Annotated in this window: 116 protein-coding genes and 2 tRNA genes (1 of these 118 running past the window's edge); 53 read left to right on the top strand and 65 right to left on the bottom strand. The window is 41.0% G+C overall.

Features of this window, described 5'->3' with window-relative positions; translation table 11 throughout:
* The 10 genes in view from FO442_RS17670 to FO442_RS17625 are tightly spaced (at most 43 nt apart) and all read left to right on the top strand, a layout consistent with a single transcriptional unit that may run on beyond the window.
* Positions 1 to 1,192, top strand: partial view of a hypothetical protein gene (locus FO442_RS17670; protein ID WP_144334542.1) — the 3' portion only. 161 nt of this gene lie to the left of the window's left edge; 1,192 of the gene's 1,353 nt are visible here — the last part of the coding sequence; the start codon falls outside the window, past its left edge; it ends in the stop codon at positions 1,190 to 1,192.
* A 43-nt stretch (positions 1,193 to 1,235) separates the two neighbouring features.
* Positions 1,236 to 2,060, top strand: coding sequence for an ABC transporter permease (locus tag FO442_RS17665; protein ID WP_144334541.1), 825 nt, complete (start codon positions 1,236 to 1,238; stop codon positions 2,058 to 2,060).
* 9 nt (positions 2,061 to 2,069) lie between these two features.
* Positions 2,070 to 3,278 carry an ABC transporter ATP-binding protein gene (locus FO442_RS17660; protein WP_144334540.1) on the top strand — a complete coding sequence of 403 codons (1,209 nt, stop codon included), beginning with the start codon at positions 2,070 to 2,072 and terminating at the stop codon, positions 3,276 to 3,278.
* Complete coding sequence (locus FO442_RS17655; RefSeq protein ID WP_144334539.1) at positions 3,275 to 4,369, top strand: DegT/DnrJ/EryC1/StrS family aminotransferase; 1,095 nt, start codon at positions 3,275 to 3,277, stop codon at positions 4,367 to 4,369. The genes FO442_RS17660 and FO442_RS17655 overlap by 4 nt, the downstream gene beginning before the upstream one ends.
* A complete protein-coding gene (locus tag FO442_RS17650; RefSeq protein WP_144334538.1) occupies positions 4,353 to 4,988 on the top strand; it encodes an acetyltransferase in 636 nt (211 codons plus the stop codon). The genes FO442_RS17655 and FO442_RS17650 overlap by 17 nt, the downstream gene beginning before the upstream one ends.
* Complete coding sequence (locus FO442_RS17645; protein ID WP_144334537.1) at positions 4,985 to 5,608, top strand: acetyltransferase; 624 nt, start codon at positions 4,985 to 4,987, stop codon at positions 5,606 to 5,608. Before FO442_RS17650 ends, FO442_RS17645 begins: the two co-directional genes overlap by 4 nt.
* A 1-nt stretch (position 5,609) precedes the next feature.
* On the top strand, positions 5,610 to 6,770 hold the full coding sequence (locus tag FO442_RS17640) for a TDP-N-acetylfucosamine:lipid II N-acetylfucosaminyltransferase family protein (RefSeq protein WP_144334536.1): 1,161 nt from the start codon (positions 5,610 to 5,612) through the stop codon (positions 6,768 to 6,770).
* 1 nt (position 6,771) lies between these two features.
* Positions 6,772 to 7,665 carry a glycosyltransferase family 2 protein gene (locus tag FO442_RS17635; protein WP_144334535.1) on the top strand — a complete coding sequence of 298 codons (894 nt, stop codon included), beginning with the start codon at positions 6,772 to 6,774 and terminating at the stop codon, positions 7,663 to 7,665.
* 4 nt (positions 7,666 to 7,669) lie between these two features.
* The gene (locus FO442_RS17630) at positions 7,670 to 8,779 is read left to right on the top strand and encodes a glycosyltransferase family 4 protein (RefSeq protein ID WP_144334534.1); all 1,110 of its coding nucleotides are present in this window, start codon (positions 7,670 to 7,672) and stop codon (positions 8,777 to 8,779) included.
* Complete coding sequence (locus tag FO442_RS17625; RefSeq protein ID WP_144334533.1) at positions 8,776 to 9,741, top strand: glycosyltransferase family 2 protein; 966 nt, start codon at positions 8,776 to 8,778, stop codon at positions 9,739 to 9,741. The genes FO442_RS17630 and FO442_RS17625 overlap by 4 nt, the downstream gene beginning before the upstream one ends.
* A gap of 4 nt (positions 9,742 to 9,745) precedes the next feature.
* Here FO442_RS17625 and FO442_RS17620 read toward each other — a convergent pair whose 3' ends face one another.
* Positions 9,746 to 10,633, bottom strand: coding sequence for a class I SAM-dependent methyltransferase (locus FO442_RS17620; protein ID WP_144334532.1), 888 nt, complete (start codon positions 10,631 to 10,633; stop codon positions 9,746 to 9,748).
* A 328-nt stretch (positions 10,634 to 10,961) separates the two neighbouring features.
* On the opposite strand from FO442_RS17620, the gene FO442_RS17615 reads away from it, so the two are divergent.
* The 7 genes from FO442_RS17615 to FO442_RS17585 all read left to right on the top strand — a co-directional run bounded on the left by FO442_RS17615 (position 10,962) and on the right by FO442_RS17585 (position 18,278).
* The gene (locus FO442_RS17615) at positions 10,962 to 11,636 is read left to right on the top strand and encodes a class I SAM-dependent methyltransferase (RefSeq protein WP_186280237.1); all 675 of its coding nucleotides are present in this window, start codon (positions 10,962 to 10,964) and stop codon (positions 11,634 to 11,636) included.
* A 7-nt stretch (positions 11,637 to 11,643) separates the two neighbouring features.
* Positions 11,644 to 12,756, top strand: coding sequence for a glycosyltransferase family 4 protein (locus FO442_RS17610; protein ID WP_144334530.1), 1,113 nt, complete (start codon positions 11,644 to 11,646; stop codon positions 12,754 to 12,756).
* 83 nt (positions 12,757 to 12,839) lie between these two features.
* Positions 12,840 to 13,718 carry a glycosyltransferase family 2 protein gene (locus tag FO442_RS17605; protein ID WP_144334529.1) on the top strand — a complete coding sequence of 293 codons (879 nt, stop codon included), beginning with the start codon at positions 12,840 to 12,842 and terminating at the stop codon, positions 13,716 to 13,718.
* 109 nt (positions 13,719 to 13,827) lie between these two features.
* Complete coding sequence (locus FO442_RS17600; RefSeq protein ID WP_144334528.1) at positions 13,828 to 14,949, top strand: N-acetyl sugar amidotransferase; 1,122 nt, start codon at positions 13,828 to 13,830, stop codon at positions 14,947 to 14,949.
* Between the two features lie 2 nt (positions 14,950 to 14,951).
* Positions 14,952 to 15,884: an NAD-dependent epimerase/dehydratase family protein gene (locus FO442_RS17595; RefSeq protein ID WP_144334527.1), complete on the top strand. Its 933-nt coding sequence runs from the start codon at positions 14,952 to 14,954 to the stop codon at positions 15,882 to 15,884.
* Positions 15,885 to 15,938: 54 nt separating this feature from the next.
* Positions 15,939 to 17,156, top strand: coding sequence for a glycosyltransferase (locus FO442_RS17590; RefSeq protein WP_144334526.1), 1,218 nt, complete (start codon positions 15,939 to 15,941; stop codon positions 17,154 to 17,156).
* A 45-nt stretch (positions 17,157 to 17,201) separates the two neighbouring features.
* Positions 17,202 to 18,278 carry a glycosyltransferase gene (locus FO442_RS17585; protein ID WP_144334525.1) on the top strand — a complete coding sequence of 359 codons (1,077 nt, stop codon included), beginning with the start codon at positions 17,202 to 17,204 and terminating at the stop codon, positions 18,276 to 18,278.
* A gap of 77 nt (positions 18,279 to 18,355) precedes the next feature.
* Here FO442_RS17585 and FO442_RS18785 read toward each other — a convergent pair whose 3' ends face one another.
* A complete protein-coding gene (locus FO442_RS18785; RefSeq protein ID WP_186280233.1) occupies positions 18,356 to 18,526 on the bottom strand; it encodes a hypothetical protein in 171 nt (56 codons plus the stop codon).
* Between the two features lie 218 nt (positions 18,527 to 18,744).
* Between FO442_RS18785 and asnB the strand changes: the two genes are divergently transcribed.
* From asnB to FO442_RS17545, 8 genes are all read left to right on the top strand, one after another.
* A complete protein-coding gene (gene asnB / locus FO442_RS17580) occupies positions 18,745 to 20,643 on the top strand; it encodes an asparagine synthase (glutamine-hydrolyzing) (protein ID WP_144334524.1) in 1,899 nt (632 codons plus the stop codon).
* A 20-nt stretch (positions 20,644 to 20,663) separates the two neighbouring features.
* Positions 20,664 to 21,539: an SRPBCC family protein gene (locus FO442_RS17575; RefSeq protein WP_144334523.1), complete on the top strand. Its 876-nt coding sequence runs from the start codon at positions 20,664 to 20,666 to the stop codon at positions 21,537 to 21,539.
* 87 nt (positions 21,540 to 21,626) lie between these two features.
* A complete protein-coding gene (locus FO442_RS17570) occupies positions 21,627 to 22,169 on the top strand; it encodes a hypothetical protein (protein ID WP_144334522.1) in 543 nt (180 codons plus the stop codon).
* A gap of 23 nt (positions 22,170 to 22,192) precedes the next feature.
* The gene (locus FO442_RS17565) at positions 22,193 to 22,627 is read left to right on the top strand and encodes a VOC family protein (protein WP_144334521.1); all 435 of its coding nucleotides are present in this window, start codon (positions 22,193 to 22,195) and stop codon (positions 22,625 to 22,627) included.
* Positions 22,628 to 22,764: 137 nt separating this feature from the next.
* Positions 22,765 to 23,580, top strand: coding sequence for an oxidoreductase (locus FO442_RS17560; RefSeq protein ID WP_144334520.1), 816 nt, complete (start codon positions 22,765 to 22,767; stop codon positions 23,578 to 23,580).
* Positions 23,580 to 24,386, top strand: a complete 807-nt coding sequence (locus FO442_RS17555) for a helix-turn-helix domain-containing protein (RefSeq protein WP_144334519.1) — start codon at positions 23,580 to 23,582, stop codon at positions 24,384 to 24,386. The genes FO442_RS17560 and FO442_RS17555 overlap by 1 nt, the downstream gene beginning before the upstream one ends.
* 27 nt (positions 24,387 to 24,413) lie before the next feature.
* Positions 24,414 to 24,992 carry an RdgB/HAM1 family non-canonical purine NTP pyrophosphatase gene (gene rdgB, locus FO442_RS17550; protein ID WP_144334518.1) on the top strand — a complete coding sequence of 193 codons (579 nt, stop codon included), beginning with the start codon at positions 24,414 to 24,416 and terminating at the stop codon, positions 24,990 to 24,992.
* Positions 24,993 to 25,225: 233 nt separating this feature from the next.
* A complete protein-coding gene (locus tag FO442_RS17545; protein WP_144334517.1) occupies positions 25,226 to 27,454 on the top strand; it encodes an NADP-dependent isocitrate dehydrogenase in 2,229 nt (742 codons plus the stop codon).
* Between the two features lie 133 nt (positions 27,455 to 27,587).
* Here FO442_RS17545 and FO442_RS17540 read toward each other — a convergent pair whose 3' ends face one another.
* Both FO442_RS17540 and FO442_RS18780 read right to left on the bottom strand, forming a co-directional pair.
* Entirely contained in the window at positions 27,588 to 27,806 is a 219-nt protein-coding gene (locus tag FO442_RS17540; RefSeq protein WP_144334516.1) for a hypothetical protein, read from the bottom strand.
* A 98-nt stretch (positions 27,807 to 27,904) separates the two neighbouring features.
* Complete coding sequence (locus tag FO442_RS18780; RefSeq protein WP_186280232.1) at positions 27,905 to 28,078, bottom strand: hypothetical protein; 174 nt, start codon at positions 28,076 to 28,078, stop codon at positions 27,905 to 27,907.
* Positions 28,079 to 28,130: 52 nt separating this feature from the next.
* Here FO442_RS18780 and FO442_RS17535 point away from each other — a divergent pair, with 52 nt between their 5' ends.
* Both FO442_RS17535 and FO442_RS17530 read left to right on the top strand, forming a co-directional pair.
* Positions 28,131 to 29,534, top strand: coding sequence for a DUF4403 family protein (locus tag FO442_RS17535; protein WP_186280230.1), 1,404 nt, complete (start codon positions 28,131 to 28,133; stop codon positions 29,532 to 29,534).
* A gap of 94 nt (positions 29,535 to 29,628) precedes the next feature.
* Positions 29,629 to 30,807, top strand: a complete 1,179-nt coding sequence (locus FO442_RS17530; RefSeq protein ID WP_186280228.1) for an OmpA family protein — start codon at positions 29,629 to 29,631, stop codon at positions 30,805 to 30,807.
* 63 nt (positions 30,808 to 30,870) lie between these two features.
* On the opposite strand, the gene FO442_RS17525 is transcribed toward FO442_RS17530, so the two are convergent.
* The 37 genes from FO442_RS17525 to rpsL form a co-directional block, all read right to left on the bottom strand.
* Positions 30,871 to 32,868, bottom strand: a complete 1,998-nt coding sequence (locus FO442_RS17525; protein WP_144334513.1) for a urocanate hydratase — start codon at positions 32,866 to 32,868, stop codon at positions 30,871 to 30,873.
* Between the two features lie 334 nt (positions 32,869 to 33,202).
* Entirely contained in the window at positions 33,203 to 35,824 is a 2,622-nt protein-coding gene (locus tag FO442_RS17520; protein ID WP_144334512.1) for a T9SS type B sorting domain-containing protein, read from the bottom strand.
* A gap of 5 nt (positions 35,825 to 35,829) precedes the next feature.
* Positions 35,830 to 36,192 (bottom strand): hypothetical protein, encoded by a 363-nt coding sequence (locus tag FO442_RS17515; protein ID WP_144334511.1) that lies wholly within the window; start codon positions 36,190 to 36,192, stop codon positions 35,830 to 35,832.
* A 273-nt stretch (positions 36,193 to 36,465) separates the two neighbouring features.
* The gene (gene eno, locus FO442_RS17510; RefSeq protein WP_144334510.1) at positions 36,466 to 37,749 is read right to left on the bottom strand and encodes a phosphopyruvate hydratase; all 1,284 of its coding nucleotides are present in this window, start codon (positions 37,747 to 37,749) and stop codon (positions 36,466 to 36,468) included.
* A gap of 41 nt (positions 37,750 to 37,790) precedes the next feature.
* Positions 37,791 to 38,912, bottom strand: coding sequence for a glutamine-hydrolyzing carbamoyl-phosphate synthase small subunit (gene carA / locus FO442_RS17505; protein ID WP_144334509.1), 1,122 nt, complete (start codon positions 38,910 to 38,912; stop codon positions 37,791 to 37,793).
* Between the two features lie 119 nt (positions 38,913 to 39,031).
* Positions 39,032 to 39,622, bottom strand: a complete 591-nt coding sequence (rplQ, locus tag FO442_RS17500) for a 50S ribosomal protein L17 (protein WP_144334508.1) — start codon at positions 39,620 to 39,622, stop codon at positions 39,032 to 39,034.
* Between the two features lie 180 nt (positions 39,623 to 39,802).
* On the bottom strand, positions 39,803 to 40,795 hold the full coding sequence (locus FO442_RS17495) for a DNA-directed RNA polymerase subunit alpha (RefSeq protein ID WP_124744441.1): 993 nt from the start codon (positions 40,793 to 40,795) through the stop codon (positions 39,803 to 39,805).
* Between the two features lie 135 nt (positions 40,796 to 40,930).
* Positions 40,931 to 41,542: a 30S ribosomal protein S4 gene (gene rpsD, locus FO442_RS17490; RefSeq protein ID WP_144334507.1), complete on the bottom strand. Its 612-nt coding sequence runs from the start codon at positions 41,540 to 41,542 to the stop codon at positions 40,931 to 40,933.
* 85 nt (positions 41,543 to 41,627) lie between these two features.
* On the bottom strand, positions 41,628 to 42,014 hold the full coding sequence (gene rpsK, locus FO442_RS17485; protein ID WP_013685531.1) for a 30S ribosomal protein S11: 387 nt from the start codon (positions 42,012 to 42,014) through the stop codon (positions 41,628 to 41,630).
* Positions 42,015 to 42,053: 39 nt separating this feature from the next.
* The gene (gene rpsM / locus FO442_RS17480) at positions 42,054 to 42,428 is read right to left on the bottom strand and encodes a 30S ribosomal protein S13 (protein ID WP_144334506.1); all 375 of its coding nucleotides are present in this window, start codon (positions 42,426 to 42,428) and stop codon (positions 42,054 to 42,056) included.
* 2 nt (positions 42,429 to 42,430) lie between these two features.
* Positions 42,431 to 42,547: a 50S ribosomal protein L36 gene (gene rpmJ, locus FO442_RS17475; protein ID WP_090248872.1), complete on the bottom strand. Its 117-nt coding sequence runs from the start codon at positions 42,545 to 42,547 to the stop codon at positions 42,431 to 42,433.
* Between the two features lie 35 nt (positions 42,548 to 42,582).
* Positions 42,583 to 42,801 (bottom strand): translation initiation factor IF-1, encoded by a 219-nt coding sequence (infA, locus tag FO442_RS17470; protein WP_013685534.1) that lies wholly within the window; start codon positions 42,799 to 42,801, stop codon positions 42,583 to 42,585.
* Between the two features lie 3 nt (positions 42,802 to 42,804).
* The gene (gene secY, locus FO442_RS17465; RefSeq protein WP_144334505.1) at positions 42,805 to 44,148 is read right to left on the bottom strand and encodes a preprotein translocase subunit SecY; all 1,344 of its coding nucleotides are present in this window, start codon (positions 44,146 to 44,148) and stop codon (positions 42,805 to 42,807) included.
* Positions 44,149 to 44,171: 23 nt separating this feature from the next.
* Positions 44,172 to 44,618, bottom strand: coding sequence for a 50S ribosomal protein L15 (gene rplO / locus FO442_RS17460; RefSeq protein WP_144334504.1), 447 nt, complete (start codon positions 44,616 to 44,618; stop codon positions 44,172 to 44,174).
* Between the two features lie 20 nt (positions 44,619 to 44,638).
* A complete protein-coding gene (gene rpmD, locus FO442_RS17455; protein ID WP_144334503.1) occupies positions 44,639 to 44,815 on the bottom strand; it encodes a 50S ribosomal protein L30 in 177 nt (58 codons plus the stop codon).
* Between the two features lie 11 nt (positions 44,816 to 44,826).
* Positions 44,827 to 45,345 carry a 30S ribosomal protein S5 gene (gene rpsE / locus FO442_RS17450; RefSeq protein ID WP_144334502.1) on the bottom strand — a complete coding sequence of 173 codons (519 nt, stop codon included), beginning with the start codon at positions 45,343 to 45,345 and terminating at the stop codon, positions 44,827 to 44,829.
* A 5-nt stretch (positions 45,346 to 45,350) separates the two neighbouring features.
* Positions 45,351 to 45,704, bottom strand: coding sequence for a 50S ribosomal protein L18 (gene rplR / locus FO442_RS17445; protein WP_144334501.1), 354 nt, complete (start codon positions 45,702 to 45,704; stop codon positions 45,351 to 45,353).
* 11 nt (positions 45,705 to 45,715) lie between these two features.
* Positions 45,716 to 46,273 (bottom strand): 50S ribosomal protein L6, encoded by a 558-nt coding sequence (rplF, locus tag FO442_RS17440; RefSeq protein WP_144334500.1) that lies wholly within the window; start codon positions 46,271 to 46,273, stop codon positions 45,716 to 45,718.
* Positions 46,274 to 46,482: 209 nt separating this feature from the next.
* Positions 46,483 to 46,881, bottom strand: a complete 399-nt coding sequence (gene rpsH, locus FO442_RS17435) for a 30S ribosomal protein S8 (protein WP_144334499.1) — start codon at positions 46,879 to 46,881, stop codon at positions 46,483 to 46,485.
* A gap of 59 nt (positions 46,882 to 46,940) precedes the next feature.
* Positions 46,941 to 47,210 carry a 30S ribosomal protein S14 gene (rpsN, locus tag FO442_RS17430; RefSeq protein ID WP_144334498.1) on the bottom strand — a complete coding sequence of 90 codons (270 nt, stop codon included), beginning with the start codon at positions 47,208 to 47,210 and terminating at the stop codon, positions 46,941 to 46,943.
* A gap of 4 nt (positions 47,211 to 47,214) precedes the next feature.
* A complete protein-coding gene (gene rplE, locus FO442_RS17425) occupies positions 47,215 to 47,766 on the bottom strand; it encodes a 50S ribosomal protein L5 (protein ID WP_144334497.1) in 552 nt (183 codons plus the stop codon).
* A complete protein-coding gene (rplX, locus tag FO442_RS17420; RefSeq protein ID WP_144334496.1) occupies positions 47,766 to 48,083 on the bottom strand; it encodes a 50S ribosomal protein L24 in 318 nt (105 codons plus the stop codon). The genes rplE and rplX overlap by 1 nt, the downstream gene beginning before the upstream one ends.
* Before the next feature lie 14 nt (positions 48,084 to 48,097).
* Entirely contained in the window at positions 48,098 to 48,466 is a 369-nt protein-coding gene (gene rplN / locus FO442_RS17415) for a 50S ribosomal protein L14 (RefSeq protein ID WP_013685545.1), read from the bottom strand.
* Positions 48,467 to 48,478: 12 nt separating this feature from the next.
* Positions 48,479 to 48,736, bottom strand: coding sequence for a 30S ribosomal protein S17 (gene rpsQ / locus FO442_RS17410; RefSeq protein WP_124747812.1), 258 nt, complete (start codon positions 48,734 to 48,736; stop codon positions 48,479 to 48,481).
* Between the two features lie 26 nt (positions 48,737 to 48,762).
* Positions 48,763 to 48,960: a 50S ribosomal protein L29 gene (gene rpmC / locus FO442_RS17405; RefSeq protein ID WP_144334495.1), complete on the bottom strand. Its 198-nt coding sequence runs from the start codon at positions 48,958 to 48,960 to the stop codon at positions 48,763 to 48,765.
* An 8-nt stretch (positions 48,961 to 48,968) separates the two neighbouring features.
* The gene (gene rplP, locus FO442_RS17400; protein ID WP_144334494.1) at positions 48,969 to 49,397 is read right to left on the bottom strand and encodes a 50S ribosomal protein L16; all 429 of its coding nucleotides are present in this window, start codon (positions 49,395 to 49,397) and stop codon (positions 48,969 to 48,971) included.
* 23 nt (positions 49,398 to 49,420) lie between these two features.
* Positions 49,421 to 50,170 carry a 30S ribosomal protein S3 gene (rpsC, locus tag FO442_RS17395; protein WP_144334493.1) on the bottom strand — a complete coding sequence of 250 codons (750 nt, stop codon included), beginning with the start codon at positions 50,168 to 50,170 and terminating at the stop codon, positions 49,421 to 49,423.
* Positions 50,171 to 50,181: 11 nt separating this feature from the next.
* Positions 50,182 to 50,577 carry a 50S ribosomal protein L22 gene (gene rplV / locus FO442_RS17390; RefSeq protein ID WP_144334492.1) on the bottom strand — a complete coding sequence of 132 codons (396 nt, stop codon included), beginning with the start codon at positions 50,575 to 50,577 and terminating at the stop codon, positions 50,182 to 50,184.
* Positions 50,578 to 50,594: 17 nt separating this feature from the next.
* Positions 50,595 to 50,873 (bottom strand): 30S ribosomal protein S19, encoded by a 279-nt coding sequence (rpsS, locus tag FO442_RS17385; protein ID WP_144334491.1) that lies wholly within the window; start codon positions 50,871 to 50,873, stop codon positions 50,595 to 50,597.
* A gap of 3 nt (positions 50,874 to 50,876) precedes the next feature.
* The gene (gene rplB, locus FO442_RS17380; protein ID WP_144334490.1) at positions 50,877 to 51,701 is read right to left on the bottom strand and encodes a 50S ribosomal protein L2; all 825 of its coding nucleotides are present in this window, start codon (positions 51,699 to 51,701) and stop codon (positions 50,877 to 50,879) included.
* 10 nt (positions 51,702 to 51,711) lie between these two features.
* The gene (gene rplW, locus FO442_RS17375) at positions 51,712 to 52,005 is read right to left on the bottom strand and encodes a 50S ribosomal protein L23 (RefSeq protein ID WP_144334489.1); all 294 of its coding nucleotides are present in this window, start codon (positions 52,003 to 52,005) and stop codon (positions 51,712 to 51,714) included.
* 6 nt (positions 52,006 to 52,011) lie between these two features.
* A complete protein-coding gene (gene rplD / locus FO442_RS17370) occupies positions 52,012 to 52,638 on the bottom strand; it encodes a 50S ribosomal protein L4 (RefSeq protein WP_144334488.1) in 627 nt (208 codons plus the stop codon).
* Positions 52,638 to 53,252 carry a 50S ribosomal protein L3 gene (gene rplC, locus FO442_RS17365; protein WP_144334487.1) on the bottom strand — a complete coding sequence of 205 codons (615 nt, stop codon included), beginning with the start codon at positions 53,250 to 53,252 and terminating at the stop codon, positions 52,638 to 52,640. Before rplC ends, rplD begins: the two co-directional genes overlap by 1 nt.
* 101 nt (positions 53,253 to 53,353) lie before the next feature.
* Positions 53,354 to 53,659, bottom strand: coding sequence for a 30S ribosomal protein S10 (rpsJ, locus tag FO442_RS17360; RefSeq protein WP_013685556.1), 306 nt, complete (start codon positions 53,657 to 53,659; stop codon positions 53,354 to 53,356).
* Positions 53,660 to 53,671: 12 nt separating this feature from the next.
* On the bottom strand, positions 53,672 to 55,777 hold the full coding sequence (gene fusA, locus FO442_RS17355) for an elongation factor G (RefSeq protein ID WP_144334486.1): 2,106 nt from the start codon (positions 55,775 to 55,777) through the stop codon (positions 53,672 to 53,674).
* A 3-nt stretch (positions 55,778 to 55,780) separates the two neighbouring features.
* Positions 55,781 to 56,251 carry a 30S ribosomal protein S7 gene (rpsG, locus tag FO442_RS17350; RefSeq protein WP_124744418.1) on the bottom strand — a complete coding sequence of 157 codons (471 nt, stop codon included), beginning with the start codon at positions 56,249 to 56,251 and terminating at the stop codon, positions 55,781 to 55,783.
* Positions 56,252 to 56,266: 15 nt separating this feature from the next.
* Positions 56,267 to 56,647, bottom strand: coding sequence for a 30S ribosomal protein S12 (rpsL, locus tag FO442_RS17345; protein WP_124744417.1), 381 nt, complete (start codon positions 56,645 to 56,647; stop codon positions 56,267 to 56,269).
* A 454-nt stretch (positions 56,648 to 57,101) separates the two neighbouring features.
* Between rpsL and FO442_RS17340 the strand changes: the two genes are divergently transcribed.
* Positions 57,102 to 59,198, top strand: coding sequence for an autotransporter outer membrane beta-barrel domain-containing protein (locus FO442_RS17340; RefSeq protein ID WP_144334485.1), 2,097 nt, complete (start codon positions 57,102 to 57,104; stop codon positions 59,196 to 59,198).
* A 69-nt stretch (positions 59,199 to 59,267) separates the two neighbouring features.
* Here the strand turns inward: FO442_RS17340 and FO442_RS17335 are convergent, their stop codons facing one another.
* From FO442_RS17335 to FO442_RS17325, 3 genes are all read right to left on the bottom strand, one after another.
* The gene (locus tag FO442_RS17335; protein ID WP_144334484.1) at positions 59,268 to 60,200 is read right to left on the bottom strand and encodes a T9SS type A sorting domain-containing protein; all 933 of its coding nucleotides are present in this window, start codon (positions 60,198 to 60,200) and stop codon (positions 59,268 to 59,270) included.
* 59 nt (positions 60,201 to 60,259) lie between these two features.
* Complete coding sequence (locus FO442_RS17330; RefSeq protein WP_144334483.1) at positions 60,260 to 61,321, bottom strand: 3-oxoacyl-ACP synthase III family protein; 1,062 nt, start codon at positions 61,319 to 61,321, stop codon at positions 60,260 to 60,262.
* Between the two features lie 621 nt (positions 61,322 to 61,942).
* Positions 61,943 to 62,899, bottom strand: coding sequence for a hypothetical protein (locus FO442_RS17325; RefSeq protein ID WP_144334482.1), 957 nt, complete (start codon positions 62,897 to 62,899; stop codon positions 61,943 to 61,945).
* A 72-nt stretch (positions 62,900 to 62,971) separates the two neighbouring features.
* On the opposite strand from FO442_RS17325, the gene FO442_RS17320 reads away from it, so the two are divergent.
* Positions 62,972 to 65,608 carry a beta-glucosidase gene (locus FO442_RS17320; RefSeq protein WP_144334481.1) on the top strand — a complete coding sequence of 879 codons (2,637 nt, stop codon included), beginning with the start codon at positions 62,972 to 62,974 and terminating at the stop codon, positions 65,606 to 65,608.
* Here FO442_RS17320 and FO442_RS17315 read toward each other — a convergent pair.
* Positions 65,598 to 67,025, bottom strand: a complete 1,428-nt coding sequence (locus FO442_RS17315; RefSeq protein WP_144334480.1) for an alpha-L-fucosidase — start codon at positions 67,023 to 67,025, stop codon at positions 65,598 to 65,600. The genes FO442_RS17320 and FO442_RS17315 overlap by 11 nt on opposite strands.
* Before the next feature lie 95 nt (positions 67,026 to 67,120).
* Between FO442_RS17315 and FO442_RS17310 the strand changes: the two genes are divergently transcribed.
* Entirely contained in the window at positions 67,121 to 69,430 is a 2,310-nt protein-coding gene (locus FO442_RS17310; RefSeq protein WP_144334479.1) for an ATP-dependent helicase, read from the top strand.
* A 52-nt stretch (positions 69,431 to 69,482) separates the two neighbouring features.
* On the opposite strand, the gene FO442_RS17305 is transcribed toward FO442_RS17310, so the two are convergent.
* From FO442_RS17305 to FO442_RS17285, 5 genes are all read right to left on the bottom strand, one after another.
* Positions 69,483 to 70,217 carry a GLPGLI family protein gene (locus tag FO442_RS17305; RefSeq protein ID WP_144334478.1) on the bottom strand — a complete coding sequence of 245 codons (735 nt, stop codon included), beginning with the start codon at positions 70,215 to 70,217 and terminating at the stop codon, positions 69,483 to 69,485.
* Positions 70,198 to 72,957, bottom strand: a complete 2,760-nt coding sequence (locus FO442_RS17300; RefSeq protein ID WP_144334477.1) for an outer membrane beta-barrel protein — start codon at positions 72,955 to 72,957, stop codon at positions 70,198 to 70,200. Before FO442_RS17300 ends, FO442_RS17305 begins: the two co-directional genes overlap by 20 nt.
* 186 nt (positions 72,958 to 73,143) lie before the next feature.
* Positions 73,144 to 73,455 carry a single-stranded DNA-binding protein gene (locus tag FO442_RS17295; protein WP_144334476.1) on the bottom strand — a complete coding sequence of 104 codons (312 nt, stop codon included), beginning with the start codon at positions 73,453 to 73,455 and terminating at the stop codon, positions 73,144 to 73,146.
* Positions 73,456 to 73,458: 3 nt separating this feature from the next.
* On the bottom strand, positions 73,459 to 73,809 hold the full coding sequence (locus FO442_RS17290) for a single-stranded DNA-binding protein (protein WP_144334475.1): 351 nt from the start codon (positions 73,807 to 73,809) through the stop codon (positions 73,459 to 73,461).
* Between the two features lie 11 nt (positions 73,810 to 73,820).
* On the bottom strand, positions 73,821 to 74,171 hold the full coding sequence (locus FO442_RS17285; RefSeq protein WP_144334474.1) for a single-stranded DNA-binding protein: 351 nt from the start codon (positions 74,169 to 74,171) through the stop codon (positions 73,821 to 73,823).
* Positions 74,172 to 74,523: 352 nt separating this feature from the next.
* On the opposite strand from FO442_RS17285, the gene FO442_RS17280 reads away from it, so the two are divergent.
* From FO442_RS17280 to FO442_RS17260, 5 genes are read left to right on the top strand one after another with little or no spacing between them, the layout of a single operon-like run.
* Positions 74,524 to 75,318, top strand: coding sequence for an alpha/beta fold hydrolase (locus FO442_RS17280; RefSeq protein WP_144334473.1), 795 nt, complete (start codon positions 74,524 to 74,526; stop codon positions 75,316 to 75,318).
* Positions 75,319 to 75,357: 39 nt separating this feature from the next.
* The gene (locus FO442_RS17275) at positions 75,358 to 75,813 is read left to right on the top strand and encodes a GyrI-like domain-containing protein (protein ID WP_144334472.1); all 456 of its coding nucleotides are present in this window, start codon (positions 75,358 to 75,360) and stop codon (positions 75,811 to 75,813) included.
* Between the two features lie 8 nt (positions 75,814 to 75,821).
* The gene (locus tag FO442_RS17270) at positions 75,822 to 76,463 is read left to right on the top strand and encodes an NAD(P)H-binding protein (RefSeq protein ID WP_144334471.1); all 642 of its coding nucleotides are present in this window, start codon (positions 75,822 to 75,824) and stop codon (positions 76,461 to 76,463) included.
* Between the two features lie 23 nt (positions 76,464 to 76,486).
* Positions 76,487 to 79,483, top strand: coding sequence for a sensor histidine kinase (locus FO442_RS17265; RefSeq protein WP_144334470.1), 2,997 nt, complete (start codon positions 76,487 to 76,489; stop codon positions 79,481 to 79,483).
* An 11-nt stretch (positions 79,484 to 79,494) separates the two neighbouring features.
* On the top strand, positions 79,495 to 80,226 hold the full coding sequence (locus FO442_RS17260; RefSeq protein ID WP_144334469.1) for a LytR/AlgR family response regulator transcription factor: 732 nt from the start codon (positions 79,495 to 79,497) through the stop codon (positions 80,224 to 80,226).
* 274 nt (positions 80,227 to 80,500) lie between these two features.
* Here FO442_RS17260 and FO442_RS17255 read toward each other — a convergent pair whose 3' ends face one another.
* From FO442_RS17255 to FO442_RS17205, 11 genes are all read right to left on the bottom strand, one after another.
* Complete coding sequence (locus FO442_RS17255) at positions 80,501 to 82,624, bottom strand: type IA DNA topoisomerase (protein ID WP_144334468.1); 2,124 nt, start codon at positions 82,622 to 82,624, stop codon at positions 80,501 to 80,503.
* Between the two features lie 271 nt (positions 82,625 to 82,895).
* The gene (locus FO442_RS17250; RefSeq protein WP_144334467.1) at positions 82,896 to 83,402 is read right to left on the bottom strand and encodes a dihydrofolate reductase; all 507 of its coding nucleotides are present in this window, start codon (positions 83,400 to 83,402) and stop codon (positions 82,896 to 82,898) included.
* Between the two features lie 9 nt (positions 83,403 to 83,411).
* Positions 83,412 to 84,773: a CapA family protein gene (locus FO442_RS17245; protein ID WP_144334466.1), complete on the bottom strand. Its 1,362-nt coding sequence runs from the start codon at positions 84,771 to 84,773 to the stop codon at positions 83,412 to 83,414.
* A 1-nt stretch (position 84,774) separates the two neighbouring features.
* Positions 84,775 to 85,434: a DUF4230 domain-containing protein gene (locus FO442_RS17240; protein WP_144334465.1), complete on the bottom strand. Its 660-nt coding sequence runs from the start codon at positions 85,432 to 85,434 to the stop codon at positions 84,775 to 84,777.
* A complete protein-coding gene (locus tag FO442_RS17235; RefSeq protein WP_144334464.1) occupies positions 85,391 to 85,966 on the bottom strand; it encodes a DUF4230 domain-containing protein in 576 nt (191 codons plus the stop codon). Before FO442_RS17235 ends, FO442_RS17240 begins: the two co-directional genes overlap by 44 nt.
* Complete coding sequence (locus FO442_RS17230) at positions 85,963 to 87,162, bottom strand: M20 metallopeptidase family protein (RefSeq protein WP_144334463.1); 1,200 nt, start codon at positions 87,160 to 87,162, stop codon at positions 85,963 to 85,965. Before FO442_RS17230 ends, FO442_RS17235 begins: the two co-directional genes overlap by 4 nt.
* 187 nt (positions 87,163 to 87,349) lie before the next feature.
* Positions 87,350 to 88,324 carry an acyl transferase gene (locus FO442_RS17225; RefSeq protein ID WP_144334462.1) on the bottom strand — a complete coding sequence of 325 codons (975 nt, stop codon included), beginning with the start codon at positions 88,322 to 88,324 and terminating at the stop codon, positions 87,350 to 87,352.
* A 196-nt stretch (positions 88,325 to 88,520) separates the two neighbouring features.
* Complete coding sequence (locus tag FO442_RS17220; protein ID WP_144334461.1) at positions 88,521 to 89,864, bottom strand: sensor histidine kinase; 1,344 nt, start codon at positions 89,862 to 89,864, stop codon at positions 88,521 to 88,523.
* A gap of 118 nt (positions 89,865 to 89,982) precedes the next feature.
* Entirely contained in the window at positions 89,983 to 90,300 is a 318-nt protein-coding gene (locus FO442_RS17215) for a rhodanese-like domain-containing protein (protein ID WP_144334460.1), read from the bottom strand.
* Positions 90,301 to 90,483: 183 nt separating this feature from the next.
* Entirely contained in the window at positions 90,484 to 91,218 is a 735-nt protein-coding gene (locus tag FO442_RS17210) for a DUF4197 domain-containing protein (protein ID WP_144334459.1), read from the bottom strand.
* Positions 91,219 to 91,364: 146 nt separating this feature from the next.
* Entirely contained in the window at positions 91,365 to 92,375 is a 1,011-nt protein-coding gene (locus tag FO442_RS17205) for an NAD(P)/FAD-dependent oxidoreductase (protein WP_144334554.1), read from the bottom strand.
* 293 nt (positions 92,376 to 92,668) lie between these two features.
* Here FO442_RS17205 and FO442_RS17200 point away from each other — a divergent pair, with 293 nt between their 5' ends.
* Positions 92,669 to 94,597 (top strand): glycosyltransferase family 39 protein, encoded by a 1,929-nt coding sequence (locus tag FO442_RS17200; protein WP_144334458.1) that lies wholly within the window; start codon positions 92,669 to 92,671, stop codon positions 94,595 to 94,597.
* A gap of 121 nt (positions 94,598 to 94,718) precedes the next feature.
* Here the strand turns inward: FO442_RS17200 and FO442_RS17195 are convergent, their stop codons facing one another.
* Positions 94,719 to 95,249: an RNA methyltransferase gene (locus tag FO442_RS17195; protein WP_144334457.1), complete on the bottom strand. Its 531-nt coding sequence runs from the start codon at positions 95,247 to 95,249 to the stop codon at positions 94,719 to 94,721.
* Between the two features lie 65 nt (positions 95,250 to 95,314).
* Here FO442_RS17195 and FO442_RS17190 point away from each other — a divergent pair, with 65 nt between their 5' ends.
* From FO442_RS17190 to fabD, 7 genes are all read left to right on the top strand, one after another.
* Positions 95,315 to 95,875 carry a T9SS type A sorting domain-containing protein gene (locus FO442_RS17190; protein ID WP_144334456.1) on the top strand — a complete coding sequence of 187 codons (561 nt, stop codon included), beginning with the start codon at positions 95,315 to 95,317 and terminating at the stop codon, positions 95,873 to 95,875.
* Between the two features lie 102 nt (positions 95,876 to 95,977).
* Positions 95,978 to 98,602, top strand: a complete 2,625-nt coding sequence (mutS, locus tag FO442_RS17185) for a DNA mismatch repair protein MutS (protein ID WP_144334455.1) — start codon at positions 95,978 to 95,980, stop codon at positions 98,600 to 98,602.
* Between the two features lie 136 nt (positions 98,603 to 98,738).
* Positions 98,739 to 98,811: transfer RNA gene (locus tag FO442_RS17180), tRNA-Gly, on the top strand.
* 64 nt (positions 98,812 to 98,875) lie between these two features.
* A tRNA-Leu gene (locus FO442_RS17175) sits at positions 98,876 to 98,959 on the top strand.
* 227 nt (positions 98,960 to 99,186) lie between these two features.
* The gene (locus tag FO442_RS17170; RefSeq protein WP_144334454.1) at positions 99,187 to 99,519 is read left to right on the top strand and encodes a hypothetical protein; all 333 of its coding nucleotides are present in this window, start codon (positions 99,187 to 99,189) and stop codon (positions 99,517 to 99,519) included.
* A 217-nt stretch (positions 99,520 to 99,736) separates the two neighbouring features.
* Complete coding sequence (locus tag FO442_RS17165) at positions 99,737 to 101,524, top strand: T9SS type A sorting domain-containing protein (protein WP_144334453.1); 1,788 nt, start codon at positions 99,737 to 99,739, stop codon at positions 101,522 to 101,524.
* Positions 101,525 to 101,731: 207 nt separating this feature from the next.
* A complete protein-coding gene (gene fabD, locus FO442_RS17160; RefSeq protein WP_144334452.1) occupies positions 101,732 to 102,613 on the top strand; it encodes an ACP S-malonyltransferase in 882 nt (293 codons plus the stop codon).
* Between the two features lie 73 nt (positions 102,614 to 102,686).
* Here fabD and FO442_RS17155 read toward each other — a convergent pair whose 3' ends face one another.
* Positions 102,687 to 103,667 (bottom strand): pyruvate dehydrogenase complex E1 component subunit beta, encoded by a 981-nt coding sequence (locus FO442_RS17155; RefSeq protein WP_144334451.1) that lies wholly within the window; start codon positions 103,665 to 103,667, stop codon positions 102,687 to 102,689.
* A 264-nt stretch (positions 103,668 to 103,931) separates the two neighbouring features.
* On the opposite strand from FO442_RS17155, the gene FO442_RS17150 reads away from it, so the two are divergent.
* The 6 genes from FO442_RS17150 (at position 103,932) to FO442_RS17125 (ending at position 111,347) form a co-directional block, all read left to right on the top strand.
* Positions 103,932 to 104,672 (top strand): electron transfer flavoprotein subunit beta/FixA family protein, encoded by a 741-nt coding sequence (locus FO442_RS17150; RefSeq protein WP_144334450.1) that lies wholly within the window; start codon positions 103,932 to 103,934, stop codon positions 104,670 to 104,672.
* 16 nt (positions 104,673 to 104,688) lie between these two features.
* Positions 104,689 to 105,633, top strand: a complete 945-nt coding sequence (locus tag FO442_RS17145; RefSeq protein ID WP_144334449.1) for an electron transfer flavoprotein subunit alpha/FixB family protein — start codon at positions 104,689 to 104,691, stop codon at positions 105,631 to 105,633.
* 101 nt (positions 105,634 to 105,734) lie between these two features.
* Positions 105,735 to 106,310: a bifunctional nuclease family protein gene (locus FO442_RS17140; RefSeq protein WP_144334448.1), complete on the top strand. Its 576-nt coding sequence runs from the start codon at positions 105,735 to 105,737 to the stop codon at positions 106,308 to 106,310.
* Positions 106,311 to 106,331: 21 nt separating this feature from the next.
* Positions 106,332 to 107,579, top strand: a complete 1,248-nt coding sequence (locus tag FO442_RS17135) for a nucleoside permease (protein ID WP_144334447.1) — start codon at positions 106,332 to 106,334, stop codon at positions 107,577 to 107,579.
* Positions 107,580 to 107,628: 49 nt separating this feature from the next.
* A complete protein-coding gene (locus tag FO442_RS17130) occupies positions 107,629 to 109,686 on the top strand; it encodes a CotH kinase family protein (protein ID WP_144334446.1) in 2,058 nt (685 codons plus the stop codon).
* 326 nt (positions 109,687 to 110,012) lie between these two features.
* Complete coding sequence (locus FO442_RS17125) at positions 110,013 to 111,347, top strand: tyrosine-type recombinase/integrase (protein WP_144334445.1); 1,335 nt, start codon at positions 110,013 to 110,015, stop codon at positions 111,345 to 111,347.
* Between the two features lie 56 nt (positions 111,348 to 111,403).
* Here FO442_RS17125 and FO442_RS17120 read toward each other — a convergent pair whose 3' ends face one another.
* A complete protein-coding gene (locus tag FO442_RS17120; protein WP_144334444.1) occupies positions 111,404 to 111,736 on the bottom strand; it encodes a helix-turn-helix domain-containing protein in 333 nt (110 codons plus the stop codon).
* A gap of 236 nt (positions 111,737 to 111,972) precedes the next feature.
* Positions 111,973 to 112,659 (bottom strand): RNA polymerase sigma factor, encoded by a 687-nt coding sequence (locus FO442_RS17115; protein ID WP_144334443.1) that lies wholly within the window; start codon positions 112,657 to 112,659, stop codon positions 111,973 to 111,975.
* A gap of 125 nt (positions 112,660 to 112,784) precedes the next feature.
* Between FO442_RS17115 and FO442_RS17110 the strand changes: the two genes are divergently transcribed.
* Genes FO442_RS17110 through folE form a run of 4 tightly spaced genes read left to right on the top strand, consistent with a single transcriptional unit; the run spans position 112,785 to position 114,898 of the window.
* Complete coding sequence (locus FO442_RS17110) at positions 112,785 to 113,177, top strand: hypothetical protein (protein WP_144334442.1); 393 nt, start codon at positions 112,785 to 112,787, stop codon at positions 113,175 to 113,177.
* A complete protein-coding gene (locus FO442_RS17105) occupies positions 113,177 to 113,839 on the top strand; it encodes an FAD-binding oxidoreductase (protein WP_144334441.1) in 663 nt (220 codons plus the stop codon). Before FO442_RS17110 ends, FO442_RS17105 begins: the two co-directional genes overlap by 1 nt.
* Positions 113,836 to 114,246: a 6-pyruvoyl trahydropterin synthase family protein gene (locus FO442_RS17100; RefSeq protein ID WP_144334440.1), complete on the top strand. Its 411-nt coding sequence runs from the start codon at positions 113,836 to 113,838 to the stop codon at positions 114,244 to 114,246. The genes FO442_RS17105 and FO442_RS17100 overlap by 4 nt, the downstream gene beginning before the upstream one ends.
* Positions 114,206 to 114,898, top strand: a complete 693-nt coding sequence (folE, locus tag FO442_RS17095) for a GTP cyclohydrolase I FolE (protein WP_144334439.1) — start codon at positions 114,206 to 114,208, stop codon at positions 114,896 to 114,898. The genes FO442_RS17100 and folE overlap by 41 nt, the downstream gene beginning before the upstream one ends.
* Positions 114,899 to 115,343 lie beyond the last annotated feature (445 nt).

The raw sequence follows: 115,343 nt of genomic DNA, 5'->3' as shown, positions 1-115,343 counted from the left end.
CTTTGCCTTAACATACACATTATATTACAACGGAGGAGATACAACAGCTTACTACCAAGGTGCGGTGACTTTAAACCGGCTGTTTTTTGAATCCCCGTTGGATTATTTACAGGAAATCATATCTACTCCAAGCAGAACCAGCATTCCTTCCTATTTTAACCAGGCCACAGGAAGACCACCTGAATGGATTTACCCCGAAGCCAACTCCTGGGTAGTATGCAAAATTGCAAGCTTTTTCTCCTTCTTCTCCTTCGGAAGCTACCTCACGCTCAACTTGTTTTTTGGAGTCATCTCTACCTGGATATCCTGGAAGTTTTTCATTTTTCTGGATAACAATACACGCATAAAAACAAGATACCTGGCGCTCGCCTGTCTCTTTATCCCATCGGTAGGTTTTTGGTGCTCGGGCCTCATGAAAGACACCATTGTAATGTGTGCGATTCTCCTCTCGATCATGTCTTTTTTTAAACTTTTTAAGCGGAAATACATTCACTTTTACAGAACATTATTCACATTCGTCCTTGCCAATTACTTCTTGTTTATTACCCGGCCTTTCGTACTCATCGGGATATTCATTCCGTTTTTTATATTGATTATTTTACGGTTAAATAAAGACAAGCCTGTACTGGTGAGATTCCTTACCCGAACAACCGGAATCTTATTTGCACTGGTTTGTTTAATTGTTTACCTCAGAAGCTCGGAGTTGGGAGAATTCTCTTCCGATCAAATTTTAGAAACGGCAAAAGTTATTCATAGTGATTTCAAGGTCAATGAGCGGTATACCGGAAAAAGGTACGATTTAGGCCTCAATGATTTTAGTCCAACCAGTTTGGTACTAGCCATTCCCGGAGCCGTCATAGCTACACTCTACCGGCCTTTTATCTGGGAATTTGAAGGACCATTGATGTTCATAATAGGGATTGAAAGCCTGTTTTTTATTTATTTCACGGTCCGCTTCTTTCTGGTGAACCGCAGAGTAGCTTCACTCTCGATACTATACAAAAAAGAACTCCTGCTCTTCGCGTTGTTATTCATTCTTATCTTTGGATATTTCGTTGGTTTTACTTCCGGGTTATTCGGGGTTTTGGCCAGATTAAAAGCTCCTGCACTTCCGTTTTTCCTCTTGTTGCTTTTTAGCAGGGATCAAAAGGAAGATTTGAAAGATATTGACGACGAAAAACTGATAACCTAATATATTCGTTATTTTTACTATTGATAAAATTGTCCGTTCTAACATGAGTATACGTTTCAAGATCGAACCACAACGAAAAATCAGTTTAAACCTTGCTGAATTGTGGAAAAACAGAGAATTGTTTTACTACTTCACCTGGCGTGATTTGAAAGTGAAATATAAGCAAACTGTTTTGGGTTTATTGTGGACAATCCTGCAACCGCTTATCATGACCTTGTTGTTTACTTTGTTTTTAGGAGATATTATTTCCGTTAACTCCAAAATTGGCATCCCCTACCCTGTCTTTGCTTTAAGCGGTATGCTTTTGTGGAATATTTTCAGTAGCGGGGTAAATAATGCGGCGAATAGCATGGTGAGCAACGCCAATATTATCAAAAAAATCTATTTCCCACGATTGATCATCCCATTTTCTGCTATTTTGGTATCATTGGTTGATTTTCTTTTCGCTCTAATTATTTTTATCTTCCTCTTATTTATTTATCGTGTATCCATTTCTCCCCTCATAATTTTATACATACCCCTGGCTGCAATAATAGTGTGTATCACTACTTCCGGATTCGGTATGTTGCTTGCTGCCATGAATGTAAAATACCGCGATGTAAGATACATTATTCCTTTTTTCGTTCAGGGATTAATGTTTATTTCCCCCGTCATTTATCCGATTTCTATCACCAATAATTCATTTGCTCAAACCATTTTGAAATTGAATCCACTTTCAGGAGCTTTTGAGTTATTTCGAGGTGGATTTACTGGATATGAAGTCAATTTTATGAATGTACTGATCAGTTTTGGCGGATCGGTCCTGCTGTTTATTTTGGGAGTTTTGTATTTTAAGAAGACCGAAAATTTTTTTGCGGATTTAGCGTAAACTGTTGTTATGAAGCCAATTTTAGAAGTACGAAATATCAGCAAGCAATTCCGAATCAATCAAGAGATACAACCGTATTTAAGCTTAAGAGATTCTATTACCAATATATTCAAACCCAAAAGCAGAAAAGAAATTTTTTGGGCACTTGACGATGTGTCTTTCGATGTCATGCCGGGCGATTCACTTGGAATTATTGGAAAAAACGGAGCCGGAAAATCCACACTTCTTAAGATTTTATCCAAAATTACTCCTCCTACCAAGGGGCATATTATCGGAAACGGACGCGTAGCCAGTTTGCTGGAAGTAGGCACAGGATTTCACCCCGAATTAACCGGAAGGGAAAATATTTTCATGAACGGCTCCATTTTGGGAATGAAGCGTACAGAAATCATTAAAAATTTCAAAGATATTGTAGAATTCTCCGGAGTTGAAAAATTCATCGATACCCCTCTCAAACATTACAGTAGTGGGATGCAATTACGTCTGGCCTTTGCCGTAGCTGCTTTCCTGGAAAACGAAATTTTAATCATCGATGAAGTATTGGCCGTGGGAGATGCAGAATTCCAGAAAAAATGCATGGGAAAAATGAAAGATATCAATTCACAGGGACACCGAACGGTGCTCTTTGTGAGTCATAATATTTCAGCCGTACAAAGTTTCTGCAACAAAGCCCTTTACTTAAAAGAAGGAAAAGTGGAAGCCTTTGGAAATGTCAAAGAAATTACGGGACTTTATATACAGAGTCAAAAATCCGGTGAATTGGCTAATGATCTTTCTCACCTTTTCAAAAATAAACGCGCAAAAATCCAATCTATTAGTTTTATAGGAGAATCTACAGGTGAATTAGATGCCTTTTCCTTTTATCGTTCACAAATTATCCGATTGAAGTTCGTCATGAATATTTTGGAGAGAGGAAAATATAACCTAAGTGTTCATTTCAAAACTATTTTGAACCAGATGATTTGCAATCTCTTCACCCCTGTCTACGAACTAAACGAAGGGATTCATGAGTTCAGCATGGAAATTCCGTCTAATTTTTTGAACGACGAAACCTATAAAATGGACTTATTTGTGGTGGATAATGCCAGCATCCCGATTGAAGTGATCAATGATATCATTACCTTTGAGGTTATTGACGACAGTGAGCGCGTTTGGTTCGGAAAATTTGAAGGCGTAATCCGGCCAGATTGTATAACCTTTCAAAAATTGGACGAATGATCTTTGTTACCAAGCCGTTTCTTCCGAACATTGCCGATTACAATCGTTTGGTAACAGGGATCTGGGAAAGACAGTACCTGACGAATAATGGTCCGCTTGTTCAGGAACTTGAAGGAGCATTGAAAATACTTTTCGATGCGGAGAATGTTTTATTTACCTCCAACGGAACCATTTCCATTCAAATAGCACTTAAATCATTGAATTTAAGTGGATCAGAAATCATTACCACTCCCTTTTCGTACGTTGCCACAACATCAGGTATCGTATGGGAAAACTGCACTCCCGTTTTTGCAGATATTTCTCCTACAACTTTCAATATTGATCCGGAATCAATCCGAAAAAAAATTACTCCAAAAACAAAGGCCATTTTAGCAACTCATGTTTTTGGAAACCCTTGTGATATCGATGCAATTGATACAATCGCTAAGGAACATGACCTGTTGGTTATTTACGATGCCGCTCATTGCTTTGGTACAAGCTACAAAAACAAATCAGTAATGAGTTACGGTGATGTGAGTTCGATCAGTTTCCATGCTACAAAGTTGTTTCATACTACTGAAGGAGGCGCGTTGATTTGCAAGTCCGAAACCCTGGCTGCAGATTTTTCGTTGAAAAGAAATTTCGGCCATGCCGGATTCGATCGTTTTGACGGGGTAGGCATCAATGGTAAAAATTCGGAATTTCATGCCGCAATGGGCTTGTGCAATCTACCTCATGTCGAAGCTATAATCCATGACAGGCAACAGACACATCTCTATTACGACAAGTATTTATCCGGGTTACCCATTCGAAAACAGGAAATTCAAGCACAAACTACCCGTTACAATTGCGCTTATTATCCTTTATTATTCGAATCCCAACAAACCCTGCTTCACATCAAAAAGGCTTTGGAAGAACAAAACATCTTTACCAGACGTTATTTCTACCCAAGTTTGAATTCGCTTAATTATGTTACTGAGCAATCATGTCCTGTAAGCGAATCCGTTTCAGAGAGAATACTATGTCTTCCGATTTATTTTGATATCGGAGAAGCCACCGTACAACGTATCTGTGAAATCATTCATTCAAACATGTATGTCGAAAAGAATTAATTATGCAATAATCGGGGCCGGTGGTTTTGCTCAGGAGGTTTACAACTGTTTACTCCAGCGACTGGAAGCAGATCAAATTACTGACTTTACCGTTGATTTTGTGGTTGAAGACCAATACTTCACGGAAAACCTTGTTTTTGGGAAAATTCCGCATCGGTTGTCAGAATACGATTTTACCAATAAATCCATTTTAATCGGCATTGCAGATGTACAGGTAAGGAGTCGGATTGCCGGACAATTGGATGCATTTCATTTCGGCACCCTCATTCATCCTTCTGTCAGCATGGGGTTGAATGTTTCAGTTGGTGCAGGGTCAATTATTTGCCAAAATGTGGTACTCACCTGCAACATACATCTGGGAAAACATACCCATTTGAATCTCAATACAACTGTCGGGCACGACTGTTCAATCGGTGATTTCTTCACCACTGCTCCAAGTGTAAACATCAGCGGATCTTGTACCATCGGGTCCCACGTATACATGGGTACACAAGTCGCTGTCCGTGAAAAAATAACCATTGCCGATCATGTAACTGTGGGAATGGGAGGAATGGTCCTCAAAAATATTCCGGAAGCAGGTGTTTACATAGGATTTCCGGTTAAAAAATCATTACGATGATCTTAATTGGTGCTGGGGGATTAGCAACCCAATTGACAGATGTGATCCGGCGTTTGCACCCTGCAAAACCGCTTGCCTTTTTCGATAATGTAACGGTTCGTGAAACAGGTGAAACCAAATTCGGCTGCCGTATCCTAACGAATTGGGATGAGTTTAGTGCAGAACTTCCGGAACACGGCAATGAAGTAGTAATGGCCTTGGCATCCTTAAAAGCAAAGATGGGATTCCACGATCTTCTTGCGGCAAAAGGGATCGAATGCAGCACAATCATAGCACAAACAGCATTAATCGGCTCACAAAACGTTTCTATAGGAACGGGATCTGTGATTTTGGAACACTGCATCATTGAGAGTAATGTGATTATAGGACGTATGTGCCTGGTCAACACTTCTTCGAAATTGTTCCATGACACCCAAATCGGGGATTTTTGTGAAATAGCTCCGAATAGTTCCGTTTTAGGAAAATGTACCATCGGGAACAATGTGTTCATTGGCGCCAATGCAACCATCCTTCCGGGAATAATTATTGGAGACCATGTTGTTATCGGAGCAGGAAGTATTGTAACCAAAAATGTGGAGAGCGGTACTAGAGTGAAGGGAAATCCTGCAAAATCTTTTTAGAGTGGCAAAGGTTCTACATTTCTTAACGGACGAAAAATTTTCGGACTTTATTATTCATCTGTTTGAAAAAGTCCCCGATCACCTGTTCAAATACGTAGTCGTAAAGTCGTCCGATAAACCCCTGAAATTTCAGAACCCGATGATCGAGCAGATTTCCTTAATGGAAGTAAACAATTTTGAAAATGCTTTTGCCCCCGATTTAATTATTTTCCACTCTCTGTTCCCACAAAACCTTTTGGTACTAAACCAATTAAAAAGCACCCGCCCTATATGCTGGTTTTCCTGGGGAGGCGATATTGCTCTGGGGCATTCGACCATCTTCCGTAAAGCCCATGAACCGATTACTTTCCAGGAATATTTCAAGCCTTCCATCGGATCATTATTGAAACATGAATCCTGGAACATTATCAAGAAGTTATTTCCACGATTATATTACTACTACTACGCGAAACGAACCGGTGAGTTGTGGCCCAATTTCCTGCTAAACAAACATTTTCCCAGGATAAGCATCATCAATACCATAACACCCAATGAACAAAAAACATTCATCAAACACGGATTTTCCGGCACATTTATTCACATTCCAATCGGAACCATTGAATACCTGATGGAAGGAGTAACTCCTCATCCCATTTCACATCATGTAAATCGTATTTTTATCGGCCACTCGGCTTTTGCTCAAAACAATCAGCTCGATGTATTAACCCAACTAAAGACATTGAATTTCCATGGGGAGATCATCTGTTCACTAAGTTATGGAGATACCGATTTTGCAAAGGCAGTTATTGAAAAAGGAAACGCGTTATTCGGTGAACGATTTATCCCAGTCACTGAATACCTCACAAAAGAACGTTATTTCAACTTACTCAACACCTGTGACATATACATCAACAATTCCATTATACAACAAGGGTTGGGAAATATCCTGACTGCTGCTTATATGGGAATACCTGTTATTCTAAACCGGAAAGGAGTGGTTTATGAATTCATGAAAGAGCAGGGAATGCATTGTTTTTCGCTACAAAGTGATCTGGAAGCAATGCTAATCGAATTGCCTGGTTCGATAGAAGAATTTACCCGGAAAAATCGTATCGAAATTGACCGGATATACGGCGAACAGCAGGTTCTTAAAGAAATAAACCGATTATTATCCGTTTTGTGATATGTCAACAATACTCCCATATATTTCCATTTGCATCGCCACATACAATGGTGCTTCCAAAATTTTGAAGACACTCGATGCCATTGCCGCAAATACAGTATTGCCTGAAGAAATTATTATTTTCATAGATGGATCTACTGATCATACCCTTGCTGAATTGGCACGATTCCGATATCAGGACTTACTAAAGGTTAGCTATTCTGAAAATATCGGTCGCGCATCTGCACGTAATGCAGCCGCACAGATTGCCAAAAATGAACTGATTCTATTTTTGGACGACGACATCCTCATTCCTGAAAACACTTTGGAAACGCACGCAGAATTCCATCTTAAAAACCAGGGGAAAATCCTGACATGTCCGACACTCACAATCACATCGGATAATGATTTTTCCAACTTCAAACGGTCACTTGAATATCACTGGAACAAAGAAGCTTCAAAAAACACAGACGTTACTTTCTCTGCCGCTTTCTTTTCCATTCCAAAAATAATTTTTGAGCAAACAGGTGGTTTTCATGCAGGTCTTAGTGATGCCGAAGATTATGAATTCGGTTGGCGATTACGCAAAAAAAACATTTCCATTATTGTAAACAGCACCCTGATTGGGACACATAATGATCCTGTTTCCTGTACATCCTTCATTCAAAGAAACAGACAATATGCAAAAGCCAATCAACTATTGGTAGAACAGCAATTACTTGAAAACAACAAATACGTACCTGTGGCTCCCAATCGGTTCAAAAAACTGCTTTTTTATTGCTTTACACAAGTATTTTTGGTGCGCCTGGTAGATCGCAACTTCTTTAAATGGCTCTACCGTCCCCTGCGATTTAAATTGTATGATTACATTAGTGCCGGATTTATTTATTACTATCCGGAAAAACCGTTAGAATAATCGCATGAAAGTTGTTTATGTTATTTCACTGACCCATAAATCAGTTGGTTTCGAGCAACTATTCGAGCAATTATTGATTGAGGGACTCAATTTTCACGTGATTTTGATCAATCGTGAGCCAAGCGAATTATTCAGAGCTTTACAACGCAAAAAAATTTCGGTAAGTGAGTTCATCTATCCGGGTAAAAAATCCATCATTAGAGTGTGCGTTCAAATGTATCGTTGTTTAAAACATGAAAAACCTTCACACCTTCACACTCATTTGCTTGAAGGTGGCTTTCTTGGAGGAATAACCGGTTGGTTAGCCCGAATTCCTAACCGAATATATACACGCCATCATGCAGACGCCCATCATTTCGAAAACAAACGAGGGCGAATTTATGATCGTTTCATCCATTTTTTCCACCAACACATCATTGCTTTGTCACAAGGACATTATGTTTTTCTGAGAGATGTTGAGAAACTGGAAAAAAAACTAGTTTTGATCCCTAATTTTATCGACCCTTCCATTTTTGAAATTCCTCCCGAAACAGACCGGAGAACCATTGAAAAGTATGGATTCAACACAAAAACAATTACCATAGGCATCAATGCACGCTGGACCAAGTTGAAAGGGCTTCAATACATTCTTCCTGCCTTACACCGTATTATTGGAGACTACCCCTCACTGAAAATTTATTTATTCAATGCTAAAGGTGATTTCAAACCGGAAATTGAACAATTGCTCTCCGATTTCGATCCGGCACAGGTTGTTTGCACTGAGTTTGAAGACAATATGATGTCAGTATATCCTCATTTGACGCTCTTTTTACATTGCCCGATTCGTCCTACAGCTGAATCATTCGGGTTGGTATATATCGAGGCATTGGGAAGTGGTGTTCCTTCCATTATTACCCTTAGTGGAATTGCTAATGATGTGGTGGTTGCAAACGAAAATGCATGGGTAGTCAATTACCGGTCCGTTACCGAAATAGAACTTGCGCTTAGGGAATTGCTGGAGCATCCGGAAATTCGTCAAAAAATTGGTGCAAATGCAAAAAAAATCGCACCTTTATTTTCGCTTAAAAGGCATGTCGATCTGTTATTTAAACTTTATCAATTCCCGAAAAAATGATTCCCGATATCAGTATTTGTGTCATTACTTATAACCACGAATCATATATTTGGAGGGCATTGGAATCAATTAATTTTCAGAAATTCAACGGTTCGGTAGAACTAATTATCGGCGTGGATGTTTCTAGTGATCGCACCGCTGAACTGGTTGAACAATTTGTAAAGATTTCAAGGTTTTCGGTTCAAGCAATTATTCACACCGAACGGCAAGGGATGTTCGAAAACCTGTACGATGTATTCCGCAGAGCTACAGGAAAATACATTGCTGTACTGGAAGGTGATGATTTTTGGGTAGACGAAGAGAAACTCTACAAGCAATTCGTATACATGGAAAACGCTCCTTTATGCGTGGCTGCAGGTGGTGGTATCCGTACACTGACACAAACCATCCGGGAAAACAGGAAGTGGTATAACCGAAAAAATCAATATTATTTCCTTCCTGATTTCATTCACGCTAACCGTATGTCATTTTGCACTGTGATGTTTCGCCGCGAATGCCTGCGAATGGATCTGTTTGCCTCACTTTCGGATTCCCCCCATTTGGATTGGCCCATCTATATCATACTGCTTCTGAGTCATCCGGATGCGCATATTAAAGTATTCTCGGACGTTTTCAGTACCTACCGCATCCACGATTCAGGAGTATACAGCGGTGTAAACGAAGCTAAAAGAAAACAGAATATCCTGCGCACAATGCAACACATTTCAACCTTGGCTGCAAATTCTTCATACACAAATTACATTGATCTATCAGTGCATTATCAAAATGATAAAACGGCAACTTGTCCTACTATTTCAGCACTAAAAAAACATCAGCTCGATATTGGTTCTATCCCCTCATTTTATTTGCATAACTTTTCTAAAAAGCAAATTCTGGCGGCACTTATCAAAAGTTTGTGGCAAGTACCTCAGCTGCTTCCGATCATTTGGAGAAAGTATGTGAAAAGGTATTCAGAAAATTAACGGTTCAATGAATTTTCCGAAGGTAAATGCTGCTTCCGTTCAGTGGGTACTTAATCCCTGTTTTTTCTGCAAAAAGATCGCCATGAGTTTGTTTCATGAAATCTGTAAAAAACAGAATTTCATAGTCATTATTGTTTTGCAAAAATGCCCGTAACAGGTAAATTTCATTCCAATTGCGTCCACTAAGAATCCAATCAGCCGGATATTCGAACGGAAAAAATACATCGTGCAAATGGATGATCACTCCCGGCTTCAATACCGGTAACACCTGAAAGAACAGATAATTTACATCAGATCCTGTTTTGGACACATGACTACTGTCGATTAACAACACATCATTCTCTTCCAACGCTGCAAAATCTGTTAAGGGAACACGCTGTACACCTTGTTCCAAAATCCGGACATGTTTGCAGTCATTGTCCCGTAATAACAAATGCAAGCGATCAGGATTCGGTTCAACAAATGTAAAACGGATTTCATGGTTTTGAAAGCGATCATTTACATCCAACATCAGGGCCGAAGAATATCCCGAACCCACTTCAATGATTTGCTTTGGCTGGAATACGCGTAACATAGAATAAAGTATAATACCATCAGTAGAAGGATACCAACCGTTGTCTAATCTGTAGCGGTTCCCATCTGCTCCATCCCATGCCGGAATTTCATTTTTGAATACAGAAAAACGGTCAAGCAGAACCAGTTGTTCAGATTCATTGAATGTTATATTTCTCAAAGCATCTGTTTCAACCTGATAAACCAGTGCCTCTTTGTATTCCGCTAAATTAACTATCGGTGAATAATAATGTCCGACCGGAAAACTGGAATTTCGCACATAGTTTTTACCTTCCTTCAGAATCAATGCAATTCTGTTTATGTAATATCTTACCTTCATCGTTTGTTAATTCGGCATAAACTTACAAATAATCGGTTTCGGGATATCTGTTTGCCGGCGATATTTCACAAAAGAGAATACCTGTCACCAATAAGTTTGATTATTTTCACAGGAAATTTGCACTTCCAAAATGGATATTCACAAACAATGCATTCTTTGTTCTTCCACGGCTCTCAAGCCATTAACAAGGTATTACGAGCGTCATTCGTTGGTCAAATGTAAAAAATGCAGCTTGGTTTTTGCAGAAAAAATACCCAGTACAGAAGAACTCAATCGGCACTATTCCGCTTATTCATACGATAGTCATGCAAGTATTTCACCTTCCACTATGAAAAGTTATTCCGACCTGTTAGACGAATTAGAACCTTTCCGATCCAGCAACCGTCTGCTTGACACAGGGTGTGGAAGGGGCTGGTTTTTGATTGAAGCAAAAAAACGCGGGTGGGAAGTCTATGGAACCGAATATTCGGAGACAGCGGTTGAATTGTGTGAAAAAAAAGGGATCAATATGAAGCACGGTCAATTGAATGCCACACTTTTCGAATCCGGATATTTTGATGTCGTTACTTCCTTTGAAGTCATTGAACACATCAACAATCCCAGGGAAGATTTAGCACACATAAGTTCGTTCCTGAGAACCGGTGGATTATTCTATTGTACTACTCCGAATTTCAATTCGATCATGCGCTACTACCTGAAAGAAAATTACAATGTGATTGAGTACCCGGAGCATCTCACTTATTATACAAAAAAAACGCTATCTGCGGCCATCTCCGGACACTCTTTCCGAAAAATGAAATTTTTATCAACAGGAATCAGCCTCACGCGGATTCAACAATCACTTGGAAACGTAGCCAAAACACACGAAATTTCTGCGGATGAAAAGCTGCGGGAAAACATCGGAAAGAAGTGGCCCCTTCATATGACAAAAACGATTCTAAATAAACTTTTTACGTGGACCAATACCGGTATGACACTGAAAGCTTATTACATCAAAAAATAGCTTTACTATGATACGAAAAAAGGTTTGTTATATTATTTCCGATATCGATAAAGCCGTTTTTTTTGAACTAACAGCAAAACAACTGTGTAAACACGTAGGACTTTCTTTCATTTTGATTAACAGCAAGAACAGTGCTCTGTCTACCTTTTTGAAAACACTGGAGATTCCAGTCTACCATATTTCCTGTCCCTCAATCCTACGATCTACCCGTTCGATAATGCAAATCCGGAGAATACTCCGCAATATGAAACCCGACTGCATCCATTGCCATTTGGCTCATGCAAATTGGACCGGATTAATCGCCGGAAGCTTAAGCGGTATCAAACAGCGTATTTACACACGGCATTCCGGAAAACCGCTCCAATGGAACTGGAAAGAAGCGATAATTGATTTTACACAAAACCGACTGGCAACCGATATTATTGCTATTTCCAGGAATATCGAACACCTCTTACTTGAACAAAAAGTACCTGCTTCCAAAATTCATTTGATATACCATGGTTTTAATACTACCAGATTTGCAAATCCAGATCCCCAAATTATCGCTGATTTACGAAAAAAATACAACCCGGAAAACCAGTATCCCTTGATTGGTGTCATTGCAAGAAACGTCCCTTGGAAAGGAACCTACTACACTCTACAGGCTTTTACCCAATTATTAAAATCTCATCCGAACGCCAAAATTTGTCTTTTCGGCGGACATTACACTTCCATGGATTCCATATGGGACACGCTATGTGAAATTCCTGAACGAAACAAACAAATTATCGATTTTGAACCGGCTGTATTTGACATTTACAGTTTATTCGATGTCTATGTTCACGTACCTGTAAATCCTTCCTGTGAAGCCTTTGGACAAACTTATGTGGAAGCAATTATGAGCAATACACCATCTGTTTTTACACTCTCCGGAATAGCTCCTGAAATCGTTATTCATAAACAAAACGCGTATGTAGTTCCTTTTAAAAATGCAGAAGAAATTCTTCAAGGCATATCCTATTGGCTGAATCAAACAAGCACAAAAAAAGTGAATGATCCCGAGCTCCAAGCTAAGATAAACGACATGTTCTCCATGAAAAGGTACCTGGATTCCTTGTTAAAAATATACAAGCCGGACTAGAGCAGGCGTTTTATTTCCAACTCAATGAATACTGTTTTAAAAAAAAGTTTAATTTTAGAATACCAATTCTTTACGCTACTAAAATGCCCTTTTTATCAATTATAGTCCCCACATACAATCGTGCACATTTGATAAAAAAAACACTGATATCATTGTTAGATCAATCATTTCAGGATTACGAAATCATTGTTGTAGATGACGGAAGTACCGACAATACGGAGGAGGTCGTGTGTTCACTTCAAAGTCCGAAGATAGTGTATTATAAAATCGTCAATGGTGAACGCGCTAAAGCTCGAAATTTCGGCATGCAAAAAGCGACTGGAAAATACATCAACTGGTTCGATTCGGACGACTTGGCATTACCTCATCATTGCGAAACGATTCATGATGCAGCTCAAACAGCACAGTTGCCGGATATTATACGTGTGAATTATGAATTGTATAATCCCATAACAAAAAAAAGAAAACGGATAAAGCATAAAAAAGACATTCGAACAGATATCTTGAAAGGCAATAGTTTCGGAACGGCATCTGTTATCGTCAAACGCGATATTGCACTGTCGAATCCTTTTGAAGAATGCCGGAATTTGTCCGCCAGTGAAGATTATGAATTGTGGCTGCGTTTAGTAAGCAAATACCGATTTACTTGTGTTGACACTGTGACAAATTTATTGGTAGAACACAAAGGAAGAAGTGTTCGTACCATGTCCGGACAACATGATTTGGAAAAACGATTCCTCACGCTAATTCATTTTGCACTCTCGAATCCGGAAACAACCTTTATGATCGGGTCCTCCAAAAAATATTTCCTCATGAGGAATTATCTTGTTTTGTCTGTTGATCTGGCATATAACCGACACAAAAAAAAGGCGGTGACTTACGTGTGGAAAGCATCAAAACAGCATCCATTAGTTTTTTTTCAACGCGTCTTTTGGGCAACATTAAAGCATTTGATTTTTTAAAAAATTCCAAACGTTCGCCTGATCTTGTCAAATGTTCATTCATTGCTCCCACTTATTTTTTACTGTCAAAAAACATCTCTTCGTAAAGAGATGCTGTTAATTTTGTAAGATGCTTGATTCCCCATATCAACAATGCGTAAGGTGCGTAATGGATACCAGTGATCCGGATATTGTGTTCTATGATGATGGCACATGCAATCATTGCACAGATTATATTTTAAGGATCAATCCGCTGTTTGCAGATCCGAAGAAAAATGAAGAAAGTGTTCGGGATCTGATTGACCGGATCAAATCCAAAGGCAATCAAAAAGCGTATGATTCGGTTATTGGAATCAGTGGCGGTGTCGATAGCTGCTACACAGCATATTACGCAAAAATCAATGGTTTAAATCCCTTGCTTGTCCATTTGGATAATGGATGGGACACCGAATTGGCCGTTCAAAACATTCAGACTGTCGCCGAAAAATTGGAACTTGACCTGGAAACGGTGGTTTTGGATTGGTCTGAATTCCGGGAAATTCAACTGGCTTTTTTGAGATCATCCATTGTAGATATTGAAATTCCGAGTGATTTGGCTATTCCTGCAGCCCTGCACCAGATTGCAGAAAAACACGGCATCAAAACCATTCTTTCCGGGGGGAACTATTCTTCCGAAGGAATCTTACCGCTTCAATGGGGGTATCATGTCATGAAAGATATGAAACTCTACCGTTACATTGTCCGGAAGTTCAGCAAAGTAAAACGAAAAAAAATACCGGGATTCGGGCTTTGGAAAGAATTTTACTATAAAATGATCAAAGGAATTAAAACCTGCTATCCTCTAAATTTCATTGATTACAATAAAGATGAAGCACGTTTGCTTCTTGAAAAGGAATTAGGCTGTAAGTTTCCGGAAAGAAAGCATCACGAATCCCGTTACACCAGTTTTTGGCAATCGTATATTATGCCCGTAAAATATGGTTTTGATTATCGTTTGGCTACTTTTTCCACCCAGATATGTTCCAACCAGATTACACGGGATGAAGCCCTGGAGCAGCTTAAATCACTGCCTTATAATCCCGAAACGGTCGGGAGAGAGAAAAATTTCATTTGCAAAAAACTGCAAATCTCTTCTGAAGAATTTGATTCCATTCTCAAACAACCACCTTTAACGTATAAAGATTTTCCAAATTCAAAAAAGCGAATTACTTTCGTGTACAACGTATATCGCTACTTATTTCCAAAAAAATAGTAATGACTCAGTCAAAAAAAAATATTCTAATTACAGGAGGCGCCGGCTTTATTCCGTCTTCCCTGGCAGACAGATTTCTGGAAAATCCGGATTATTTCGTTGTTCTGGTAGATAATTTCCTGACCGGAAAGAAAGAAAATATTCCACAACATCCAAACTGTAAATTCATTCATGGGGATGTCAATAATTTTGACGATATCGCGCCGATTTTCAGTTTGTATAATTTCGATTACGTCTTCCATTACGCCGCCGTTGTTGGCGTAAAGAGAACATTGGAAAACCCGATTATGGTATTAGAAGATATTTATGGAATCCGCAATATTCTCGATCTGTCCAAACGCACGGGTGTTAAACGCGTATTTTACGCCTCTTCTTCCGAAGTTTATGGAGAACCTGTTCATTTACCGCAGCACGAAACAATTACACCTTTGAACTCACGTTTACCTTACGCCGTCGTGAAAAATGTAGGTGAATCATACTTCCGTTCTTACCAGCAGGAATATGGGCTGGATTATACTATTTTCCGTTTTTTCAATACTTACGGACCCAAACAAAGTACGGACTTTGTCATGTCCAGGTTCATTCGGCTGGCCCTTGCAAATAAGGATATCCCCGTTTATGGAGACGGCTCCCAAACGCGGACCTTCTGTTTCATTGATGACAATTTGGACGCCTGCATGAAAGCAATGGAATCAGATCTGATTGTAAACGACGTGGCAAATATCGGGAACGGGGACATTGTAACCATTATGGAACTGGCCGGGACCATTATCCGCTTAACGAATTCTCAGTCCAGGATCATTCATTTACCTCCGCTGGAAGAAGGAGATATGACCCGGAGACAACCGGACATCGCAAAAATGGACCAATTGCTGGGAAGACCGTTTACCAGCCTTGAAAAAGGTATTGAGATCATTTTGAATAATCTGAGATAAGCCGTAACTTGATTCGAAGTTAATTAGTCACACACATTTAACTGAAACCTGAGTATGAAGAATGTACTTTACTTGTCTTATGACGGGATGACTGATCCTTTGGGACAAAGCCAGGTACTTCCTTATTTGATCGGATTGAGCAAAAAAGGGTTTCAATTCACACTGATCAGTTTTGAAAAACCGGACCGCTATTCTCAGGAAAAAAATAAGATCGAAAATTTGTGTTTTGAACACAATATCGACTGGAAACCATTGATCTACACGAAAAATCCGCCCGTTGTATCAACTATCCTTGATATTCGAAAAATGCAAAAAACTGCTTTCCTTCTTCATCGGGAAAAACAATTTCAATTGGTGCATTGCAGAAGTTACATCAGTGCATTGATCGGATTGAAGCTGAAGCAAAAAAAAGGAGTGAGATTCCTCTTCGATATGCGCGGTTTTTGGGCGGATGAACGCGTGGAAGGAAAAATCTGGAACCTGAAAAACCCGCTTTTCAAGTTTATCTATTCCTATTTTAAAAAGAAAGAACGAACCTACTTCAACGAAAGTGACGCAATTGTCAGCTTGACTGAAATCGGCAAAAAGGAAATTTTATCCTGGAAACTGGGAGCCGTTACTCCTGAAAAAATACAGGTGATTCCCTGTTGCGTGGATTTGAAATTGTTTGATCCGCAAAGAATTGATCCGGATATCTTGTACCAGAAAAAAATGGAATACCATCTGACCGACCGGTTCGTTGTCGGTTATGTCGGTTCAATCGGAACCTGGTATCAGCTGCGTGAAATGCTTCTGGCATTCAAGCATATCATTCAAATAAAACCAAATGCTATTTTTCTTTTCGTCACAAAAGAATCCCCTTCTATCATACAAATGGAAGCAAAAGATCTGGACATCCATCTTGATTCCATACGTATCGTTTCCGTTCAACATCAAAAAGTGCCCTGCTTCATTTCACTTTTTGATTGTTCCATCTTTTTTATCCGGCCCAGCTTTTCAAAGAAAGCATCTTCTCCAACCAAGCAAGGTGAAATCATGGCCATGGGTATTCCGCTTATTTGCAATGCAGGAGTTGGAGACACCGATGAACTCGTATCGCGTTACCATGCAGGTCTTGTACTAAACGATACCAGCGACGAAAGTTTGGCTTCGTTTTCCGTTGACTTCCCTGGTTTTAACCGCGAAAAAACCATGCAGGGAGCAAAGGAGTATTTTGGTTTGGAACAGGGAGTCCAATCTTATTTTATAATATATGACCGCTTAATCGGTTAATCAACCTTTGCAGATCGTATTGAAAAAAAGCCCACTTTTGCCTTAGTGAAATTGAAAAAACTCCATATCATTGCTCCTTATCCAAGAGGAGAAGCGCCTTCACAGCGTTTCCGGTTCGAACAATACATCCCTTTTTGGGAAGAGCACGGTTTTGAAATCCACTACCATTCGTTTCACACGCACAAAAGTTGGAACCGGTTGTACAAAAAAGGACTTTTTCTCCAGAAGTTCTTCGATCTCAACTATAATTTTTTGCGTCGGTGGATCCTGCTTTTTCGTTTAATCGGAGCCAAACATATTTTCATGCACCGGGAAATGACCCATTTGGGACCACCGGTCTTTGAATGGGTATTGGTAAAGGTTATGCGAAAAAAATACACCTACGATTTCGATGATGCAATTTGGATTCCCAATTACAGTTCGGCCAATGCACGTTTTCAAAAACTCAAATGTTACTGGAAAGTTCCCTACCTCATACGATGGGCTTCGAAAGTAAGCGCGGGAAATGACTTCCTGGCAACCTATGCCCGCCGATTCAATTCGGCAGTCGAAGTCATTCCGACAACCATTGATACTCAAAATCAACATACGGCTCGGGTTGATCACCACAAAAAACCCGTCGTGATCGGTTGGACAGGAACACATTCTACCATGCACTACCTGGATTTCATCGTTCCTATTTTGCGAAAACTGGAAACCGAATTTAATTTCCAATTTAAAGTGATTTCCAACAAAAAACCGGATTACGAATTGAAATCCCTGGTTTACCAGGACTGGAAACAGGAAACCGAAATGCAAGACCTGGCAGTAATTCAAATCGGGATCATGCCCTTGGTTTTAGATGCCTGGTCGGAAGGAAAATGTGGATTTAAAGCCTTACAATACATGGCGCTGGGGATGGCTCCTATCGTTTCACCGGTTGGAGTAAATACCCAAATGATTCAACACGGAATAAACGGGTTCATTGCAGAAACAACGGAAGAATGGGAAAATGGGTTGCGTATATTACTGGAAAATGAAACACTGAGAATGGAATTGGGACAGCAGGCTCTTAAATCCATCCAGCAAAAATGGAGTGTGGAGGTCTGGAAAGAAAACTACCTTACTTTAATGGAGAATTGAGAATGTAAAATTGAAAAGAAGACTTGTTCAATTAATACATTCTCATTTTCAATTCTCAATGAATTAATGTTCAATTGTTAAGAACCGCAACCAACGCATTCAATGTAGCTGTCCATCGGACGTACACCTTCTACCTGCATTTTCAGGTTGTGAATTTTGTCTTTGATGTCCATATCTGTAAACATGTCACCCGTCAACTGTGCTTCCAGCACCGCGATTTCTTCCTGTAATTTTTGTTTGTTTTCCATTTTTGAAGGGTTTAAATGAGAATTGAAAGTTAGAGAATCCCCTCTCTCAATAAACACCGTGCTTTCCCGATTTATGAAAAGAGTTTTTAACAGTACCGTGATCCGAATCGTTAATTTACAAAAAAATGAGGCGAAATCCTACAAATTGACTTATTAAATCAACTTGTTTTTGCCTATCTTTACTAGCTACGCAAAAGTGAATAAAACAAGAAAAAAATATGTGCGGAATCGCTGGATTTATTGACTTCAACGGAGCTTCTTCAGAGCAGGACCTGGAAGATATGACGCATGCTTTGGAGCATCGGGGACCGGATGGATTCGGTACATTTATCTTGGGAACTTCCGATTACAAAATAGGTTTGGGACACCGAAGGTTGTCCATCCTGGAACTTTCCGGGCTGGGAAAACAACCCATGACCTGGAATGAATTCACCATTGTTTTTAATGGCGAGATTTACAACTTCTCCGAGGTTAAAACCGAGCTTGAAGCATTGGGACATACTTTTTTAGCCGAGTCGGATACCGAAATGATTTTGCACGCATATGGGGAATGGAAAGAAAAATGCCTGGACCGCTTCATCGGGATGTTTTCCTTTGTGATTTATGATTCGAATACAGAAGAACTCTTTATCGCGCGGGATCGTGCCGGAGTAAAGCCATTATTTATTTATCAGCATAACGGATTAGTGCTCTTTGCTTCCGAACTAAAGGCTTTTCATAAACATGCGGATTTCGTCAAAAAGATCAATCCATCTGCTGTTCAGGCTTATTTGCAGTATGGAAGTGTTCCTACTCCACATTGTATTTTCGAATATTGTTCCAAATTGCAACCCGGCCACTATATTCAAACTTCCCTGAAAGACTTCAAATATACTCCGATACAATACTGGAATGTTTACGATTATTACAATAAACCGAAACGGGTCATTTCCCCGGAAGAAGCAAAAAAAGAGACTGAAAATATTTTAAAATCGGCATGTGAATACCGGATGGTTTCGGATGTTCCGGTAGGTGTATTTCTGAGCGGTGGTTACGACAGTACTTGTGTCACTGCCTTGCTTCAAAAAGACCGGACAGAAGCCTTGCGCACCTTCACCATTTCTGTACCGGATATCGGGCTAAACGAAGCTCCGTATGCCAAAGAAATTGCAGACCTGTTACAAACAAATCATACCGAAACGGAATGTACGGCACAAGATGCGATCGACCTGATTGCACAGCTTCCCTATTTCTACGATGAACCGTTTGCCGATTCGAGCGCTATCCCAACAACCCTGGTTTCGAAAATTGCCAAACAGGAAGTTACAGTTGCATTGAGTGCAGATGGTGGAGACGAAGTTTTTGCGGGGTACAACCGGTATGAGATGATCCTCAAATATGGAGAAAAACTGAACAAAATCCCGGAATTTGCGCGAAAGAGCATGGCCGGAGTAATGGATCTCGTATCGGCCGATTCCATTCCCGTATTCAAAAACAAGTACAACTTTGCGCAGCGCTATGAAAAAACCAAATCGATCCTGCGCAATACCAGTGATCAAAATATCATGCTCAGTGTGAGTCAATTATTCACTGAGGATCAGATCAACCAAATCTGTAGAATACCGTTTAAAAAGTTGAGCACTTATTTCGACAGCAAGGAATTGAAAAACTACAGTTCACTTGCTTTTGCGCAAGCAATGGATTATCAAACCTACTTATTGGATGACATCCTTCAAAAGGTGGACCGTGCGTCAATGTCTGTCAGTTTGGAAAGCCGGGAACCTTTATTGGACCACCGGCTTATCGAATACGTCGCTCAATTACCGGATGAACTAAAATTCCGGGATGGTTCCAAAAAATGGCTTCTGAAAGAAATTGTTCATCAATACATTCCTCAAAGGGTGATGGACCGGCCTAAAATGGGATTTGCAATTCCTATTGAATCCTGGTTGAAAAATGAATTACGGGATTTACTTGAAACCTACCTGTCTGAAGAAAAAATTACTGAAACCGGATTCTTTAACTGGAAAGAAATCGAAAAATTAAAACGAAGCTTTTTAGCCGGTCGTAAAGAATTTGGAGTAAAAATATGGTATCTGCTCTCATACCTGATGTGGTATGAAAAATGGGGGAAATAAAAACGAAATAAAACGGGATTATGGAGAATTTGAAGAATACAGCAGTAAAAACTACCATGGAGTTTGACGTTCCTGCACGTGATTTGTGGGACGCCATTACCAATCCTTCACATTTTAAAAAATGGTATTTCCACATACCTCACTTCACCACCACGGTAGGTGAAAGTTTTGACTTTTATGAATCAGAGGCCCGGAAGTACTTGCACCATTGCACAGTACTTGAATTGGAAAAAGGCAGGAAGTTTGTTCACAGCTGGGAGCATCCCGAACAATCGGAGGGTTCATCCATTGTTACCTGGCTTGTAGAACCGATTGATGATCACCATTCCAGGTTAACCTTAATCCACGAAGGAGTCGAGTCTTTTTCAGAAGCAGGACCGGATTTTACTCCTGAAAATTATCAAAAAGGTTGGGATTCCATTATCAAAACCTCTTTACGGAATTATTTGCATCTTATTGAGAAACTTCACTTTTCCATTAATATCAACGCTACGAAAGAGAAAGTGTGGAAAACGTTATGGGACATGGAAAGTTATAAAATCTGGACGGCCCCATTTGGAGAGGGATCATCCTACAAAGGGGATATTGCGCTCAATTCCAGGGTTCACTTTCTGACACCTGAAGGAAACGGGGTGTACAGTGATGTGATCTTCTTTAAGGAACATTCGCTGGTAGTTTTCAGACATGTGGGGAATGTCCGAAATTGTGAAGAGCTGGAAATTGACAATGAAAGCAGGCATTGGACCGGATGTTTTGAAGTTTATCGTCTGGTGGAAATTAACGAAAATACCACCGAGCTGGAAGTGGAAGTGGATGTTACGGATGCACACATCGAATTCATGAAGAAGAAATTTCCGCTTAGCCTGGAAAAAGTAAAAGAATTAAGTGAAAAATAAATCTTTTTTATGAAATCTATCTTGATATTTCTAGCGTTCTCAATGCTTTGGTCATGTAATGGCAATCAAACGAACTCTAAGAAAACAATGGGAACTTTCAAGGATATAACTCCGGAAAAAGAAGAATCTATTGATCCTCGGAAAAAAGCAGAACGCGAACGCGACAGTATCGGACGGCTTAATAAATTTAGCATGTTTAATGTCGTAAAGAACGCACCGGTCATTGATCCGAAAAAGATCGGCAATGCTTTTTTCAACAAACTTGATTTCAACAAGTTGATTGCTTATTCCTATGACGGATCACATGAACAAGTCCTGATTGAAAACTCCTGGACCATTGATAAACAGATCGGTCTGACTCAGAAACAGGCAAATACGATTCTGTCACTGCTTTCACGTAAAAACACCTTTGGCACCTATTCAGCGGGATGTTTTGAACCCAGGCTTGCATTGGTACTTTACAAGGATCATTCTTCCATTGTACAGATTTCAATTTGTATGGATTGCAACAATTTAAACTATGACCCCAAAATAAATGCAATTGATGGCGGACTTTCCGAAAAGGGGCGAAAAGGAATCATTGCCTTTTGTAAAGAACTTAAATTCCCTTACGGAGAATTAAAAAATTAGATGATTAATTAAACTTGAAAATTATGGCAACAGTAAACGCGTATTTAACCTTTAATGGAAATTGCGAAGAAGCATTTCTGTTTTATCAATCGGTTTTTGGAGGAGAATTTCCTTACATCGGGAGATTCAAAGATATGCCACAGGAAGGGGGCAATAAAATGGACCCGGCTCTGGCAGAAAAGATCATGCACGTTTCATTACCGATCAGTAAAGAAACCTGTTTGATGGGAAGCGATACCGGCGGAGAATGGGCTTCCAGCTTCAAAGAAGGAAACAATTTCTCCATCTCAATCAATGCTTCCAGTAAAGAGGAAGCAGATCGCTTGTTTAACGGACTGTCTGCAGGAGGAAACGTAACAATGCCCATGGACACCACTTTCTGGGGAGATTACTTCGGTATGTGGCAAGACAAGTTCGGGATCAACTGGATGATGAGCTTTAACGAGAACCAAAAATAGACTAAAAAGATTGAAGACTTTGTTTGTCTTTTTCTGTCACCTTCTAAATTGAACCGCTGAGCAAATTAATTTGAGCTTATGAGCAAAATAACTTGCTTTAATCTGAGTGATCTTTGCAGTATCAAAATTCTGTTTTTATGAAAAAAGTAATTTTAATCACAGGCGCCTCTTCGGGTATGGGGAAGGTATTTGCTCAGGATTTGGCAAAAGAAGGACACATTGTTTACGGGGCGGCAAGAAGAACGGACTTATTAAATGATTTGAGCAAACAAGGTGTCCAAACCATTTCTTTGGATGTAACGGACGATGAATCCATGAAATTTTGTGTACAAACGATCCTGGAAAAAGAAGGACGGATCGATGTACTGGTAAACAATGCCGGCTATGGTTCTTACGGTACCATCGAAGACGTTTCCATGGAAGAAGCCAAAAGACAATTGGATGTGAATGTATTTGGTTTGGCCCGTATGACTCAGTTGGTACTTCCCGGAATGCGCAAACAAAAAAGCGGAAAGATTATCAACATTTCTTCAATAGGAGGGAAAATCGCAACGCCTTTCGGTGCCTGGTATCACGCAAGCAAATTCGCAGTAGAGGGAATGAGTGATAGTCTGCGCCTGGAAGTTGCACCATTTGGAATCGATGTAGTGGTTATTGAACCCGGAGGTGTTAAATCGGAATGGGCAACAATTGCTTACGAAAACCTGATCAAAACAACTGAGAATACTGCCTACAAAGACATGGCAGATAAATTCAAACAGGCCTTTGAGAAAACCATTGCAAAAAATGCGGAACCACAAGTCATTTCTCGTTTGGTTTCTAAAGCCATTTCTGCTAAAAGACCAAAAACCCGTTATGTCGGAGGATACATGGCGAAACCGGCTTTGTTTTTCCGAAAATGGCTTGGAGACAGAACTATGGATAAAGTATTATTGAGTCAACTCCCCAAGTAATGGCAGATCAATTCCAGGAAAACATGTTGTTCTCATGTGTCCATGAACAGCATTTCGGCACCGAACAATTAGTCGTGCACCATGCATTAAGTATTGTAATATCCGGAACAATGGAAATCTTTACACCGGAAGGGTCGCGTTTCTTTGAAGCGGGTAAAATGGGGATCATGCGTAAAAACACTTTATTGAAAACCCGTAAACACCCCGCTCCGGACGGCCGACCTTTTAAATCGTTCACCATTTTCCTGACGGAAGCATTTTTACAGCAATTCGCTTTACAGAATACTATTCCGGTGCAGGAACGTTTTATGGGTAATTCGCTCTACGAAATCCCGGATGAATCATTCATAAACGGTTTTTTTCAGTCACTTCTTCCTTATTTTGACAAGCCCGATTTCTTTACCTCCAAAATTGCGGCCCTTAAAACTGAAGAAGCGGTTGAGTTACTGCTCCGACTGGACCAAACCTTTTACTGTTTTCTTTTCGATTTCAGTGAACCTTACAAAATCGACCTGGAGGCTTTTATGCTGAAAAATTATTTGTTCAATATCCCCATGGCCGAATTTGCCCGTCTATCCGGCAGAAGCATGTCAACCTTCAAACGTGATTTTTCCAAGATATTCAACGAAACTCCGGAAAGATGGTTGAAACAGCAGCGATTGAATGAAGCAAAAAAACTGCTTCAAACAACCAAACTAAGGCCGTCCGATGTTTACCTCCATGTAGGGTTCGAAAATTTTTCCCATTTTTCGAATGCATTTAAGAATTATTTCGGGTACAACGCCTCAACCGTTTTGAATTCCTGAAAAAAATGTAACTTACCTCAAAAAAACATGAAACTACTTTTCGCTTCGTCCAATGAGCATAAGATCGCCGAGATCAAAGCGATTTTACCACATGGTTTCCAATTAATTTCCCTGAAAGAGATCCATTTTTACGATGACATCCCGGAAACGGCTGATACCATCGAAGGAAACGCCATTCAAAAAGCGACATTTTTAGCTGAAAAAATGCACATTCCATGTTTTGCCGATGACACCGGTTTAATTATTCCTGGTCTGAACGGCGAACCCGGCGTCTTTTCGGCGCGTTATGCCGGCCCGCAACGAAATGCAGATGATAATATGAACCTGGTATTGGAAAAGCTAAACGGGCAATCCGACAGAAGTGCTCATTTTTCCACAGTGATTGCATTGTACATCAATCACAAAGTGCATGTTTTCGAGGGAAAAATCGAAGGTTCGATCGGAAAAGAAAAACGTGGAACCAATGGCTTTGGGTATGATCCGATCTTCACCCCGGAAGGAGCTGATAAAACGTTTGCTGAAATGAGTTCTGATGAAAAAAACGGAATGAGTCATCGTGCGCGGGCCCTAGAAAAAATGATGGTTTATTTGAAGCGGATTGGATAAAGAAAATTCGGGAATTCGGGAATTCGGGTGTTCCCAAAGATACGAACAGAATACAATCTAAAAACCTGATAATGAATTGATTAATTTTTAAAGTTTAACAACTCATTCCCACTGTTGTAAACTCTTCAAAATTAAGCCCCTTATTTATTGATATTCCAATCTTCAACCATTAAATTTGCCACCATCTGTTAAGAATCAATCTTTCCAGTAATAATCAATATAATAATCAAATTATGGCAGATTCAAATTCAACTATTCTGTATACTTTAACTGATGAGGCTCCGGCTTTGGCAACGTATTCTTTTCTACCGATTGTTAAAGCATTTGCTGCAACTGCAGGAATTCATGTAGAATCCAGAGATATTTCACTCGCTGGACGTATCCTGGCTACTTTCCCTGAAGTTTTAACAGCAGAGCAACGAGTCCCCGATGCATTATCGGAATTGGGTAAATTGGCAACAACGCCTGAAGCAAACATTATTAAACTTCCGAATATTTCGGCTTCTATCCCTCAGTTAAAAGATGCAATTGCTGAATTACAATCTTTAGGTTTCAATATTCCGGATTATACCGAAACACCAAGCTCCGAAGAAGAGAAAAATGCCAAAGCGAAATACGATAAAATCAAAGGAAGTGCTGTAAATCCGGTACTGCGTGAAGGAAACTCGGATCGCCGTGCTCCGAGAGCTGTTAAAAATTACGCTAAAAAACATCCTCATTCAATGGGAGCGTGGTCTGCAGACTCACAAACAAAAGTGGCAAGTATGCCAAGCGGTGATTTCTACGGAAGTGAGAAATCCGTTGTTCTTCCCAGCGCAACGGATGTAAAGATCGAATTGGTGCAAAACGACGGTACTACAAAAGTACTGAAGGAAAAAACATCTCTGAAAGCAGGGGAAATCATCGATGCTTCGGTAATGAACCAAAGAGCACTTCGTTCATATATCGCCACGGAGATTGAAGAGGCGAAAGCAAAAAACCTACTGTTGTCGGTGCATTTGAAAGCAACCATGATGAAAGTTTCTGACCCCATCATTTTCGGAAATGTGGTTTCAGTTTATTTCAAAGATGTTTTCGAAAAACATGCTGCTGAGTTTGCCAGTTTAGGAATCAACCCGAATAATGGTTTGGGAGATTTATATGCAAAAATTGAATCACTTCCTGCCGACAAGAAAGCTGCGATCGAAGCAGATATCAACGCTGTTTATGCTAAAAATCCGGCAATTGCTATGGTAAATTCCGAAAAAGGAATTACCAACCTGCATGTACCAAGTGATGTGATTGTTGATGCTTCTGTTCCTGCCGCGATCAGAACTTCGGGTAAAATGTGGAACAAAGACGGACAACTACAAGATACCCTGATGATTATTCCTGACAGATCGTATGCAGGGGTTTATCAAACAGTCCTCGATTTCTGTAAAAAACACGGAGCGTTTGATCCAACAACGATGGGGTCTGTACCTAATGTCGGATTAATGGCACAGGCTGCCGAAGAATACGGATCACATGATAAAACATTTCAGGTCCCGGCAAATGGAAAAGTTCGTGTTGTCGATTCGAACGGGAATGTACTGTTAGAGCATACAGTAGAAGAAGGTGACATCTGGAGAATGTGTCAAACCAAAGACGCTCCGGTTCGTGACTGGGTGAAATTAGCTGTTACGAGAGCGCGTTTGAGCAATACTCCTGCCGTTTTCTGGTTGGATAAAAATCGTGCACACGACGCGGAATTAATTTCAAAAGTAGAATTGTACTTAAAAGATCATGATACATCCGGATTGGATATTCGTATTCTTTCTCCCGATCAGGCAACCCAGTTTACCCTGGAGCGTATCGTAAAAGGATTGGATACCATTTCGGTTAGTGGAAACGTACTGCGCGATTATTTAACAGATTTATTCCCTATCCTGGAAGTCGGCACTTCCGCAAAAATGCTTTCAATCGTTCCTTTAATGAATGGCGGCGGATTGTTTGAAACGGGAGCCGGAGGTTCTGCCCCCAAACATGTTGAGCAATTCCTGGAAGAAGATTACTTGCGCTGGGATTCGCTTGGTGAATTCCTTGCACTGGCAGTTTCTCTTGAACACCTATTTAACACGACCGGAAATGCAAAAGCGAAAGTATTATCCGAAACATTGGATTCCGCGACGGAGAAGTTCTTAGAAAACGATAAATCCCCTGCCCGAAAGGTGGGTGAGATCGATAATCGCGGAAGCCATTTCTTTTTGAGCCTTTATTGGGCACAGGCGCTGGCAGCTCAAAATAACGATGCCGAATTGAAAGCAAAATTCACACCGATCAAAGAAGCACTAACCAATAATGAAAGTAAAATCAATAGTGAACTGATCGGTGCTCAGGGACATCCGGTAAATATTGGAGGCTATTACAAGCCAAATGCTGAATTAACTGCTAAAGCAATGAGACCGAGTGAAACTTTTAATCAAATCATCGATTCCATTTAAAAATCCATTTTTCGATACCATGCAAAAAGGCCTGACAATGTCAGGCCTTTTTTATTCTCACAAATTCAAATAAAGAGTCAAAATTTAGAGCAAAAAAAAGGGGGCTGATGCCCCCGAAATAATCCGAAAATTATTATCTTTTTGATGTTGTACAGTTAGAACCTGTAGATACAGTGATTCCACCAACAGACGCTTTTCCTTCGCACTGTGCTTCAGCATCTTTCTTAGTTTTCCCGTCGATGTTGTAAGTTGTAGTCTCACCATCGTAAGTACAAGAACAAGTCCAGTCTTTTTTACAAGAAGTCAATCCTAAAGTTGCAGCAGCAGCAACGAATAATACAAATTTTTTCATACAAATTAATTGAGATGAAGGTTATAAAAATAAATTAACACCGCGAATATAACTTTTTTTTTTAACCCGGTACTACAAAAACCAAAAAATCAGTTGATTCAATTGATTTTACAGTCGACTCCTCCGACAGAATATTTTGCACACGCAGCTTCGGCTGTTTTCTTTGAAGTGTTTACAGTATAACTTTGCCCGTCCGAGCAGGTACATGTTCTTGACTTCGTACAGGATAGAAGTCCACATAAACAGATTACAAAATAAAAAATTGGCTTCATAAATTGAAGTTAATACTAATTTTGGAAAATCAATTATTCAATTTCCGTCAGTGTGCGTGTTTTAAAGTTAAAAATTGGAGCTCTTGCGTTTCTAATCCTCACCGGCTCATGCCGTTCTATTCAACCTGAAGCACCTGAAAATACCTGGTTGGCAACTGCTCCTCCTGAAATAAATGCGGTTACAAACAGCATTGTGGTCCCAGTGGAAATCAATTTGACCGGATATTTTAAAGATGCAAACAAATCGGTTCCGGATATTACAGCCGGTTCGGACAAACCTTGCAGCGGAATTCGATACGAATACCGGTTCCAAAAGGACTCATTTAATATTTCAACAGTCAACAACCGGTTACTTTCCGAATTGGTTGGCTCTTATTGGATCAAAATGGAATACTGTGCTGCATGTTCCGATTTACTGGTAGCAAAACCCGTTTGCCTCACTCCGCTGGTCCCTTTTTCCTGTGGGATCAATGAAAAAAGACCGTCTTTGAGAATTCGTTTTGAAACGGAACTGAATATCAATGAGAATTATGGTCTGAGCACCAGTACCGGAATCAACGAATTAAAAGCTTTGAATCCGTGTGAAGTAACTCTTTTCAGATTTGATGCAACAGAAGAAGTCATCCGGGAAGTACGTAAAACATTGGAGAAACAATGCATAGCAACCGATAAACAATTGGCGCGTATTTCGTTCCGGAAAGATGCGGATGATTTGTGGAAAAACATGAATCAGTCAGTTAAAATCCCATACCTCGGATACATTCATTTTGAGCCTGTTTCGCTTTCATTGGTAAAGCCCCGTCTTGCAAACAATCGATTATTTACAACACTGGTGCTGAATTGCAAAACTTATCTGAATCAAAATCCGGCCAAAAAGGAATTGGGTGAACTTCCCGGATTGAATACGATTCCGAGTGCCCCAAAAGATACTTTCGATCTGTTTACCGATTTTGAATTAGATTACGATTCGATTTCTCAATTGTTTACCGAGCAAGTAAAGGGTAAGACCATTGATTTCAATAAGAATCACTTTGAGTTTGAAGCTGTAAAGGTGAGTGGATTGGATAAAAACAGGTTGTTGCTTGCCATTTCTTTCAGCGGAACAAAAAGAGGCATTTTATACCTTCAGGGAATTCCGTATTTTGACAACCACACCAAGATCCTGGAACTCAGTAAACTTGAATTCGATTTAAAAACAAAAAGTGTTTTGCTCAAAAGTGCCAAATGGCTTTTTTCAAACCGGATTTATTCCGAACTTGAAAAAGCAACAAAACTGGATCTCTCTGCACAGTTTAATGAACTAAAAAAAACGATCGACAAGAACCTCCAACGAAAAATCGGTGACCTCATACTACAAGGAAAAACACATGATGTCAGTGTAGTTCATATCTTCCCTACCGTTGATCATTTATACCTCCGTACGTGTCTGAAAGCGCAATTGAATGTTAAACAATAACCAAAGAATACAGTTAATACGCTCATTCAATCCATTCAGGAAATAGGAAAAATGCTTTTTTTCGAAGTTGATGAAAACACTATCTTTGCACCCAATGAAATACACTCTCCTAATATTTCTTCATTTTATTCTTTTTACAAGCGTATTTGGACAACAAATTCTTGAAAGTTCAGATGCGATATCTGACTGCACCGGGGCCACAACGGTTCTTAAAACAGGAGCTTACCGCATGCAGTTTTCAGGAAAAGGAGGGAAAGTGAATGATTTCCAGGCTTATGGATCATTGAACAATCTGGAAGAAAAAAACAGCTTGTTTTGCTCATTTAAAGCATCCTATAATGGCAGATTTACTTTAAGTGCATCCTGTACTCAACTCCTTCAAATGGTGATCTTTGAAGGAGAAACCAAATACCCGTGCGAAGAAATCTCCAAAGGTTCTGCTGAAATCAGAAGAATTATTTCAAAACCTTCACATGAATTAGGACTAAACCTGGTCGTTTCGGAAAACACCCTGTATCCTATCGATTTGGTTGCCGGAAAAGAAATTATTATTTGTTTTCTTGCACCTCCTAAAACAAAAGAATTTTTGGAAGTCAATTTTGTTTTTGAACCCATAACAGGCGAAATGCAGGAAACTGCTGAGGGTGGGAAATTACTGGATTTGAGAACTGACAAAAGTGAATCGGGATTATCCATTCTGGTACGCGATTACGAAACGGGAAAACCGGTTATTGCCAATATTACCATCACGGGAATCAAAGGGATTACAGCCGCCTATCAGGGTTCCGATTTTCGGTTCTCCATTGATCGGTCAGGAAAAGTCCAATTAAAAATCGATGCAGAAGGCTATTTCTTTGTTGACCGGGAAGAACCGGTATCAGCCAACACTGAGACTGAAATTGTGGTTTGGATCGAACCGCTGGGAGAAGGAAAAAGCATGCAAATCGACGAGATCGAATTTTTCCCCGGATCTTCCGAATTTCTGCAAAGCGCCGAACCTAAATTAAGACGATTAAAGGATTTTCTGGCACTCAATGCCGGAATAAAAGTGGAGATTCAGGGACATGTACACTCTAATGGTGAAAACACCTTTGAGGCACAAAAACTTTCTGAAGCACGTGCAAAGCGGGTATATCATTACCTGATTGAAAATGGGATTGATAAAAACCGCTTAACGACTGTCGGTTACGGAAATACCATGCCGATCTTCCCCAATGCAAAATTCGCGTCCGAAGAGCAAAGTAACCGCAGAGTAGAGATTAAAGTATTGTAAATTGAAAATGCAAAATGGAGAATTGAAAAATAAGAAGAAAACTTTTCAATTCTCCGTTTTCAATTATTTAATGCCTTTTAACAGCTCTTCATCCACCAGTTCAGGAATTGTTACCTTTAATTTCGGCTCTGCCTCCATAGCCCGTTTAATGGCGAAAATAGCACCTTCGTTTCGAGCCCAGTTTCTGCGCGCAATTCCATTATTGACATCCCAATGAAGCATCGATTTCAATCTGCGATCTGCGTCGGAAGAACCGTCCAGCAGCATTCCGAAACCGCCATTAATCACTTCTCCCCAACCTACTCCGCCACCATTGTGAATGGAAACCCAGGTTGCTCCGCGGAAAGAATCTCCGATGACATTCTGAATCGCCATATCTGCCGTGAAACGCGACCCATCATAAATATTGGATGTTTCGCGATAAGGAGAATCTGTACCGGAAACATCGTGATGGTCACGTCCAAGCACTACAGGTCCGATAATTCCTTTTGAAATTGCTTCATTAAAGGCAGCCGCAATCTTCATTCTTCCTTCTGCATCAGCATAAAGGATTCGTGCCTGGGAACCAACAACCAACTTATTTTCCTGGGCACCTTTGATCCATTGAATATTATCTGCCATTTGCTGTTGGATTTCCTCCGGGCTTCGCTGTTTCATTTCTTCCAGAACAGCACAGGCAATTGCATCTGTTTTTTCCAGGTCCTCGGGTTTTCCGGAAGTACAAACCCATCGGAAAGGGCCAAAGCCATAATCGAAACACATCGGGCCCATAATATCCTGAACGTAGGAAGGGTATTTAAAATCAATCCCGTTGGCTGCCATCACATCTGCCCCGGCACGTGATGCTTCCAATAAGAAGGCATTTCCGTAATCAAAAAAGTAAGTTCCTTTCGCAGTATGCGCATTGATTGCATCTGCATGTCTTACAAGTGTCTGCTGAACTTTCGATCTAAACTCTTCCGGATCGGAAGCCATTAGTTTGTTTGCTGTCTCGAAATCAATTCCGACAGGATAATAACCACCCGCCCATGGATTATGAAGCGACGTCTGATCAGATCCTAGGTCAATATGCAGGTTTTCTTTATCAAATTTCTCCCAAACATCCACCACATTCCCCAAGTAAGCGATGGATACCGCCTCTTGTCCGGATTGTGCCTCGCGAACGCGCTTTACCAATTCGTCCAGGTTACCAAATACCTCGTTTACCCACCCCTGTTCATGACGGATACGTGTAATTTTTGGATTCACCTCTGCACAGACTGTCACACAACCTGCAATAGTTCCTGCTTTCGGCTGCGCACCGCTCATTCCTCCTAAACCGGAAGTAACAAAAAGAGAACCCCTCGGATCCTTTTTAATTTTACGGAAACCGTTCAAAACAGTAATTGTCGTTCCATGAACAATTCCCTGTGGCCCGATATACATATAAGATCCGGCCGTCATTTGTCCGTATTGCGTAACACCCAATGCGTTAAACTTTTCCCAATCATCCGGTTTGGAATAATTCGGTATCATCATTCCATTGGTTACGACAACTCTTGGAGCATCTTTATGCGACGGAAAAAGTCCGAGCGGGTGCCCGGAATACATCACCAAAGTCTGATCATCCTCCATTTCGGACAAATACTTCATTGTTAACCGATACTGGATCCAGTTCTGAAAAACGGCCCCATTTCCACCGTATGTAATCAATTCGTGGGGGTGCTGAGCAACTGCATAATCCAGGTTATTCTGGATCATCAGCATAATAGCTTTCGCTTGTAAAGATTTCCCGGGATAATCATTAATCGGACGGGCATACATTTTATAATCCGGTCTGAACCGATACATGTAGATTCGTCCATGTTTCTCCAACTCATCGGAAAATTCTTGTGCAAGTTCTGCATGCTGGTCTTTCGGGAAATAACGCAATGCATTTTTTAATGCCAATATTTTTTCCTCCGGTGAAAGGATTTCCTTCCGCTTAGGCGCATGATTAATCGCTGTTTCGTATGCTTTCTTTGCAGGAAGTGTAGCCGGGATCCCAGTTGTGATATCGTCTTGAAATTCGTTCAAATTCATAAAGTATCGCTTAGGCTGCGAAATTAAGAAGAAAAAGCGTAGCTTTTGAAGACTAAATTATGATCCGTCAGCTGACGGGTTAGTGCGAAAATAATTTAGGAGAAGCATTGTTTCTGATAATAATCAGCCGTGGCTGATGAAGACTGTGCAAAGCAATGGCAGATTGCTTTAAGCGAAGAACAAAGTGTTAGTGTGGTTCAACGAAGGAAAATTTAGTAAAAAACCACTCCTTTGAAGCCCAAATCAGGAAGGTTATTAATCAGTTCTGGATAAAAACAGTAACGGGCTGTCCATGTATGATGAACAGCCCGTTATAGAATAGATCAATTATCTGTTATTTAATCAAATTTATTAGTCCATTCCAGACATATTTCTTATCGGATATCAATTCCCTTGTACGAATAATCCATGTATAGGCCCCCTGTGGCACAGGTTCGCCATTATAAGTTCCGTCCCATGATGCATTGATGTCATGTGATTCCCAAATAACTTCACCCCATCGGTTAAAAATCTGCAAGTCAAAATCAAATTCATCTACCCCCTCAATGTATACTCTCCAGGTTTGATTGAATTCATCGCCATCAGGAGTAAATGTATTCGGAGCATAGATAATCACCTCAGGCAGGATAACAACTTCTTTCGTGATCGTATCTGCGCAACCCAGGTATGATTTAGCAATTAAAGTAACGTAATATGTTCCTGTTTGTCCATCCGGATAAAGTACTGTTTGATCCTCATATGTGGATGAGTTCGGCGTTGCTCCGGGAAAACTCCACTCATAAGTGTTTGCGTATAACGCATATTGGGTAAATAATACTTGCGTATTAAACATGGTAATCGGATCAGGACTCCATTTGAAATCTGCCACCGGAGTCTGCATAACTGTCAGGTAGTTCACCCAAGTTGTCGAATCGATACATCCGTCAGGAGAAGTTACGATCAACTGTACATCGTAAGTTCCATTCCAAGTGGAAGAGGTGCTTAATGAATCGACGTCCAAAAATTCATCTCCGTTACTGATTCTCCATATAGTACTTGCAGACATGTTCGGATCGGTTGCATTCTCCAATACAAATACAGCAGGTTCACATTTGGTTGATGAATCCACCGTAATTTGCGGCACAGGAACCGGATACGCATTGATAATTCCGGATATCGTTACCGGTGTTGTCTCACACACATCATCAATGGTAACACTGTAAGTGGTTGTTGCCAATGGGGAGTCATGCATTGTACTTTGAGTTCCGACATCCGTTTGCCCGGTAGACCATGTAATGGTATAAGGCGCACCGATTCCACCCGAAGCATACACTGTCAATGAATCCTCGTATCCCGGACAAGTAAACGCGTCTGCAGACATTACAGCAGAAAGGACCGGATTCATCATCACATAGATCGAATCTCTGTTAGACCAGCACCCTAAATTGCTTTCAGCCTGAACCGGATAATACGTATTTACCAATGGGCTCACCTGGGTCATTGCCGTCAGTGCCGGACTATGATCCCAATGATAGGAATAGCTTGCACCTCCTGTAGCAGAAGCCCAAATTGATGCTGTACCGTTTTGACAAATAACTGTGTCGTTCGAGACTGTCATTACTATTGCAGATGGATTAGTCAAAGTTGCAGTTGCACATTTCTGACATCCTAATGTGTTTCTTGCACACACATTGTAAGTTCCTGCTGCAAAACCTCCCAGGGTATTGGATGTTTGCCAGGTTACTCCATTATCGAAACTGTATTCACTTGCACCGGCACTTGTAATCGTAATGGTCCCATCACTTGAACCATAACAAATCGGATCTGTTGTGGTCGTAGCAATTTGTAATTGTGAAACCGTGACTACAACCGTATCCCTGATAATCCCGCAAATGCTACTTGTCTCTCTCAAAACAAACTTATAAACTCCCGGTTGATTTACCGTCACATTCGGATTCATGGAACTAAAGTTCGGAGAGAAAGAAGCCGTTGCAGGCGGTGTCATACCAGGCGGAACAATAGCTTGCCAATTGGCAGTATTCGTAGGACTCCCTACACTTCCTGTCAGATGAATAACTTGCCCGAGACAAACCGTTTGATCCGGCCCCGCATTGGGTGCAGGGGGATTCACTACTGTAATTGTAAAGGTTGCTGTATCCTGAATAAGTGGATTACTACCAACGTCTGTTACCGCTACAGAATAAGTCGTAGTAACAGTAGGATTCACGGTTGTGGTTCCTGCTGTAGGATTAGCTACTCCTGTTGTTACCAACCAATTAAACGTCGGATTGGTGTATCCTGGAGTTGCAATGGTTACGGAAGCTGAGTTGCCTAAACAAATGGTTTGATCCGCTGCAGAAACACCACAAACAACCTGAGCGGAACCGAAGAAGTTCAAATTCACGTTTTGGTTCGTGAAACTATAATTTGACAAACACAAAATGAATGTTTGTCCTGCTGTTACCGTCAATGGCGGCTGGTAACTTGTACTGGAAGCTCCCGGAGGATAATTTGCCGGTGTAGACATTCCCGTATTTCCGTTACACATCCCATTCCAGTTACACGCAACAGGAGATAAGGTATTTCCATTAATTCCCGCACAACCATCCGTAGAACTTGTTGGGCTATCCTCCCACATAATCCAGTCAAAACAACCCGAACCGGAAGGCGTTCCACTTGCGTTCAATCCGATCAAAGACCATTGCAATGTTCCGGAAGTAACCACATTAATTGTAATGAATGTTGAAACTGTTTCTCCCGATAACAAACATCCGCTGTTTACTCCCTGAGGGTTTGAACTTGGATTAGAAATGGTTCCCGTACCAAAATCAGGTGTATTATAAGATGGCTGTGTACCAACTATTGGAAATTGAGGTGAAGAGCAACCCGAAACGGCCAGGTTGCAGTTTACCGGTAATTGTTGAGCCCAAACTCCAAATGAACAAAACAATGCTAAAGAATATAAAAGTGCTTTCATTGGAATTAGTTTTCAGGACAATTAGTAAATGGATAAGGATTAATCGGATCTACTCCTTGTAAACCAATTTGAAGACAGCTGTAAGATGAAGAATAGGTTCCCATCCAAGACGCAAATTCAGTTGCCGTAAACGAACTGATATCTCTGGTAATCAAGAATAATCTGTGAGTTGGAACATCAACGCGAACTACCTGTACATAAGGTATGGTGCGCAATTGGTTTTCCAATGTTGTTAAATCATTTTGATTACTCACATTAACCATACATTGAGCAAAAAAAGTAGGAGTATTCGTTTGAGAAGCAGTATTTTGGGCGTTTACCCAAAAAGTTCCCATTGCAAAAACTAAACCTAGTAATAAATTCTTCATAATTAGTACTTTGATTTCTAAACGATTTAAAAACAATTTGGTTGCTTTCAATTCATAAAAACATACTGCTTTTAAACATTTTGTTAAAAATTAATTCATTCTAAAAAAACCAACTGTAATTTTCACTTTACGAACTAATTTTTCAAGCATTTTTAATTTCCGGTGATAAGGTAAGAAACTTTTATTATTAACTGCAAATCAAATCATTAAACACACAACCAAAAAAAGGGAGCCGAAGCTCCCTTTTACGATTATTTTACTTAAAATTCTATTTTATAAGAACCGGAAGTTTTTTCCCGGATAGTAAGCAGTTTCTCCCAATTCTTCTTCAATTCTTAACAATTGATTGTATTTGGCCATACGGTCACTTCTGGAAGCAGAACCCGTTTTAATTTGTCCGCAATTCAAAGCAACAGCCAGATCAGCAATCGTATTATCTTCAGTTTCACCACTTCTATGCGACATCACAGAAGTATAGCTGTTTCTGGTTGCCATTTGAACCGCTTCGATAGTTTCGCTCAATGAACCGATCTGGTTTACTTTCACCAAAATGGAATTGGCAATTCCCTGTTCAATTCCTTGTGATAAACGTTTCGTATTGGTAACAAATAAATCATCTCCGACTAATTGAACCTTATTTCCCAATTTATCCGTAGCTTCTTTCCAACCAGCCCAATCATCTTCAGCCAATCCGTCCTCAATGGACACGATCGGGTATTTTTTACACCAATCCGCCCAAAAGTCAACCATTTGGGAAGAGGTCATGGAATCTCCTGTTGATTCAAATAAATACAACCCTTTTTCCGCATTGTAAAACTCAGAAGACGCGGCATCTAAAGCAACATAGACATCATACCCGGGTTTAAATCCTGCTTTTTCAATTGCCTGCAGCACTACCTGGATTGCTTCTTCATTGGACCCAAGGTTCGGTGCAAATCCACCTTCATCTCCCACATTGGTAGACATTCCTTTGTCCTTCAGAACCGATTTCAAATGGTGAAAAATTTCTGTTCCCCAGCGCAATCCTTCTGAAAAAGAAGAAGCTCCGAATGGCATCACCATAAACTCCTGGATATCGATCAGGTTATCTGCATGGGAACCGCCATTTAAAATATTCATCATCGGGACCGGCATGGTGGTCGCACCAACACCGCCAACGTATTTAAACAGGCTCAACCCAGCTTCCTGAGCCGCAGCTTTAGCAACTGCCAAAGAAGTCCCCAGGATCGCATTTGCCCCCAATTTCGATTTGTTCGGTGTACCATCCAATTCCAACAAAACACGGTCAACCAGCTTTTGATCGAAAATGTCCATTCCGATCAGCTCTTCTGCAATAATTGAATTTACATTTTCAACTGCTTTTAAAACCCCCTTTCCAAGGTAAACGGATTTATCGCCATCCCGTAATTCAACCGCTTCATGAACTCCCGTGGAAGCCCCGGATGGAACCGCAGCTCTTCCCACAGCGCCATTTGTTGTATAAACATCCACCTCTACAGTCGGATTACCTCTTGAATCTAAAACTTGTCTTCCGACAATGCGTGCGATATAAGTCATGCTCTTTATTTGAAAATTAATTGTTCTTTATCTGGGCCGTACTAATGTTTGTTTTCAACGCCTTGCTTCTCCAGTTTCATATTCGTTATGAACTGATCGAATAAATAACGGGAGTCGTGCGGTCCCGCAGATGCCTCCGGGTGGTACTGCACTGAAAAGACCGGCTTATCAGTCAACATGATCCCGGCAATTGTCTGGTCATTCAAGTGCTTGTGAGTTACTTTAATTCGCGGATTGGAAGCAACACTGTCTTTTGCAATCACGAATCCATGGTTTTGCGAGGTAATTTCTCCTTTTCCGGTAATCAGGTTCATAACCGGGTGATTGATTCCTCTGTGACCATTGAACATCTTTTCTGTCTTCAACCCTTGACTAAGGCCTAAGATCTGGTGTCCCAGGCAAATTCCGAATATCGGTGTACCTATTTCTACCAAATCTCGTACAAGAGCAATCTCATTCGGCATTGCTGATGGATCTCCGGGACCGTTTGATAAAAGATATCCATCAGGCTTAAATGTTTTCAATTCTTCAATCGTAGCATTCATCGGAAACACTTTCACCAAACATCCTCTATCCACCAAACAGCGTACAATATTCTTTTTCACACCGAAATCCAAGAGTGCAACCCGCAAGGAACTGTTCGGATCGCCGACTTCGTAGGCCGTTTTTGTTGCGACTTTTGAAGACAATTCCAAACCATCCATGGATGGTACTTCCTTTACCTGCTTCTGAAGCACTTTCTCATCCAAAATCTCAGAAGAGATAATGGCATTCATAGCACCTTTATGACGGATATGACGAACCAAAGAACGGGTATCAACATCTGTGATACCTACTTTGTCGTTATCCACCAAATAATCATTCAGATTAGATACGGCAGAAGTTCTTGAAAAATTCTCTGCAAATTTTTTGGTCACTAATCCGGCAATTTTTACCGTTTCGGATTCTACTTCTTCCGGATTTACACCATAATTACCGATATGGGAAGTTGTCATGACCAGTATTTGCCCGTAATAAGAAGGATCAGTAAATACCTCTTGATAACCGGTCATTCCCGTGTTAAAGGCAATTTCCCCGGTTGTTGTACCAATCTTTCCGGTTGCTTTGCCATAAAATACTGTTCCGTCTTCTAGGACCAGGAGCGCAGGCTTGCGTTCTTCCATATACTAAAATGTTTTTGCAAAATTAGGATTTCTATTTCAACTTCAAAAGTATCGTGCATAAAAAAGGGTATCCGTTAATAACTGGATACCCTTTTTCTTATTTTTAAAGACGAATCTGATTACTCTTCATCTTTCTTTTCTTCTTCAGTTGCATCTGCTTCAGGAGCCTCTGGTGCTGCTTCTTCTGCTTTTACTTCCTCAACCACTTCAGCTTCTGCTGTCGGAGTTTCTTCAACAACTACTGCTTCTTCAACTACTTCTGCTGCAGGAGCTGCGTCCGCTTTCTTAGCTGTTGATCCGCCACGACGTGAACGACGTGTTGTTGTTTTCTTTTCTCCTGAAGTGTATACTTCGTTGAAATCAACCAACTCGATCAAACACATTTCCGCGTTATCTCCTAAACGGTAACCTGTGCGGATGATACGCGTGTATCCTCCCGGACGGTCAGCAATTTTCGGAGCAATTGTACGGAACAATTCAGTCACTGCCTCTTTGCTTTTCAAATAAGAAAATGCTGTACGACGGTTGTGAGTTGAATCGTCTTTTGATTTTGTTAAAATCGGTTCTACATACACTCGCAAAGCTTTTGCTTTAGCGATTGTAGTAGAGATTTTTTTGTGCTCAATCAATGAACAAGCCATGTTAGACAACATTGCGTGTCTATGAGCTGTTTTTCTACCGAGATGGTTGTGTTTTTTTCCGTGTCTCATAACTTTGAATTTCGTAAGTAACGGTTAGCTGAGCTTATTATCGCATCATCTCAGCCACCTATTACGACATTATTAATTTTAATTTGCGATATCTTGGGACTTTCAGACTTTAGGACTTTCAGATTTCAGGACGGCTTCGTCTTAACATCTTAAAATCCTGATGTCCTAATATCCAAATAACTAGTCTTTATCCAATTTGTATTTGGCAACGTTCATTCCGAAGTTCAATCCTTTGGAATCTACCAGGTCTTCCAACTCAGTAAGGGATTTCTTCCCGAAATTACGGAACTTCAATAAGTCGTTCTTGTTGTAAGAAACAAGATCTCCCAATGTTTCAACGTCTGCTGCTTTCAAACAGTTTAGTGCACGAACGGAAAGGTCCATGTCCACTAATTTTGTTTTCAACAATTGACGCATATGCAATGATGTCTCATCAAACTCTTCTGTTTCAGATTTTACTTCACTATCCAAAGTGATACGCTCATCTGAGAACAACATGAAGTGGTGGATCAAGATTTTTGCAGCTTCTTTCAACGCATCTTTCGGATGAATAGAACCGTCTGTTGTCAATTCCAAAACCAATTTTTCGTAATCCGTTTTTTGCTCTACACGGTAGTTTTCGATCGTGTATTTCACGTTCACAACCGGTGTAAAGATGGAATCGATGAAAATCGTTCCAAACGGTGAGTTCCCTGTTTTGTTTTCCTCAGCAGGAAGGTAACCACGTCCTTTAATGATTGTCAATTCCATCTCCAGTTTAACGGAGCTTTCCATGTTACAGATCACTAAATCCGGGTTCAATACCTGGAATCCGGAAGTGAATTTCCCTAAATCACCTGCAGTTAATTTATCTTGTCCGGAAATAGAAACAACGACCGTTTCGTTATCCGTTCCTTCGATTTGTTGCTTAAAGCGAACTTGTTTCAAGTTCAAAACGATTTCAGTGACGTCTTCAACTACACCTTTCAATGTTGCGAATTCGTGGTCTACACCCTCGATACGCACGGATGAAATAGCGTAACCTTCCAATGAAGAAAGCAAGATACGACGTAATGCGTTTCCTACCGTGATCCCATATCCTGGCTCAAGCGGTCGGAACTCAAATTGTCCTTTACGCTCGTCCGACTGGATCATAATTACCTTGTCAGGTTTTTGAAAATCTAAAATTGCCATGTGTTTTTCTTCTTTTTAATTGTCTTGCAGTTGCGCGGTCTGATCGATTGAAGAAAGTCGAGCAAACCCTTTGGCTGCAATTCAATGATTAAATAATTAAATATGGAGCCCCGAAAGGGCTCCAATATCGGCTTATTACTTAGAGTATAATTCGACGATCAATTGTTCTTTGATGTTCTCAGGAATCATATCACGGGAAGGAACACTTAGGAACTTTCCTGATTTTGAAGCTGAATCCCAATCCAACCAATCGTAACGTTTGTTTGTTGACGCTGTCAAAGAAGCACCGATAGCTTCCAAAGACTTTGATTTTTCACGAACACTTACTACATCACCTACACGTAACGTATAAGAAGGAATGTTTACCACTTCTCCGTTTACCACAATGTGTTTGTGAGTTACCAACTGACGAGCAGCACGACGGGAAGGAGCAATTCCTAAACGGTATACTGTGTTGTCCAAACGCGCTTCGCACAATTGCAACAATACTTCACCTGTAATCCCTTTCATGCGTGACGCTTTCTTGAACAAGTTCGAGAATTGACGCTCCAGGATACCGTAAGTATATTTCGCTTTTTGTTTTTCACCAAGTTGGATAGCGTACTCTGACTGCTTTCCACCTCTACGTTTGTTTGGTCCGTGTTGTCCCGGTCCATACTGTCTTTTGTCCAGAGATTTATCCGGACCGAAAATTGGGTCGCGGAAACGACGGGCAATTTTCGATTTTGGGCCTGTATATCTTGCCATACTATAAAATGTAAAAAGGGGGATTATGAATTAAGGCTTTTCCTTCGATAATCAATTTTTTCCCCTTTAGATTAAATTACTATTATTAAACGCGACGTCTTTTTGGTGGACGACAACCATTGTGCGGAAGTGGAGTTACATCGATGATTTCGATTACTTCGATACCATGATTGTGAATTGCACGGATAGCTGATTCACGACCAGCACCTGGTCCTTTCACAAATACACGCACTCTACGTAATCCGAAGTCATGTGCTTCTTTTGATGCATCCTCAGCAGCAACTTGTGCAGCATAAGGAGTGTTCTTTTTAGAACCTTTGAAGCCCATTTTTCCAGCCGATGACCAGGAAATAACCTGACCAGCGTTGTTTGTCAAAGAAATAATCACATTGTTGAAGGTAGCTTGAATATGCGCTTCACCCGCTGCGTCTACTTTGACTTGTTTCTTCTTCTTTTGATTTGCTTTTGCCATTTTCTTAACTTTTAAGCTACCGCTTTAAGCGACAAACTATTACTTAGTTGCCTTCTTCTTGTTAGCAACTGTTTTTCTTCTACCTTTTCTAGTACGAGAATTGTTTTTCGTACGTTGACCTCTCAACGGAAGACCAGCACGATGACGAATTCCACGAGTACATCCGATATCCATCAAACGCTTAATGTTCAATTGGATCTCAGAACGCAACTGTCCCTCTGTCTTAATCTCGGAAATGGAGTTACGAATCAAAGCAATCTGATCGTCATTCCAATCTTGTACTTTGATGTTCTCATCAATTCCGTTTGATGTTAACACTTTCTTAGCGGTGCTGCGACCGATTCCAAAGATGTACGTCAAACCGATTACACCTCTCTTGTTTTTTGGTAGATCAATACCTGCGATACGTGCCATAATTACCCTTGTCTTTGTTTTAGTTTAGGATTCTTCTTGTTAATCACGTAAACCCTTCCTTTTCTTTTAACGATCTTGCAATCTGCAGAACGTTTTTTTACTGAAGCTCTTACTTTCATCTTTTGCTTTTTTTATCGGAGTTCTTTCTTACAAATTACTTGTAGCGGAAAGAAATACGTCCTTTAGTTAAATCATAAGGAGACATTTCCACCTTCACACGGTCACCAGGCAAAATCTTAATGTAAAACATTCTCATTTTTCCTGAAATGTGCGCCGTAATAACGTGTCCATTCTCCAACTCGACACGAAACATTGCATTGGACAATGCTTCGATAATCGTTCCGTCTTGTTCTATAGATGCCTGTTTAGCCATAATCTAGAAACCTGATGACATTTCGTTTATACTTCTTCGTCCTCTCACACGTGATCCTTCCATTAAACCATCCATGTGACGGTTCAATAAATAAGATTCAATTTGCTGAAGGGTATCTAAAACTACTCCTACCATGATTAACAACGAAGTCCCTCCGAAGAAATACTCAAAACCAGAAGTAATATTACAAGCATATGCAATCGAAGGCAAGATCGCAATCAATGCAAGGAAAACAGATCCTGGCAATGTAATGCGGGACACCAACGAGTCAATATACTCAGCAGTTTCATCTCCCGGACGAACTCCGGGGATAAATCCTCCACTGCGCTTCAAATCATCCGCCATTTTACGCGGGTTGATCATAATAGCAGTGTAGAAGTACGTAAATACGATAATCAAAAGTGCTAACAATGCATTGTAGGGAATACCATGTGTATCTCCCAATGCATATTGAATCACGCCCCCATCTTTTTGCTGAGAGAAGATCATTACCGGGATCGTCATAATCGCTTGCGCGAAGATGATTGGCATTACACCGGAAGCATTCACCTTCAAAGGCAAATAGTTTCTCGCTCCCTGCTCATCTACCGCTCTTGCTCCTACCACACGTTTTGCCGTGTTTAAAGGAACCTTCCGCACACCTTGAATAATCAGAATTGTTCCAAGTACAATCAACATGAATACGATGATCTCCAAAACAATTTTCAATGGGAAATCTTTGTTAGCAGCCATTTCAGATAAGAAAGAAGACGGGAGACGGGACAAAATCCCTACGGTAATCAATAACGAAATACCATTCCCAATTCCTTTATCTGTAATGCGTTCACCCAACCATACAGCAAACATTGAACCGGCAACCATACAAGACACTGCTGTTGTCCACCATAACATCGATTGTTCAGCAGGCAGCGCACCTTTAATACTAGCCGCATACAATGAAATATAACTTGGTGCCTGAACAGCACAAATTATAATCGTCAGTATACGAGTATACGTATTGATTTGTTTTCTCCCTGATTCACCTTCATTCTGCATTTTCTGAACAGCCGGAACAGCCATTCCCAATAATTGCATAATGATCGACGCACTAATGTAAGGCATGATACCAAGCGCCATAATGGACACATTGGTAAACCCTCCACCGGAGAACATCGACAACAATGATTCAAGTACGTTGTCACCTCCTTTGCGTGTAGCATTTGCAAGTACTGCTTCTGCATTCACGCCAGGCAACATGATAAACGATCCGATACGGTATACAAGAATTAAGAAAAGCGTCAATAAGATACGCTTTCTTAACTCTTCTACTTTCCAGATGTTTTTTATGTTTTGTATAAACCGTTTCATAAAAAAAATGTCGGCAAAGTTAATTAGATTTCTGAAATACTACCACCTTGAGCCTCAATTCCTGCTTTTGCAGAAGAAGAAAACTTGTGAGCACTTACTGTTACTTTAGATTTAAGCTCTCCACGACCCAGGATTTTTACCAGGTCATTGCGAGATATCAAACCGTTTTCACGAAGTACTTCGATAGTAATATCAGTTACATTCTTACGTTCAACCAACGATTGAATAGCATCCAAATTGATTGCTTTGTATTCAACTCTGTTGATGTTTTTGAATCCGAATTTAGGAACACGACGTTGTAACGGCATTTGTCCTCCTTCGAATCCAATTTTCTTAGAATAACCGGAACGGGATTTCGCTCCTTTGTGACCGCGCGTAGCAGTACCACCACCACCGGAACCGTGTCCGCGACCGATTCTCTTATCAGATAGAACGGATCCTTTAGCAGGTGTTAAATTATTTAAATTCATGGATAATTCGTTTTAAAGTATTATTCTACAACTTCTACCATATGCGCTACTTTCTTGATCATGCCAAGAATTTGCGGAGTTGCCTCTTTCTCAATTACCTGGTTCAAACGGCGAAATCCTAACGCCTCGATTGTCGCTTTTTGACGAGCCGGACGTTTGATAGCACTGCGAACTTGTTTTATTTTAATTGTTGCCATACTACTTTTTATTAACCGTTAAACACTTTGTCCATACTGATTCCACGTTGACGAGCAACAGCTGCTGCATCGCGCATAGACGCCAATGCATTGATCGTTGCTTTAACTACGTTGTGCGGATTGGATGATCCTTGAGATTTTGCCAATACGTTGTGAACGCCTACAGATTCCAATACTGCACGCATCGCACCACCGGCGATTACTCCTGTACCATTTGTTGCAGGTTTCAATAAAACTTCTGCTCCACCGAATTTTCCTTTTTGAGCGTGAGGAACCGTACCTTTTAAGATCGGAACTTTGATAAGGTTCTTTTTCGCATCGTCGATTCCTTTTGTAATCGCTTCTGTTACTTCTTTTGCCTTACCAAGACCATGACCAACGATACCGTTTTCATCCCCAACAACTACGATAGCTGAGAAACTGAACGTACGACCACCTTTTGTTACTTTAGTCACACGGTTCACAGCTACCAATTTATCTTTAAGCTCAATATCTGAGGCTTTTACTCTATTTCCTATAATTGCTGCCATGATGATTAAAATTTAAGTCCTCCTTCTCTAGCTGAATCAGCCAATGATTTAACACGACCGTGGTACAAGTACCCGTTACGGTCAAATACTACTGATTCCACACCAGCTTTTACCGCTTTTGAAGCGATCTCTTTTCCTACAACTGCTGCTTGCTCAGATTTGTTTTTCTTATCAGCAGCTTTGTTTTTGTAAGAAGAAGCAGCAGCCAATGTAACTCCTTTTGTATCATCGATCAACTGAGCATAAATTTGCTTGTTTGAACGAAATACAGAAAGACGAGGCACTGAAGTAGTACCAGAAATTTTCTTTCTGATTCTTCTCTTAATTTTTGCTCTTCTGTTTAATTTACTAAATGCCATAACTTCTAAAATTATTTTTTACCTGCAGATTTACCAGCTTTTCTTCTAATCTCTTCGCCCATGAAGCGAATACCTTTTCCTTTATACGGCTCCGGTTTACGAAGGGAACGAATTTTGGCAGCAGCCTGGCCCAAAAGTTGCTTGTCGAATGACTCTAAAGTCACTACCGGAGCTTTACCTTTTTGAGTATCTGCAGATACCTTAATTTCTTTCGGGAGTTCGATAATGATCGGGTGAGAATAACCTAATGCTAACTCCAACGATTGTCCTGTTGCTGTAGCACGGTAACCTACACCGATTACTTCTAATTCCTTCTTGTACCCTTCGGATACACCAACAACCATGTTCTGAATCAATGCACGGTATAAACCATGCTTAGAACGATGGTCCGGCGCATCAGACGCGCGGCTTAAAGTGATTACAGATCCCTCGATAGTGATTGAAACAGCTTCTGTATCGAAGTCCTGTGTCAATGTACCTTTGGATCCTTTTACGGAGATAACTGATCCGTCCACCTTTACTTCAACTCCACTCGGGATTGTTACTGGGGATTTACCTATCCTTGACATTATTTATTTAATTACGAATTACGAAAACGAGCGCGAAGATACAACAATAAAAGATACGAGTCAAGACCCATATCTTTTTGCTTACCTAGCGATCAGAAATCTGCATTCTAGTTTTTACTAATTGACAGTTGAAAATGGAAAGAGTGTCAATTCGAGTTTGCTTAGCAAGTATCGAGAATGACACCTCTTTGAATTTCCAATTATGCTTTTTAATAAACGTAGCAAAGAACTTCTCCGCCTACATTTTCTTTTCTTGCTTCTTTATCTGTGATCACTCCTTTTGAAGTGGAAACGATAGCAATTCCCAAACCATTCAACACACGTGGCATTTCTGCTGCACCTGAGTACTTGCGAAGACCTGGACGAGACGCACGCTCGATTTTAGTAATCGCAGGAACCTTCGTTGACTGGTTGTATTTCAATGCGATTTTAATCACACCTTGTTTTCCATCCTCTTCGAATTTGTAATTCGCGATGTAACCTTGATCAAACAAGATTGCTGTAATTGCTTTTTTTGTGTTTGAAGCAGGAATTTCAACTGTCTTCAAACGAGCCATATTCGCGTTACGAATGCGTGTCAGATAATCTGCAATAGGATCTGTATACATGTCCTTTTTCTTTTATTAATTACTCGGTAGAGTTTCAATTCGTCAACTGACGAAGACTTTTACCAACTTGCTTTTTTAACTCCCGGGATTTTACCAGCCAATGCCATTTCACGGAAAGTAACACGTGAAACACCGAATTGACGCATATAACCACGAGGACGACCAGTCAACCCACAACGATTGTGCATACGAACCTTAGAAGAATTCGCTGGCAATTGTTGCAATGCATCCCAATCTCCGGCAGCTTTCAACTCAGCTCTTTTCGCTGCGTATTTTGCTACCATTTTTTCTCTTTTGCGCTCACGCGCTTTCATTGATTCCTTAGCCATTGTCTTATTTTTTGATGAATGGGAATCCGAAGGCATCTAGCAAAGCTCTTCCTTCTTCGTCGCTTTCAGCTGTTGTAACAAAAGTGATATCCATACCTAAAATCTTACTTACCTTATCGATATCGATCTCAGGGAAAATGATATGCTCCTTAACTCCCAAATTGAAGTTTCCGCGTCCGTCAAATCCTTTTGGATTCACTCCACGGAAGTCACGTGTACGAGGTAAAGCAACAGCAATAAAACGATCCAGGAAGTCGTACATCTTATCACCACGTAAAGTAACTTTTGTACCGATTGGCATTCCTTTACGCAATTTAAAGTTGGAAACGTCTTTTTTAGATATCGTAGCTACTGCTTTTTGACCCGCGATGCGAGAAACATCTGCAACCGCATTGTCAACGATTTTCTTATCAGCAACTGCATCACCCAATCCCTGGCTGATTACAATTTTTTGTAACTTAGGTACACGCATAATGGTTTTGTACCCAAATTTCTCAGTCAATGCAGGAACGATTTCCTCCTTGTACTGCTTTTTTAATCTTGGTGAATAACTCATTACTTGATCTCCTCTCCTGATTTTTTAGAATAACGAACTAACTTACCTTTCGCATTTTCCTTACGTCCGATGCGACTCGCTTGTCCTTTAACAACCACCATTAAGTTGGAAATATGAATACTTCCTTCTTTTTCGACGATTCCGCCTTGTGGTTCAGACGCGCTAGGCTTCGTGTGGCGTTTTACCACATTCACACCTCCTACGGTAGCACGTTCTTTGTTTCTGTCAATGGTCAATACTGTTCCTTCCTGACCTCTAGACTCACCGCTTAATACTTTAACAGTGTCGCCTACTTTGATGTGTAATTTCTTTTGCATGACTTCACTACTGATTAAAGTACTTCGGGAGCAAGTGAAACAATTTTCATATAATTGTTTTCACGAAGCTCACGAGCTACTGGTCCAAAAATACGGGTTCCTCTCATCTCCCCCGCCTGATTCAAGATAACACATGCGTTATCATCGAAACGAATGTAAGAACCATCCGGACGGCGAACCTCCTTACGCGTTCTTACAACAACCGCCTTGGCAACCGATCCTTTTTTTACGGCTCCAGAGGGCATTGCGCTCTTAACAGCTACTACGATTTTATCTCCTACTGAAGCATAACGACGTTTTGTACCACCTAATACGCGGATACATAACACCTCTTTTGCTCCGGAGTTATCTGCAACTGCAAGTCTTGATTCTTGTTGTATCATTGCAACTAATTATTATTTAGCTCTTTCTAAAATTTCTACTAATCTCCAATTCTTGTTCTTAGACAAGGGACGGGTCTCCATGATCTTAACGGTGTCACCAATGTTACAGTCGTTATTTTCATCGTGGGCCACAAATTTAGTAGTTTTTTTCACGAACTTACCATACTTCGGGTGTTTTACTTTTCTTTCTACAGAAACCACGATAGATTTTTCCATCTTATCACTGGTAACAGTCCCGATACGTTCTTTTCTTAAATTACGCTTTTCCATTTGAAGCTTATTTAACGAATCCAGCACTAGGCTTGATTCTGACGTTTTGTTAATTCAGTATTCAAACGAGCAATAGCTTTGCGGTTGTTACGGATTACGATTGGATTTTCCAATGGAGTAACTTTGTGTCCCAACTTCAATTTTGCTTGTGCTTCTGTTGCACTTACAATTTGCTTTTGCAAATCTTCAACTGAAAGTTTACTTAAATCTTCCTTCTTTTTCATGCCTTCAATTATTTACCCGGTACAACATAATCGTTACGAACAATGAACTTGCATTTTACCGGTAGCTTTTGAGCTGCCAAACGCAATGCTTCCTTAGCAACTTCATAAGGAACTCCATCCGCTTCGAACATAATACGACCTGGTCTTACAACTGCCACCCAGTGGCTAGGAGCTCCCTTACCTTTACCCATACGTACCTCTGCAGGCTTCGATGTGATCGGTTTGTCAGGGAAGATTCGGATCCACACCTTACCTTCACGCTTCATGTAACGCGTAACTGCGATACGGGAAGCTTCGATCTGGCGTGATGTAATCCATCCCGGCTCCAATGTTTTCAGTCCAAAAGATCCGAATGCAATTGTTGATCCGCGTTGTGCTTCACCACGATTACGACCTTTTTGAACTCTTCTAAATTTGGTTCTCTTTGGAGATAACATCTTCTGAAAATTTTAATGTGTTTTTACTTCTTCTTACGGTTTCCACCTTTTCCAGCCGGACGGCGATTGCCTCTGTCGCGGTCTCCGGATGGCGCACCACCTTTAGCCCCCTGAGCAGCCATTCCAACATTTGGAGAAAGATCACGACGACCGTAAACTTCACCTTTGCAGATCCATACTTTGATCCCGATCAAACCGTAAGTAGTCAATGCCTCACCTACTGCATAATCGATATCAGCTCTGAACGTATGTAACGGAGTACGTCCATCTTTGTACATTTCTGAACGAGCCATTTCAGCTCCATTCAAACGACCTGAAATTTTCACTTTGATACCTTCGGCACCCATTCTCATGGTTGAACCGATAGCCATCTTGATAGCGCGACGGAATGAAATACGAGCTTCAATCTGACGAGCGATTCCATCAGCAACCAAGCGAGCATCCAATTCCGGACGTTTCACTTCGAAAATGTTGATTTGAATCTCTTTTTTCGTCAATTTCTTTAACTCTTCTTTCAATTTGTCTACTTCTTGACCACCTTTACCGATAATCACACCCGGACGAGCCGTGTTGATTGTTACAGTAACGAGCTTGAGGGTGCGCTCGATGATGATTTTCGAAATACTTGCTCTGGATAAACGAGCGTGAAGATACTTGCGGATCTGATCGTCTTCAACGATTTTATCGCGGTAGTTATCTCCACCGTACCAGTTAGATTCCCATCCGTGGATGAAACCTAGTCTATTACCAATTGGATTCGTCTTTTGTCCCATTTCCTTTACAATTATTTTGAACCATCAACTACGATAGTCACGTGGTTTGATCTTTTACGAACTCGGTAAGCTCTACCTTGAGGAGCAGTTTGAATACGCTTCAACATACCTGCACTACCTACTTCGATAGATTTCACCACTAATTTTTCATCCTCAATGCTCTTACCTTCGTTTTTAGCTTCCCAGTTAGCAATTGCAGAACGCAATAACTTGGATAAACTCAACGATGCGTCTTTCGCATTGTGTTGCAATATGTTTAGAGCTTTGTTTACTTCAACTCCACGTACAAGATCTGCAACCAATCTCATTTTACGAGGAGAAATCGGAGAATTGTTCAACTTTGCGAAAGCTATTGACTTATTCTCTTCTTTAATTTTATCAGCTCTTAATTTCTTTCTAGCGCCCATGTCACTTGAATTTTAAACTATCTTTTTTTATCCTTTTTGTTAGCACCATGCCCACGGAAGTTACGTGTAGGTGAAAATTCACCCAACTTGTGTCCAACCATGTTCTCTGTTACAAACACAGGAATAAACTTATTCCCGTTATGCACTGCAAACGTCAACCCGACCATATCAGGAGTGATTGTGGAAGCGCGTGACCATGTTTTGATAACTGCTTTGCTTCCGCTTGCTTGTGCTTCATCCACTCGTTTTGTCAACTTATAGTGTACAAAAGGTGGTTTTTTCAACGAACGACTCATACCTTATTTCTTTCTTCTCTCGATGATAAACTTATCTGAATACTTCTTTTTCGAACGCGTTTTGTATCCTTTAGCAGGCATACCGTTACGAGAACGAGGGTGACCACCGGCGTTACGCCCTTCACCACCACCCATCGGGTGATCTACCGGGTTCATCACAACACCACGTACACGTGGACGACGACCCAACCAGCGTGAGCGACCAGCTTTCCCAGAAACTACTAATGAATGTTCTCCATTCGATACAGCTCCGATTGTAGCCATACAAGTAGTCAAAATCATACGAGTCTCACCAGAAGGCAATTTGATAATCGCAAAGCGACCATCACGAGCGTTCAATTGAGCATATGTTCCTGCTCCACGAGCAATTGCACCACCTTTTCCAGGCTGCAACTCGATGTTATGGATCACAGATCCAAGAGGAACATCGGATAAAAATAATGCGTTTCCAACATTTGGAGCAGCACCCGCACCAGATACAACTGTATCACCAACTTTCAATCCTTCAGGAGCAACGATATAACGTTTCTCTCCATCCACATAGTAAAGCAATGCGATACGCGCAGTTCTGTTTGGATCGTATTCAATTGTCTTTACTACCGCAGGCACTCCGTGCTTATCGCGTTTAAAGTCAATGATACGATACTTTTGCTTGTGTCCACCACCGATGTAGCGCATGGTCATACGACCATCATTGTTACGACCACCAGACTTGCTTTTTTTCGCAACCAAGCTCTTTTCAGGAACATTGGTTGTTACTTCAGCATACGTACTGTTGATCTTGTGTCTTTGCCCTGGAGTAATAGGCTGAAATTTTCTAAGACCCATCAGTTTTTACTTAAAAATTATTAAACAAATCAATCGTTTCTCCTGCAGCAACAGTTACGATGGCTTTTTTCCATACGCGACTTTTTTGCTCAACGACACCTCTATTCGTATATTTCGTAGAGGATTTTCCACCGCCATAAGTGAGTGTGCGTACATTCACTACGTGAACTCCGTACATCTTTTCGACAGCGCTTTTTATTTCCAATTTATTCGCCTTGCGATCTACTTCGAAAGCGAAGCTACCGTTATCATTAGCGGCAGTTGCTTTTTCTGTAATGATTGGCTTTTTGATAATTGTACTCATCATCAATTAGTTTAGAATCTTTTCGATTACTTCGATTGAACTTTCTGTTAATACGACTTTCTTCGCGTTCAACACATCGTATGTGTTAACGGAATCAGCAGATACAACTTTAACGCGTTGTAAGTTACGTGAAGACAAGTAAACATTGTCATTACCTGCTCCTACGATCATCAACACCTTCTCGTTTAACAAGTTCAAGTTCGATAACATCGATTTGAATTCTGCTGTTTTTGGTGTTGCTAGAGCTACATCTTCTAAAACGACAATTGAATCCAATTTTGCTTTGTATGCGAAAGCAGATTTACGTGCCAAACGCTTTAATTTGATATTCAATTTGAAGTGATAGTTACGCGGGCGTGGTCCGAAAATACGTCCACCTCCTACACGTGTACCAGATTTAACACTACCGGCACGAGCTCCACCCGTTCCTTTTTGTTTTTTCAATTTTCTGGTAGATCCTGCTACTTCGTTACGCTCTTTTGATTTGTGAGTTCCCTGGCGACGATTTGCCAAGTGTTGCTTCACATCTAAATAAATTGCGTGATCGTTTGGCTCAATTCCAAAGATTGTCTCCGATAAGGTTACCTTTTTGGAAGTAGCCTTTCCTTTGCTATCAATTACTTTTACTTCCATTATTTCTCAATTGTTACGGTTGAACCTTTAGGTCCTGGAATAGAACCTTTTACTACGATTAAATTTTTGTCAGCCAAAACACGCAATACTTCTAAGTTCTCTACTGTTACGCGTTTGTTACCTGTCTGACCAGCCATGCGCATTCCTTTGAATACACGTGCAGGGTATGAACAAGCACCAATTGAACCGGGAGCACGCAAACGGTTATGCTGACCGTGTGTTGATTGACCAACTCCACCGAAACCATGACGTTTTACAACCCCTTGAAAACCTTTTCCTTTAGATGTTCCAGCTACTCCAACAAATTCTCCTTCTTCAAAGATTGTTGCGTCAACTACATCCCCAAGATTAAGTCCGTCAAAACCTTTAAACTCAACCAATTTAGATTTTGGTGTCGTTTTTGCTTTTTTGAAATGACCTTTCAATGCATTCGGAGTGTTTTTTTCTTTACGCTCTCCAAATCCCAATTGAATTGCCTCGTACCCATCTCGATCTTGTGTTTTAACCTGAGTTACTACACAAGGACCAGCTTCTATTACTGTGCATGGTGTTGCCTTACCCTCGGCACTGTAGACGCTAGTCATTCCGATTTTTTTACCAATAATTCCAGGCATACTTTACTAATTATAAATTATAAATTATTAAAGTGATGTATTCTTCTGTGATCAGTGGAGCTTGCGATTAATCGCAAGCCCACATTCACACAGAAATTTCATCACACTTTAATTTCTACATCAACTCCCGAAGGAAGTTCTAATCTCATTAACGCATCAACAGTCTTGGAAGAAGAACTGTAGATATCCAACAAACGCTTGTAAGAACACAATTCGAATTGCTCACGCGCTTTCTTGTTAACGTGTGGGGAACGCAATACCGTGTAAATACGTTTGTGAGTCGGAAGTGGAATCGGACCACTAACTACTGCTCCTGTTGCTTTAACCGTCTTAACGATTTTCTCAGCCGATTTGTCAACCAGGTTATGATCGTACGACTTTAATTTAATTCTAATCTTTTGGCTCATTACTCGTTTGTATTAAGCGGAAACTTTTCCATTATTTTTTGCAATCACTTCATCTGCTACGTTCTTAGGAGCCTCTGCAAAGTGAGAGAATTCCATAGAAGATGTTGCACGACCTGAAGAAAGTGTACGTAATTGTGTTACGTAACCGAACATTTCAGATAGAGGAACGTCAGCTTTAACCACTTTAGATCCTGCTTTATCATCCATTCCACGAACGATCGCACGACGACGGTTCAAGTCACCTACGATATCCCCCATGTTTTCTTCCGGAGTAACCACTTCAATTTTCATGATCGGTTCCAACAAGATCGGACGACATTTTTTCAATGCTTCACGGTATGCCATTTTAGCAGCCAATTCGAATGACAATGAATCTGAATCGACAGCGTGGAATGAACCATCCACCAATTCAACTTTCAATGATTCAACCGGGTACCCAGCCATTACACCATTTTTCATGGATTCTTTGAATCCTTTCTCTACCGAAGGAATAAATTCACGAGGAATGTTACCACCTTTGATCGAGTTGATGAATTCAAGACCAGTTTTTTCCTGGTTATCCTGTGGAGAAATCTTCACATAAATATCCGCGAACTTACCACGACCACCTGATTGCTTCTTGTACACTTCACGGTGTTCAACAGCTGCAGTAATATCTTCACGGTAAGAAACCTGAGGAGCACCCTGGTTTACTTCCACTTTAAACTCACGACGCAAACGGTCAACAATGATATCCAAGTGTAACTCACCCATTCCGGAGATAACTGTTTGACCAGTCTCTTCGTCCGTGTTTACACGGAATGTTGGATCCTCTTCAGCCAATTTGTTCAATCCGATACCCAATTTATCCTGGTCAGCTTGAGTTTTAGGCTCAATTGCGATTCCGATTACCGGCTCAGGGAAGTTCATAGACTCCAATATAATCGGTGCATTCTCAGCACACAAAGTATCTCCTGTACGGATATCTTTAAATCCAACCAATGCTGCGATATCTCCTGCTCCAAGCTCATCAATTTGATTTTGCTTGTTAGCGTGCATCTGGAAGATACGGGAAATACGCTCTTTGTTATTTGTACGTGTGTTCAATACGTAAGAACCTGCAGGCAATTTACCGGAGTAAGCACGTGTAAAACACAAACGACCTACAAACGGATCAGTTGCAATTTTAAACGCCAAAGCTGCAAACGGCTCATCAAAAGAAGGCTTGCGGAATGCCGGCTCATCTGTTTTAGGATTGATTCCTTCAATCGCTTCGATATCCAATGGAGAAGGAAGAATTTCCATCACCATATCCAACATGGCCTGAACTCCTTTGTTTTTGAAAGAAGAACCACACATCATCGGAACTACTTTTCCGGAGATCGTAGCCTGACGCAATGCATCCAGAATCTCACGCTCAGTTAAAGAGTTTTCATCTTCGAAGAATTTCTCCATCAATGACTCATCGAATTCGGCAACCGCCTCCAACAATTCAGAACGCAATCTGCGTGCATCGTCAATGATATCTGCAGGAATTTCAACTTCCTGGAAAGTCATTCCCTGGTCAGCATCGTTCCAAACGATTCCTTTCCAGTTGATCAAATCAACAACTCCTCTGAAGTTATCTTCATCACCGATGTTGATTTGTAATGGCAAAGCGTGGCTACCCAACATTTCTTTCACTTGCTTACACACGTTTAAGAAATCTGCTCCCTGACGGTCCATTTTGTTAACGAAACCGATACGCGGAACATTGTAGTTATTAGCCAAACGCCAGTTTGTTTCAGATTGAGGCTCTACTCCATCTACTGCAGAGAATAAGAACACCAATCCATCCAATACACGCAATGAACGGTTTACCTCTACGGTAAAGTCAACGTGTCCCGGAGTATCAATAATGTTGATGTGGTATTTTGTACCACGGTAGTTCCAGTTTACTGTTGTAGCAGCAGAAGTAATGGTAATACCACGCTCTTGCTCTTGCTCCATCCAGTCCATGGTAGCACCACCGTCGTGAACCTCACCAATTTTGTGGTTTACACCTGAGTAGTACAAAATACGCTCAGTTGTAGTTGTTTTCCCAGCATCAATGTGAGCTGCGATACCAATGTTTCTTGTATATTTAAGATCTCTTGCCATTTCTTAGAATCTAAAATGTGAAAATGCCTTATTAGCTTCAGCCATACGCAGTGTATCTTCTTTCTTTTTGAAAGCAGCACCTTCTTCTTTGGAAGCGGCAATAATTTCTGAAGCCAGTTTACCGGCCATAGATTTCTCGTTACGTTTACGTGCGTAACCAATCAACCATTTCATAGCCAATGATTGTTTACGTCCTTCGCGAACCGGTGTAGGGATTTGGAAAGTAGCTCCACCCACACGACGGGAACGAACCTCCACAGATGGAGTAACGTTTTCCAATGCTTTTTTGAACACTTCCAATCCTTCCTGATCTTCTAATTTTTTATCCACGATCTCTAATGCATCGTAGAAAATTTTAAATGCCAAATTCTTTTTACCAGAATACATCAAGTTGTTAACGAATTTCGTTACGACAACGTCATTAAACTTTGGATCCGGGAGTATGGCAATCTTTTTCGCTTTTCTTCTTCTCATCTCTCAAAAATTTAATTATTTCTTAGCTTTTGGACGTTTTGTTCCATACTTAGAACGACGTTGTGAACGGCCTTCAACACCTGCCGTATCTTCCGCACCACGAACGATGTGGTAACGAACCCCCGGTAAATCTTTAACCCTTCCACCACGCACAAGAACCAAAGAGTGTTCTTGCAAGTTGTGACCTTCTCCTCCGATATAAGCATTCACTTCTTTACCGTTGGTAAGACGAACACGCGCTACTTTACGCATCGCTGAGTTCGGCTTCTTAGGTGTAGTGGTGTACACACGTACACATACTCCTTTGCGCTGCGGACAAGAATCCAAAGCCGCTGACTTTGACTTCTTTACTACCGCAGTCCTTCCCTTTCGCACTAACTGTTGTATAGTTGGCATACAGTACTCAAATTTTGTTAATTAATAAATATAGTTTTCCCCAAAGAACACACTTTGAGGGGTGCAAAGATAGATAGAAAAACTTACAATGCAAGCCTTTCGCTAAAAAAGTGCTGTTTTTGAACAAATTAATGTTGATGAAATAACATTTGGAAAACAAAAAACAAAAACCCAATCAAAACAAACCATTTTAGATCGATACATCATTCGAATCAAAAAATTGTTTTTTTTAAAAGTCGGATCTATCCGGAGAAATGGTTTTTACAAAGAATTGTTTCGAATTTCAGAAAACCCTAAAAAAAGATTCTGCATACCTTCATTTTTTATTAACAGTGCTAAATCGTTTTAAATCTGAATAGTTTGATTTTATGCAGCTTGTGTCTGAAAAAATTAATCTTAACATAATCCTGACTTAGCATCAACAACCTTATTTTAGCCAAAAACTCGCTACAACATGAAGGTATTTCTCTCCGCATCCTTACTATTCATAATTGGTTATACATCAGCTCAAACAACTATCGCCGTTCAGGATTTTGACGGCGGCTCTCCTTCCTGGAGCTTCGTCAATACAAATGGCGCAACTGTGACCGGGAACTCCGCCGCCGGAGACAGACCTGCTTCATCTGCAGTATATACAAGCGCAACCACTTCTTTCGCGACAGTTAATACCTCTTCGGTATTAACATTTGGAAATATAAGCGGTCTGGGTACTTATACTTCAAAATATATAGAGTTTCGCTTGGCATCCTGGTCGCTCGGATCAACCGGTAACGGAGCTGAGACTTCAGACGCTGTGAATCTGGACATTTCCTTTGACGGCGGAACAACTTATTCAAATGAAATCCAGGTCACCGGGAACCTGAATGCATATTGGCATTATACCACCGGTACCGGGTTGGCAACTGCTGTATATGATGGGAACAATACACCAACTACTTTTGCCCCGGGGTCAACGACAGGTAATAAAACGACGGATGGTTACTCAACCGTTCACCTGGATCTGCCGAACTCATGCACACAGGTAAGGATCCGAATTCGTGCAATCAATAATACAACAGCGGAACGTTGGACGGTTGACGATGTGAAATTGATCGGAACAATAACAGCTCCTTGTTCCCCCGGAACTGCGCCAACAACAAATGCGAGTTCCGTCACATCCACAAATTTTTGTACAAGTGCTCAAATTAACTTTACTCCTGGAAATGGGACAAACAGGATCGGGGTAATCTCGCTGACCAATTTTTCGGATACACCTGTCAACGGAACCAACTACACCGCAAACAGCACATACGGATCTGGAGCATCGGTTGGCACCGGAAATTACGTTGTGATGAACGGGACAGCAAACACGGTTACAGTAATCGGCCTTTCTCCGGGAACCACTTATTATTTCAAAGTATTTGAATACAATGGAGTCAATCCAAACTGTGATGAGTCTTACCTCAATACATCAGTTGCTACTTATTCATTTACAACACAATCTAATTGCAGTACTCCTCAAATCCGTTCGATCCTGGCAGATGCCTGCTCCAGTGTGGAAGGATTGGATGAACAGGTGATTATAGAGAATGGTGCGAACGCTCTTTCAATAAATGACATTTCCCTTGCATTTCCATCAGGAGGAACTTACTGCAACTCCGGTTGCGGGACCAATACACTGGGAAACAATCCGGCTTATATAGCCCAATTAAATGCAATGGCCGGCTGCAACATTTTCACTTATGCAGATCCAATCCCAGCCGGAGCTATCATTGTTGTGTTCACCGGACAAACTCCGTCTTATGTGTTTGATTACTCTCCCCAATGCCCTTCCACACAACAATATTATGCAGTTTTCTGCAATAACACCAGCACATCAGGTCGTTTTGCAAATAGCGGCACAGGAACACGAACGCTGGATGCCATTTTTGCAGGTACAACCGAATCCGTTACATATGAACCGAGTTTATTAGGTGGTAACGGAAGTTTCATTGATTTTGACGATCCCGGAAATCCAACTTACCGGGTGGAACCAACATGCGTCTATCCTTTAGGAGTTGAATTAATAAATTGGCAAGCTTCGATGATGGATAACGATGTACTTCTGACGTGGACCACACTGTCGGAAACAAATCTGGGCAAGTTCGATGTATTGCGGATTGATCCAATCAATTCAACCGAACAAACAGTACAAACCATTTATGTCAACGGAAATTCCGATTCCAGAAAAGAATATTCCGCAGTTGATTCAGACCCAGAACCAGGTATGAATTACTACCAGTTATTATCGACAGACCGCGACGGAAAGCAGGAAAGAAGCCGGATGATCGCTATTAACACGCGATCTTCGAAACAATATGCAAGATATTATAATGGGACCGTAATCTTCGGACAAGCCTTGAAAAAAGGTGATGCCGTAGCCTTTTACAATTGCGAAGGAAAAGAGATCCGTTCGTTCGGTATCAATGAAGCCAAAAATTATATTGAACTGGACTTAAGTCCCGGAATTAGTTTAATACACATTACTTACAGAAACGGTTTTTCTGAAGTGATCCGACTACCGGTCAATTAATACGGAATTTCCTGAGAAATAAAAAAGCAACTCCATGAAGTTGCTTTTACTTTATAATTTGGCCGCTTATTACTTATTCAGAAGTTCAACCTTCTTCACAATGCTCTCACCATCCATTTTTTCAATATTCAGATAATAGGTGCCCCGGGGCAATTCCGAAAGGTCAATCTCAGTTAAAGTAAGGTTGGTCCGGAACTCTTTTGAAACAACTCCCATCAGATTAACAATCCGGATACGCTTTAAGGGAACATCGGACAAAAGCTCTATCTTACCTTCGGAAGGATTTGGAAAGATGGAAATACTGCTTAATTCCGATTCACTCAGACCCAAATAATACTCGCAGGACTCCCCTGTCGGATTATAATTCAAACTATCATCTTCAAAACAAATGAAGGTGATTTGGTCAATATCAATGAATACCGAACTATCACACCATCTGCTCATAGGGAACAAATAACCTTGTGTCGGTCCGAAACGCGAATTGATTTTTCCGTGGAAATATTCAAATGATCCCGGCGAATAATTTACCTGCAACTCCGGATATGGATTTCCCCCCAAATGAATACTTCCAACGGATTCAACTACGCAGATCGAAGTGTCATTGCAACTAAAGGGCGGATTGGAAACGCCTGTAAGCAGGAGCCATGAATCTCCTGCCTGCGCTGAAAAATCGTACAAAATCTCAAATTGGTCATTATACCATCGGTAAACCGTGTCATTCGAGTAATAAACAATACCTGAAATATAGTCGGAAATGAACTCCTGAAGTTCCCATTGAGCATTGATTGGCTCAAAATCATGCTTTACCGCCTTTAGTTTTGTACAAACTTTGTTTTGAATCAGTGTATCCCCATCGTCCCATACCTTAATGTAACCGGAACCTGGCATACTATAATTGTAAAACTTGTAGTGCCATATCGCATTGCCCTTGATCCAATTGGTCGATTGTGAAAATCCGGTAAAGCCAATTAAAGCAAAAATGATCAATAATTTGTTTTTCACGACTGATGATTTATACGGTTAACGCTTATAAGATACACTATTTCAAAATAGTTGGAAAATCAAACCCGGTAACACACTGCATTGATATTCATTCCGGCACCCACCGAAGCAAACAAAACGACATCGCCTTCCGTAATTTTATACCCGTTCAGTTCCTCCCGCTTCACCATACTTAATAAAGTTGGAATGGTAGCAACCGAACTATTTCCCAACTTGTGGATATTCATCGGCATGACATGTTCCGGGATTTCTGCAACTCCATACAGTTTGTATAATTCGCGGACAATCGCCTCATCCAGTTTTTCGTTTGCCTGGTGAATAAAAATCTTCTTCACATCGGTTATGCGAATTCCTGCTTTATCCAAACAATCTTTCATGGCAAGCGGTACATTCTTGATCGCATACTCATACACTTTCCGCCCTTTCATTTTCACATAGCGAATTCTCGGATCCGATTCCGGGAAGTTTGATTTTCCCAAATTCAAATAGGTCACCTCATCTTCACAATGGCTTTGAGCACTAAACGAAAGGATTCCCGAATCGGAATCCTGTAATTCCAGGATAGTTGCTCCTGCACCATCTGAAAAAATCATGCTATCCCGGTCATGCTGATCCAGAACACGACTCAATGCTTCCGCGCCGATTACCAGGCACTTCTTTGCCATTCCCGCCTGAATAAATGCGTGCGCCTGAATCAATCCCTGCAGCCACCCCGGACATCCGAAGATTAAATCGTAAGCAACACAATTCGGATTCTTAATTCCAAGGCTGTGTTTCACCCGGGAAGCAATGGATGGAATCATATCCGTTTGAATGGTGTGTTTGATTACATCACCAAAATTATGTGCCACAATAATCTGGTCAATGGTCTCACGATCACAATTACAGTCCCGGATCGCATCGGCAGCAGCGATAGTCGCCATATCTGAACAATTCAAATCTTCGGTCGCATAACGCCGTTCTACAATCCCGGTAATGGTTTCAAATTTCTGGGCAATAACCTCAGGTCTTAAAGGAATAGACTGCTGGTGCTCATCATAAAACTTATGAAGCGCAAAATCAGCATTTGTTTTGATTACTGTTGGAATATATCTTCCGACACCTGTAATTACACTTTTCATGTTTCAGTTAAACCGTTTAATAAAATAATGCATTGTCCTAAAGTTTAGGTGATTTTTTCTTGAGCACGCAGATTATATATTATCTGCGTAATCCGCGTCAAAAATTGTTTATCACCTATATTCTGGGACACTACTTAAAATAATTACAGAAGCTTCCGGGCAGCGATTATCATCGGTATTATTTGTCCACCGGAAGTGGGATGCTCAATTCAAAGTTAAGAACAATTTAATGCAGTTCCGGTTTTTTTAGATTTTTTTAAGTCTCTTTAAGCAAACCAACATTTCCCACAAATGCGTAAACCACTCCCCTGAAAAAGGCCATTATTCATCAAAATAATGCGTTAAAATCAACCCCCCGAAGCTAAAGCATGGGTCAAGCATGGATCAAGTATAGGTTAAGTATGGATAGAGTATGAAAATGTTATAATTTTAACTTGCAATTCTGGCACATTTCAGGCCATTTCAATCCAAAAAAACAGATAGTTACGATTTCTGACAGCCACTCGAAGCATAGGTTCATGGATTTCTCAAATATGTAACATGAAAGCTTCTGAAAAACAGCATCCCGAAGTTTTAAAACCTTGACCGCAGCGTCAATGCTATTGGACGTCATTCGTATTATTAAATCTCCTCCCAATCCTTCGAAAAATCGATCATCAAACCACGTTTCGTGTAAGTATTGATCAAACGTTCCCGTTTAGCATTATCATTCTTTAAGACAGCCATCTTATAAGGCTTCACCAATGTGTTGGATTCGGAATTCGGGTATTTCTTATTGAGGTAGTCATATGCTTTGACGAAATAGCTGTCCAGCTCAATACGCTCAATACCATTATCATCTGTCAGGTAATTGATCGCCGGAGTATTATCCATTCCCGTAAGGAAATAAGTAAACAAATACCGCTGAATTGCCCGAGCCCTTTTAGACAAAATAAAATCAGGATGCTCCCTGTTGAAGCTCTCCCACCAAACAAGCCGATCTGCATATTGCTCTTCCGTCATCGAAATTCCTGCATCTACACTCAGCAAATGATCCCGTTCCTTCCGAAGTCCTTCCAAAAAAACCTTCATTTCCGGTGATACATACTTATAAAAATGACTAGCGATGTAAGCTCTTTCCCCGGCAATACCCGGATATCCTTCCCAACACTCTATCCTGAAACCATGTTTCTTCACACGCTTTTCGAGCGCCACCAATCGCTTGTCCTTCGGAAGTTCATTTCCCTCCTCATCATAAGTAGCACAAGGTAAATCCTCATTACCCGTATAAACGGTTGTATTCAAAACGCCTTCTATCTTCTCATACAATTGATGAAACTCAACAAAAGCACTGTCACATAGTTTTTGATCCGATTCCGAAAACAACTCCTCATATTTTGCAGTTGCCAGACTCACCGATTTCTCACTGGTAGAATCTAGAGATCCCAAATACTCGATATACTCCTTAAGCAGATTCCTTACTTCTGCCGGATCATTCTCTCTTACTTCCGTTTTCATTTCTTCTGACGGTTCTTCAGCAGACGGCGAAGAACACGCCGCTAATAAAATCGTTCCTGTAATAAAAAGGGTTCGTTTCATATGTGATTTTTGAATCATAGATGACAATTAGCTTTCAATCATGAAATTAATCAAATAATGTAATTTTGTTACATGAAGTACCTCCTCTCTTTTCTGTTACTGATTCCAATCACAAGTGCATTCGGACAGCTTTACAAAGATTCTACCCAAGCGGTTGAAATTCGTGTAAAAGATCTTTTAAACCGAATGACAACCGAAGAAAAGTTCTGGCAGGTATTCATGGTGCCATCTGATGGTGATACTGCTAACGGAAAACTCAAACACGGAATCTTCGGATTACAGCTCAGTGCAAGTTCCCAGGGAGATGCGGGCGGACAGCTGCTCAATTACAATACTTCCGACAACGCACTGACACTTGTTCGAAAGATCAATACAACTCAACGTTACCTGGTAGAAAAAACCCGACTGGGAATTCCCATGATCCCCTTTGATGAAGCACTGCACGGATTGGTACGAAATGATGCAGCAAGCTTCCCGCAAGCAATTGCAATGGCCGCAACCTGGGACACCAGCTTAATTAGCCGGGCAGCCGGACACATTGCTGAAGAATGTAAAATCCGTGGAATCCGGCAGATCCTTTCTCCGGTCATTAATTTGGCAACGGATGTTCGCTGGGGTCGTACAGAAGAAACCTATGGCGAAGATCCTTTTCTGACCACTCAAATGGGCCTTGCTTTTATCCGGGCATTCGAATCCCGTGGTATTATCACCACCCCAAAACACTTCATTGCCAATGTGGGCGATGGTGGACGCGACAGTTATCCCATACATCTGAGTGAACGCTTTTTGGAAGAAACCCATTTCGTGCCCTTCAAACAAACCATCCGCATGGGAAATGCCCGTTCCATTATGACCGCTTACAATTCCCTGAACGGAACAGCCTGCTCTTCCAATAAATGGCTGTTGACCGACAAGCTGAAAGACGAATGGAAATTCAACGGATTTGTTATCTCCGACGCAAATGCTGTGGGTGGCGAATTGGTCCTTCACAAAACCGCCAAAGACTATGCGGAAAGCGGAGCACATGCCATCAATGCCGGGATGGATGTCATTTTCCAAACGGATATCAGTCATGCTGGGTTGTTCTATCCAGCTTTTCAAAACGGAACGGTAGACACAAACCGCTTAAACGATGCAGTTTCCCGGGTGCTTCGCGCCAAGTTCGAACTGGGCTTATTTGAACATCCTTATGTATCCGAAGAAATCAATGAAGTAGATCTTCATCATAAAGGAGCTTTACTTACCCGCCAGGTAGCAGAAGAGTCCATTGTCTTGTTGAAAAACCAAAAGCAAACACTTCCTCTACCTCTTTCAGTGGAAAGAATTGCCCTTTTCGGAACAGATGCCGCAGAAGCACGATTGGGTGGATACAGTGGCCCGGGATTCGGGAAAGTCAGCATCCTGAAAGGGTTACAAGATCAGGTTGGCAAAAGGACCGAAATCCTTTATTCGGAAGGAATGAGCCGGATCGATAATTCCTATGAAGTCATTTCAGCATTTCATTTGATGTCGAATGGGAAACTTGGTTTAACGGCGAGCTATTTTGACAACACGGAATTAAACGGAGAACCCGTTTACACCAATCAAGACCAAACCATCGATTTTCATTGGACCTTATATTCCCCTGATGAGAAATTACAGGCTGATCACTACAGCGTCCGTTGGACAGGAGAGTTAACCGCTCCCGAGAGCGGCGAATTCCAGATCGGGCTGGAGGGCAACGATGGATTTCGCCTGTACCTGGATGATCAAATTGTGATCGATCGCTGGAACAAGCAATCTTATCACCGGGACCTGGTAAATTATTCCTTCAAAAAAGGAAAGAAATATGCGATACGTGTTGAATTCCACGAAACACAAGGTGAAGGAAAGATCAAACTGCTTTGGAATACAACAGTAAAAACTGATTGGAAAAAAGAAATCCCCGAAAGTGTCAAATTAGCTAAAAAAGCAGATGTGGCAATTGTTGTTGCCGGAATAACGGAAGGCGAATTTCTCGACAGAGCATCCCTCAAACTTCCCGGACACCAGGAAGAGCTGATACAAGCATTGAATAAAACAGGAACTCCTGTTATTGTGTTGATTGTTGGAGGAAGTGCAGTTACGATGGAAAACTGGATTGATGGAACAGAAGCAATCGCTATGCTGTGGTACCCAGGACAAGAAGGTGGAAGAGCCGTTACGGATTTCCTGTTCGGGCAAATAAATCCCAGCGGCAAACTACCGATTACCTTCCCCCTGAATGAAGCGCAGCTTCCCTTGGTTTACAATCATCAACCCACGGGACGTGGAAACGACTATAACAACTTGAGCGGACAACCGCTTTTCCCTTTTGGTTTCGGGTTGAGCTATACTCAATTCTCCTATTCGGATATTCGTTTGGAGCAAGCAACCATTTCCAAAATGCAAAAGACAAAGGTTCGTTTTAAACTCAAAAACACCGGAAAATACGATGGTGACGAAGTAGTTCAGTTATACGTCAAAGATATTCTGAGTTCCGTTGTACGTCCCGTACAGGAATTAAAAGGTTTTCAACGCATTCATCTCAAGGCAGGTGAAGAAAAGGAAGTTACTTTCGAAATTTCATCCGAATTACTGAAACAGTTGGATAAAGACTTAAAACCAATTGTTGAACCAGGAGAATTCCGTATCATGATCGGTTCTTCCTCAAGAGATCTCCCTTTAAAAACAACGCTGACTATTCAGTAGCCAGGTCAAACTTAAAGACCCACATCGGATTATCTTTCTGTCCATATCTAATACTTTGAGGCATCTCAACGTAAACATGTCCGTCATGAATGCGATAACGCATGTTCTTCCCTGTTGGAACGAAAATCAATTTTGATCCTTTTTTAGGAAGGTTCTCACTCCATTGCAACTGTGTTAACATCGTATCTCTTGGCACCAGGACATACCCTGTTTTCTTGTCTTTTGACTGTGTAAAAAACCAATAACTTTCCTGGTAATGTTCCATGCTTCTGGTATTGTAAATCGCTTCTCCGTTCACATCCAGCCACTTCCCTATTTCGATCAGCCTTTCTTCCACATCTGCAGGAAAAGTCCCGTCTGGTTTCGGCCCGACTCCTAACAACAAATTACCTCCTTTCGCAACGACTTCTACTAATGTATTGATGATTCGTTCCGCAGATTTCATTTCATCATTCGGAACATAGCCCCAATTGTTGCAAAGCGGCATACAGGTTTCCCAGGGATTATCAATTTTCTTTTCCGGAATCGAATGTTCAGGAGTCTGATAATTTTCATACGGTCCCTGCACCGTTCTGTCGACCACAATCATTCCGGGCTGATTTGACCTGGCCATTTGTGCAATCTTGGCAATATCCAACTCCTGGCTCCATTCGGGGATCGGTGCTCCCCAGGAAAGTACCTCCTCATCGATCGTGTTTTTGGGTCGTACCCAGCCACCGTCGAGCCATAAAATATCTACACTTCCATAACCGCTTACAATTTCCTGGATCTGCTTAAAAGTATAATCCTGGAATTGCTGCCAGCGCCAGGGATACTTGCGTGTATCGTAGTTATTATTCCGATTTGGTGTTGCATACAACGGCCACCAATAATTCTCATTGTGCCAGTCGGGCTTAGAGAAATAGGCTCCAATCATAAATCCCTGATCCCGGTAAGCCGAGAAAATAGGCTTCAAAACATCTGCTTTCGGATTGGATGCAAATGGACCGGCTGAAATCTTAAAATCCGTTTGTTTGGTATCAAACATACAGAAACCATCGTGGTGCTTGGTCGTAAAAACCAAGTACTTCATTCCGGCTCTTTTGGAAATTTCGGCCCATCTCTGCGGATTGAAATTCACCGGATTCAATGAATCTTTCAAACCGAAATACCATTTTTTGTACGCATCATACGATGAAGTACTGTCACGGGTGATCCAATCTTCCGAGCAGATAGACCACGATTCGATGATTCCCGGAACAGCATACAATCCCCAATGAATAATGATCCCGAATTTCCGGTCCTGCCATTTTTCCAGTTTTTGAAGAACCAATGGGTCTGTTGGTTTTTGATAATCATTGAAAACCGGATGAATACCTAAGTTTTGTCCGAACGAACAAAATGAAAACAGAAGCGCACTAAAAAGAAAGGATCTCATAATTCGTTATTGGATTAGCATCAAATTTAAACTTTTACCGAAATTACACGAACCGGACCATCGTTTAAATCCTGCAATGTTCTAACTTTGTAATCATGAATTATTTAGACGGATTAAACGAAAGTCAACGCATTGCAGTAGAGAACTTTGAAGGACCTACCATGGTCATTGCCGGAGCAGGCTCGGGGAAAACAAGAGTGCTTACCATGCGGATTGCTTACATGATCGATCACGGCATTGATCCGTTCAATATTCTGGCACTGACCTTCACCAATAAAGCGGCAAAGGAAATGACGGAGCGGATCGGTTCCATAATTGGTTCCGGAGAGGCAAAAAACATCACGATGGGAACATTCCACTCTGTTTTTGCCCGCATTCTCCGGATTAATGCCGATCGGTTGGGTTATCCGCAAAATTTCACCATTTATGATACCCAGGATACCAAAAGTCTGCTGAAAGACATTATCAAGGAATTAAACCTGGACGACAAAATTTACAAACCAAGCATGGTTTACGGGCGTATTTCCGCTGCAAAGAATAATTTGCTTTCCGCTGATGATTACCTTCAAAATTCAGAAATCATGGACGAAGACAAGCAAAGTCAACGACCTGAATTGGGGCGGATTTATAAGGCATATTCCGTTCGTTGCTTCAAAGCTGGAGCCATGGATTTTGATGATCTCCTGTACCAAACCAACGTACTTTTACGTGATTTTCCGGACGTTCTTTCGTACTATCAGCATAAATTCAAATACATCCTGGTCGATGAGTACCAGGATACGAATTACGCACAATACCTGATCGTAAAAAAACTTGCCGCCGTTTATGAAAATATCTGCGTGGTCGGGGACGATGCCCAAAGTATTTATTCCTTTCGCGGAGCAAACATTCAGAATATCCTGAATTTCAGGAATGATTATCCGGACTATCACTTGTATAAGCTGGAACAAAACTACCGCAGTACTCAAAATATTGTGGATGCCGCTAACAGTGTTATTTCCAAAAACAAAGAGCAGATCAAAAAAAGCGTTTGGACCAATAATGACAAAGGAAGCTTGATCCGCGTAATTCGCGCCATGACCGATAACGAAGAAGGGAAGATCATTGCGAATAAGATCTTTGACGTCAAGCACCAGGAAAGTGGCGACTGGACCGATTTTGCAATCCTTTATCGAACCAACCGTCAATCACGTGCATTTGAGGAAGCTTTGCGCAAAATGAATATTCCTTATAAAATTTACGGAGGGCTTTCATTTTATCAGCGAAAAGAAATCAAGGATATTTTGGCCTACTTTCGTCTGACTGCAAACCAGAAAGATGAAGAGGCTTTGAAACGCGTCATCAATTATCCGAAACGCGGGATCGGGAAAACTTCCTGGGAAAATATTATCATTGCTGCAAATCATTACAATGTTGCTATTTGGGACGTGATTTCGGAATTTGGAAAATACCCCGTTTCTATTCCGGGTGCAACCAAACAAAAGATCTCGGAATTTGTGGTCATGATCCAAAGCTTCACTGCCCAGTTGAATTCTCAGAACGCCTATCAATTGGCACAAACCATTGCCAAAAGTTCCGGAATTTTAAAAGAGCTCTATTCCGAAAAAGACAAAGGTCCGGAAGAAGTAGAACGTTACCAGAACATCGAGGAATTATTGGCTGCGATCAAGGAATTTACCGTGCAAAGAGGCGAAGAAGATCCTGCAACCCTGGCAGACTTCATGATCGACGTGGCGCTTCTCACTGATGCAGATAATGAAAAAGAAGAGGACAAAAACAAGATCAGTTTGATGACCATTCACTCCAGCAAAGGACTGGAATTCAAGCATGTTTATTTGGTTGGACTGGAAGAGAACCTGTTCCCGTCTCAACTTTCGATCAACTCCAGAACAGAATTGGAAGAAGAAAGAAGGTTGTTTTATGTAGCAGTAACGCGAGCCGAAAAGAATTGCACTATTTCTTACGCGGCTTCCCGTTTCCAATGGGGAAATTTGATCACATCCGAACCAAGCCGGTTTATTTCAGAGATCGATCCGGATTACCTGAGTTTTGAAACCGCATACGGCGCGCCTCAAGGTGGAGGCCGCTCTTTAAATGCAGGAAGAGGTGGATTTGACAAACCATTTACCGGTGGTTTAAACAGAATGCCCGGATCGACAGGTACTCAGCTCACTCCAAGAGGTCTAAAAAGCATGTCGGAATTAAATTCAAAAGCAGGCACAGGTGATTCCAATATTGATATCAAAGTTGGCTATAACGTGGAACACGAACGTTTCGGAAAAGGAAAAGTTACGAAACTGGAAGGAAGCGGTGTTGATCGGAAAGCGACCATCTTTTTCCCACATGCCGGAGCCAAAACACTCCTTTTGAAATTTGCGAAATTAACAATCCTGGACATTGATTAAAAAAGGGTATCTGTCGTAACAAATACCCTTAACAAATCTTTTCCGATTGAGATCACCAATAGAACATACCGGTGATAATTCGTTCGCCATAAGGTTGACCTTTCAGTTTTTCGGTCAAATCAGCAATTAATTCTGCCTGAGTATATTGCTTTCCCTTTTTCTTCGGTTGCGCAATTTGCTCTGCTGTAGGAGTAATAACCTCTACTTTTTTGGCAAAATAAACGATACTTCCGTCTTCGGTTGCTAATCCAAGTACTGCTCCGGGTAATCCCTGGATATTTTCAGGTCCGACCGTTGCAATAATATCTGTCGTATACCATGCATAGATTCTTGTTGTATCATCCTTCTGCCAGATCACACGTGTACACTCATAGCCAGCAATTTTCCGTGTCTTATCCGTGATCTTCCAGGTATGCTTGACCAAACTGTCACCAACCGTCATGGAATTTCCCATCATATCCATATATACAAAGCGTTGCCCCTTAGGAAACAGGTTATAAACCGTATTCTTCATGGTCAAAAAGCTTTGAGGATCCGGCTGGTCCGGTGCGACGTAAGAAAATAAAGACGCCGTATCATTAAAATAAAGAGTAAATTCCTCTACTTTAATTTTATTCTTTTCCCCTACAAAGTCGCGCATGCGCTGATCATCAAAGATCTTCCATAAATTCGTTCTTCGTTCATAAGTAATCTTCCCCTCACGAACAAGTTGTCCCTGAGCTTGTACCAATCCTCCCAGGAATAAAAATCCAAAAAGGATGAATATTCTAATACCAGCCGTCCCCATCTTTTTCTGTTGTTTTAAAGTTATTGAATCTAAGTGTCAGCTTCGCCATAAAGTAGCGGCGAATAATATTGGTTTTCTGATCGACGATCACATTGTTGTTAACCGTTCTGTAGTTACTGATATTCTGGTTTAAGATATCATAAGCTTCGATTCCGAACAATAAGTTTCCTGTTTTCAGGAATGAACGCTGAATTGACATGTTCCAGATCAGGTAATTTACGTTATAACCGCTCGTTCTCCCCGTATTGATATTGTAAGTTGCATCCGTTTTAAAGAACCAGCGGTATGGAAGCGTCCAGTCCACTTCCGCTCTGAAATTATACGTTGTATACGGTTGATTTGACATCGTTGACAAAGAGTTGTACGGAACGTTGTAATCAAATCCGCCACCCAATTCCGTTCTCAAAGAGTCTCCGTTGTAATTCAATGACAAATCTGTTCCGACACCCGTATTTCTCGTATCGTTGTCTACGGAATTGATTTGGTTTTTAGACGATGTGAAGTTTCCATTCGCATTCACCTGCAAGTTCAGATCTTTTACACCTTTCATCGGAATTCCGGCACCTGCCCAGTAATACAGGAAATCTGAACTTTTCACATTAATTGCCTGCGAGATCGAACCTCCGTTCGGGCCAAACATGGTATTGGTACTAAAGTTATCCTTGATATGTGAATAACTAAACCCGGAGTACATATAGAAACCACTCAATCCTTTCCAGGTATTGAAGTTACCATTGATACTGTGTGTATAGTTCGGTTTCAGGGCAGAATTCCCGATCTGGATAAAGTTCGGATTTGTATTATTCAGAACAGGCTGCAACTGATCAATCGAAGGTAAGCTGGAATTGGTATTGTATTGGATCATCAAGCGCGTTGTTTGACTGAACTTATATCTGAATACGATCCGAGGCAATACATTATTCAGATCCTGTTTGATCAGGGAATCTGTAAACATGTTCCTGTTATCAATTGCAATCGTTCTGAATCGGGATCCGACAGAGACTCTCAGTTTCGCATTTTCAAAAATTAAGAATGCTCCGGCGCGGTGTTGCTGTCTGTCTGTTTTGAAATTATTCGAAAACAAGGTGTCTACATCAACATACTCTCCATTGATCGGGTTCAGCGTAGTTTTACGCTGTCCGTTGTTGTTTTGATAGAATTCGTAATCAAACTCCAATTTAAATCGTTTGCCAAGCGGTTCAAAATAATCTGCATAGGCTGTATGAGCCATCGAATTACTTCTGATTTCTTTTCTTTGGTCAAAACGAAGTCCACCATTCGAAGTATTCGTAATGGCATTGGTATCCGATGAAAGTAAATCACCATCCGATTTGTTATCCGAACCCACAAAGTTGTAACGGGCGATTAACTTTCTGTTTTTCTTCTTGAAATCTTTAAAGAAACGGAAAGTTGTATTCAGACTGGAACCGGCTGCCTTACTACCGTTTTCAATTGTCGTAAAGCGTGTCAATACGCTATCCTCTGACAAGAAATCAGTTCGTGATAAGGTATTTTGATCAGTATTATTCAACTGGAATTTAGGTTCCAATTCAAAACGAGTCAATGAATCAATCCGCTGTGAATACTTAATTCCAATCTGGTGCTGCAAATACTGCTCTTTCGTATAGCTGTTCAGGTCAGTTGTGTAAGACGTATCGGTCAACAGATACTGAGAACGACTGTTTGTTTGGGACTTTACTCCATATTGCGCGAAGGAATAATTCAATCTTACCTTTGCTCCTTTTTTAAACTTCTGGTCCAAATAGAAACCTCCCTTAAAAGTGTTTGGAATACCTTCATTCTCATTTTGTCCACTCTGACTGTATGATTGCAGATCATCGTTTTCCGCCATCCAATCGCGGCCTTCTGACAAACCGAACTTAAACATATCTCTCCCGTTCAGGTTCGTTTTTGGTGTATTGGAACCCAAAGCATAAACTGCCAGTTTCTGATTCTTGTTATATGAATTCAAGAGCATTTCCCCTTCATAGAATCCACGATTGGGAGCTGTGAATTTATCGAGTCCACCGGCCAAATTGACCTTCCCAAAATACCCCTTCTTGGCTTCATCCTTGAGTTTCAGATCAAGTACCTGGACTTTCTCATCGCTTCCGTCTTCAGCATCTTTCTCGTAAACCTCAACGGTTTCAACACCTTTCGCTGCAAGGTTCTTCGTTGCGATCGTCGGGTCATTTCCGAAAAATTCATCTCCATCCACAAGTACTTGTCCAATTTCTTTCCCCTGATTTTTGATCTTTCCGTTTTCGTCAATTGTCATCCCCGGTAATTTCCGGATCAAATCCTCAACAACTGCGTTTTCTTTCACTTTAAATGAATCCGCAACATAAACCAGTGTATCCCCGCGATAATAAATCGGATTACGATTCGCATAAATCAAAACCTCATCCAAAGCAGTGCTTTTATCCGGCATTGCCAGGGTGTCCATGACGAAAGAGTTGTTTTCCGTTGAGCCAAAAAAGAAAGCCCTGAAAACACCGTAATCCGGATGAACCACTGTAAACTCTACCGTGTCGATTGGAAGCGTAAACTGCATGTTACCATATTTATCGGATCGCTTGAAGTCCAATAAAACAGAGTCTCTCACACGTTTCACGATACCTACTGCATTTCTTATAACAGTTTGTGAATTTGTGTCGACTACATTTGCTTTAATCGTCATTGTTTGGGAGTAACCCAAATACGATATAAAGAAGAAGAATAGAAGTACAATTTTTTTCAATGTGTCAAGTATTTGATGATACAAAATTAGACGGAATTTCGTGGATTTAATAAAAAATATATGAAACGTTACACGGTCTGTATAAGTGGCTAAGAAAATAGTTTAACGGAATTCACAAAAAAACAGGAGCCCGCCTGGCGAACTCCTGTTCCACTGCACATCGTTAAGCGACCACTATTCACTCACCTAAAACTTAACGACTTGCCTTACTTCCACTTCTGTAATCCGTTGGGATTTTCCTTCTTTATCCACATACGTTCGATTCACCAACCTCCCGGAAACAGCGAGTTGATTCCCTTTTTTACAGTAATTGGTTAAAAAACTGGCTGTATTTCCCCAGGCAAACATCCGGTATAAGGCCTTTGAATCCGACTCTACTTTCTTTAATTGATTATCCACTGCAAATTGAAAACGGGCAACCATAGATCCATTCTCAAAAGTGGTGATGGTGGCGTCTGATCCCAGACGCCCCACCAACGTAACTTGATTTCGCAACATCTTTTATAAAATAATTAAGTCATTGACTTCGATCTCCGAAAACATTTTCCGTTCTCCGGATTCCGTTTTATAAAAGCGGCTAACCAACCTACCTTCCACCGCCACATTGATTCCTTTCGTACACAATTCTTCCAGGATGTTTACCCATCTTCCGAAAGCTGTGAGCCTGTGCCAATCCTGCTTTACCTGCAGGTTCCCATCTTTATCCAAATAGTGTTCTTTCGTTGCTAGTGAGAAATTCACAACCCTTCTTCCTCCCGGTAAAATACTTACCTTGGGTTCCGAACTGATCTTTCCAATGATATTCACATGATTCATATGCAGAATCTGATCCTGTTTAATAGTAGTATTCATCGTGTTTCGAATTAATTGTTTTCTTGTTTTTTTCCACTCAATAACACAAACTCGTTGAGCTCGATCTCCGTTGAGAAGCGTTTTTCTCCTTCTTTGGTCTCGTAGGATCGATTAACGATTCTCCCTTCGAGCACCACTTCAGAACCTTTGTCCAACACTTTTTCGATACGATCACACAGTTTGCCCCATGCTATCACAGTATGCCATTGGGTATTCTCTTCCCATTCGCCTTTTTTGTTTTTGAAGCGCTCGTTTGTTGCCACAGATAAGCGGATTTTTTTTGCCCCTGAGTCAAAAGTTTGCGCTACCGGCTTTGTTCCTAGTCGTCCGATTAAATTCACTTTGTTTTTTAGCGTGTTCATACTTGTTTGTTTTAAACGTTTGTAAAAATTTGATTCGATTGGCTTTCAACCGATTTGATACTGCAAAGTTGCGGGAGTGGAAAAATTGAATTCGCTTATTAACTAATTACTGTCGATTATTTTTCGATTGTAATTGATTGAAATCGTTTTTATTATTGATTATCAACAATTTAATTCAAAAAAATAATTTTAAACTTTTTCAAAAAAGGAACGAATCAGGACATTGACTTCTGCCTGAATTAATGGATTTTGACTATATTCGATTAATCATTGGCAAAACCGGCAATGCATATTTACCTGTTCGTTCTCTCCGCCGAATTCCTGTGGTGAAAAAACGATAAAACCAGTTCAGATGGAAATAAAAACAGCTTTCAAAAGTGGTTATTCAGAGGTCAACGGCCTAAACATGTATTACGAAATTTATGGACAGGGAGATCCTATCGTTCTCATCCATGGCGGTGGATCTACGATTCAAACGAGCTTTGAAAAGGTCATTCCTTTATTTGCAAAGAACAGAAAAGTAATCGCTGTGGAATTGCAGGCACATGGCAGAACCAATGACCGAAACCAGGATTCATCTTTTGAACAGGATGCTGACGATGTTTTTGCCCTTTTGAGAGACCTGAATATTCACAAAGCCGATTTTTTCGGATTCAGTAACGGTGGAACAACGGTCCTCCAAATTACAATTCGTCATCCGGAGATCGTCCGTAAAATTGTTTTGGGGTCCGCACTTGCCAAACGAAATGGTGTTCCGGATTGGTTTTGGGACTTTATGGAACAAGCCAAATTGGAAAATATGCCGGAACAACTGAAAACCGCCTATAAACAGGTTGCCCCGAATCCTGAAGCATTACAAACGATGCACGATAGAGATGCCAAAAGAATGGTTCATTTTAAAGATATTCCGGATGAAAACATTCGATCTGTCAAAGCCCCCACTTTAATTATCATAGGAGACAAGGACATCATTTTACCCGAACACGCTCTGGAAATGCATCGGCAAATCGCCAATTCCGAATTAGCTATTATTCCCGGAGGACATGGAGAATACATCGGGGAAATAACAACCCTTGATTCGAATTTCAGAGAAAGCACCCTGGTGGTTCCTCTCATTGAAAAATTCCTGGATAAAAAGCAGGACTAATCATTGGATTAACTAAATTCATCTTTTCAAAATTATCTCATGAAACAGCAAAAAGGGTTCAAGGTTATCGGTATTTCAACAGAAACGTCTAACTTAAACGGAGAGGCGGCTTCTGCTATCGGCGCACTTTGGGGACAATTCATTTCAGAAAATTTACTGGAGAAAATCCCCAATCAACTGAATTCTGACATCGTTTGCATTTATACGGATTATGAAAGTGATTATACCGGGAAATACACTTGCATTCTTGGTTTGAGAGTTTCTTCTCTGGACACGGTTCCTGCCGGTTTGATTGGCCGGGAATTTCCCGGTGGAAATTACCAATCTTTTTTGGCAAAAGGCAGCCTGCCTGAAGCAATTGTCGATACCTGGAAATCTATTTGGGACCAGGACGAAACATTGAACCGCAGCTACACCTATGATTATGAGGTGTATGATGAACGCTCCCGGCTCGGAGATGAATCTGAAGTGGATATTTACATTGCGAAAAAGTAACTTTAGTTATGACAATATGTATCTCAGGGGCCAGTGGATTGGTTGGAAATGAAATCCTGATCCAGGTATTGAATGATCCGGGAACCGAAAAAGTATTGGTACTCGCGAGAAATCCCCTGGGTTTTGGACATCCCAAAATGCAGGTTGTGATCGTTCCCTTTGATCAACTTGACCAATTGGAAGTTGCTGAAAAAATTGATGTTGCTTTTTGTGCACTCGGAACTACCCTTCGAAAAGCAGGAAGCAAAGCCCGCCAGCAGGAAATCGACCGGGATTATGTCATTTCCTTTGGAAAATTTTGTAAAAAGGCCGGTGCAGAAAAAATAGGAATTGTTTCTTCAATCGGTGCAAATGCGGCATCCTCCAATTTCTATTTACGCACAAAAGGTGAGATGGAACAAGGCATTTCGCAATTGGGAATTCCAACAACCGTTTTCATTCGCCCCTCTTTTCTCATCGGTCCGCGAAAAGAAAAAAGCTTCGGAGACAAACTGATCCAGGGTATTTCTTTAGTAATCAGTCCGTTTCTGATTGGAAAAACACGCAAATACAGAGGCATCCATGGATCAAAAGTTGCCCAAAAACTCATTCGGGCAACTTTGACGGAACCAACAGGTATCCATTACCTTGAAATTCAGGACAATAATTGATTCAGTAGTATTAACTTCGCAAAATGAGTTTGAAACCGAAATATCCGAACCGTACAACTGAAGTTTGGCGTTTGCTTTCGGGTATCCTTTGTCTGCTCTTATTTGTAAGTAATTCCGCTTATGCGCAGCCTCTGGGAAAACTCATTGAATCGACTTTAAGTACCAACTCTCCTTTTACGATTCGGGTTTATGGAACGGAAGATGGAATTCCGCAACATCAAATTTCCGCAATGATTCCTGATAAAACGGGAAATTTACTAATCGGTACGGCAAACGGACTGGTTCAATTTAACGGCCAGACTTTCACAGACATCAATCCCACAGATGAAAGCCGAAAGGTACTTTGCATCAAAATGTTCCTGGATCCCAAAACGAATATCCTGTACGGTTTAAATAACAGGTCACAATTGTTTCAAATTTCCCCGGTTACAAGAATTCTTATCAAGGAACGCAACCTCGGAGCTTCCTTCTATCACGATTCGGTCATTTATGTTAACCGGAAAAAAGAAGTCCGAATTGCCAAACTCGGATCAACCAAAAGTCGCTTAATTTCTCGGATGGAACCCAAGTCCGGCATCTCCGGAGTCGGAATCATTGGCGGAACTCCTTTTTTTTCAGATTCCAGCGGAACCTATTTTTTACAGAAATCCAAGTGGGTCAAACTTTCAAAAGAAATCTATTCCCGTTCCAAAAGAGATCCGTATACCGGAGAAAATTACCTGTTGGGCCTAAATGGAATCGCCATTTATTACAAAGGGAAATTACTGCCCCAAAAATTCAAAGAATCAACACACGATACCTACTTCACTGATATCGCATTCAGCCCGCATGACGAAGTGTTTTTGGCTTCTCACGAAGGAATCTTTTATAAAAAGAACCGTGAAGCCGTTTTTGAATCTCAGAGCATCAATTTTCCAAGCAAAATAATTCTATCCCTGTTCTACAACACAGATGAAAATTTTCTTTTTGCAGGAAGCTCCGATAAAGGATTACTTCAACTCAAGGTGAAACAATGTACGTCGATCTACGACGAAATACTCCTGAAGGAATCTTCACTCAGTTCTATTATCAAGACCAACAATCAGTTGATTGTTTCGGGAACACATGAGAACATTTTTAAATTCAATCAGAAATCTATTTCGAGCTATTATAAAAAAAAGACGGATTTTGCCTGCCTTGCAAATATCAATGGAGAAGTATGGGCCGGAACATGGGGATCAGGAATAATTGTTTTAAAAAACGGCAAATTGGTCCGGTCCATTACGAAAGACCTCTCAGGGCATTCGATCCATGCACTTTTTCAGGACCGGAAAAAACGGATTTGGGTCGGAAAAGAAGATGGAATTTCATTCGGTGAAACCTCCAAGGATTTAAAACCTGCATTCGAAGCGCTCCATATCGGATTGGTGATTTGTTTCTATCAACTTAGGAACGGAGATATTTTAGTAGGAGGTGAAGACGGTTTTTTTATTTTTTCCGAAGATCTAAAACTGAAAAAACAATTTGGGATCCGGAACGGTTTGAAAGGAAAGGAGGTTCGCTCGTTCTATGAAAAAAAAGACGGGACGTTTTACATTGGCACTTACGGTGGCGGCTTGTATTACTGGGATCATAAAAAACTGCGTCCAATAAACCGAATGCGGAATTGTTTGCTCGACGACGATATTTTCACCCTGGCACCGGATAAAAACGGGAATTTGTACATTTCTTCCAATCACGGATTGTATGTAATCAGTGAACAGAAAATCGATGATTTCCTCTCGCATAAAAACAACTTCCTGATTCCATTCAGATTAGGACAAGATGACGGAATACTAAATACTGAATTCAATGGAGGATTCCAAAATAATTATTACTCCAGCGATAATCAGCATTTTTATTTCCCAACCATCCAAGGAGTTCTGATCAGCTTTTTCCATGTCCCCAAATACCGGAAATTACGCCCGTTTTTGAAGCTGGTATCCGTTAATGATAACATTCAAAAGCCTTCGAATCACGTCTTCCCGCGCAATACCCATACCATTAACCTGCAATATTATTGCCCGAATTTCACTCAATTCTACAACCTGCACTACCAATACAAGTTAGTTGGTCCGGACATCAAAGACGAATGGAGCGTTCCAACCAAAAAGGGAGAAATCAGCTTTAAAATGCTTCCTCCCGGAGAATACAAAGTATACATGCGCGGTATTGACGGTTTTAACGATCACAATCCCGACGAAATCATTTATTCTTTTAAAATAGAGAAACACATATACGAAACCCTATGGTTCAGACTATTGGCTTTCGGGCTGGTTTTCCTGCTTATCTTCCTGCTGACCTATAAGCGGATACAGATTTCAAAAGACCAGGAGTTAAAGGACAGTGAACACAGAAACACGATGTTCGAATTAAAATTGAAAGCCATTCAGGCTAAAATGAATCCGCATTTCATTTTCAATTGCCTGAACAATATTCAATACCTCATTGTAATGGGAAAACAGGAAGAAGCTGAATATGCCCTAAGCGATTTTTCCGGCCTCCTCAGAAGATTCCTGCAGCAAAGTGATAATTCATTCATTACACTCCGGGATGAAGTGGAGTTATTGAAATCCTACATTTCAGTTGAGCGTTTTCGTTTCGAGGAAAGCCTGGAAGTAGAAGTAAGTATTCCGGAAAACTTACTTCATTTGAAGATTCCAACCCTATTGATCCAGCCAACTGTGGAAAATGCCATCGTACATGGATTGGCCCACAAAAAAGGGGACAAAAAATTAGTGATCGAAGGATACCAGGAGGACGATACGATTATCCTGAAAATTGACGATAATGGAATTGGACGACAAGAGGCAAAACGCATCAACACTTATCGCGCAAATCATATTTCACATGGGTGGAATATGGTCCTTGATAAGATCAATTTATTAAAGGCAAAATATCAATATTCCGTTATCTTTGAAATAATTGATAAACCGGATAATAACGGAACAACCGTCATTTTCAAAATTCCATTGATGAATGAAGAAATGCTGGAAATTTAATTCGTAAAACAGTGAAAGCACTCATTTTAGACGACATTCGCATCAGCAGAGAAGGGTTGGCCACTTTGCTCAATAAGATCAATCCGGATATTGAAATTGTTGCCAGTGTTGCAACCGTGGAAGAGGCAAAACAGGTTTTCGATGAAATGAGCATTGATGTGGCATTTTTGGATATCCAGCTGCAATCGGGGACGAGCTTTGACCTGGTGGATGAAATTCCGTTTGAAACGAAAGTAGTATTCATTACTGCTTATGACGAGCATGCCATTGCTGCAATCCGGAAGGGCGCTTTTGACTACCTGCTGAAACCGATTAATTCTTCCGATTTAAGGAATTGCATCCAGCGCATCCAGGACGTAGATGCCCAAACTGCAGAAACCCATTCCCAATCTTCGGATAAGAGTGAAGAAAACCTGATTCAATCCGACCTGATCGGAATCACAGGACTTGATGCAATCATCTTCTTAAAAATAAATGACATCGTTTACCTGAAAGCAGATGGCAAATACACCATGATCCAAACGGTCAATGAGCACATCACCAGTTCAAAGAATTTAAAAGTGTTTGAAACCATGTTGCCGGAATCCAAATTCATGCGTGTGCATCATTCCTTTTTACTGAACCTGAAATACATTAAGAAATTTCAGAAAGAATACAACATGTTGATCTTGGATAACGGATCGCAAATCCCGGTATCCAAATCCCGAAAAGATTTATTGATGCAACGTTTGATGCATGTCTAAAAGATCATTCTTTGTTATATAATGATATTATTTTTGGTAACGAGCGGTTTGTGTAACCCCAATTTATCTATTGGATGGGTTGCCAAAGAATAAAGTAATAACCATCTGTAATCCAAACTAATTTTGATTATTATTATTCCAGTTAATATGAAAATTTGAATCATTTCGTTTTCACATGCAATAAGTTTCGTTTCAGATGCAATAAGTTTGCTTGCACATGGAATAAGTTTATCTGAAGATTGCTTCCGGACGATTGAAAATTGAAACCGGAAGGTTACACCACCGTGATATTGAAGCTTTCATCCAAAGCAATCGCACCTTCAATAACCTGGTGAGATCCAGGAATAAGCAGTCCTTTCATCTTACCGGTTTTTCCTTTGGAGATTAAATCGGTCAGTTGTTTGTCCGTCAGTTTCTTTCCAAGCAATTCAAAAGGGACCATAAATCCGCAAATTTTAAAATTACTGCAACCAACTCCCCGTTTCCCGGTCATCAATTTATGTGTTTTGCATTTCGGGCAATCCAGCTCCTCGATGCTTTGTTTTTCGGCCTTCTTGCGTTCTTTCTTTTCTTTCACTACTGCCACCGGTTGATCTGTATGAAGCTGAATCCTTACCGGTGCCTGTGAAAAAATTACCTCATCTGTCAGTTCGCGGACCATGATCATCAATTCCCGCTTGAATTGCTCCAGGTCGTACTCTCCTTTTTCAATTAACCGTAATTTTCGTTCCCACTGCCCGGTTAGCTCAGGACTTTTCAGTAGTTCATTCTGTATCGTATCAATCAATCCTACCCCTGTACTTGTAGCTATCAGGTTTTTGCGCTTCTTTTCGATGTATTTGCGTTTGAACAAGGTCTCAATGATATTTGCCCGGGTTGCAGGTCTTCCGATCCCATTTTCCTTCATCATATCGCGCAATTCCTCATCATCTACCGTTTTTCCGGCAGTTTCCATAGCGCGCAGTAAGGTCGCTTCTGTGTACGGTTTTGGCGGACTGGTTTTCCCCTGATGAATGAACGGTTCATGCGGACCGCTCTCTCCCTCCTCAAAATGAGGCATGGTTTGTTCCGGCTTTTCTACCACTTTTTTTCCTTCGGAGTCCGATTCCTTCGTTTCCTCCCAAACCACTCGCCAGCCAGGCTCAATGATTTGCTTCCCGGTTGCCTTGAATTCGATCTGACCAACTTTTCCAAGTACGGTGGTATTGGAAACTTTACATTCCGGGTAAAATGCAGCAATGAAACGACGTACGATCATATCATAAATCTGTTGCTCGGGGTGGCTCAAACCACTCGGTTGAATACCGGTAGGAATAATCGCGTGGTGATCCGTTACCTTTTTATCGTCGAAAACGGTTTTCAGTTTCGGAATGGGTTTTGCCAAAACCGATTCGGTAAACCGGGAATAATGGATCAATCCCTTCATGATTCCTTCGATCTTCGGGTGCAAATCTTCACTCAAATAAGTCGTATCAACCCGCGGATAAGTAACCAGTTTCTTTTCATACAGACTCTGAACGATCTTCAAAGTCTCCTCTGCCGAATTGCCGATTTTCTTATTGGATTCAACCTGCAGGGAGGTTAAGTCGAACAAACGCGGATTTCCTTCTTTTCCTTCTTTCTGTTCGAAGGAAGTAATCTCAAACGGATGCTCTTTCAGGTAAGCCAACCCCTTGTCTGCCTTTTCCTGGGTTTTCAAGCGATCGATCGAGGCAGAAAACTCCGTTTCGCGGTAAAGGGTTTTCAACTCCCAGTATTCTTCCGAGCGAAAAGCGTCAATTTCTTTTTGACGCGTAACGATCATGGCCAAAGTCGGAGTCTGCACCCGACCAATAGACAAGGTTGCTTTTCCCTGACCGAATTTTTTGGTAAACAAACGGGTTGCATTCATTCCCAGCAGCCAGTCACCGATTGCACGGGCACTTCCTGCGGCATATAGGTTTTGGTATTGTTCACCTGTTTTCAATGCCTGGAACCCTTCCCGAATAGCTTCTTCGGTAAGCGAGGAAATCCACAGACGTTTCATCGGCACCATGCATTTGGCTTTCGACAAAACCCAGCGTTGGATCAATTCCCCCTCCTGCCCGGCATCGCCGCAGTTGATCACTTCTTCGCAGGAAGAAACTAATTTTTCAATGATGGAGAATTGTTTCTTTACCCCGGAATCCTCGATGAGTTTAATCCCGAATTTCTCAGGAATGATCGGCAGGTCCTCCAGTTTCCAGTACTTCCATTTTTCGTGGTAGTCGTGTGGTTCTTTGAGTGTGCATAAATGCCCGAACGTCCAGGTTACCCAATAACCGTTTCCTTCATAAAAGCCATCGTGGCGCTGTTTTGCACCAATAACTTCTGCGATATCACGAGCTACGGAAGGCTTTTCGGCAATGCACAATTTCATAACAGACAAAGTTAGTCAATGCCAAAAGGCGAGACAAGGTGGTTTTGAACAAAATGAGGAAATGTTTCAACAAAAATTCATCATATCATGACTCTACAATATGATGAAATCATGATATAGGGACAACATGAAAACACAATATCATGTTTTCGTTATATCACGAAATGGTGCACTTATTTCTTCTTACACTTCTTCCCCTAGAAGCTTACCACGTGTTCTTATCCACCTGATTTCACTCCGAAAAATGATTCGAATTGAAGATCACTCGTCATTACTTCTTCGTGTACTTTTTTACCTCAAAACTCACCGCATGCTTCTCGTCTGCTTCCTGCTGAAAAACAAGTTCCACGTTCCATTCGGATTCATCAAAATTCGGAAAAAAGGTATCTGCTCCGTAGGTATGATTCACATGCGTAATAAACATTTCGTCCAATACACCCAAGTCCATCACTTCTTTGTAGATCTGTCCTCCGCCGATAATATACACCGTGCGCTCCGTTTCATTTCGATAGTGTTCCAGGCATGCTTCCAGGGACGGAAAAATAATCGCTCCCGGAGCTTTGTAATCCGCATTGCGCGTTAAAACCGCGTTTTCCCTGTTTGGCAACGGGCGGAAACGTTCCGGGATGGAATCGTAATTCTTGCGACCCGTAACTACAATATGACCGGTCGATGTTTCTTTAAAGAATTTCATATCTGCCGGCAAGTGCCACATCAGGTCGTTGTTTTTTCCTATTCCGCGTTCGTTGTCCATAGCAACGATTAATGATACTTTCATTGAATGACTTTATTTATATTCGGTAGGAGAAATAAAAACAATATTTCCTACTGTTTTAATATTTTTCTCCTTCAGAGTTTTCAATGCTTCTTCCTCACTTTTAAAATATCCTATGACCCAATGATATTCACCATCCACTCCGAGAACCTTATGTGATGGTTCATGGAGTAAATCCTCAATCTCGCCATATTCAGTAAGTGTCATGTTCACAGATGTATAGTCCAAAGCATAATACCCTTTCAGCAATTTACCATACTGATCTATCATTGCCGGATCAGAAACCCGGTATTCCGTTGTTCCTTTCGAATGCTCCTTGAACAGTGCTCTCGAATCGGAGAAAAAGATGTCGTATTTCGTTTTAGCTTCCGTATCCAGGAACCCGGAACGACAACTGTTGTAATCAAAATCCGGTAAAATATAGAAAGGTTTCACCACCGCTTCCTGGCGCGGATAAACCCACGTAAATGCATATTCGACTTTATCTAAGACTGCTTTACCATCCGCTTTTTTCACTTCTGCCATCAGGATCATTCCACCGTCTTTGGTACGGTCCCGCTGGTTGGAAACAAAATTCCCCAATGACCAGGCCGTCAGTTTCTTTTCACCCTTAATCTCTTTGACTTCTACCGGCTGCAGCACATGCGGATGGCCTCCGATTACCATGTCTGCTCCCTGGTCGTAACAGAATTTCTCCCAGTTTTTCTGATAGGCATTCGGCAAGGATTGATACTCCGTCCCCCAATGCAAGGTGCAAACGATCAAATCGACATTCATTTCACGCGCCTTTTTGAAATCAGCTTCCATGACCGCACTGTCGATATAATTGATAATCAACGGAGCGGCAACCGACAGTCCGTTTGTTCCATAGGTATAATTCAAAACGGCCACTTTGAACCCGTTTTTCTCTACCAACAAAGGGTAATTTTTGTTCCGCTCTTCTTTGCTGCGAAAAGTTCCGGTATGTTTTACCATCAATCTGTCCAAAACATCCAGCGTCTTAACGACACCTTTTGAACCACCGTCACAACTGTGATTGTTTGCTGTAATAATGACATTGAAGCCGACGTCCACCAAACTTTCAGATAATTCAGGCGGTGCCGAAAACTGCGGATAGCCTTTGTATGGCTTTCCTGCATGTGTTACTTCCAGGTTTGCTATGGAAATATCCGCGTTTTTAATAATTGGTTTCACAAACTGAAAGCAATCACGGTAGTCGTACGCATCTTTCTTTTCGTTATAAGCTCCTGCAATTTGTCCGCCGTGCTGCATGATATCTCCTACAAATAAACATTTCAGGCGGGAAGAATCGGATTGGGCAAACGAAACTGCAAATCCGAAAATGATTAATAGAATACTTAGAAGTTGTTTCATTTTACTTTTCGAATTTAATAATCACTATTTTATCAGTTCTGATCAAAGCCCGCAATGCTTTCTCCAATGGTACTTTTGCCCGTTCAGGTAATTTCAGCCGGTTTCCCGAAGCAATCATTTTATTGCGCGCTTTTCGTTGTAACCCGGCACGCTCGTAATCCTTCCATTCACCATTTTCCAAGTACACTTCCGTACCTTTCGGATTCAGTGAAACGGAAAGCAATTCCGGTTGCGGGATAACAATTGTTAAGGTATCGTCTTTTGGAATGAATTGGAAATCCTTTCTTTTCAAATCCACTCCATACAGCAATTCTCCTTTGACAATCAACGTTAAACGTCTTTTAATACCGCTTGGATGCAAACCATGCTTAAACTGGTCCGGGTCTGTTAACTTGTCCAGTGTTCCCCAATAAAATTCACTTTCCGATTTGTAATATTCCACGGTATCAACCACAGCTTCATCCTGGAACTTCAGGGTGTTTAATTCCAGGATCGAACGAATTTGCTCGACCTTCAATGGAGTATCCTCCAAAACAATTTCATCTTCCGATTTGTCCTTGAAAAACAATTGATACACCCAATAACCACCAAAGGCAATCAATCCAACAAGAACCAATCTAATGATCAACGTTCGTATTTCTTTTATCTTTTGGAGTTTCATGTACGATTACTTGTTCAAATCCTAAATTCTTATAAAAATCAATGATGAAGGTCCTGGCATGCTGTTCTGCTTCATCCAGAATGTTGAGTTTTTCCAAATCTTTCCGAATGGATTCCTCCCCCTTCTTCAACACCTTTGATTTATCCAACTGCGAAAAATCAGACCGGAAACCATTCACATCTGTCATTTCCGTGCGGACCAAATCGGGATCCATTTCAAACGAGACGATTTCCGGTGGCGGAAGCTGAATGATAATTTTATTGCCTTTTACTTCAATATCGGATTCCTTGATCGCATTCAGGTTTACACCCGCTTTCACGGTCGCTTTGCAACTTAACAGGATCTTTCGATCGCCGTAAGTATACCACTCTCCTTTGTCATCCCAATGAATGATTTTTCCAAGTGTATATTCCGTTGTGGATAGCGTCCCGATCGCACGAATGCGGTAAATCTCCGATTCATGCACTTCCTTGTCTTCTCCGCAGGAACCGAGAAGCAATACCATTAAACTTAAAAACAACCCGTTTCTCATAGCTCTGATTCAAACGCAGCTATACACATCGCCTGCATCCCTACAATTAATGCCTTACTGTCAATGTCAAATTTCGGATGATGCACTCCATAAATAATGCCTAAGTCTTCGTTCCGGACCCCGAGACGGAAAAAACACACCGGGATTTCCTGTGCATAAAACGAAAAATCTTCCGAAGTTAGGCGAATGGGTAATTCTTCCACATGCCCTTTCCCGAAAAAAGCAGTACTTCGTTTTATCATTTTTTCTGTCAAAACCGGATCGTTTTCCAGGTATGGGTATCCCTTTGATATTTCCAGGTCGGCAGTGGCACCAAATTGTTCACAGGTCGCATGTACGTGATTGGCGATCATATCCAGAGCTTCTTTTCTCCAAGCCTCGTTCATTGTCCGAAAGGTTCCTTTCAAAACTGCTTTTTCCGGAATAATATTGGTTGCTCCAAGTGCTTCAAAATGCCCGAAGGATAAAACACAAGGAACTTTCGGGTCACATTTTCTGCTGACGATTTGCTGTAAACCGGTCAACAAATGTGCTCCGATCATAATCGGATCAATGGTCTGATGCGGAGTAGCGCCATGACCACCTTTTCCATTGATGGTCAGATAGATCTCATCGCAGGAAGCCATATACAAACCGGGTCTGAATCCGACATTACCCACCTTCATTTCCGGAAATACATGTAAAGCGAACAACTCATGAACAGGTGGATCCTGCAACACTCCATCCGCAATCATCAAAGAAGCCCCGCCCGGATTTTTTTCCTCACCTGGTTGGAAAAACAATTTCACCGGATGTTTCAGCAGGTTCTTGTTTTCCCACAAAATTTCCGCAGCACCCAATAGAATAGCCGTATGTACATCGTGTCCGCAAGCATGCATGACACCATCTACAGTAGATTTATACGCACAATTATTTTGCTCTCTGATTGGCAATGCATCCAGTTCGGAACGCAAACCAATACACGAATCGGTTTCTTTGTGCTTTTCCGAACGGATAATTCCCACTATTCCGGTCCCGGCAATTTCCTTTTGGTAAGGAATTCCGATTTTTTCCAATTGCTCAGCAACAAAGCTCATCGTGTTGTATTCCGAATACGATAATTCGGGGAAACGATGCATGTGCTCCCGGTATCCTTTGACTTTATCAAATAATTCTTTGGAGCGTGTTCGGATAATGTGATGAATTGCTGAATCCATTTACTTTTGGTATGACTGATAATCAAAGGTACAAAAATTCGAGTTGGTTGAAGACAAGACAATCGAGTTCAATTGGTTCAAAATGCTTGCGCTAAAGCTTTAGCATCGGCACAGAGTTAAAAAAGTTCAAAGAGTTCAATCGAAAATTTGAAATCATCTTAGAAAAGTCCTACCATTTTGAACCTCTTTATTCTGCCACCAGCAAATTACATCCACGAATATCCGAGTGGTCAAAACGGCCCATCAACCGCAGTTTTCCCTGTTCTATTCTTCCTAAGTCCTGGGTTTCAATAAATGCACAGGAATAAATGTTGGCTAAATCCATAACATTGACTCCTCCGGTTTTGTCCGGTCCGACCAATCCAAACGGATCATTCACCTCCCGCAATGAGATTTTCATCCAGGAAGGCAGCTCAAACACTCCGTTTCGGTCACTATAAGCCTGGGAAAGTAATTCACACATTCCATATTCCGAAGCAATATACTCGCAGCCAAATCCGGTAACCAATTCCCGATGCATCTCATCTTTGGTCATTTCTTTCCGCTTGCCCTTCATTCCCCCGGTTTCAATAACGGTAACGTCATGTAAATCCGGTTGCATTTCTGCCAAATCCAATAAAGCATATGAAACACCAAATAAAACCAGCTTCTTCCCGGTTTTCCTTCCTTCGGAAATTGCAGCAAGTAAAGTTCCCGGGCTATCCAGGTAATATCCGGACAAGGAATCTCCTGTTTTTTCAATCAGTTTATCCACCATATAAACCAAACTGGATTCACCTTGTGAAACATAATTCGGCAACAATGCAAAGATGATCTGCTCTTCCAATTTCCCCAAAAACTGCCCGTAGGTCGGGACAAATGAACGTTCATAAATAGAAACATCTGCCACATAATGGGTGCTACGAACCATCCCGGTTGTTCCGCTGCTTTTAAAAATTTGTTGAACTGAACGCCCTTCCGCAATGATTTGATGCGTTTTGAAAAAAGCGATTGGTAAATGGGGAATCTCAGAGTAATGTGTCGGCTCAGGGCGATTGATCAATTCCAAAAACGTTTTGTAAACCGGAACGTGTTCTTTTTGAAAACGATACACTTCCAATGCGCAGAGATTGAAATCGGACTCTGTTTGAATAGAAAAAATGCGATCAATAAGCGCTTGCATAGAACAAAGATAGCTTGTTTTTTCTTCAGAAAACGCCTTGCAGGCTTTCCAGGCAGCTCCAACATAGCGAACTGCAATTGTTCCCCGGCTTTTCCGTCTTGCGAGACGGAGCCTCAGTCTTCACCAGCTACAGCTATCCCTCGGCTTTTCCGTCTTGCGAGACGGAGCCTCAGTCTTCACCAGCTACAGCTGGTTCTTATTTCAAGGGAAGTTTCAAAGTAAAGGTCGTTCCTTTTCCGGGTTGACTCTTTACCTGAATCGCTCCTCCATGCTCTTCCACAATGAGTTTCACATAATAAAGCCCCAATCCAAAACCTTTTACATCGTGCAAATTCCCTGTCGGAACCCGGTAAAATTTATCGAAAATCATCTTCAGATCTTCCCGTTTTATCCCGATCCCGTTATCTGTAACTGACAAGTAAAAGAATTGCGCATCGTCCCAGGTACGAATATCAATATACGGAACCGTATTGCAATATTTCACTGCATTATCCAGCAAATTATAGATCACGTTGGTAATGTGGACCTCATCGATCATCAACGTATCTTTCTGGGCATCCAGTAATAATTCGATTCCTCCTCCCTGGTCTGTCTGATTGATATCAAAACTTTCCTTTGCTTCCAGGATCAGGTCATGAATGGAGCAGGATTCCTTTTTCAGAGTTAACTTTTCGCGATCCAGCTTCGCCACATTCAACACCCGTTCCACCTGGTTTTCAAGACGTTTGTTTTCCTTGTAAATGATTTCAGCATACCGGTGCAAACGATCCGGATCACCTGTAAAATCATCCCTCAGCAACAATTCACTGGAAAGTCCGATAGTAGAAATCGGCGTTTTCAATTCGTGTGTCATGTTGTTGATGAAATCGGTCTTCACTTCTGAAAGCCGCTTTTGTTTCAGAATCACATTCAGGGTAAAAACAAAGAACAAGAACAAAAGAAGCAACAAAACGACCAGGTAAAACCAGGGATAAAAATCCGTTTTATTCACTTCAATAGAAGTAGAACTTACATTCGGAAAAAGAACGGTAAAATAATGCCCGTCATTCTTCCATTTCAATTGATTGGAAGTTTTACCCACAGAATCATTGTCTGTTACGGAGTAAGATGAATCTTTGGTGTATTTGATCAGGTTCCCGAAAACGATCGAATCGGAATAACAATCGTAAATCCCATAAACGAAGTCCTGGTTCAGGCTCTGATTATCAAACTCCCGTTTCAATAATTGCTCCAGGTAAAACGGATGCAATTCTTCTTCAATATCTACTGAAAAGTAATTCGGACGGATTTGTTTTACCGCCCCGTACAAATTGGCGCTGATATCATCCTTGGTATTGATTTGCTCGAGTACATCCCGTAAGGCAATGTGCGCCCGTTCGGAGAACTGCTTTAAGTTCAGGCTGTCTTCCCTTTCCTGGATCTGAACAGTCAGCCGTTGTGCTTCATTTGTTTTATGGATCCAGAACAATTGAATGCTCAGAACACTCAGCAAAGAGAGTATCCCCAGGATAATAACGGTATTAATTGTTTTGCGATTCAAAAGATAATTGATAATGAAAAATGGAATAATTGAAAAGGTTGTTCACATGAAGCTGCGATTTCAGACTTATCGAAGCAGTGCTATCTCATCTTTTCAATTGTCAATTTTCAATTTTACATTAATATGCTTCCATAGAAGGGTCCACTTCTTCGATCCATGCTAAAATCCCACCTTCCAGGTTATACAGGTTCGTAAATCCATGTTGCTGCTCCAAAAAAGCAATCACGTTGGCACTTCTTTTTCCCGAACGGCAATGCACCACTACTTTTTTGGTTTTATCGATTTGACCAAATTCAGCAGGAATATCATTCATCGGAATTAAAATCCCGTCCAGCGTACAAATTTCATTTTCATACGGTTCACGCACGTCAATCAATTGGAAATCTTCGTTTCCGTCTCTCCATGCTTTCAATTCTGTAACTGTGATGCTTTTCATGTCTTTATTAAAAATAAAAGGTTCAAAGGTTAAAAAGGCTCAATCGTTGAATCACATATTCCTTTGTTTAAAATTTTGGAATTGTTTGAACTTATTAAACCAGTAAAGCGACCAAAAGATCGCTCTACAAAATTACTTAATAAGCCCGAAAAACTATTCATTCCCAAGCTCTTTAACTACTTTTTAGCTTTTACCGAATACTTTCTTCAATAAGTCGGTAACCTGCGCTGCCGGGTCTTTTCTTATTTTAGCCTCCTGTTCACTGATCAGAACCATTAAACCGTCAATTGCTTTTGCCGTTACATATGCCTCCAAATCCGGATTCTGTTTCGTAACTCCCGGAATTTTGTTGTACTTCGTCACCAACGGATTCCAATATTCCGTAACCCGTACTTTATCCATTGCTGTTTTTACGATCGGTTTAAATTTCTCTGTCAACGAAGCAGTTGTTTTTTCACGCAAAAAATGAGTGGCTGCCGTATCACCTCCATTCAGAATAGCAAAACCGTCACCAACCGACATTCCTTTCACTGCTCCGGCAAACACATCAAAAGCGCTTTTGGCAGCTTCCTCAGCCGCCCGGTTTACCGATTCTTCAAACTGAGTCACCTGACTCTGCATTCCCAGCATCACCAATTTGTCTTTCATGTTTTTCGCTTCTGCCGGCCAGGGAATAAAAATCTTCTGATTCTTGTAAAACCCATCTGTTACACTTGCTGCATTTGCCGCCGTTTTCGCGCCGGTTGTTAATGCTTCACGTAAACCACTTACTACCTCATCATTTGTCAGTGAACTTTTCGATGTGGATGTTCCTGTGCTTAATGTTTCTTTCCCTTTGGAAACGATTTTTCCCAAAGTTTGGGCGTTTGACAAATAACTCGTGCTGATGACTAAAGCAATGGCGATACTGATTTTCATATTGTGTGTTTTAATTCTAGTGTATTGGAGGAACAACCCGACAAACTGGTTTAATCCTACTCTTTAACGTCCCGAAACTCCAAAAATTGTTCCATAAAATAAGTCGGGACGCAATGTATCGCCTCCCCGACTATGATATGTTATCTTTAAAACCCCTGAACCCCGTTGACCGTGGTGTATTTCAAAATGTTTTTCTTATCCGGATGGATTCGTGCAAATGCAGACTGAACAGCCAAAGTTCCTTCGTGGAAACCACACAAGATGAGTTTCAACTTATTTTCGTAGGTATTTACATCACCGATGGCATAAATTCCCGGAATATTTGTTGAATAATCAAGGGTATTCACTTTGATCGCGTTTTTTTCGATTTCCACCCCCCAATCGGCAATTGGTCCCAAAGATGGTTTTAAACCAAACAGAGGAATAAAGTGATCTGTTTCACGCGTCATTTCACCTTGCGTATTGTGCTGGATTTTTACACGTTCCAAAGAACCGTTCCCTTCCACCCCTACAACTTCAGCTTCCGTAATCAGGTTGATCTGACCATTTCCGGCCATATCAATTACTTTTTGAACAGAATCCAGGTGACCGCGGAAAGAAGCACTTCGATGAACCAGCACCACTTCTTTCGCAATTTTCTTTTCCGCTAAAAAGATTGCCCAATCCAAAGCGGAATCTCCACCACCTGCTATCACACAACGTTTTCCTCTGTAAAATTCCGGATCCTTGATGATGTATTCGATTCCTTTGTCCTCAAAATCTGCAATATTTGAGATCGGCGGTTTTCGTGGCTCGAAAACCCCCAGCCCTCCTGCAATCATAACGATCGGAGCTTCATGTTTGGTTCCTTTCACCGTGGTTACAACGAATTTTCCGTCTTCTTTTTTATCAATAGACATTGCTGCTTCTCCCAGTGTAAACCCCGGTTTAAAAGGTGCAGCCTGCTCCATCAGGTTATCGATCAGCTCACCCGCCAAAACAGATGGGAATCCTGGAATATCGTAAATCGGTTTCTTCGGATAAATTTCAGAACATTGTCCGCCCGGCTGAGGCAAAGAATCTATTAAATGGCAGCGTAATTTCAATAATCCGGCTTCAAAAACGGTGAAAAGCCCAACCGGACCCGCACCGATGATAATTATGTCTGTTTCAATCATTTTTCCTGTTAAAAGTGCAGCAAAAATACGGATTGTTTCCCAGATAGAGATCACTAAAAAATGGTAAAACTATCCTAGTCCAGAACTAAAAAACAGGACGATATAGAAAGGTTTTCCGGAATGAATCAGCACGTAATTCCGGAGTTTTATCAAGCTTTGTTACTTTTACCAAATAGAATATGCATATTATACTACCACAAATGCACAAATGAATAGCTCACCTGCCGGATTCACCAGACTTCAGCAGGCACCTTTAACATTTGCCCATTTATGAAAAACAATAAAACAGTTGCGTGGTTAAAACAGGAAAGAAGTCGTTTTCAGATTTTATAAAAGAACATTCCATCATCCTTGGAATTCTTTTGCTGGCACTCATTCTGAGATGTTATGACCTGTTTTCCATTCCTTACACACACGATGAACTCAGCGGCTTACTGCGTACCCGTTTCGGTTCCTTCCATGAATTGATCGCGAAAGGTGTAAAAGTGGATGGTCATCCGGCTTTCGTGCAAGTCTTTCTCTATTACTGGACCGGATTATTCGGAACTTCGGAATGGATTGTTAAACTTCCGTTTATTTTTTCAGGGGTCGGTGGAGTCTATTTCGCCTATAAAATAGGGAAACGCTGGTCGAATGTTACAGTAGGACTAATTGTAGCTGCAATCATTGCAACCAGCCAATACCCGTTGATGTACAGCCAGATTGCGCGACCTTACACCTCCGGATTTTTCTTCACCTTATGGTTTGCTTATCATTGGGGAGAAATTGTATTCTTTAAGAACTATGCCCGGAAACACCTGATCTGGTTTCCCGTTGCGGCGGCACTTTGTGCATACAATCACCATTTCAGTATGCTGACTGCAGGATTGATCGGGCTTTTTGGAATTATTTACACTTCCAGGGATTTTCTCCGGAACTATTTAGTGCTTTGTTTGGCAGCGATCATTTTATACTCCCCGCATTTCACCATTCTGGCCGCACAGCTTAAAATGGGCGGGTTGTCCGGCTGGTTGGGTAAACCGGAACCTGCTTTTTTGAGTCATTACATCTATTATATTTTCCAGTTTTCCACTATCGTGATTATACTTTATTCTGGAATCATTGTCTGGACACGCATTTCAGGAATAAACGTCAAACGCAATTCAAAAGCCATTCTTTTTTCAGGCATTCTGTTCTTTACCGTTTTCTTTACCGGGTATTTTTATTCCATTTACGTTGCCCCTGTATTACAGCCTTCCGTTCTAATTTTTGCCTATCCCTTCCTGCTTTTATTCCTGTTCGGATGGGCAAAGGAGCAAGACAAAAAAACAAATTTGATCCTTGTTTCCGCCATTATTTTATTAAACTGTTTTGTCCTTGTTTTCCAGCGCAAACACTACTCTGTATTTTACAAAACCCCCTTTAAGCAATTGGTTTTGGATGTTGCAGACTTATACAAAGAACCAGGTTTTGCAATTATTTTCTCTGATGAGCCAAAAACGCGGTTTTATGAAGAAAGAGGCGATTTATGGATTCCGGGACCAGAACAATGCAAGTTCATTACTGTCCCCGAATTTACTGAGAAAGATCTGGAAGCATTATTAGATCAATTATCCGGGCGATATGATCAGATCTATTTAGGGGCAACATCCTCCCTTCCCCCTTCTTACAGAACAATCATTCTTGAAACTTATCCGCACATTATCTGGCAGAAGAACTATTTCTCCGCGTCTACCCTGCTTGTTTCCAAAGGCAAACCCAGTGAAAAACCGATTGCGGATATCACTAAGAATAAAAACCTGTTTAACGGCTACAATCCGGGAAAATGGTACGATGGCGGATATCACTTTGAGAAAGACGAAGAATGGGGTCCGGGTTATTCCAAAGAATTGAGCAAACTGGTAAAAAGACCTTCGGATTTAGTAGATGTGGTGGTCAAATTGAAACTTTCAGACCCTAAACAAGAACCCCTTTTGGTTCTTACTATTCAATCGGGCGATTCAACCATTGTTTTCCAGGGCACACCTGCTTCCAGGCATACAATCAATCAAAAGGACAGCACGGTCACGTTGGTTCAATCCATCAAGTTTATCGATCTGAAATATCAGAAACTGGAAAATCCGACTCTGAACACCTTTATTTGGAATCGGGACAAAAACCCGTTGCAAATCCTTTCTTTCCGGGTGATTTACAGGAAAGACAATCCGCTGACTTATGGATTGTATGAACCGATCGTAGAGTGATTCCGAAATTTTAGTTGCGTGTACACGCGCTACTTTAATATACTTATTTTTTTTGATACCACCCTTCTAGGGTTGTAAACCCTAGAACGAAATTAAAAGCCCAAAATCAGGGATTCGAAATTCAAATATATTTCTTCGCGAATTCCCACAAAACGATTCCGGCACAAACAGAAACATTCAAACTATGTTTGGTACCGAACTGTGGAATCTCGATGATGTAATCCGAGGAATCGATCACGGATTGGTCTACGCCGTCTACTTCATTCCCAAATACCAAAGCAAACTTCCGATCCGTTAAATCAGAAATCTCATGCAGCAAAACGGTTTTTTCTGCCTGTTCAATGCTGCAAACAGCAATTCCGTCCCCTTTCAATTGAGAGACCAGTTCATTAATATCTTCCCGGTATTCCCAATCGATGGTATCGGTTGCCCCCAGTGCGGTTTTATGAATTTCGCGATGCGGAGGTTGTGCAGTAATCCCACACAAATAGATTTTTTCCACATTGAAGGCATCTGCCGTGCGAAAAAAAGAACCGATATTGCTTAGGCTTCGAATATCGTTCAAAACAATGATCAGGGGGAATTTTTCCTGACCTTTAAAAGTCTGTTCATCTACACGCTCCAGCTCCCACAATTTCAATTTCCGGTTCATAGGGCAAAAATACCTATTTGCATCATTTTTTTGGACAAGTAATCCGATTCATTTATTTTCACTGTATGGAAACCATCCTGATACTAATAATATCCATCTCTTTCTGCAATTTGTCAGTTGCACAATGCCCGACTGCCGGTCAGGATTCTGCAGCAACCTATTGTCCCAACGAAGTCTTCAATATTGCAAACCTGAGATCCCTGGATGCCGATACAACTGGCATATTCATTAATCCGATGGGTGATACGATGACGAATACGATTATTTCACTCCAATTTCCGGGACAATACACCTATTTTTACCACATATCGGATACCAACTGTCCGGTAGATACCGCTAAATATATTGTTACCATTCTGCCTGTTTCTGCCTGTTTCTGGGAACTTACCGAAAACGCTTCTGAGAACAATCAACTCATTCACTCCAACCCGGTAAGCAATGAATTGGTATTAAATGATCTCCAATTCGACCAACTGGAAATTATAGATCCTGCCGGAAGAATTGTTTTGATACATCCTTCTTCAAACAACCCGCACATTGACATTTCAAAACTTGAAAATGGAAATTACCTGTTGATAGTGGTTAACAACGGAACGAGACAGTTTCAGCGCTTCATCAAAACCTGATAAGACCAGCATCTGTTCAAGTTATGTTGAAAACTAGTCATACCAAAATTCTCTAAACTCAAAGTTCGCTTCGTATTTTTGGCCTGAACCAAATAGATTCACGTGTCTAAAAAAGAAAAAGACCCGGCGGAAACGCCCTTAATGAAGCAATACAATGAGATCAAAGCAAAACACCCTCAGGCTTTGCTGCTTTTCCGTGTAGGGGATTTCTATGAAACGTTTGGTGAAGATGCGATCACTGCATCCAAAACTCTTGGAATTGTTTTAACCAAAAGAGGTGCCGGTTCGCCATCTGAAATTGAACTGGCCGGTTTTCCGCATCATTCCCTGGAGTCTTATCTTCCGAAACTGGTTCGTGCCGGACATCGCGTGGCTATTTGCGATCAACTGGAAGACCCGAAAATGACCAAAACAATCGTCAAACGGGGCGTTACCGAATTAGTCACTCCCGGAATCGCTTTCAGCGATAAAATCCTGGACGGCCACCACAATAACTTCCTGGGTGCGATTCACTTCGGTAAAGACGTTCACGGAATCTCCTTCCTGGATGTTACCACCGGAGAATTTTTTACCGCACAGGGAAATACCGAATACATCAATAAACTGATCCAGGGCTTTGAACCGAGTGAGATCATCTATCAAAAGAATAAACACGCGTTTTTTCAGGAATTATTCGGGACGAAATACTATACATTTCGACTGGATGATTGGGTTTTTACATCCGATTTCGGGAAAGAACGCCTGACAAACCATTTCCAGACCAATTCCATGAAAGGATTCGGGATTGATGATCTGGAACAGGGAATCGTTGCTGCCGGCGCAATCCTGCACTACCTGGGAGAAACGCAACACGACAAGCTCGGACATATCACGCAAATTCAGCGAATTGAAGAAGAAAAATTCGTTTGGCTCGACCGGTTCACCATTCGAAACCTGGAATTGATCTCTCCCTTGAACGAAGGTGGAAAAACCTTGTTCGATGTGGTCAACGGCACCAAAACCCCGATGGGAGACCGCTTACTGAAGCGCTGGATCGTCATGCCCTTAAAACTTCCGGAACAAATCAACCTGCGTGTAGATGCCGTTGCAGATTTGACCGAGAAAAGCAGTTTACGGGCGGAGATCGAACACGAATTAAGTGAGATCGGTGACATGGAGCGTCTGATTTCCAAAGTTGCCGTAGGAAGGATCCACCCGAAAGAATTGCGGGTACTTTCGCGCATCCTGGAGCACATGACCCCGCTTCGTGATGCTTGTTCACACAGTGAAAGCGAACTGCTGAAGCAACTTTCAACACGTATTGAGCCTTGCGAAGAATTTATTCAATCGGTTGAACACTTTTTGTTGAAAGACCCGGCTGTGATGCTTGGAAAAGGACCTGTTATTGCGAGTGGAGTCCATCCGGAACTGGACGAATTACGCGCCATTTCAGAAAGCGGAAAAGATTACCTGGAAGCCATGCAGGAACGGGAATCCGAAAAAACAGGAATCCCCAGCCTGAAAATTGCTTTCAACAACGTATTCGGATATTATTTGGAGGTTCGCAACACACACAAAGACAAAGTCCCGGAAGAATGGATCCGGAAACAGACCCTGGTAAGCGCAGAGCGGTACATCACCCCTGAACTGAAAGAATACGAAACGAAAATCCTGGGAGCAGAAGATAAAATTGCTGCCATTGAAGCCCAACTGTACTTCGAATTGGTTCAAAAACTCAGCGCTTTTGTGGGGCAGATCCAACGCAATGCCTACCTCATCGCACAACTGGATTGCCTGACCGGTTTTGCGGAACTGGCAATCAGGAAAAATTACACCAAACCAACTGTCAATGACAGCTACGTAATCGATATTAAAAACGGCCGGCACCCGGTTATTGAAGGTCAATTAAAGCCGGGGGAAGAATATGTTCCGAACGACGTTTACCTCGACAAAGAGGAGCAACAGATCATCATGATCACCGGACCGAATATGTCAGGTAAAAGTGCCTTATTACGTCAAACCGCTTTGATCGTATTGATGGCCCAGATGGGAAGTTTTGTTCCGGCGGATGCTGCAATCCTTGGAATTGTAGACAAAGTATTTACCCGTGTCGGCGCATCCGATAATATTTCTTCCGGAGAATCGACTTTCATGGTCGAAATGAATGAAACTTCCAGTATTTTGAACAACCTGTCGGACAGGAGTTTGATTCTGCTGGACGAAATTGGCCGTGGAACGAGTACGTATGACGGAATTTCCATTGCCTGGGCCATTGCGGAATACATTCACGAATTTCCACAGGCCAAAGGAAAAACGCTTTTCGCCACTCATTACCACGAACTGAATGAAATGGCGGCACAGTTCTCTCGCATTCACAATTACAATGTAAGTGTAAAAGAAGTGGGACAAAAAATCATCTTCCTGCGCAAATTGGTCGAAGGCGGAAGTGAACACAGCTTCGGTATCCACGTTGCAAAACTGGCCGGAATGCCCAATAAAGTTATTCAACGGGCGGAACTCATGCTGGAACAACTGGAATTGAACCACCGCTCCAGCGAAGTAAAAACCGTGAAAGATGTGGTGGTACATGCGGGAAATACTTCCGATATGCAATTGAGTTTTTTCCAGTTGAACGACCCGGTATTGGAGCAAATTCACGACCAATTGATCTCGATTGATATCAATACCCTGACACCGGTTGAAGCACTGATGAAATTAAACGAAATCAAGAAGTTAACGGGTGGATAACTGAAAGTTCTTGTGAAATTCATTTTTGAGATCGAAAAAAAATAAAAAAAAGTCCTTGAAACCTTGCAAATTGAACAAAGGAATTATTAGATTTGCAACCCGATTCCAAAAGAGGTGTCGGTTATTGAAATATCATGCGAGAGTAGCTCAGTTGGTAGAGCACGACCTTGCCAAGGTCGGGGTCGCGGGTTCGAATCCCGTCTCTCGCTCAAAGAAATGATCTCGGTTTATAGCCGGGATTATTTTTTTAAGTCCGCTCGCAGTGCGAGAAATGCTCGAATGGTGGAATTGGTAGACACGCCGGACTTAAAATCCTGTGACCATCTGGTCGTGCGGGTTCAAGTCCCGCTTCGAGTACATTGAGCGCTTCCAGCTCATGAGATTAAGCCTTGATTTTCTTCGGAAAGTCGAGGCTTTTTTGATTACCTCTCTGGTTGTCCGGGTTCATCCCGATAACTATCGGAATTCACCTTATACAGGAAAGTTAAGTCCGCGAGTATTTAGACCTTCGGGATTTTTCTTTCCCCGTAAAACCTTTACGACCTTCTCCTGTAATTTCGTATACTGATTTAATCACTTAAACTATGGAACAGATTATCCAAAACATCGACCGCTATTTTCAACATGCCAAACGAACCAGGCTAAATACCTTTACTTCAGCCAGTGTTCTGTCAAACAATGCATCAAAAGCCATCGCTGCTTTAAGCGAATTGCTCCAAAATCCAGGTTATGCCGAATACATTCCGTTTTTAGAAGAAGTAATCCGCGGACTTTCAAAAGCCGAAGTCATCTATGAAAAGTATTGCGAATCCCTAAACACAGAACTGAAAGGAAATGATCAGCTGTTCATCAACCTGAATCACAGTGTATACAACAGTCTTGAAAGTTTCCTGGAAGCTTTTTACCATATCGATTAAGCGTTTTTATCCTGTTTTCATAAAATGTCATTAATCCGTTATTCTACAATATTTTTTTACGCTTCGAAAAATCCACTAATTTACTAGGGGAATCAGGCTTTTCAGAATAATCTTCAAATCAAAAACTTACCTGTCATCCCGTTATTTTGCCATTCATAAGGCAATTAAATTTTTTATTTCATTACTGTTTCTTTATTTTTACGTCAAATAAAAAACTATGAAAAAAGTATACTTAGGCTTATTTACTTTGATCATTGCGGGCTCAGCTTCAGCTCAGCTAATGAACAAGAACTTGCGCAGTGCGCAAAAAATCCAAAACATCGGTGAAGTTCCGGCAAAGGCAATGCATCATTTAGAAAAAGCAGTTCCTTTCTGGCAAAACCATTTTGATGTTCCTTCTGATTGGGTTATTTCCAATGCAGGAGCAGCAGGAACGCCCCCTCATACCATGGGTGATTGGGCTATTACTACAGACGTGAATGCAATCCCGGTAACAGCATTGAAACCGGCTGGTCACACAACTGCTGCAAATGGTTATGCATTGATTAACTCGGATGCGGCCGGCGCAGGACAAACCCAAAACTCAATGATTGTTACTGCCGCTGCAATTGACTGTTCAATGAAACCAAATGTTTCAATGATTTTCGAACAATCAACTCGTCATTACCAGGAGTTGTATTATGTAGTTGTTTCCAATGACGGCGGAACTACATGGACAGATTTCCAGGTAAATACATCTCAAGCTGTAAACACGAACTCTGCGAACCCTGCTATTGCTCAGGTGAACATTTCCTCTGTTGCAGCAAACCAGGCAAACGTAAAAGTTGGTTTCCGTTACGTAGGTGCTTATGACTGGTTCTGGGCAGTTGATGACGTAAAACTGGTTGAAACTGACAACTACGATTTAACTGCGACAGGATACTACTGGGGAGTTGAAGGAACTTGGGGAGCACGTTTACCGTACTACCAAACTCCGATTGCTCAGATCAACCCGATCCATTTCGCAGGAATCGTTGAGAACATCGGTGCAATGGCTCAATCAGATGTCACATTCAATGCTGCAATTGTTTCTGCTGCTTACTCGGGAATAAGCCCGCAAGGTGCTTTGAATCCAAATGAATCAGATACATTTGATATTGCAGCTACTTTCCAACCTGCTGCTGCAGTTGCAAGTTTCACTGTAACAGGTGGTACTACTTCAGGTCAAACAGATGCGAATCCATTGGATAACGCAGCTCCTGCTTTAGCTTTTGAAACAACTCAAACCACTTTTGCACGTGATGCTCAGGTAGTTCAGGCCGGTTCTTACAACCAGGGACAAGGTTACGAAATGGGGAACATTTTCGATATCACTGCAAACCAAACATTAACAGGTGTTGACGTATGGGTTGCTTCTACTTCAACTGAAAACTGTCAAATCTACGGTTTGTTATATACCATTGATGGATCAGGTAATTTCGTTTATGCAGCTCCAACAGCATTACACACAGTAACTGCAGGAGAATTAGGAACAATGATTACGCTTCCTTTAACTTCTTCGTACCCATTATTAGCGGGTAACTCTTACCTGTTGGTAGTTGGTTCTTACGGTGACGGTGGAGCAACAGATGATTTCGTTGTTGGAACTTCCGGTATTTCCGAAGCGCAAACAACATTCTACTTGGATGGAAATGAGAATACAGGTACTTGGTACTACTCTACTTCTACTCCAATGGTACGTATGAACTTCAACTCTTCTTTGTCAGTTACAGAAAATGCTGCTAATGTAAATGTTGCAGTTTACCCGAACCCGGTTGTTGGCGAAGCTACAATCGAAGTAAACGGTGCTACTGCTTCTACCATTTCAGTTGTTGATTTAGCCGGTAAAGTAGTTTATTCTTCAAATGTAGCAGAAGGAACTTCTAAAGTATCTTTCTCTACAACAAACTTCTCTGCAGGAGTTTACACAGTAAATGTTGCTACAAGCGCAGGAACTGTTACTAAGAAAATGGTTGTTAAGAACTAATAACTCATTATAATTTAGAAATCCCCGTCTCGGCTAAGCCGAGACGGGGATTTTTTTTGTTTAAAAAGTTTAAACGTTCAAAGGTTAAATGCTTTTGATACAGGTCTATCCTGAAAGATTACTTTGAATCATTTGAACTTTTGATCCCTTTGATCCCTTTGATCCGTTTCAACTTTTGCTATATTTGCCACCTCGAAAAAACAAATTATGAAAGCATATGTATTCCCCGGACAAGGTGCTCAATTCTCAGGAATGGGAAAAGACCTGTACGACTCCTCCGAACTGGCAAAAAAACTCTTTGCACAGGCCAATGAAATCCTTGGATTTGACATCCAAAAGATCATGTTTGAAGGATCTGACGAAGAATTAAAGCAAACAAAGGTAACCCAACCAGCCATCTTCCTGCATTCAACTATTCTTGCAGCGTGTTTGGGCGATAGCTTCAAACCGGATATGGTTGCAGGACATTCTTTGGGAGAAATTTCTTCTTTGGTAGCAAACAAAACACTTTCATTTGAAGACGGTTTGCGCCTGGTTTACAAAAGAGCCTTAGCTATGCAGGCTGCTTGTGAAGCTGTTCCATCCACTATGGCAGCTATCCTGGGACTGGAAGACAAGGTCGTGGAAGATATCTGTAAATCCATCAACGGAATTGTCGTTGCGGCAAACTACAACTGCCCGGGACAATTGGTTATTTCCGGAGCAATCCCGGCTGTAGAAGAAGCGTGCACCAAATTGACCGAAGCCGGAGCAAAACGCGCCATGATCCTTCAGGTTGGCGGGGCTTTCCATTCACCATTGATGGAACCTGCCAGAGAAGAATTGGCGAAGGCAATCGAGTCAACCACTTTCAGCAACCCGATTTGTCCTGTTTATCAAAATACCATCGCAAAAGCTGTAACTGATCCGAATGAAATTAAAAAGAATTTGATTGATCAATTAACAGCTCCGGTGCGCTGGACGCAAATCATGCAGCAAATGATTGCTGATGGTGCAACGGAAGTGATCGAAGTTGGTCCCGGAAAAGTATTACAGGGACTTTTCAAAAAAGTAGACCGCGCATTTCCTACATCAAGTGCCGAGATTTAAAAAATCCTATAAAACAAGTAGGGGCGCGATGAATCGCGCCCCTACTTGTTTCTATTAACTACGTATCTTTTTCTTAATTTCTGTACAAAGTACTTTTCACAGCTTTCACCAATCGCTCTACATTGGGTAATGCAGCATCGATCAATGTCGGTGAAAATGCAAATGGAGTATCCGTTTGCGTTACACGCATCACCGGAGCATCCAAATAATCAAACGCATAACGCTGCAAATGATAAGCGATCTCGGATGAAATCGAAGCTAGCGGCCAGGACTCCTCCAATACCACACAGCGGTTCGTTTTCTTAACTGATTCAACGATTAATGCATAATCAATCGGGCGGATCGTTCTCAAATCGATAATCTCCAGTTCAATTCCTTCCTTTGCCAATACTTCAGCAGCTTCGTGAGCCACTTTAATGATCTTACCGAAAGAAACAACCGTTACGTGGGATCCTTTGCGTTTGATATCTCCCACTCCGATTGGAATGATGTATTCTCCTTCAGGAATTTCTCCTTTATCTCCGTACATTTTCTCCGACTCCAGGAAAACAACCGGGTCATTATCGCGAATGGCGGCTTTCAATAACCCTTTCGCATCGTATGGAGTGGATGGTGTAATCACTTTCAATCCGGGAACATGCGAATAAAACGCTTCAAAACTTTGCGAATGTGTAGCAGCCAACTGACCCGCAGTACCGTTACCACCTCTGAAAACAATCGGACATCCGTACTGACCTCCCGACATTTGCAACATTTTTGCAGCAGAGTTAATGATCTGATCGGCTGCCAGAATTGCGAAATTCCACGTCATGAACTCCACTATGGGACGAAGGCCATTCATCGAAGCTCCGACGGCAATACCTGCAAATCCCAACTCGGCAATCGGTGTATCAATGACACGTTTCGGACCAAATTCATCCAACATTCCCTGGGATACTTTGTAGGCTCCATTGTATTCAGCTACTTCTTCACCCATTAAGAAAACTCCGTTATCACGGCGCATTTCTTCCGACATAGCTTCACGAAGGGCTTCTCTAAATTGAACAGTCTTCATTTTTCTTGATTTTTATTTCGCTTAAAGCAGGGTCAAAATTAATCAAAATTCGTTTCTGGTGCATCAAAATAAGGAGTAAGAACATACATTTTCAGCAAATAGTGGACAAAATGTTCAAAACCTACACTTACTATGTATGCATACCATTTTATTTCATCCGATGATTTGATTATTTTTGTTCCCGAAAAGAAGTTTAACAAAGCAAAATAACTGCAGGAATTTCTGCCCAGGCAAAATGCAGTTTACGTTTAAATAAAATACGATATGAAAATTTTGGTATGTATCAGCAAATCTCCGGATACAACTTCGAAAATTGCGTTCACAGACGGGAACAAGCAATTCGATGAAAATGGGGTTCAGTACATTGTCAATCCATACGATGAGTGGTATGCACTTGTTCGTGGTTTGGAATTGAAAGAAACACTCGGCGGAAACCTGACGATCATTACTGTAGGTAACGCTGCTGACGAAGCGATTATCAGAAAAGCATTGGCAATCGGTGCAGATGATGCAGTTCGTATTGATGCGGATCCGAAAGATGCCTATTTTACAGCTATTCAAATTGCTGAATACGCAAAATCAAACGGATTTGATCTGATCCTTACAGGTAAAGAAACCATTAACTACAATGGTTCCCAGGTAGCTGGAATGATCGCGGAAGCAATGGATCTTCCTTTCGTCTCTTTGGCTACAAAATTAGACATTAACGGCTCGACTGCACGCATGGAGCAGGAAATCGTAGGAGGTGTTCAGGTTGTTGAAGCAAATCTTCCATTGGTGGTTTCCTGTGCAAAAGGAATGGCTGAACAACGCATTCCCAACATGCGCGGGATCATGGCTGCACGCACAAAACCACTGACTGTTGTTGCTCCTTCGGCAGTGGAAGACCTGACAGCATATGTTGAATACGGATTACCTGCTCCGAAATCGGCAGTAAAAATGATTGATCCGAACAACATGGACGAATTAGTTGCTTTGTTGCACAACGAGGCTAAAGTTATTTAACAGACAATCAGAAATCATGAATATTTTAGTATATATCAATTCATCCGATCATTTGGCAAAAAGTGCGCTTGAGGCAGTTACTTATGCAAAGAAAATTGGCGGAACAATTACAGTTGTGGCTACCGGATCGGTAGCTGATGCAACATTAGGAACTTTAGGTGAATACGGTGCTCAAAAAGTATTGGTAGATCGTTCGGTTGCTACTGAAGATTCTCAGCAAGTGACGCGTTTAATCGCCAAAGCAGCGGAATCAACCGGAGCTGAATTAATCATTTTCTCTCACGACCTGGTAGCGAAGGCTGTTGCCCCGCGCTTATCTGTTCGTCTGAAAGCAGGTTTGGTTTCCGGAGCAGTTGACGTTCCGAACGCAAGCGGACAAGTCAAAGTGAATGTATTCTCAGGAAAAGCATTCGGATTCGTTGCAGTAAAATCAGAAAAGAAAATTATTTCCCTGCTTCCGAATTCATTCCAGCCTGAAAAAACAGGTTCGGTTTGCCCGGTAGAAGCATTTGACGGCGCAGCTGGAGCTTCTGCAATCAAAGTGGTTGAAACAAAAATGCCGGAGGGTGAAATTCCGCTGCCGGAAGCTGAATTGGTCGTTTCTGCAGGCCGCGGACTAAAGGGTCCTGAAAACTGGGGAATTGTAGAGGATTTAGCGAAAGCGTTGGGTGCTGCAACAGCATGTTCCCGCCCGGTTGCAGATATCGGCTGGAGACCTCATCACGAACACGTAGGACAAACAGGTGTTGCCATTCGTCCGAATTTATACATTGCAGTTGGAATTTCCGGGGCAATTCAACATTTAGCCGGTGTAAACGGTTCGAAGGTAATTGTGGTAATAAATACAGATCCGGAAGCACCTTTCTTTAAGGCTGCTGATTACGGTGTAGTGGGAGATGCTTTTGAAGTACTTCCTAAATTAACAGAAGCTGTAAAAAAATTCCGCTCAACACCACACTAAGATTAATCAAATTAATTATTTTTACGAAAGAAATACCTTAGAGGGAAGCACGTTGCAATGCTTCCCTCATTATTTAAACCCTTCGTAAGGAAAACGTTCGAATGGACAAGATTAAACTAGATATCATTGGACTGTCGTACAGTCAGACTCAAAGCGGGGCTTATGCCTTGGTTTTAGCAGAATCAGGCGGAAAGCGTCGTTTACCGATCATCATTGGCGGTTTTGAAGCACAAGCCATCGCCATTGAATTGGAAAAAATGACTCCCACAAGACCGCTTACCCATGATTTGTTTAAATCACTTGCCCAAACCTTTTCCATTCAACTAAAAGAAGTCGTCATCTACAATTTGCAGGAAGGAATTTTCTTTGCAAAACTGGTTTGCGAAAAAGAAGGGGTTTTCTCAGATATTGACGCCAGAACTTCCGATGCCATTGCATTGGCTGTTCGGTTTGACTGTCCGATCTATACATTTGAGTCCATTTTATCTTCGGCCGGAATTCTCTCTGATGAATTCCTGGAAGAGGACGACGAAGTGGAAATCGCTGAAACAGACGATAACGAGTTCACTAAAATGAACAAAGAAGAGCTGGAAGAGCAACTTCAAAATGCCATCGATAATGAAGATTATGAGCTGGCATCCAAAATTCGCGACGAAATCAATAAACGCGGAGCGTAAACCTCATTTCATTCTACTACTATGGGGAAATCCATCAAATTCCGATTGACCATCATGAGTTTTCTCCAATTTTTCGTTTGGGGAGCTTGGCTTACAACAATTTTCACTTACGGGACAAAAGGAAAACATTGGTCTTACCAGGAAGTAGGGGCTATTTTCTCTACATTGGCGCTTTCCTCCATTTTAATGCCTTCACTCACAGGAATTATAGCCGACAAATGGATTCGGGCCGAACGGTTATACGGGCTGCTCCACCTGGCTTACGGAGGTATTTTGTTCTTTGTTCCGTTCGTCGACAATCCCGATCAATTGTTTTACGTCATTTTTGCTGCAATGATCTGCTATATGCCGACTATTTCCCTTGCAAATTCTATTTCTTACCGGGTATTGACTTCCAATGAGTTCAATGTATTAAAAACCTTTCCCCCGATTCGTGTTTGGGGAACTGTCGGATTCATTGTTGCCATGTGGGTTACTAATCTGACAGGAAGTAACATCACCGCCAATCAGTTTGTATTTGCCGGGATCGGAGCAATTTTACTCGGAATCTATTCCTTCACCCTACCCGCTTGTACACCCGAAAACCTTCACTCGGAAAAAAAAGGACTGATCAACCTGCTTGGACTGGACGCTTTTAAACTGTTTGCCAATTACAAAATGGCCCTGTTCTTCCTTTTCTCCATGTTGCTTGGAGCAGCATTACAGCTATCCAACATGTATGGAGAGTCTTACCTGTTCAGTTTCCCGAAAGGATCCGTTATTGGAGATTATTCCGGGGTCATTTTATCCATCTCCCAAATTTCAGAAACATTGTTCATTCTTACCATTCCGTTTTTCCTTAAACGTTTCGGAATCAAACAGGTCATGATGATGGCAATGATGGCATGGGTCATTCGATATGGTTTCTTCGCTTTGGGAGATACGTCGGCAGGGTGGATACTAATCATTCTGTCCAATATCGTTTACGGAATGGCTTTTGATTTTTTCAATATTTCCGGATCCATGTTTATTGAAACAAATACGGACCATTCTATCCGCTCCAGTGCTCAGGGATTGTTTATGATGATGACCAACGGTTTCGGTGCCTATTTTGGGACCATTGCAAGCAGCTGGGTGATTGACAAACACTTTATTTTACCGGATGGTCAAACAAACTGGTCGGGAGCCTGGAGTGTCTTTGCAACTTATTCTTTAGTGGTAGCAGTACTGTTTGCTGTTTTATTCAAACATAAACACAATCCGACAGAATTGTCAGAAATTTCACACTAATCATTTACTAAAAAGATTTAATCGTAATTTAATGTTTCAATAACATTGAATGAAAACTATACTCTCCTCTCTTGCGTTTGTCTCAAGTGTGTTTTCCTTTGGCCAAACTTTTAACGGAACGTCCGGAAACATCCAGGACAACCAGGAATTGGTAAAATCATTGAATGTCAGTGGATTACCTTCAACCATTAACCAAACGACTTTTGGACTAGAACAAGTCTGCTTATCCATCACACACACCTGGGATGCAGACGTAAGTGCAACACTTGAAGCTCCCGACGGAACTCAAATCATGCTCTTCTCAGCTATCGGAGGAAGCGATGACGATTTCGACGGAACCTGTTTCAGAGGAGATGCAAGTATTTCCATTGTTAGCGGAAGCGCGCCATTCAGCGGCATCTTTAAACCCATGAATCCACTTGGAGTTGCAAACAACAATCAGAATCCGAACGGAACCTGGAAATTACGCATTTACGATTCAGCAAGCGGAGATGAAGGAACCCTGGATTCGTGGTCGATCACCTTTGGAAACAATCCGGCAACTTACCAACCTTTTGTAAGCAGCAATTTACCCATTGTTATTCTGAACACCAACAATCAGGGCATTCCTGACGAGCCCAAAATCGAGGCACAAATGAAAATGATTGATCACGGACCGGGCAACATCAATTATGTTACCGACTTTCCGAATGCTTACAACAACAAAATCGGGATTGAGCGCAGAGGCTCCACGTCGGGAACCTTTCCGCAAAAATCCTATGGTTTTGAAACACGCGATATAAACGGAACACAAAAAGATACTGTTTTATTGGGTTTACCGGCCGAGCATGACTGGATCTTATACGCTCCTTACAACGATAAGAGCTGTATGCGCAATATTCTCACTTATGAATTGGCAAACAAAATGCAGCATTATGCTTCGCGCACCATTCTGTGTGAGTTGGTCTTAAACGGGCAATACCAGGGAATCTACACCCTGATGGAAAAAATAAAACGCGATCCGAACAGGGTGGATATTGCGAAATTACTTCCGACTGATATTGTGGGTGATGATCTGACGGGTGGATATATCATTAAAATTGACAAAGTTACAGGATCAAATAATGATGGATGGACATCCAATTACCAAGCAGCAGATAATTCGGATATTAATTTCTTATACCATTATCCTAAATCAGACATCATTGAACCGCAGCAAAAAGACTACATCCAGGCATATGTCGATTCGTTCGAAACAGCTCTTGCAAGCCCTTCTTTTGCAAACCCGAATACCGGTTACAGAAAATACAGCGTTCCGGAAACATTCATCGATTTCTTCATTTTGAACGAGATCAGCAAAAATGTGGACGGATATCGTTTAAGTACATTCTTTCATAAAGAAAAGGATTCCAAAGGCGGGAAATTGCGAATGGGACCGATGTGGGACTTCAACCTGGCATGGTGGAATGCAGATTATTGTGCCGGAAACGATTACACAGGCTGGCAGTACGATTTTTCAAACACATGTCCCGGCGGATGGCAACCACCAACCTGGTGGGCGCGTATGCTGGAAGATCCCTGGTTCCAGGATGAATTAAAATGCCGCTGGACTACCCTGCGCCAGACGTTCCTTTCCAACGACTCACTTTATGCTAAAATCGATTCCATTGCGCAGTACATCGACCAGGCAAAAGACCGTCATTTTGAACAATGGCCGCTTTTGGGAATTTACACCTGGCCAAATCCAAGTCCGATCCCGGCAGATTATCCCGGCGAAATTGCCGCATTCAAGCAATGGATATTGGATCGTGCAACGTGGATTGATAACCATATCCAGGGGACATGTCACCTCGGACTGGTAGAAGAGGAAATTGCTTCCTTAAGCGTTTATCCGAATCCGTTCAATGAAGAACTTCATATATCCTGGTTCTCAACCGGAATGAGCAACACACAAATCAAATTATTCGACTTGAACGGACGTAAAATCGGTTCTGTGGAAAAATCACCTGCTTATGGAATGAACGAAGTGAAACTCAATCAATTTTCAAGCCCATTAAGCAGCGGGATTTATTGGGTGGAAATCCAGGAAGGAACTTCAATCAGCCGGATCAAAGTGATGAAAAATTAAAATCCGTGGGTACGCGATTAATCGCGAATTAATCACAATTGACACCCAGACTTAATTTTTACCGCAAATGCGCAATTTTTAGCTCGGCTACCGCACTCGCTTTTGAATCGTGTAAACACATAGGAACTAAAACCAAAATCTTTAAAATCCTTTAGAATCCCTGTATCCTAATTACAATAAAGGATTCAGCGATTTCGTTATACATAAAGGAACTAGCAGGATTATAGGGGAATTACGGGTCAGAAGCTCAATATTCCTACCCTTTTTAGTACCCAAACTGTGAGTTATTACTTATACGTTTGAATCAACCAATTAAATGAATCACCATGAAATTAAAGATCAATTTCATACTAAAAACGGGAGTTCACGGAGAAATTCCTGTATTAGCTATAATGAACTTCGGGTACAAAGAGTTCGATGCGTTGAAACAAACTTATGTGTATAAACCACTTCGCTACTATACTGGAATTAAAGTTAAGAAATCTGATTGGAATGAAATAGAAAAACTTCCAACGGATAAATCTAAGCGAGCAACGCTTCTTCAAATCGAAAAACAAGCAACGGATATATTCAATTATCTGATCACAACGGAAACTGTAACCCCCGAACGTTTGAAACAAGAGTTAGATGTTAAGATCAAGAAGAAAGAGGATCAAGCAATTGTAACTCGTGTTCGATTAGTTGATTTCATTGAAAATGAAATCCTGCAAGAGCATGGAATTAAACAGGGTACAAAAAACTGCTACAAAGTGCTATCGAATCGATTAACTGATTTTGAAACTAAAATCGGAAAGCAATTGTATAGTAGTGATTTGAATGAAGAACTTTACGTTAGTTTCATGAATACAATCCGTGAACGTTGTACACGGATTAATGCTGTTACACATTACTACAAAGCATTCAAAGCAGTATTGAATAGAATTGCAAGAAAGTATAAAGTGAATGTGTTCAACCCAACTAGAGAACTTCGATCCACGGACAAGCTAAGATCGGTTACGGAAGAGAAAATTTACCTCGAATTTGCACAGATCGAAAAGATCATTGCTTATGAACCCGAAACGAAGGATTTAGCAAATGCAAAACTCATTCTTCTCACGCTTCTTTTTACTGGATGCAGATATTCCGACGTTCATAAAATCAAACCCGAATACACGTATTCGAAAAACAACGTAACGTTTCATTACGCACGTTATTTAACAACGAAAACCGATACAGAGATCGTTGTACCAATTTTAAAACCATTACAGGAAGCATTTGATGCTAATGGGGGAACTGCTGAACCTATGGCGATGCAAAAGTTCAACTCACTTGCACGCGATATTGCTGAAAGCGTTGGATTAAAGGAAGAAATCACCCTCTCTCATACGAACTCTTTTGGAAAGAAAGAACTAACAACCAAAAAGCTGTTTCAATTGATTAGTTCACATATCGGACGAAGATCGTTTGTTACGAATCTAATGAGTTACATTCCGATAACTGTACTAAGCAAAATTACTGGACACACCAATTCAGCTATTGAATCGGATTTTAAAGGATTGGGTAGTAGTGAGATTTTTAAGTACAATAAAATCTCGTTAATCGATAATGCAGCGTTGCTTGTGAAGATACTCCGAATCTATACGGAAGATAAACTGGATGATTTCCCAATTAAATTGGTTTAATCGCTCATTAAAAATAAGAAAAAGCGACCTCGTATCGGGGTCGCTTTTTGCATTAGTTAAAATGTGCTTGCTCCTTGTTTTCGGCGAATGTATTCCATGATTGCACTACGGGAAAAACGAACGCTTCGTTCATTGATCCGAATAGCAACAAGAACACCCTCACGAACTAATTTGATTAAGGAGTTTTTACCAATTTTTAAGATGCTTTTCACTTGCTCGTTGTTGAGCAATTCATCTTCGATTTTAGGTGTTTCAGGTTCAACAACTGTGTTTCGATTTTTGTTTCTTTCCAGTTCCGAAATCTGCTTCTGCTGATCTTTAACGGTTTGTTTTAATCGTTCAATTTCCTCACTCATTCTTTCGATGGCGAGTTTAACCACTGTTTCCATGATTAAAGGTGTTTTATTAGTTGATTTCCTTTTTTTAATTAAACGGTTTCCACTTGATTTGAACCGTTTAGCACAAGGATATGAAAGAACAGAAAAATAAAAAAAGTTTGGGGTACTCCAAAAAACCAACTTTTTCTAACTTTTAACATTTGAATCCTTAAAAGGTCACGAATACAAAAAAAAAGATAACTGCCCACCAAATGATGGGCAGTCATTATTTATTGAATCTTAGATTTTTAAATTGTTCCGCGCATTCCCGGATTTTTTTTGCCATGATAATCGGCAATCTTGCTCATGACAAAGTTCACAATTCGATCACATCGGACAAGATCGAAAGCGAACACTTGTTCTGATTTATAATAGGTACTCAAATCATTACGCAACATTTCCTTAGCACGGTTCAAACGGACCTTTACATTCGATTCGCTCAATTGAAGAATATCCATTGTTTCCTGTGTACTCAATTCTTCAACTTCCCGCATTACAAATACAAGCCTGTACTTTTCTGGCAAATCGGAAACCGCCTTTTCCAATAGTGTTTTCAATTCCTGATTCATAAGTTCTTTTAATGGATTGTTCTCTGTCTGATGATCTTTTTCCGAACTGTTGATTATCAATTGTTCACGCTTTGCTTGTTTTTTCTTATAGAGCAGACTTTCATTGATTACAATTCGCGTCAACCATGTTCCGAAACTGGATTTGTTCTGAAAGTTTGCCAGTTGCAGGTAAGCATTGATATAAGCCGTTTGCATCACATCTTCAGCCTCCATATCATCATTAACAATCGACATACTTATTCGATAAAGACGGAGATTGAATTTGCGAATCAGTAGTTCGTACAATGTCGTTTCTCCATTTAAAATCAAATCAATGATTTCTTCATCTTTTAGTAATTCGTAATCTATCGGTCTTATTGAGTTCATTGAAGCAAATTATTATATCAATTAGAGTATTACAGCTTTAAAAACGTTACAAAATAGGATGAAATAAATTTTGTAACGTTTCCCGCTCAGGTTATCTCTAACCAATAAACATAAATCAAAAATTCATGGAAACTACAATTAAGACAGTTAAACAAGTTCAGACAGTATTAAAATTCAGCTACGGCCTGATCCCCATTGTTGCAGGACTTGACAAATTCACAAATTTACTAACAGACTGGCAAAAGTACCTGAATCCATCTTTGGAAGGAATATTGCCTTTTAGCGGAAAAACCTTCATGATAATTGTCGGGGTTATTGAGATCATTGCAGGAATACTTGTTTTGATAAAACCCCAGAAAGGTGCTATTGTTGTGGGGGCATGGTTAGTTCTTATAGCACTGACATTACTTCCTGGTGGTCAATTCATTGATGTAGCAGTGAGAGATATTGCAATGGCAATAGGTGCTTTTTCACTTGCACGTCTTTCTTCTATCCCTGAAATTAAAACTGGCAAATAATGGAGAAACACATCGTAAAAATTCTAGCTGCGGATTTCGTTACTCATAATGTAAAACGTTTCCGTGTAGAAAAGCCAGCAGAGTATTATTTTATTCCTGGGCAGGCAACTGATTTGGCTATCAATTCAATTGGTTTGGAAACTGAATTAAGACCATTCACATTCACTTGTCTTAATACAGTCGATTACCTTGAATTCATCATCAAAATTTATAAGGGACATGATGGGATAACTGAAAAACTGGAGAATGTGAAGATTGGTGATGAATTGATTCTTCATGAAGTATTCGGCACAATCGGTTACAAAGGATCGGGTGTCTTTATTGCAGGTGGTGCTGGAATTACTCCGTTCATTGCTATTCTGAGGCAACTTAAAGAAGAGGATAAACTTTCAGGTAATACTTTGTTATTTGGAAATAAAACAACAGAAGATATTGTGTTACATCAAGAGTTGAACGATCTATTGGGAGAACATTATCTTGACATCATTTCCAATCCTTCGGGTTCAATATCTGGAAAACGAATTGACAGACAACTGTTGAGTGATTATATAGATTTGGCATCCTATTATTATATCTGCGGACCAGATCAGTTTACGAGTGACATTGTTAGTAATTTGAAAGACTTGGGAGTGCCTGATTCCCTGATTGTTATTGAACAATGAGAGCCGCAATATTTCGAAAGTTTCATTTTAATTCAGCGCATCGGCTGCATAATGAGCAATGGTCAGATGAAAAGAACAAGGAGGTTTTCGGGAAGTGTAACAACCCAAATTATCACGGACACAATTATGAATTGATCGTGAAAATAACAGGAGAAGTCAACCTTGAAACAGGATATGTAATAGACACAAAAATCCTGAAAGATTGGGTTGAAAAGGATGTCATTGAACAATTTGATCACAAAAATCTCAATCTGGACACAAAAGCATTCTCGAAACTGAATCCGACCGTTGAGCATATTGCAGCAGTTATTTATGAAATCCTTCAACGGCGAATAGAAACGGATAAAAAGTTAACAATCATATTATATGAAACAGAACGGAACTACGTCGAGTACAGCGGAGAATGATACTATTCTTCTTAAAGACGAACTAGGAGAAAATCATATCGGAACATCTCTTGAAACACCGATACGACCCGATGCGTTTGATTTAAGCGATACAGAGAAAATTGCTATCATTTCCGAGCATTTCAGGGAAATAATGCTCACACTTGGTCTTGATCTGAAGGACGACAGTTTGAATGGAACACCTTCGCGGGTAGCGAAAATGTATGTCAAAGAGATTTTTAGCGGACTGAATCCTTCCAATAAACCAACTATTGCACTTTTTGAAAATAAGTACGAATACAGTCAAATGCTAGTGGAAAAGAATATCGTTCTGTATTCTAACTGTGAACACCACTTTGTTCCAATTATTGGAAAAGCGCATATTGGTTATATTTCTTCGGGAAAAGTGATTGGATTATCCAAACTAAACAGGATTGTACAGTATTTTTCGCAAAGACCACAGGTACAGGAGCGTTTGACTATACAAATAGCAAACGAACTAAAAATGATCTTGAAAACGGAAAGTGTGGCTGTGGTAATTGATGCAACTCATTTGTGCGTTTCTTCGCGTGGTGTCAAGGATATTTCCAGTAGTACTATAACTGCTGAATATTCGGGTGAGTTCCTTGATCCTACAAGAAAAGAAGAGTTTATGAGATACATAACATCTTGATAATAGTTTTGAGTTACATACAAAAAGGGAGGTGAAATCATTTGATTAAACCTCCTTTTCCATTATTGCAAATTGTCTAACGTTTCTAGTTGTGAGACACGCTCCAAATCTTCTATCAAAAAGTCAGAAGTTTCCCCGCAAGAGTTCACAAACACAATAAAATGCTAGCTGCCCACCTCTACGTGGGCAGCTAGCATTTTATTCCGAAAATTCCCCAAAAAGAGGTTAATTAAAAATTAGTTGCCACCTACAAATTGGCTACTAATTTTTAATTCTAAAAAAAACGGTATAATAAAAACATAACTATCTAGCTAGAGTTGGGCTGTAAACTTCCCTAAAAATCAGACAGTTTAAAAATATAGATTTAAATTGTCAGAATTATGAAAAAATCGAGATTTACAGAGGCTCAGATTGTAAGTATTTTAAAGGAATACGAAGCCGGTAA

It is taken from the genome of Fluviicola chungangensis (genome assembly GCF_007558725.1).
Taxonomy (GTDB): domain Bacteria; phylum Bacteroidota; class Bacteroidia; order Flavobacteriales_D; family Crocinitomicaceae; genus Fluviicola; species Fluviicola chungangensis.
Note: the sequence above shows the minus strand (reverse complement) of the source record. Positions and strands in the feature narration are given on the sequence as shown.

What these genes read in the sequence shown, in the direction of transcription:
- FO442_RS17665 (WP_144334541.1), top strand. Translation starts at nt 1,236, where the DNA reads ATGAGTATACGTTTCAAGATCGAACCACAACGAAAAATCAGTTTAAAC.
- FO442_RS17660 (WP_144334540.1), top strand. Translation starts at nt 2,070, where the DNA reads ATGAAGCCAATTTTAGAAGTACGAAATATCAGCAAGCAATTCCGAATC.
- FO442_RS17655 (WP_144334539.1), top strand. Translation starts at nt 3,275, where the DNA reads ATGATCTTTGTTACCAAGCCGTTTCTTCCGAACATTGCCGATTACAAT.
- FO442_RS17650 (WP_144334538.1), top strand. Translation starts at nt 4,353, where the DNA reads ATGTCGAAAAGAATTAATTATGCAATAATCGGGGCCGGTGGTTTTGCT.
- FO442_RS17645 (WP_144334537.1), top strand. Translation starts at nt 4,985, where the DNA reads ATGATCTTAATTGGTGCTGGGGGATTAGCAACCCAATTGACAGATGTG.
- FO442_RS17635 (WP_144334535.1), top strand. Translation starts at nt 6,772, where the DNA reads ATGTCAACAATACTCCCATATATTTCCATTTGCATCGCCACATACAAT.
- FO442_RS17630 (WP_144334534.1), top strand. Translation starts at nt 7,670, where the DNA reads ATGAAAGTTGTTTATGTTATTTCACTGACCCATAAATCAGTTGGTTTC.
- FO442_RS17625 (WP_144334533.1), top strand. Translation starts at nt 8,776, where the DNA reads ATGATTCCCGATATCAGTATTTGTGTCATTACTTATAACCACGAATCA.
- FO442_RS17620 (WP_144334532.1), bottom strand. Translation starts at nt 10,633, where the DNA reads ATGAAGGTAAGATATTACATAAACAGAATTGCATTGATTCTGAAGGAA.
- FO442_RS17615 (WP_186280237.1), top strand. Translation starts at nt 10,962, where the DNA reads ATGAAAAGTTATTCCGACCTGTTAGACGAATTAGAACCTTTCCGATCC.
- FO442_RS17610 (WP_144334530.1), top strand. Translation starts at nt 11,644, where the DNA reads ATGATACGAAAAAAGGTTTGTTATATTATTTCCGATATCGATAAAGCC.
- FO442_RS17605 (WP_144334529.1), top strand. Translation starts at nt 12,840, where the DNA reads ATGCCCTTTTTATCAATTATAGTCCCCACATACAATCGTGCACATTTG.
- FO442_RS17600 (WP_144334528.1), top strand. Translation starts at nt 13,828, where the DNA reads ATGCTTGATTCCCCATATCAACAATGCGTAAGGTGCGTAATGGATACC.
- FO442_RS17595 (WP_144334527.1), top strand. Translation starts at nt 14,952, where the DNA reads ATGACTCAGTCAAAAAAAAATATTCTAATTACAGGAGGCGCCGGCTTT.
- FO442_RS17590 (WP_144334526.1), top strand. Translation starts at nt 15,939, where the DNA reads ATGAAGAATGTACTTTACTTGTCTTATGACGGGATGACTGATCCTTTG.
- FO442_RS18785 (WP_186280233.1), bottom strand. Translation starts at nt 18,526, where the DNA reads ATGGAAAACAAACAAAAATTACAGGAAGAAATCGCGGTGCTGGAAGCA.
- asnB (WP_144334524.1), top strand. Translation starts at nt 18,745, where the DNA reads ATGTGCGGAATCGCTGGATTTATTGACTTCAACGGAGCTTCTTCAGAG.
- FO442_RS17575 (WP_144334523.1), top strand. Translation starts at nt 20,664, where the DNA reads ATGGAGAATTTGAAGAATACAGCAGTAAAAACTACCATGGAGTTTGAC.
- FO442_RS17570 (WP_144334522.1), top strand. Translation starts at nt 21,627, where the DNA reads ATGGGAACTTTCAAGGATATAACTCCGGAAAAAGAAGAATCTATTGAT.
- FO442_RS17565 (WP_144334521.1), top strand. Translation starts at nt 22,193, where the DNA reads ATGGCAACAGTAAACGCGTATTTAACCTTTAATGGAAATTGCGAAGAA.
- FO442_RS17560 (WP_144334520.1), top strand. Translation starts at nt 22,765, where the DNA reads ATGAAAAAAGTAATTTTAATCACAGGCGCCTCTTCGGGTATGGGGAAG.
- FO442_RS17555 (WP_144334519.1), top strand. Translation starts at nt 23,580, where the DNA reads ATGGCAGATCAATTCCAGGAAAACATGTTGTTCTCATGTGTCCATGAA.
- rdgB (WP_144334518.1), top strand. Translation starts at nt 24,414, where the DNA reads ATGAAACTACTTTTCGCTTCGTCCAATGAGCATAAGATCGCCGAGATC.
- FO442_RS17545 (WP_144334517.1), top strand. Translation starts at nt 25,226, where the DNA reads ATGGCAGATTCAAATTCAACTATTCTGTATACTTTAACTGATGAGGCT.
- FO442_RS17540 (WP_144334516.1), bottom strand. Translation starts at nt 27,806, where the DNA reads ATGAAAAAATTTGTATTATTCGTTGCTGCTGCTGCAACTTTAGGATTG.
- FO442_RS18780 (WP_186280232.1), bottom strand. Translation starts at nt 28,078, where the DNA reads ATGAAGCCAATTTTTTATTTTGTAATCTGTTTATGTGGACTTCTATCC.
- FO442_RS17530 (WP_186280228.1), top strand. Translation starts at nt 29,629, where the DNA reads ATGAAATACACTCTCCTAATATTTCTTCATTTTATTCTTTTTACAAGC.
- FO442_RS17525 (WP_144334513.1), bottom strand. Translation starts at nt 32,868, where the DNA reads ATGAATTTGAACGAATTTCAAGACGATATCACAACTGGGATCCCGGCT.
- FO442_RS17520 (WP_144334512.1), bottom strand. Translation starts at nt 35,824, where the DNA reads ATGAAAGCACTTTTATATTCTTTAGCATTGTTTTGTTCATTTGGAGTT.
- FO442_RS17515 (WP_144334511.1), bottom strand. Translation starts at nt 36,192, where the DNA reads ATGAAGAATTTATTACTAGGTTTAGTTTTTGCAATGGGAACTTTTTGG.
- eno (WP_144334510.1), bottom strand. Translation starts at nt 37,749, where the DNA reads ATGACTTATATCGCACGCATTGTCGGAAGACAAGTTTTAGATTCAAGA.
- carA (WP_144334509.1), bottom strand. Translation starts at nt 38,912, where the DNA reads ATGGAAGAACGCAAGCCTGCGCTCCTGGTCCTAGAAGACGGAACAGTA.
- rplQ (WP_144334508.1), bottom strand. Translation starts at nt 39,622, where the DNA reads ATGAGACACGGAAAAAAACACAACCATCTCGGTAGAAAAACAGCTCAT.
- FO442_RS17495 (WP_124744441.1), bottom strand. Translation starts at nt 40,795, where the DNA reads ATGGCAATTTTAGATTTTCAAAAACCTGACAAGGTAATTATGATCCAG.
- rpsD (WP_144334507.1), bottom strand. Translation starts at nt 41,542, where the DNA reads ATGGCAAGATATACAGGCCCAAAATCGAAAATTGCCCGTCGTTTCCGC.
- rpsK (WP_013685531.1), bottom strand. Translation starts at nt 42,014, where the DNA reads ATGGCAAAAGCAAATCAAAAGAAGAAGAAACAAGTCAAAGTAGACGCA.
- rpsM (WP_144334506.1), bottom strand. Translation starts at nt 42,428, where the DNA reads ATGGCACGTATCGCAGGTATTGATCTACCAAAAAACAAGAGAGGTGTA.
- rpmJ (WP_090248872.1), bottom strand. Translation starts at nt 42,547, where the DNA reads ATGAAAGTAAGAGCTTCAGTAAAAAAACGTTCTGCAGATTGCAAGATC.
- infA (WP_013685534.1), bottom strand. Translation starts at nt 42,801, where the DNA reads ATGGCTAAACAGGCATCTATAGAACAAGACGGAACGATTATCGAAGCA.
- secY (WP_144334505.1), bottom strand. Translation starts at nt 44,148, where the DNA reads ATGAAACGGTTTATACAAAACATAAAAAACATCTGGAAAGTAGAAGAG.
- rplO (WP_144334504.1), bottom strand. Translation starts at nt 44,618, where the DNA reads ATGAATTTAAATAATTTAACACCTGCTAAAGGATCCGTTCTATCTGAT.
- rpmD (WP_144334503.1), bottom strand. Translation starts at nt 44,815, where the DNA reads ATGGCAACAATTAAAATAAAACAAGTTCGCAGTGCTATCAAACGTCCG.
- rpsE (WP_144334502.1), bottom strand. Translation starts at nt 45,345, where the DNA reads ATGGCAGCAATTATAGGAAATAGAGTAAAAGCCTCAGATATTGAGCTT.
- rplR (WP_144334501.1), bottom strand. Translation starts at nt 45,704, where the DNA reads ATGGCATTTAGTAAATTAAACAGAAGAGCAAAAATTAAGAGAAGAATC.
- rplF (WP_144334500.1), bottom strand. Translation starts at nt 46,273, where the DNA reads ATGTCAAGGATAGGTAAATCCCCAGTAACAATCCCGAGTGGAGTTGAA.
- rpsH (WP_144334499.1), bottom strand. Translation starts at nt 46,881, where the DNA reads ATGTATACAGATCCTATTGCAGATTATCTGACACGCATTCGTAACGCG.
- rpsN (WP_144334498.1), bottom strand. Translation starts at nt 47,210, where the DNA reads ATGGCTAAGGAATCAATGAAAGCGCGTGAGCGCAAAAGAGAAAAAATG.
- rplE (WP_144334497.1), bottom strand. Translation starts at nt 47,766, where the DNA reads ATGAGTTATTCACCAAGATTAAAAAAGCAGTACAAGGAGGAAATCGTT.
- rplX (WP_144334496.1), bottom strand. Translation starts at nt 48,083, where the DNA reads ATGCAAAAGAAATTACACATCAAAGTAGGCGACACTGTTAAAGTATTA.
- rplN (WP_013685545.1), bottom strand. Translation starts at nt 48,466, where the DNA reads ATGATACAACAAGAATCAAGACTTGCAGTTGCAGATAACTCCGGAGCA.
- rpsQ (WP_124747812.1), bottom strand. Translation starts at nt 48,736, where the DNA reads ATGGAAAAGCGTAATTTAAGAAAAGAACGTATCGGGACTGTTACCAGT.
- rpmC (WP_144334495.1), bottom strand. Translation starts at nt 48,960, where the DNA reads ATGAAAAAGAAGGAAGATTTAAGTAAACTTTCAGTTGAAGATTTGCAA.
- rplP (WP_144334494.1), bottom strand. Translation starts at nt 49,397, where the DNA reads ATGTTATCTCCAAAGAGAACCAAATTTAGAAGAGTTCAAAAAGGTCGT.
- rpsC (WP_144334493.1), bottom strand. Translation starts at nt 50,170, where the DNA reads ATGGGACAAAAGACGAATCCAATTGGTAATAGACTAGGTTTCATCCAC.
- rplV (WP_144334492.1), bottom strand. Translation starts at nt 50,577, where the DNA reads ATGGGCGCTAGAAAGAAATTAAGAGCTGATAAAATTAAAGAAGAGAAT.
- rpsS (WP_144334491.1), bottom strand. Translation starts at nt 50,873, where the DNA reads ATGAGTCGTTCGTTGAAAAAACCACCTTTTGTACACTATAAGTTGACA.
- rplB (WP_144334490.1), bottom strand. Translation starts at nt 51,701, where the DNA reads ATGGGTCTTAGAAAATTTCAGCCTATTACTCCAGGGCAAAGACACAAG.
- rplW (WP_144334489.1), bottom strand. Translation starts at nt 52,005, where the DNA reads ATGAGTACAATTATCAAAAAGCCAATCATTACAGAAAAAGCAACTGCC.
- rplD (WP_144334488.1), bottom strand. Translation starts at nt 52,638, where the DNA reads ATGGAAGTAAAAGTAATTGATAGCAAAGGAAAGGCTACTTCCAAAAAG.
- rplC (WP_144334487.1), bottom strand. Translation starts at nt 53,252, where the DNA reads ATGCCTGGAATTATTGGTAAAAAAATCGGAATGACTAGCGTCTACAGT.
- rpsJ (WP_013685556.1), bottom strand. Translation starts at nt 53,659, where the DNA reads ATGAGCCAAAAGATTAGAATTAAATTAAAGTCGTACGATCATAACCTG.
- fusA (WP_144334486.1), bottom strand. Translation starts at nt 55,777, where the DNA reads ATGGCAAGAGATCTTAAATATACAAGAAACATTGGTATCGCAGCTCAC.
- rpsG (WP_124744418.1), bottom strand. Translation starts at nt 56,251, where the DNA reads ATGAGAAGAAGAAAAGCGAAAAAGATTGCCATACTCCCGGATCCAAAG.
- rpsL (WP_124744417.1), bottom strand. Translation starts at nt 56,647, where the DNA reads ATGCCAACTATACAACAGTTAGTGCGAAAGGGAAGGACTGCGGTAGTA.
- FO442_RS17340 (WP_144334485.1), top strand. Translation starts at nt 57,102, where the DNA reads ATGAAGGTATTTCTCTCCGCATCCTTACTATTCATAATTGGTTATACA.
- FO442_RS17330 (WP_144334483.1), bottom strand. Translation starts at nt 61,321, where the DNA reads ATGAAAAGTGTAATTACAGGTGTCGGAAGATATATTCCAACAGTAATC.
- FO442_RS17325 (WP_144334482.1), bottom strand. Translation starts at nt 62,899, where the DNA reads ATGAAACGAACCCTTTTTATTACAGGAACGATTTTATTAGCGGCGTGT.
- FO442_RS17320 (WP_144334481.1), top strand. Translation starts at nt 62,972, where the DNA reads ATGAAGTACCTCCTCTCTTTTCTGTTACTGATTCCAATCACAAGTGCA.
- FO442_RS17315 (WP_144334480.1), bottom strand. Translation starts at nt 67,025, where the DNA reads ATGAGATCCTTTCTTTTTAGTGCGCTTCTGTTTTCATTTTGTTCGTTC.
- FO442_RS17310 (WP_144334479.1), top strand. Translation starts at nt 67,121, where the DNA reads ATGAATTATTTAGACGGATTAAACGAAAGTCAACGCATTGCAGTAGAG.
- FO442_RS17305 (WP_144334478.1), bottom strand. Translation starts at nt 70,217, where the DNA reads ATGGGGACGGCTGGTATTAGAATATTCATCCTTTTTGGATTTTTATTC.
- FO442_RS17295 (WP_144334476.1), bottom strand. Translation starts at nt 73,455, where the DNA reads ATGTTGCGAAATCAAGTTACGTTGGTGGGGCGTCTGGGATCAGACGCC.
- FO442_RS17290 (WP_144334475.1), bottom strand. Translation starts at nt 73,809, where the DNA reads ATGAATACTACTATTAAACAGGATCAGATTCTGCATATGAATCATGTG.
- FO442_RS17285 (WP_144334474.1), bottom strand. Translation starts at nt 74,171, where the DNA reads ATGAACACGCTAAAAAACAAAGTGAATTTAATCGGACGACTAGGAACA.
- FO442_RS17280 (WP_144334473.1), top strand. Translation starts at nt 74,524, where the DNA reads ATGGAAATAAAAACAGCTTTCAAAAGTGGTTATTCAGAGGTCAACGGC.
- FO442_RS17275 (WP_144334472.1), top strand. Translation starts at nt 75,358, where the DNA reads ATGAAACAGCAAAAAGGGTTCAAGGTTATCGGTATTTCAACAGAAACG.
- FO442_RS17270 (WP_144334471.1), top strand. Translation starts at nt 75,822, where the DNA reads ATGACAATATGTATCTCAGGGGCCAGTGGATTGGTTGGAAATGAAATC.
- FO442_RS17265 (WP_144334470.1), top strand. Translation starts at nt 76,487, where the DNA reads ATGAGTTTGAAACCGAAATATCCGAACCGTACAACTGAAGTTTGGCGT.
- FO442_RS17255 (WP_144334468.1), bottom strand. Translation starts at nt 82,624, where the DNA reads ATGAAATTGTGCATTGCCGAAAAGCCTTCCGTAGCTCGTGATATCGCA.
- FO442_RS17250 (WP_144334467.1), bottom strand. Translation starts at nt 83,402, where the DNA reads ATGAAAGTATCATTAATCGTTGCTATGGACAACGAACGCGGAATAGGA.
- FO442_RS17245 (WP_144334466.1), bottom strand. Translation starts at nt 84,773, where the DNA reads ATGAAACAACTTCTAAGTATTCTATTAATCATTTTCGGATTTGCAGTT.
- FO442_RS17240 (WP_144334465.1), bottom strand. Translation starts at nt 85,434, where the DNA reads ATGAAACTCCAAAAGATAAAAGAAATACGAACGTTGATCATTAGATTG.
- FO442_RS17235 (WP_144334464.1), bottom strand. Translation starts at nt 85,966, where the DNA reads ATGAGAAACGGGTTGTTTTTAAGTTTAATGGTATTGCTTCTCGGTTCC.
- FO442_RS17230 (WP_144334463.1), bottom strand. Translation starts at nt 87,162, where the DNA reads ATGGATTCAGCAATTCATCACATTATCCGAACACGCTCCAAAGAATTA.
- FO442_RS17225 (WP_144334462.1), bottom strand. Translation starts at nt 88,324, where the DNA reads ATGCAAGCGCTTATTGATCGCATTTTTTCTATTCAAACAGAGTCCGAT.
- FO442_RS17215 (WP_144334460.1), bottom strand. Translation starts at nt 90,300, where the DNA reads ATGAAAAGCATCACAGTTACAGAATTGAAAGCATGGAGAGACGGAAAC.
- FO442_RS17210 (WP_144334459.1), bottom strand. Translation starts at nt 91,218, where the DNA reads ATGAAAATCAGTATCGCCATTGCTTTAGTCATCAGCACGAGTTATTTG.
- FO442_RS17205 (WP_144334554.1), bottom strand. Translation starts at nt 92,375, where the DNA reads ATGATTGAAACAGACATAATTATCATCGGTGCGGGTCCGGTTGGGCTT.
- FO442_RS17195 (WP_144334457.1), bottom strand. Translation starts at nt 95,249, where the DNA reads ATGAACCGGAAATTGAAATTGTGGGAGCTGGAGCGTGTAGATGAACAG.
- FO442_RS17190 (WP_144334456.1), top strand. Translation starts at nt 95,315, where the DNA reads ATGGAAACCATCCTGATACTAATAATATCCATCTCTTTCTGCAATTTG.
- FO442_RS17170 (WP_144334454.1), top strand. Translation starts at nt 99,187, where the DNA reads ATGGAACAGATTATCCAAAACATCGACCGCTATTTTCAACATGCCAAA.
- FO442_RS17165 (WP_144334453.1), top strand. Translation starts at nt 99,737, where the DNA reads ATGAAAAAAGTATACTTAGGCTTATTTACTTTGATCATTGCGGGCTCA.
- fabD (WP_144334452.1), top strand. Translation starts at nt 101,732, where the DNA reads ATGAAAGCATATGTATTCCCCGGACAAGGTGCTCAATTCTCAGGAATG.
- FO442_RS17155 (WP_144334451.1), bottom strand. Translation starts at nt 103,667, where the DNA reads ATGAAGACTGTTCAATTTAGAGAAGCCCTTCGTGAAGCTATGTCGGAA.
- FO442_RS17150 (WP_144334450.1), top strand. Translation starts at nt 103,932, where the DNA reads ATGAAAATTTTGGTATGTATCAGCAAATCTCCGGATACAACTTCGAAA.
- FO442_RS17145 (WP_144334449.1), top strand. Translation starts at nt 104,689, where the DNA reads ATGAATATTTTAGTATATATCAATTCATCCGATCATTTGGCAAAAAGT.
- FO442_RS17140 (WP_144334448.1), top strand. Translation starts at nt 105,735, where the DNA reads ATGGACAAGATTAAACTAGATATCATTGGACTGTCGTACAGTCAGACT.
- FO442_RS17135 (WP_144334447.1), top strand. Translation starts at nt 106,332, where the DNA reads ATGGGGAAATCCATCAAATTCCGATTGACCATCATGAGTTTTCTCCAA.
- FO442_RS17130 (WP_144334446.1), top strand. Translation starts at nt 107,629, where the DNA reads ATGAAAACTATACTCTCCTCTCTTGCGTTTGTCTCAAGTGTGTTTTCC.
- FO442_RS17125 (WP_144334445.1), top strand. Translation starts at nt 110,013, where the DNA reads ATGAAATTAAAGATCAATTTCATACTAAAAACGGGAGTTCACGGAGAA.
- FO442_RS17120 (WP_144334444.1), bottom strand. Translation starts at nt 111,736, where the DNA reads ATGGAAACAGTGGTTAAACTCGCCATCGAAAGAATGAGTGAGGAAATT.
- FO442_RS17115 (WP_144334443.1), bottom strand. Translation starts at nt 112,659, where the DNA reads ATGAACTCAATAAGACCGATAGATTACGAATTACTAAAAGATGAAGAA.
- FO442_RS17110 (WP_144334442.1), top strand. Translation starts at nt 112,785, where the DNA reads ATGGAAACTACAATTAAGACAGTTAAACAAGTTCAGACAGTATTAAAA.
- FO442_RS17105 (WP_144334441.1), top strand. Translation starts at nt 113,177, where the DNA reads ATGGAGAAACACATCGTAAAAATTCTAGCTGCGGATTTCGTTACTCAT.
- FO442_RS17100 (WP_144334440.1), top strand. Translation starts at nt 113,836, where the DNA reads ATGAGAGCCGCAATATTTCGAAAGTTTCATTTTAATTCAGCGCATCGG.
- folE (WP_144334439.1), top strand. Translation starts at nt 114,206, where the DNA reads ATGAAACAGAACGGAACTACGTCGAGTACAGCGGAGAATGATACTATT.